This is a genomic window from Corynebacterium aquatimens (genome assembly GCF_030408395.1).
Taxonomy (GTDB): Bacteria; Actinomycetota; Actinomycetes; order Mycobacteriales; family Mycobacteriaceae; genus Corynebacterium; species Corynebacterium aquatimens.
Genome location: NZ_CP046980.1, coordinates 1,782,492 through 1,897,834, shown reverse-complemented (window position 1 = coordinate 1,897,834; position 115,343 = coordinate 1,782,492). Strand labels below are relative to the sequence as shown.

99 protein-coding genes, 1 tRNA gene, 3 rRNA genes, 1 other RNA gene, 2 pseudogenes, 1 CRISPR repeat array and 1 riboswitch (2 of these 108 cut by a window edge) are annotated in these 115,343 nt (G+C 59.0%); of the genes and pseudogenes, 55 read left to right on the top strand and 51 right to left on the bottom strand.

Going from position 1 to position 115,343, the window contains the following annotated elements:
* The 3 genes from CAQUA_RS08610 to CAQUA_RS08600 form a co-directional block, all read right to left on the bottom strand.
* On the bottom strand, positions 1–110 hold the start of the coding sequence (locus tag CAQUA_RS08610; protein WP_231375629.1) for an alkaline phosphatase D family protein. It extends 2,047 nt beyond the left edge of the window; only the first 110 of its 2,157 coding nucleotides appear in the window; its start codon is at positions 108–110; its stop codon lies beyond the left edge, outside the window.
* Positions 111–223: 113 nt separating this feature from the next.
* Positions 224–979 (bottom strand): hypothetical protein, encoded by a 756-nt coding sequence (locus tag CAQUA_RS08605; protein ID WP_196825479.1) that lies wholly within the window; start codon positions 977–979, stop codon positions 224–226.
* Between the two features lie 121 nt (positions 980–1,100).
* Positions 1,101–2,276, bottom strand: coding sequence for an aminotransferase class V-fold PLP-dependent enzyme (locus CAQUA_RS08600; RefSeq protein ID WP_196825480.1), 1,176 nt, complete (start codon positions 2,274–2,276; stop codon positions 1,101–1,103).
* A 153-nt stretch (positions 2,277–2,429) separates the two neighbouring features.
* Between CAQUA_RS08600 and CAQUA_RS08595 the strand changes: the two genes are divergently transcribed.
* Together CAQUA_RS08595 and CAQUA_RS08590 are read left to right on the top strand one after the other, a co-directional pair.
* A complete protein-coding gene (locus CAQUA_RS08595) occupies positions 2,430–2,615 on the top strand; it encodes a glycerol dehydrogenase (RefSeq protein ID WP_196825481.1) in 186 nt (61 codons plus the stop codon).
* 108 nt (positions 2,616–2,723) lie between these two features.
* Positions 2,724–3,539 (top strand): S1 family peptidase, encoded by an 816-nt coding sequence (locus tag CAQUA_RS08590; protein WP_290178200.1) that lies wholly within the window; start codon positions 2,724–2,726, stop codon positions 3,537–3,539.
* Positions 3,540–3,583: 44 nt separating this feature from the next.
* Here the strand turns inward: CAQUA_RS08590 and hisN are convergent, their stop codons facing one another.
* Positions 3,584–4,366 carry a histidinol-phosphatase gene (gene hisN / locus CAQUA_RS08585; protein ID WP_196825482.1) on the bottom strand — a complete coding sequence of 261 codons (783 nt, stop codon included), beginning with the start codon at positions 4,364–4,366 and terminating at the stop codon, positions 3,584–3,586.
* A gap of 72 nt (positions 4,367–4,438) precedes the next feature.
* Complete coding sequence (locus CAQUA_RS08580) at positions 4,439–5,287, bottom strand: inositol monophosphatase family protein (protein WP_196825483.1); 849 nt, start codon at positions 5,285–5,287, stop codon at positions 4,439–4,441.
* Positions 5,288–5,342: 55 nt separating this feature from the next.
* Here CAQUA_RS08580 and prfB point away from each other — a divergent pair, with 55 nt between their 5' ends.
* The 16 genes and pseudogenes from prfB to CAQUA_RS08500 all read left to right on the top strand — a co-directional run bounded on the left by prfB (position 5,343) and on the right by CAQUA_RS08500 (position 28,532).
* On the top strand, positions 5,343–6,446 hold the full coding sequence (gene prfB, locus CAQUA_RS08575; protein ID WP_196825484.1) for a peptide chain release factor 2: 1,104 nt from the start codon (positions 5,343–5,345) through the stop codon (positions 6,444–6,446).
* Positions 6,447–6,757: 311 nt separating this feature from the next.
* Positions 6,758–11,425: direct repeats of the CRISPR family, unit length 28 nt; unit sequence GGCTCATCCCCGCATGCGCGGGGAGCAC.
* Between the two features lie 264 nt (positions 11,426–11,689).
* Entirely contained in the window at positions 11,690–14,491 is a 2,802-nt protein-coding gene (cas3, locus tag CAQUA_RS08570; protein WP_231375631.1) for a CRISPR-associated helicase Cas3', read from the top strand.
* A 79-nt stretch (positions 14,492–14,570) separates the two neighbouring features.
* Complete coding sequence (gene casA, locus CAQUA_RS08565) at positions 14,571–16,331, top strand: type I-E CRISPR-associated protein Cse1/CasA (RefSeq protein WP_196825485.1); 1,761 nt, start codon at positions 14,571–14,573, stop codon at positions 16,329–16,331.
* On the top strand, positions 16,324–16,959 hold the full coding sequence (gene casB / locus CAQUA_RS08560; protein WP_196825486.1) for a type I-E CRISPR-associated protein Cse2/CasB: 636 nt from the start codon (positions 16,324–16,326) through the stop codon (positions 16,957–16,959). The genes casA and casB overlap by 8 nt, the downstream gene beginning before the upstream one ends.
* A 12-nt stretch (positions 16,960–16,971) precedes the next feature.
* Positions 16,972–18,108: a type I-E CRISPR-associated protein Cas7/Cse4/CasC gene (gene cas7e / locus CAQUA_RS08555; protein WP_196825487.1), complete on the top strand. Its 1,137-nt coding sequence runs from the start codon at positions 16,972–16,974 to the stop codon at positions 18,106–18,108.
* Positions 18,105–18,827, top strand: coding sequence for a type I-E CRISPR-associated protein Cas5/CasD (gene cas5e / locus CAQUA_RS08550; protein ID WP_196825488.1), 723 nt, complete (start codon positions 18,105–18,107; stop codon positions 18,825–18,827). The genes cas7e and cas5e overlap by 4 nt, the downstream gene beginning before the upstream one ends.
* A complete protein-coding gene (gene cas6e / locus CAQUA_RS08545; RefSeq protein WP_196825489.1) occupies positions 18,824–19,555 on the top strand; it encodes a type I-E CRISPR-associated protein Cas6/Cse3/CasE in 732 nt (243 codons plus the stop codon). The genes cas5e and cas6e overlap by 4 nt, the downstream gene beginning before the upstream one ends.
* 50 nt (positions 19,556–19,605) lie before the next feature.
* A pseudogene (cas1e, locus tag CAQUA_RS08540) lies at positions 19,606–20,496 on the top strand (type I-E CRISPR-associated endonuclease Cas1e).
* Positions 20,493–20,837 carry a type I-E CRISPR-associated endoribonuclease Cas2e gene (gene cas2e / locus CAQUA_RS08535; protein WP_196825490.1) on the top strand — a complete coding sequence of 115 codons (345 nt, stop codon included), beginning with the start codon at positions 20,493–20,495 and terminating at the stop codon, positions 20,835–20,837. The pseudogene cas1e and the gene cas2e overlap by 4 nt, the downstream one beginning before the upstream one ends.
* Positions 20,838–21,416: 579 nt before the next feature.
* Entirely contained in the window at positions 21,417–22,109 is a 693-nt protein-coding gene (gene ftsE, locus CAQUA_RS08530; RefSeq protein ID WP_196825491.1) for a cell division ATP-binding protein FtsE, read from the top strand.
* A gap of 13 nt (positions 22,110–22,122) precedes the next feature.
* Positions 22,123–23,025 (top strand): permease-like cell division protein FtsX, encoded by a 903-nt coding sequence (gene ftsX / locus CAQUA_RS08525; protein WP_196825492.1) that lies wholly within the window; start codon positions 22,123–22,125, stop codon positions 23,023–23,025.
* Positions 23,026–23,065: 40 nt separating this feature from the next.
* Entirely contained in the window at positions 23,066–23,554 is a 489-nt protein-coding gene (gene smpB, locus CAQUA_RS08520) for an SsrA-binding protein SmpB (protein WP_196825493.1), read from the top strand.
* Between the two features lie 66 nt (positions 23,555–23,620).
* On the top strand, positions 23,621–25,582 hold the full coding sequence (locus tag CAQUA_RS08515) for an arabinofuranosyltransferase AftB family protein (protein ID WP_231375637.1): 1,962 nt from the start codon (positions 23,621–23,623) through the stop codon (positions 25,580–25,582).
* An 18-nt stretch (positions 25,583–25,600) separates the two neighbouring features.
* On the top strand, positions 25,601–26,254 hold the full coding sequence (locus tag CAQUA_RS08510) for an SDR family oxidoreductase (RefSeq protein WP_196825494.1): 654 nt from the start codon (positions 25,601–25,603) through the stop codon (positions 26,252–26,254).
* 116 nt (positions 26,255–26,370) lie between these two features.
* Positions 26,371–26,747: a transfer-messenger RNA gene (ssrA, locus tag CAQUA_RS08505) on the top strand.
* Between the two features lie 105 nt (positions 26,748–26,852).
* Positions 26,853–28,532 (top strand): arabinofuranosyltransferase AftB family protein, encoded by a 1,680-nt coding sequence (locus CAQUA_RS08500; protein WP_196825495.1) that lies wholly within the window; start codon positions 26,853–26,855, stop codon positions 28,530–28,532.
* Positions 28,533–28,595: 63 nt separating this feature from the next.
* Here the strand turns inward: CAQUA_RS08500 and CAQUA_RS08495 are convergent, their stop codons facing one another.
* Positions 28,596–31,106, bottom strand: coding sequence for a glycosyltransferase family protein (locus CAQUA_RS08495; RefSeq protein ID WP_196825496.1), 2,511 nt, complete (start codon positions 31,104–31,106; stop codon positions 28,596–28,598).
* 672 nt (positions 31,107–31,778) lie between these two features.
* On the opposite strand from CAQUA_RS08495, the gene CAQUA_RS08490 reads away from it, so the two are divergent.
* The 4 genes from CAQUA_RS08490 (at position 31,779) to CAQUA_RS08475 (ending at position 38,023) form a co-directional block, all read left to right on the top strand.
* Positions 31,779–33,296 (top strand): 16S ribosomal RNA (locus CAQUA_RS08490).
* 429 nt (positions 33,297–33,725) lie between these two features.
* Positions 33,726–36,797 (top strand): 23S ribosomal RNA (locus CAQUA_RS08485).
* A gap of 156 nt (positions 36,798–36,953) precedes the next feature.
* Positions 36,954–37,070: ribosomal RNA gene (rrf, locus tag CAQUA_RS08480) — 5S ribosomal RNA — on the top strand.
* The 16S, 23S and 5S rRNA genes sit together here, the layout of an rRNA operon.
* A gap of 158 nt (positions 37,071–37,228) precedes the next feature.
* On the top strand, positions 37,229–38,023 hold the full coding sequence (locus CAQUA_RS08475) for a sulfite exporter TauE/SafE family protein (RefSeq protein ID WP_196823672.1): 795 nt from the start codon (positions 37,229–37,231) through the stop codon (positions 38,021–38,023).
* A gap of 45 nt (positions 38,024–38,068) precedes the next feature.
* On the opposite strand, the gene CAQUA_RS08470 is transcribed toward CAQUA_RS08475, so the two are convergent.
* The 6 genes from CAQUA_RS08470 to CAQUA_RS08445 all read right to left on the bottom strand — a co-directional run bounded on the left by CAQUA_RS08470 (position 38,069) and on the right by CAQUA_RS08445 (position 46,531).
* A complete protein-coding gene (locus CAQUA_RS08470) occupies positions 38,069–39,907 on the bottom strand; it encodes a purple acid phosphatase family protein (RefSeq protein ID WP_196823673.1) in 1,839 nt (612 codons plus the stop codon).
* Between the two features lie 101 nt (positions 39,908–40,008).
* Positions 40,009–40,668 carry a DUF3239 domain-containing protein gene (locus CAQUA_RS08465; RefSeq protein WP_196823674.1) on the bottom strand — a complete coding sequence of 220 codons (660 nt, stop codon included), beginning with the start codon at positions 40,666–40,668 and terminating at the stop codon, positions 40,009–40,011.
* Between the two features lie 36 nt (positions 40,669–40,704).
* Positions 40,705–42,342, bottom strand: a complete 1,638-nt coding sequence (locus tag CAQUA_RS08460) for a DNA repair helicase XPB (protein ID WP_196823675.1) — start codon at positions 42,340–42,342, stop codon at positions 40,705–40,707.
* Between the two features lie 9 nt (positions 42,343–42,351).
* Positions 42,352–43,605: an ABC transporter permease gene (locus CAQUA_RS08455; RefSeq protein WP_196823676.1), complete on the bottom strand. Its 1,254-nt coding sequence runs from the start codon at positions 43,603–43,605 to the stop codon at positions 42,352–42,354.
* Positions 43,606–44,487: an ABC transporter ATP-binding protein gene (locus tag CAQUA_RS08450; RefSeq protein ID WP_196823677.1), complete on the bottom strand. Its 882-nt coding sequence runs from the start codon at positions 44,485–44,487 to the stop codon at positions 43,606–43,608.
* Positions 44,488–44,581: 94 nt separating this feature from the next.
* On the bottom strand, positions 44,582–46,531 hold the full coding sequence (locus CAQUA_RS08445; protein ID WP_196823678.1) for a helicase-associated domain-containing protein: 1,950 nt from the start codon (positions 46,529–46,531) through the stop codon (positions 44,582–44,584).
* A gap of 92 nt (positions 46,532–46,623) precedes the next feature.
* Here CAQUA_RS08445 and CAQUA_RS08440 point away from each other — a divergent pair, with 92 nt between their 5' ends.
* Entirely contained in the window at positions 46,624–46,833 is a 210-nt protein-coding gene (locus CAQUA_RS08440) for a hypothetical protein (protein WP_196823679.1), read from the top strand.
* 183 nt (positions 46,834–47,016) lie between these two features.
* On the opposite strand, the gene CAQUA_RS08435 is transcribed toward CAQUA_RS08440, so the two are convergent.
* Positions 47,017–47,676, bottom strand: coding sequence for a resuscitation-promoting factor Rpf1 domain-containing protein (locus tag CAQUA_RS08435; RefSeq protein WP_196823680.1), 660 nt, complete (start codon positions 47,674–47,676; stop codon positions 47,017–47,019).
* Between the two features lie 13 nt (positions 47,677–47,689).
* A riboswitch (cyclic di-AMP (ydaO/yuaA leader) is annotated at positions 47,690–47,862 on the bottom strand.
* Positions 47,863–48,682: 820 nt separating this feature from the next.
* On the opposite strand from CAQUA_RS08435, the gene CAQUA_RS08430 reads away from it, so the two are divergent.
* Positions 48,683–49,066 (top strand): cold-shock protein, encoded by a 384-nt coding sequence (locus tag CAQUA_RS08430; protein WP_196823681.1) that lies wholly within the window; start codon positions 48,683–48,685, stop codon positions 49,064–49,066.
* A gap of 23 nt (positions 49,067–49,089) precedes the next feature.
* Here the strand turns inward: CAQUA_RS08430 and CAQUA_RS08425 are convergent, their stop codons facing one another.
* Positions 49,090–49,725 carry a DUF2771 domain-containing protein gene (locus tag CAQUA_RS08425; RefSeq protein WP_196823682.1) on the bottom strand — a complete coding sequence of 212 codons (636 nt, stop codon included), beginning with the start codon at positions 49,723–49,725 and terminating at the stop codon, positions 49,090–49,092.
* A gap of 18 nt (positions 49,726–49,743) precedes the next feature.
* Complete coding sequence (locus CAQUA_RS08420; protein ID WP_196823683.1) at positions 49,744–50,619, bottom strand: glutaminyl-peptide cyclotransferase; 876 nt, start codon at positions 50,617–50,619, stop codon at positions 49,744–49,746.
* Between the two features lie 141 nt (positions 50,620–50,760).
* Here CAQUA_RS08420 and CAQUA_RS08415 point away from each other — a divergent pair, with 141 nt between their 5' ends.
* Both CAQUA_RS08415 and CAQUA_RS08410 read left to right on the top strand, forming a co-directional pair.
* Positions 50,761–52,236, top strand: coding sequence for an NCS2 family permease (locus CAQUA_RS08415; RefSeq protein ID WP_196825497.1), 1,476 nt, complete (start codon positions 50,761–50,763; stop codon positions 52,234–52,236).
* Positions 52,237–52,258: 22 nt separating this feature from the next.
* Entirely contained in the window at positions 52,259–53,149 is an 891-nt protein-coding gene (locus CAQUA_RS08410) for a TrmH family RNA methyltransferase (protein ID WP_376993205.1), read from the top strand.
* A 23-nt stretch (positions 53,150–53,172) separates the two neighbouring features.
* Here CAQUA_RS08410 and CAQUA_RS08405 read toward each other — a convergent pair whose 3' ends face one another.
* Genes CAQUA_RS08405 through serC form a run of 3 tightly spaced genes read right to left on the bottom strand, consistent with a single transcriptional unit; the run spans position 53,173 to position 56,213 of the window.
* Complete coding sequence (locus CAQUA_RS08405; RefSeq protein ID WP_196823685.1) at positions 53,173–54,027, bottom strand: DUF6928 family protein; 855 nt, start codon at positions 54,025–54,027, stop codon at positions 53,173–53,175.
* Complete coding sequence (gene sepH / locus CAQUA_RS08400; RefSeq protein WP_196823686.1) at positions 54,028–55,065, bottom strand: septation protein SepH; 1,038 nt, start codon at positions 55,063–55,065, stop codon at positions 54,028–54,030. It lies immediately after the preceding gene.
* Entirely contained in the window at positions 55,065–56,213 is a 1,149-nt protein-coding gene (gene serC / locus CAQUA_RS08395) for a phosphoserine transaminase (protein WP_196823687.1), read from the bottom strand. The genes sepH and serC overlap by 1 nt, the downstream gene beginning before the upstream one ends.
* Positions 56,214–56,346: 133 nt before the next feature.
* Between serC and CAQUA_RS08390 the strand changes: the two genes are divergently transcribed.
* Entirely contained in the window at positions 56,347–57,642 is a 1,296-nt protein-coding gene (locus CAQUA_RS08390) for a citrate synthase (RefSeq protein WP_196823688.1), read from the top strand.
* Between the two features lie 76 nt (positions 57,643–57,718).
* Positions 57,719–58,555 (top strand): aldo/keto reductase, encoded by an 837-nt coding sequence (locus CAQUA_RS08385; protein WP_196823689.1) that lies wholly within the window; start codon positions 57,719–57,721, stop codon positions 58,553–58,555.
* 848 nt (positions 58,556–59,403) lie between these two features.
* Here the strand turns inward: CAQUA_RS08385 and CAQUA_RS08380 are convergent.
* Complete coding sequence (locus tag CAQUA_RS08380; protein ID WP_290178177.1) at positions 59,404–60,384, bottom strand: DUF1906 domain-containing protein; 981 nt, start codon at positions 60,382–60,384, stop codon at positions 59,404–59,406.
* Between the two features lie 169 nt (positions 60,385–60,553).
* Here CAQUA_RS08380 and CAQUA_RS08375 point away from each other — a divergent pair.
* Positions 60,554–60,626 (top strand) — tRNA-Arg (locus CAQUA_RS08375).
* Positions 60,627–61,038: 412 nt separating this feature from the next.
* Here the strand turns inward: CAQUA_RS08375 and CAQUA_RS08370 are convergent.
* Positions 61,039–61,263 (bottom strand): CPBP family glutamic-type intramembrane protease, encoded by a 225-nt coding sequence (locus CAQUA_RS08370; RefSeq protein WP_231375312.1) that lies wholly within the window; start codon positions 61,261–61,263, stop codon positions 61,039–61,041.
* A 48-nt stretch (positions 61,264–61,311) separates the two neighbouring features.
* Entirely contained in the window at positions 61,312–61,752 is a 441-nt protein-coding gene (locus CAQUA_RS08365) for a hypothetical protein (RefSeq protein WP_196823692.1), read from the bottom strand.
* 96 nt (positions 61,753–61,848) lie between these two features.
* Between CAQUA_RS08365 and CAQUA_RS08360 the strand changes: the two genes are divergently transcribed.
* Positions 61,849–62,220 carry a hypothetical protein gene (locus CAQUA_RS08360; RefSeq protein ID WP_196823693.1) on the top strand — a complete coding sequence of 124 codons (372 nt, stop codon included), beginning with the start codon at positions 61,849–61,851 and terminating at the stop codon, positions 62,218–62,220.
* Positions 62,221–62,244: 24 nt separating this feature from the next.
* On the opposite strand, the gene CAQUA_RS08355 is transcribed toward CAQUA_RS08360, so the two are convergent.
* On the bottom strand, positions 62,245–63,267 hold the full coding sequence (locus tag CAQUA_RS08355; RefSeq protein WP_154878608.1) for a DUF418 domain-containing protein: 1,023 nt from the start codon (positions 63,265–63,267) through the stop codon (positions 62,245–62,247).
* Between the two features lie 138 nt (positions 63,268–63,405).
* Here CAQUA_RS08355 and CAQUA_RS08350 point away from each other — a divergent pair.
* A protein-coding gene (locus CAQUA_RS08350; protein ID WP_196823694.1) for an IS3-like element IS3502 family transposase occupies positions 63,406–64,598 on the top strand; the annotation gives its coding sequence in 2 pieces (ribosomal slippage) (positions 63,406–63,694 and positions 63,694–64,598; 1,194 coding nt in all).
* A 7-nt stretch (positions 64,599–64,605) separates the two neighbouring features.
* Here CAQUA_RS08350 and CAQUA_RS08345 read toward each other — a convergent pair.
* From CAQUA_RS08345 to CAQUA_RS08330, 4 genes are all read right to left on the bottom strand, one after another.
* Positions 64,606–66,003 (bottom strand): IS256 family transposase, encoded by a 1,398-nt coding sequence (locus CAQUA_RS08345; protein ID WP_196823695.1) that lies wholly within the window; start codon positions 66,001–66,003, stop codon positions 64,606–64,608.
* Between the two features lie 135 nt (positions 66,004–66,138).
* A protein-coding gene (locus CAQUA_RS08340; RefSeq protein ID WP_196823694.1) for an IS3-like element IS3502 family transposase occupies positions 66,139–67,331 on the bottom strand; the annotation gives its coding sequence in 2 pieces (ribosomal slippage) (positions 66,139–67,043 and positions 67,043–67,331; 1,194 coding nt in all).
* A 49-nt stretch (positions 67,332–67,380) separates the two neighbouring features.
* The gene (locus CAQUA_RS08335; protein WP_196823696.1) at positions 67,381–68,286 is read right to left on the bottom strand and encodes a DNA methyltransferase; all 906 of its coding nucleotides are present in this window, start codon (positions 68,284–68,286) and stop codon (positions 67,381–67,383) included.
* Between the two features lie 27 nt (positions 68,287–68,313).
* Entirely contained in the window at positions 68,314–68,694 is a 381-nt protein-coding gene (locus CAQUA_RS08330) for a hypothetical protein (RefSeq protein WP_196823697.1), read from the bottom strand.
* 228 nt (positions 68,695–68,922) lie between these two features.
* Here CAQUA_RS08330 and CAQUA_RS08325 point away from each other — a divergent pair, with 228 nt between their 5' ends.
* The 5 genes from CAQUA_RS08325 (at position 68,923) to CAQUA_RS08305 (ending at position 72,034) form a co-directional block, all read left to right on the top strand.
* Entirely contained in the window at positions 68,923–69,954 is a 1,032-nt protein-coding gene (locus tag CAQUA_RS08325) for a P63C domain-containing protein (protein ID WP_196823698.1), read from the top strand.
* A 67-nt stretch (positions 69,955–70,021) separates the two neighbouring features.
* A complete protein-coding gene (locus CAQUA_RS08320; protein ID WP_196823699.1) occupies positions 70,022–70,297 on the top strand; it encodes a hypothetical protein in 276 nt (91 codons plus the stop codon).
* A 65-nt stretch (positions 70,298–70,362) separates the two neighbouring features.
* On the top strand, positions 70,363–70,938 hold the full coding sequence (locus tag CAQUA_RS08315) for a hypothetical protein (RefSeq protein ID WP_196823700.1): 576 nt from the start codon (positions 70,363–70,365) through the stop codon (positions 70,936–70,938).
* Between the two features lie 125 nt (positions 70,939–71,063).
* On the top strand, positions 71,064–71,528 hold the full coding sequence (locus tag CAQUA_RS08310; protein WP_196823701.1) for a hypothetical protein: 465 nt from the start codon (positions 71,064–71,066) through the stop codon (positions 71,526–71,528).
* Positions 71,528–72,034: a hypothetical protein gene (locus CAQUA_RS08305; RefSeq protein WP_196823702.1), complete on the top strand. Its 507-nt coding sequence runs from the start codon at positions 71,528–71,530 to the stop codon at positions 72,032–72,034. The genes CAQUA_RS08310 and CAQUA_RS08305 overlap by 1 nt, the downstream gene beginning before the upstream one ends.
* Positions 72,035–72,611: 577 nt before the next feature.
* On the opposite strand, the gene CAQUA_RS08300 is transcribed toward CAQUA_RS08305, so the two are convergent.
* Both CAQUA_RS08300 and cmtR read right to left on the bottom strand, forming a co-directional pair.
* On the bottom strand, positions 72,612–73,211 hold the full coding sequence (locus CAQUA_RS08300) for a cadmium resistance transporter (RefSeq protein ID WP_196823703.1): 600 nt from the start codon (positions 73,209–73,211) through the stop codon (positions 72,612–72,614).
* Complete coding sequence (gene cmtR, locus CAQUA_RS08295) at positions 73,211–73,570, bottom strand: Cd(II)/Pb(II)-sensing metalloregulatory transcriptional regulator CmtR (RefSeq protein WP_196823704.1); 360 nt, start codon at positions 73,568–73,570, stop codon at positions 73,211–73,213. Before cmtR ends, CAQUA_RS08300 begins: the two co-directional genes overlap by 1 nt.
* 190 nt (positions 73,571–73,760) lie before the next feature.
* On the opposite strand from cmtR, the gene CAQUA_RS08290 reads away from it, so the two are divergent.
* The gene (locus tag CAQUA_RS08290; RefSeq protein WP_290178167.1) at positions 73,761–73,919 is read left to right on the top strand and encodes a hypothetical protein; all 159 of its coding nucleotides are present in this window, start codon (positions 73,761–73,763) and stop codon (positions 73,917–73,919) included.
* A 507-nt stretch (positions 73,920–74,426) separates the two neighbouring features.
* Here CAQUA_RS08290 and CAQUA_RS08285 read toward each other — a convergent pair.
* The 3 genes from CAQUA_RS08285 to CAQUA_RS08275 all read right to left on the bottom strand — a co-directional run bounded on the left by CAQUA_RS08285 (position 74,427) and on the right by CAQUA_RS08275 (position 76,649).
* The gene (locus CAQUA_RS08285; RefSeq protein WP_196823706.1) at positions 74,427–75,011 is read right to left on the bottom strand and encodes a dihydrofolate reductase; all 585 of its coding nucleotides are present in this window, start codon (positions 75,009–75,011) and stop codon (positions 74,427–74,429) included.
* Positions 75,011–75,814 (bottom strand): thymidylate synthase, encoded by an 804-nt coding sequence (locus tag CAQUA_RS08280; RefSeq protein ID WP_196823707.1) that lies wholly within the window; start codon positions 75,812–75,814, stop codon positions 75,011–75,013. Before CAQUA_RS08280 ends, CAQUA_RS08285 begins: the two co-directional genes overlap by 1 nt.
* Positions 75,815–75,884: 70 nt before the next feature.
* Positions 75,885–76,649, bottom strand: coding sequence for a 3'(2'),5'-bisphosphate nucleotidase CysQ (locus tag CAQUA_RS08275; protein WP_196823708.1), 765 nt, complete (start codon positions 76,647–76,649; stop codon positions 75,885–75,887).
* 169 nt (positions 76,650–76,818) lie between these two features.
* Between CAQUA_RS08275 and CAQUA_RS08270 the strand changes: the two genes are divergently transcribed.
* From CAQUA_RS08270 to CAQUA_RS08255, 4 genes are all read left to right on the top strand, one after another.
* Positions 76,819–78,252: an ATP-binding protein gene (locus CAQUA_RS08270; RefSeq protein ID WP_196823709.1), complete on the top strand. Its 1,434-nt coding sequence runs from the start codon at positions 76,819–76,821 to the stop codon at positions 78,250–78,252.
* A 135-nt stretch (positions 78,253–78,387) separates the two neighbouring features.
* Positions 78,388–83,166 (top strand): Lhr family ATP-dependent helicase, encoded by a 4,779-nt coding sequence (locus CAQUA_RS08265; RefSeq protein ID WP_196823710.1) that lies wholly within the window; start codon positions 78,388–78,390, stop codon positions 83,164–83,166.
* Positions 83,167–83,221: 55 nt separating this feature from the next.
* Entirely contained in the window at positions 83,222–83,464 is a 243-nt protein-coding gene (locus CAQUA_RS08260) for a type II toxin-antitoxin system Phd/YefM family antitoxin (RefSeq protein ID WP_196823711.1), read from the top strand.
* Positions 83,464–83,868, top strand: coding sequence for a type II toxin-antitoxin system VapC family toxin (locus tag CAQUA_RS08255; RefSeq protein WP_331273421.1), 405 nt, complete (start codon positions 83,464–83,466; stop codon positions 83,866–83,868). The genes CAQUA_RS08260 and CAQUA_RS08255 overlap by 1 nt, the downstream gene beginning before the upstream one ends.
* A gap of 224 nt (positions 83,869–84,092) precedes the next feature.
* On the opposite strand, the gene CAQUA_RS08250 is transcribed toward CAQUA_RS08255, so the two are convergent.
* The 4 genes from CAQUA_RS08250 to CAQUA_RS08240 form a co-directional block, all read right to left on the bottom strand.
* The gene (locus CAQUA_RS08250) at positions 84,093–84,401 is read right to left on the bottom strand and encodes a hypothetical protein (RefSeq protein WP_196823712.1); all 309 of its coding nucleotides are present in this window, start codon (positions 84,399–84,401) and stop codon (positions 84,093–84,095) included.
* Positions 84,398–84,655 carry a BrnT family toxin gene (locus tag CAQUA_RS08245; RefSeq protein WP_196823713.1) on the bottom strand — a complete coding sequence of 86 codons (258 nt, stop codon included), beginning with the start codon at positions 84,653–84,655 and terminating at the stop codon, positions 84,398–84,400. Before CAQUA_RS08245 ends, CAQUA_RS08250 begins: the two co-directional genes overlap by 4 nt.
* 326 nt (positions 84,656–84,981) lie before the next feature.
* Complete coding sequence (locus CAQUA_RS11280) at positions 84,982–85,203, bottom strand: FitA-like ribbon-helix-helix domain-containing protein (protein ID WP_435383913.1); 222 nt, start codon at positions 85,201–85,203, stop codon at positions 84,982–84,984.
* A 129-nt stretch (positions 85,204–85,332) separates the two neighbouring features.
* Entirely contained in the window at positions 85,333–85,746 is a 414-nt protein-coding gene (locus tag CAQUA_RS08240) for a type II toxin-antitoxin system VapC family toxin (RefSeq protein ID WP_196823714.1), read from the bottom strand.
* A gap of 134 nt (positions 85,747–85,880) precedes the next feature.
* On the opposite strand from CAQUA_RS08240, the gene CAQUA_RS08235 reads away from it, so the two are divergent.
* The 3 genes and pseudogenes from CAQUA_RS08235 to CAQUA_RS08225 form a co-directional block, all read left to right on the top strand.
* Positions 85,881–86,177 (top strand): hypothetical protein, encoded by a 297-nt coding sequence (locus CAQUA_RS08235; RefSeq protein WP_196823715.1) that lies wholly within the window; start codon positions 85,881–85,883, stop codon positions 86,175–86,177.
* Positions 86,178–86,486: 309 nt separating this feature from the next.
* Positions 86,487–87,755 carry an ATP-binding protein gene (locus CAQUA_RS08230; RefSeq protein ID WP_290178158.1) on the top strand — a complete coding sequence of 423 codons (1,269 nt, stop codon included), beginning with the start codon at positions 86,487–86,489 and terminating at the stop codon, positions 87,753–87,755.
* A gap of 53 nt (positions 87,756–87,808) precedes the next feature.
* Positions 87,809–88,423: pseudogene (locus CAQUA_RS08225) on the top strand (DNA-formamidopyrimidine glycosylase family protein); the annotation flags it as partial.
* A 44-nt stretch (positions 88,424–88,467) separates the two neighbouring features.
* On the opposite strand, the gene CAQUA_RS08220 reads toward CAQUA_RS08225, so the two are convergent.
* On the bottom strand, positions 88,468–88,881 hold the full coding sequence (locus CAQUA_RS08220; RefSeq protein WP_196823717.1) for a type II toxin-antitoxin system VapC family toxin: 414 nt from the start codon (positions 88,879–88,881) through the stop codon (positions 88,468–88,470).
* Positions 88,882–88,893: 12 nt separating this feature from the next.
* The gene (locus CAQUA_RS08215) at positions 88,894–89,133 is read right to left on the bottom strand and encodes an AbrB/MazE/SpoVT family DNA-binding domain-containing protein (RefSeq protein WP_082259685.1); all 240 of its coding nucleotides are present in this window, start codon (positions 89,131–89,133) and stop codon (positions 88,894–88,896) included.
* 216 nt (positions 89,134–89,349) lie between these two features.
* Between CAQUA_RS08215 and CAQUA_RS08210 the strand changes: the two genes are divergently transcribed.
* A complete protein-coding gene (locus CAQUA_RS08210; RefSeq protein ID WP_196823718.1) occupies positions 89,350–89,601 on the top strand; it encodes a DUF4143 domain-containing protein in 252 nt (83 codons plus the stop codon).
* Between the two features lie 467 nt (positions 89,602–90,068).
* A complete protein-coding gene (locus CAQUA_RS08205) occupies positions 90,069–95,585 on the top strand; it encodes a hypothetical protein (RefSeq protein WP_290178154.1) in 5,517 nt (1,838 codons plus the stop codon).
* A 95-nt stretch (positions 95,586–95,680) separates the two neighbouring features.
* On the opposite strand, the gene CAQUA_RS08200 is transcribed toward CAQUA_RS08205, so the two are convergent.
* Entirely contained in the window at positions 95,681–97,393 is a 1,713-nt protein-coding gene (locus tag CAQUA_RS08200) for an RNA/DNA-binding domain-containing protein (RefSeq protein WP_196823720.1), read from the bottom strand.
* Positions 97,394–97,755: 362 nt separating this feature from the next.
* Here CAQUA_RS08200 and CAQUA_RS08195 point away from each other — a divergent pair, with 362 nt between their 5' ends.
* From CAQUA_RS08195 to CAQUA_RS08180, 4 genes are all read left to right on the top strand, one after another.
* Positions 97,756–97,962, top strand: coding sequence for a ribbon-helix-helix domain-containing protein (locus CAQUA_RS08195; RefSeq protein WP_196823721.1), 207 nt, complete (start codon positions 97,756–97,758; stop codon positions 97,960–97,962).
* Positions 97,963–98,057: 95 nt separating this feature from the next.
* Entirely contained in the window at positions 98,058–98,351 is a 294-nt protein-coding gene (locus CAQUA_RS08190) for a type II toxin-antitoxin system death-on-curing family toxin (protein ID WP_435383912.1), read from the top strand.
* Between the two features lie 166 nt (positions 98,352–98,517).
* The gene (locus CAQUA_RS08185; RefSeq protein ID WP_196823723.1) at positions 98,518–98,796 is read left to right on the top strand and encodes a hypothetical protein; all 279 of its coding nucleotides are present in this window, start codon (positions 98,518–98,520) and stop codon (positions 98,794–98,796) included.
* Positions 98,786–99,211: a TA system VapC family ribonuclease toxin gene (locus CAQUA_RS08180; RefSeq protein WP_196823724.1), complete on the top strand. Its 426-nt coding sequence runs from the start codon at positions 98,786–98,788 to the stop codon at positions 99,209–99,211. Before CAQUA_RS08185 ends, CAQUA_RS08180 begins: the two co-directional genes overlap by 11 nt.
* A 50-nt stretch (positions 99,212–99,261) precedes the next feature.
* Here the strand turns inward: CAQUA_RS08180 and CAQUA_RS08175 are convergent, their stop codons facing one another.
* From CAQUA_RS08175 to CAQUA_RS08165, 3 genes are all read right to left on the bottom strand, one after another.
* Positions 99,262–99,621 carry a type II toxin-antitoxin system VapC family toxin gene (locus CAQUA_RS08175; protein ID WP_435383911.1) on the bottom strand — a complete coding sequence of 120 codons (360 nt, stop codon included), beginning with the start codon at positions 99,619–99,621 and terminating at the stop codon, positions 99,262–99,264.
* A gap of 66 nt (positions 99,622–99,687) precedes the next feature.
* On the bottom strand, positions 99,688–99,828 hold the full coding sequence (locus CAQUA_RS08170) for a hypothetical protein (RefSeq protein ID WP_196823726.1): 141 nt from the start codon (positions 99,826–99,828) through the stop codon (positions 99,688–99,690).
* 381 nt (positions 99,829–100,209) lie between these two features.
* A complete protein-coding gene (locus tag CAQUA_RS08165; protein ID WP_196823727.1) occupies positions 100,210–100,470 on the bottom strand; it encodes a hypothetical protein in 261 nt (86 codons plus the stop codon).
* A 35-nt stretch (positions 100,471–100,505) separates the two neighbouring features.
* Here CAQUA_RS08165 and CAQUA_RS08160 point away from each other — a divergent pair, with 35 nt between their 5' ends.
* The 3 genes from CAQUA_RS08160 (at position 100,506) to CAQUA_RS08150 (ending at position 102,140) form a co-directional block, all read left to right on the top strand.
* Positions 100,506–101,360, top strand: coding sequence for an Fpg/Nei family DNA glycosylase (locus CAQUA_RS08160; RefSeq protein ID WP_196823728.1), 855 nt, complete (start codon positions 100,506–100,508; stop codon positions 101,358–101,360).
* Between the two features lie 110 nt (positions 101,361–101,470).
* Entirely contained in the window at positions 101,471–101,710 is a 240-nt protein-coding gene (locus tag CAQUA_RS08155) for a DUF6364 family protein (protein ID WP_196823729.1), read from the top strand.
* Positions 101,697–102,140 (top strand): TA system VapC family ribonuclease toxin, encoded by a 444-nt coding sequence (locus CAQUA_RS08150; protein WP_196823730.1) that lies wholly within the window; start codon positions 101,697–101,699, stop codon positions 102,138–102,140. Before CAQUA_RS08155 ends, CAQUA_RS08150 begins: the two co-directional genes overlap by 14 nt.
* A gap of 6 nt (positions 102,141–102,146) precedes the next feature.
* Here CAQUA_RS08150 and CAQUA_RS08145 read toward each other — a convergent pair whose 3' ends face one another.
* The 4 genes from CAQUA_RS08145 to CAQUA_RS08130 all read right to left on the bottom strand — a co-directional run bounded on the left by CAQUA_RS08145 (position 102,147) and on the right by CAQUA_RS08130 (position 106,627).
* Complete coding sequence (locus CAQUA_RS08145; RefSeq protein ID WP_196823731.1) at positions 102,147–102,782, bottom strand: DedA family protein; 636 nt, start codon at positions 102,780–102,782, stop codon at positions 102,147–102,149.
* Positions 102,783–102,835: 53 nt separating this feature from the next.
* Positions 102,836–104,323: a glutamate-cysteine ligase family protein gene (locus tag CAQUA_RS08140; RefSeq protein WP_196823732.1), complete on the bottom strand. Its 1,488-nt coding sequence runs from the start codon at positions 104,321–104,323 to the stop codon at positions 102,836–102,838.
* 73 nt (positions 104,324–104,396) lie between these two features.
* Positions 104,397–106,064, bottom strand: coding sequence for a glucose-6-phosphate isomerase (gene pgi, locus CAQUA_RS08135; protein ID WP_196823733.1), 1,668 nt, complete (start codon positions 106,062–106,064; stop codon positions 104,397–104,399).
* A gap of 110 nt (positions 106,065–106,174) precedes the next feature.
* Complete coding sequence (locus tag CAQUA_RS08130) at positions 106,175–106,627, bottom strand: hypothetical protein (protein ID WP_196823734.1); 453 nt, start codon at positions 106,625–106,627, stop codon at positions 106,175–106,177.
* A gap of 133 nt (positions 106,628–106,760) precedes the next feature.
* Here CAQUA_RS08130 and CAQUA_RS08125 point away from each other — a divergent pair, with 133 nt between their 5' ends.
* Positions 106,761–107,081 carry an antibiotic biosynthesis monooxygenase family protein gene (locus tag CAQUA_RS08125; RefSeq protein WP_196823735.1) on the top strand — a complete coding sequence of 107 codons (321 nt, stop codon included), beginning with the start codon at positions 106,761–106,763 and terminating at the stop codon, positions 107,079–107,081.
* 47 nt (positions 107,082–107,128) lie between these two features.
* Here CAQUA_RS08125 and CAQUA_RS08120 read toward each other — a convergent pair whose 3' ends face one another.
* A complete protein-coding gene (locus CAQUA_RS08120) occupies positions 107,129–107,422 on the bottom strand; it encodes a chorismate mutase (protein WP_196823736.1) in 294 nt (97 codons plus the stop codon).
* Positions 107,423–107,619: 197 nt separating this feature from the next.
* Between CAQUA_RS08120 and pcrA the strand changes: the two genes are divergently transcribed.
* Entirely contained in the window at positions 107,620–110,040 is a 2,421-nt protein-coding gene (gene pcrA / locus CAQUA_RS08115; RefSeq protein WP_196823737.1) for a DNA helicase PcrA, read from the top strand.
* Between the two features lie 44 nt (positions 110,041–110,084).
* Here the strand turns inward: pcrA and CAQUA_RS08110 are convergent, their stop codons facing one another.
* The 5 genes from CAQUA_RS08110 to CAQUA_RS08090 form a co-directional block, all read right to left on the bottom strand.
* On the bottom strand, positions 110,085–110,756 hold the full coding sequence (locus tag CAQUA_RS08110) for a M23 family metallopeptidase (protein WP_196823738.1): 672 nt from the start codon (positions 110,754–110,756) through the stop codon (positions 110,085–110,087).
* A gap of 389 nt (positions 110,757–111,145) precedes the next feature.
* Positions 111,146–113,890, bottom strand: coding sequence for an ABC transporter permease (locus tag CAQUA_RS08105; RefSeq protein WP_196823739.1), 2,745 nt, complete (start codon positions 113,888–113,890; stop codon positions 111,146–111,148).
* 2 nt (positions 113,891–113,892) lie between these two features.
* Entirely contained in the window at positions 113,893–114,561 is a 669-nt protein-coding gene (locus tag CAQUA_RS08100; protein ID WP_196823740.1) for an ABC transporter ATP-binding protein, read from the bottom strand.
* A gap of 3 nt (positions 114,562–114,564) precedes the next feature.
* Positions 114,565–115,137: a PadR family transcriptional regulator gene (locus tag CAQUA_RS08095; RefSeq protein WP_196823741.1), complete on the bottom strand. Its 573-nt coding sequence runs from the start codon at positions 115,135–115,137 to the stop codon at positions 114,565–114,567.
* A gap of 197 nt (positions 115,138–115,334) precedes the next feature.
* On the bottom strand, positions 115,335–115,343 hold the 3' portion of the coding sequence (locus CAQUA_RS08090) for a M23 family metallopeptidase (protein WP_196823742.1). Its footprint extends 708 nt past the window's final position; the window shows 9 of its 717 coding nt (coding positions 709–717); the start codon falls outside the window, past its right edge — the gene reads right to left on this strand; the stop codon is at positions 115,335–115,337.

Sequence of the window (115,343 nt, the reverse complement as noted above, 5' to 3'; positions counted from 1 at the left end):
AAAGTCCGGCGGCCAACGGATGACCCGGCGCGCTTGGAAGCCTGCGGTGCTGGCACAGCGCTGTGATCAGCGGGGGAGAAGTGGGTATTCAGTTCCTGGTTACGCTCCATAAGTAGGGAAAGGTACAGGTCCAGGATTGCCGTTATGTGACCGTTACATTACTAACAGGGAAAATTTATGGCGGGTCCAGCCAAGGACCCGCCATTCTTCAAGGTTTTTGTGCTTATGCGTAGGGGTTACCCGAAGAGCGGTTGTCCCCGCCGGCGTTCGGGTTAAAGCCGTCACCGTAGTTCGGCGCACCGAATGGGTTGCCATTGGGCGCGCCGTAGGTTCCGTAGTTTCCGTTGCCGTAGTTGCCGTAGTCGGGTGCCTGCGCTTGTTCCCCACCGTAGTTCGGTGTCTGCGCTGGGTCCTGCATGTACGGTGCGCCCGCGGCTGGGTAGCCCGGCATCTGGTTGTTCTGGTACGCCGCCTTGTCCTTGTCGCGGCTGCGGCCGATCAGCCACAGGACAAGACCGATGATGGTGGTGAAGAAGGTCAGGAATGCCAGCAGCAGGAAGATTCCGAATCCACCTGCGGTGGTCACGCTCACTGGGAAGCCGATCTTCACGTCGCCCTTGTCCTCACAGTAGACCTCGTACTCACCGGCGTCCTTGGTCATGAAACCATCAAAGTTCGACCACGTCGTGTCATTGATTGTCACCGTCGTGGTGGAGCTTGGTGCGCCCTGGAGATCCACCGTGTTGCCGTTCGGGTCCGTGATCTCACACGTGCCAGCGTCACGGGCCTCGTGTGCGAACAGCTGGTAGACGCTGTTGGCCTCCAGGTTCACCGAACCCTCACCGTTTGCCACGATCGGGCTCTTTTCTTCATCCGTGATTGCTTTGCCCATGTTCGTTCCAAACACGGCGGTTGCAATGACGCTAAGGACGAATAAAACACCGCTGACGATCATGATGATCTTGCCGGCTTTTGCCATGACGTGCTCCTAGTTTTAGTTCGTAAGTTTCTAGCCGCTTCGCCGAAACTTTAGTTTGAGTGACAAAATTCACCACAACTATAGCGTGGATCACCCTGTGGCGAGCGGCACGTGCGTTCTATTAGACAGCGATCTGCGCAACGGCTTTTTCAAGCCGCTCAACTGCCGCATCTACGTCAGCCCACTTGTCTAGGCCGAACAGACCCAGGCGGAAGGTAGCAAACGTGTCCGGCTCGCCCACCTGAAGCGGAACACCAGCCGCGATTTGGAGACCCTGCTCCTTGAACGCAGAGCCGTTAGCCAGCTCCGCTGTCGGGGCGTGCATGACAACGATCGAGGAGGCTTCGAAGCCCTCGGCTGCAACGGAGTGGAAGCCCTTATCAGCCAACACCTTGCGCACGCGGGTACCCAGCTCGACCTGGCGCTCGGTGAGTTTCTCCAAACCGAAATCCACCGCGAGTTTGGCCAGCTGCAGGTTGTGCTCAATGGCGTCCGTCGGCATAGTCGCGTGATACGCGGCAGTGCCGCTGACGTACCCCTCTGCAATCGCGGTCCACTTTGCTAGGTCAAGGGCAAAGCTGTCCGACGTCGTGGAGTCGAGGCGCGTGCGCGCTTCCTCCGAGAACAAGACGTAGCCCGTCGACGGGGATCCGGACCAGCCCTTTTGCGGAGCGGTGATCACAATGTCAACGCCTAGGTCTTCCATGTTTGCCCATTTGGTGCCAGATGCTACGCAGTCCAAGACGAACAACCCGCCACCGTCGTGGGTAGCCTGGGCGAGTTCTGCGATGTAGTCGAAGGGAAGCTCAAGACCAGCTGCTGTTTCCACGTGCGCTGCAAACACGATGTCCGCGCCGTGTTCCCGGATCGCTGCCGTTGCTTCGTCGATACGCGGCGGTGCGTAGGGTGCCGTGGGCTCAGAGCTGGTGGGGGACGCGGAAAGGACGGTGACCTTCTCCGATGCGTCAGACGCATCAAAGATCTGGCTCCAACGGAAGGAGAAGTTGCCCGTGCGGATAACCACGGCCTTCGCGTCGCGCGCGAACTGGCGGACGACGGATTCCATGGCGTACGTTCCGCCGCCGGGGACCAGCGCCATGGAGTGAGCGTGGTAGACGCCCTTCAAAATGGACTGGAGCTCTTGCATAACGGAGATAAAACGCGCCGACATGTGGTTCAGCGAACGATCGCTGAACACCGCGGAGTATTCCAAAAGACCATCGGGATCAACGGAGGCAAGCGGAAGAGTCTGGCCGGCAGTAGGGGGCTTCAAAGCATCATCGGAAAAGTCAGTCATGTGATCCACGCTACTGTAGGGGTGAGACGCTTAACCATTTGAGAGACGAAACGCGCAAAAGCATTCGTAAGGGCGTTCACAAACGCGTTCACAAACGCTTTCACAAACGCTTTCACAAACGGATGCATGAAACTTTAACGGAAGGAAACCCGCGTGAATTGGGTAGTAGGAATCGCAGGAGCCGTCATCGGCGCGCTAATCACCAGCTACATCTTGGGCATGATCGGGGTGACCGGAATCCTGTACACCGTGCTGGTCTTGGTCGGTTCGGCTGCATGTTCATCGCTGGCGGGAACCATCTACATCAAGATGAAGAACGACCGGAGCTCAGGCTTTTAAACCGGGTTTTAAATAAAGGCCACGCGCGGCGCACTTTTTTATCAGCGATGTGGCACTCTAAGACCCATGTTTGGGTTCGCTAAAAAATCTCGACGCACAGCATCGGCCGTGTGCACCTTAGCCGCGGCAACGATGATGACGGGGGCAGTGGTTTCAGCCCCCGCCGCTCAGGCGCAGAATGATCCCTACTACAAGTGGCGGACCGACCCGATTTCTAAAACCATGGCTGGCAAGCCTGCCGCGCCGGGTGTGTTGCACCGCGTGCCGGGGTCGTGGTTCGACGCCAATCGCGTCCCGGACCACGTCGCACACGCTGCCGCCCGCGGCCGTGCGGTCTATGGGCCCGGCGCCCCGATTTTGGTGGGCAACGGGCTGTGCACGGTGACCGTCGCCGGTACGGACGCTGCCGGGCGAAAAGTGGCCATTACCGCGGCGCACTGCGGGGGAGTCGGCGCGCCAGTGGTGTTGGCGGACGCCCGCCAACTCGGCCGCACCGGCACGGTGGCCTACCGCAATGAGGCCTTGGATTACGCGGTGATCGTGCTTGGCCGCAACGCGGATATCACCAACAATTACAACGGCCACGCCATCCGCGGCGTTGCTGCGCCACCGCCTCCCGGAGCGCGCATGTGTAAAAACGGTTTTGCCTCCGGGTTCACCTGCGGCAACGCCTGGTTCAACCGCGGGGTTGAAACCATCAGCCAGGTCTGCGCAATGGGCGGGGACTCTGGCGCGCCGCTGTTCGTTGGTGACCGCCTCGTTGGAATGATCAACGGCGGGATTCTTCCCCCGTTGCTCAACCTGCAGTGCATGACCCCGCTCCAAGGCGGTTTCCACGCACCCACCGCAACGGTGCAGTTTGGCCCCGTCCTGGCGGACCTCAACTCCCAGCGGGTCCCGGGAAGCGGCTTCCGCTTTGCTTAGAGCTGCGTTCGCAGCTCTAAGCAAAGAAAAAGAGGATTTTGTAGCTACCGCAGCCGCTCCAGGACTGCGTCGTGCAGGATCCCGTTGGTTGCCACCGCGTCGCCTCCGTGGGGGCCGTCCTCACCGCTGAGTGAGGAAAAACGGCCGCCAGCTTCTGTGACCAGGACACTCAGGGCGGCAAGGTCCCACAAGGACACTTCCGGTTCGGCAGCGATGTCCACTGAGCCCTCTGCGACGAGGCAGTAAGAGAGGAAATCGCCGTAGCCGCGCAGGCGCCACACGTCGTCGGTGAGGCCGATCAGGTTCTCGCGCAGTCCGCGGTCACGCCAGCCGGACAGCGATGAGATGGATAGGGAAGCATCACTGAGCTCAGCTACGTCAGACACACCAATCTTGCGCACGCCTTCACCTTTGAAGGTGCGCCATGCGCTGGAGCCCTCGGAGGCGTACCAGCGCCGCGCCAGTGCCGGTGCGGAAACAACGCCCACTACCGGCCGGCCTTCATCAAGAAGCGAAATGAGGCTCGCCCAGATTGGCACGCCACGGACGTAGTTCTTGGTGCCATCGATCGGGTCGATCACCCATTGGCGGCCGCCGAATTCCACGTCGCCGCCGAATTCCTCACCCAAAATCGCGTCCGCGGGCCGCGCAACCTCAATCTTGGCGCGCAGTGCCTGCTCGGTCGCGGTATCCGCGTCAGAGACGGGGGTGTCATCCTCTTTGGATTCCACCTGCAGGTCCGCTGCCTCAAAACGCTCCAGCGTAATGGCGTCAGCGATGTCCGCGAGTTCAAGTGCTAGCGCAAGGTCGTCAGAGTAGTTCGACATGTTCTTCAGGCTACCCACTTCAGAAGCGGGATGCGCCTGGATGTAAAAGCCTGGGTGTAAAAGCTGCGCGGTCTAGTCGGTGGCCCGCAGCGCGTCGGCCACTTCGCGCACGAGCTGGCTGTTACCGGCCACGGACCAGGTCACGCCGCCCGCGTCGGCCTTGATCGCCCGGCCGCCAACGGCCTCCACCAGAGCCTTGCCGGGAAGCCAGTCCCAGGCCGGCACGGAGTGCTGAAGCCACCCGCCAATCCCACCGTGGGCCACGATGGATAAGTCCACGGACCCTGCGCCAAACATGCGCACGGACGCGGATTTGCTGGAAGCCCGCATCCACGCGTCACGTAGCTCCTCTTTCATCATCACCCGCGGGTGCAAGTAGGTGGCCAACGCCACTGCGTGAAGCGGCGTGGGTTCAAGCTGGGGGAGGGGCTGTCCGTTGCGGGTGGCCACGCCCTCACTGGCCAGCCACGTCGTGCCCAGCACCGGGCGGTGGACGGCGCCCACGAGGACCTGGTTCGGCTCGTCTGTCGCAGCCACGGCGTCCGGCTCGCCGTCCACGAGAGCCACAGCAGAGCAGAAGTAGTCACTGCCGGAGGCGAAGTTGTACGTGCCATCGACGGGGTCAATCACCCAAAAGCGCCCGCTTGTCGACGCCTTGTTGGCACCTTCTTCGCCCATCAACCCGTCGTCGGGGCGGAGTGCTTCCAACGCCCCGGCGACGAATTCCTCCGCCGCGCGATCGGCATCAGTCACCACATCAGAAATGGATGTCTTCTGATCCGTGGTCAGTCCTTCGTCGCGCATGCGTAGCGCCATGGCGCCCGCGGTTTCAACGAGCGCCGCCGCTAGTTCGGCATCAGTATCGTGAGCGTGGTCGCGAGTAAAGGTGGCCAGGAGGGCTGAGCGATCGTCGTAAAGCATGCGCCCCATTATGGTGAAGCAGGCGAAATTGTGCCGTGCACTAGACTGCGCACGTATGAATCCCGAAACTTCCGGCCGCATCCAGTCCCTTGACTCCACGCTGACCACGATTGAAAAGGTCATGGGGCTCGATGATCTGGCGGAGCAAGTGCGGGAGCTTGAAGCCCAGGCCGCCGACCCCTCGCTGTGGGATGATCCAGAGCACGCGCAAAGCGTGACGACGAAACTATCCAACGTTCAGGCCCGCCTCAAAAAGGTGACTGGCCTGCGCCAACGTTTAGAAGACCTTCCCGTCATGTTTGAACTGGCCGCCGAATCGGGCGATGCCGATGATGCCGCGATGGCGGACGAGGAACTCGATGAACTAGCCGCGCAGATCTCTTCGCTGGAAGTGACAACCATGCTCTCCGGCGAATACGACCAGCGTGAGGCAGTGGTGAACATCCGCTCTGGCGCCGGTGGTGTGGATGCCGCCGACTGGGCGGAAATGCTGATGCGCATGTACGTGCGCTGGGCCGAAAAGAATGGCCACAAGGTGGACATCTACGACATTTCCTACGCCGAGGAAGCCGGGATCAAGTCCGCCACGTTCGTTGTTCACGGCGAATACCTCTACGGCCAGCTCTCCGTGGAACAGGGCGCCCACCGCCTCGTGCGCATCTCTCCTTTTGACAACCAGGCACGCCGCCAGACCTCCTTCGCCGAAGTGGAAGTCCTCCCCGTGGTGGAACAAACCGACCACATCGATATCCCCGATAGTGAAATCCGCGTGGATGTGTACCGCTCCTCCGGCCCGGGTGGGCAGTCCGTGAACACCACCGACTCCGCCGTGCGCATCACGCACATCCCCACCGGCATCGTTGTGACCTGCCAAAACGAAAAATCGCAGATCCAAAACAAAGCCTCCGCGCTCAACGTCTTGCAATCCAAGCTTCTGGAAAAGAAGCGCCAAGAAGAAAAGGCCGAGCTCGACGCCCTAGGCGCTGGCGGCAACGCCAGCTGGGGCAACCAAATGCGCTCCTACGTCTTGCACCCCTACCAAATGGTCAAGGACCTACGCACCAACTACGAAGTCGGCGACCCCCAAAAAGTCCTCGACGGCGACATCGATGGCTTCCTTGAGGCCGGCATCCGCTGGCGCATGGCCGAGCAAAGCTAGCCCGCCCGGTCCTGGGTCCAGCCCACGCAGACCCACGCCAGCCTTCCCCGGCACGCCCCGACCCGGCTTCTAGCCCCTCCGCGGCCCCTCCCGGGGTGCGATCCTGACGATCCTTACACTGTTGATGCCTCATCAAAAAATTGACCTGGGGAAATGGGTTTCTAGGGCCACCCAGTTGTCAGCGTCGTCAGGATGCGGCGGTGAAGGCGGCGGGGGGCCAAAAGGTTGAGAACTCCGATGGGCGTTCATTGGAGCTTATTCCCTCATGCGTCGGGGTATTTTTCTAGAAAAGCTATGACTGTTTTTAGGTCGGCTCATCCCCGTATGTGCGGGGGGCACTGTCAAGATTCTTTACATGGTCTGTGCTGGCGGGGCTCATCCCCGCATGCGCGGGGAGCACTCGCCGCACCCGCACCACCTCGAGCCGGTCGTAGGCTCATCCCCGCATGCGCGGGGAGCACGTCGATTTGAGTCATGCGACGTACCTCCGTGGGGGCTCATCCCCGCATGCGCGGGGAGCACGCGATCGGTGCGATGAAGAGCGGGTTTAGTGCAGGCTCATCCCCGCATGCGCGGGGAGCACCAGCGCGACCGGGTGAACTGGATGATTGACAACGGCTCATCCCCGCATGCGCGGGGAGCACATCCGACGCATCGGAAAAACTGTCACTCTGAAAGGCTCATCCCCGCATGCGCGGGGAGCACAAGTAGGCCTGGGCGGATGCTACTTCGGGTTTGGGCTCATCCCCGCATGCGCGGGAAGCACGCTGAGCTGGCGGTGGGGCATACGCGGGAGTCGGGCTCATCCCCGCATGCGCGGGGAGCACATCACTACAGCGTTCGGCAACGGCTCCGGGTACGGCTCATCCCCGCATGCGCGGGGAGCACGACGAGACGACGCGGCCGACGGTCTCCTTGAAGGGCTCATCCCCGCATGCGCGGGGAGCACTTCCCTGATCACTTCCGGTAGGTAGACGTGGTGGGCTCATCCCCGCATGCGCGGGGAGCACTCGGTTCGTTTGGTCCACCAGCTTTTCGGTCTCGGCTCATCCCCGCATGCGCGGGGAGCACAGCTGGGCCGATTCGCGCCCTGCACCGCCCGTGGGCTCATCCCCGCATGCGCGGGGAGCACGTGGCTTATGCGAGTTTCTGCCAGTGCCCGGTGGGCTCATCCCCGCATGCGCGGGGAGCACAGCCAGCAATGTAGTTCGCGTGGATGTCGGACGGGCTCATCCCCGCATGCGCGGGGAGCACTGCGGAGAAAGAGCTGCAGAAAGCATTCCCACAGGCTCATCCCCGCATGCGCGGGGAGCACTACCGCCACGGGGTGGGGTGCTTCTCCAGGTAGGGCTCATCCCCGCATGCGCGGGGAGCACCCAACGGCCCGTTGCATCTCCTCCATCGCCCACGGCTCATCCCCGCATGCGCGGGGAGCACGATGTCGTCGGGGTCAATGCTGCGGCCCTCGAGGGCTCATCCCCGCATGCGCGGGGAGCACTTGAACACTGCCCAGTGGGGGCAGCAAGGAAAGGGCTCATCCCCGCATGCGCGGGGAGCACTTCGGGTCGTGCTGGAACTTTTCCTCCGCGTACGGCTCATCCCCGCATGCGCGGGGAGCACTCATCTTCCTCCAACCACGGCGTGATTGTTGGGGGCTCATCCCCGCATGCGCGGGGAGCACCGACAGTTCCTCCTGCATTTCCACCCTCATAAGGGCTCATCCCCGCATGCGCGGGGAGCACCCGGACCCAAATCCGCTTACCCCCATGTCGCCGGGCTCATCCCCGCATGCGCGGGGAGCACGCGCGGACGTCGTCCGGTGTCATCTGTGCATCGGGCTCATCCCCGCATGCGCGGGGAGCACTTTATGTTCAAAAGAACAGACCCACCTGAATACGGCTCATCCCCGCATGCGCGGGGAGCACACGCGGACGTCGTCCGGTGTCATCTGTGCATCGGGCTCATCCCCGCATGCGCGGGGAGCACTTTATGTTCAAAAGAACAGACCCACCTGAATACGGCTCATCCCCGCATGCGCGGGGAGCACGAACCGTAATTTCGCGCTACGTGTCCTGGATGCGGCTCATCCCCGCATGCGCGGGGAGCACCAGCCGGGCAGGCTCAAGACGCACCAGGATGTCGGCTCATCCCCGCATGCGCGGGGAGCACTTTCCTTTCTCTATGCTGCGCTACCAGGGAGTGGGCTCATCCCCGCATGCGCGGGGAGCACCTGCGGATAAACCAGGGCTGTTTGGCTAGTGCGGGCTCATCCCCGCATGCGCGGGGAGCACCTTCAGCAACCCAACCATCGTGCGGGCGTAGATCGGCTCATCCCCGCATGCGCGGGGAGCACCCAGTACGCCGGGTTCCACCAGTTCTTTCCGATGGGCTCATCCCCGCATGCGCGGGGAGCACACCAACTGCGGGGAGACGAAACCCGTCACCGAGGGCTCATCCCCGCATGCGCGGGGAGCACGTGTAGTTTCTGTGCCGCTAGTAGCACACGCCCGGCTCATCCCCGCATGCGCGGGGAGCACAGCGACTCATTGCGGTGCTTCTCGGTGTCGTACGGCTCATCCCCGCATGCGCGGGGAGCACCTGGCGGGGAATCCGAAGCCTGGTGTGGGAGCGGGCTCATCCCCGCATGCGCGGGGAGCACGATGGCCCCACGATCTTTGTGGGGGTGACTGTGGGCTCATCCCCGCATGCGCGGGGAGCACTGATTCCGCCCATCAGGATTACCATCGTCCCTGGGCTCATCCCCGCATGCGCGGGGAGCACCTTTCAACGTTTCCATACTGTGTTCTCCATTCGGGCTCATCCCCGCATGCGCGGGGAGCACTTGTGCCGGAGGGGGACGAAGCGCCTTTAGAGGGGCTCATCCCCGCATGCGCGGGGAGCACTCGCCGCACCCGCACCACCTCGAGCCGGTCGTAGGCTCATCCCCGCATGCGCGGGGAGCACAGTAAGCATGTCAATTCCTCCCAGTGTGTGTAGGGCTCATCCCCGCATGCGCGGGGAGCACTGCGAGCCAGTCACGGAACCGGCGGGCTGTCGGGGCTCATCCCCGCATGCGCGGGGAGCACGCGGTCTGTGGCCGCTTAGGGGTCAACCGCACGGGCTCATCCCCGCATGCGCGGGGAGCACGTAGACATTCCGTACGTCGTTGATGATGGTGTGGGCTCATCCCCGCATGCGCGGGGAGCACGCTGGATTCGTTTCCCGGTAGTACTCCGCCATGGGCTCATCCCCGCATGCGCGGGGAGCACGGAAGGTGCCACCGGAAGAGCTAACCGTCATCCGGCTCATCCCCGCATGCGCGGGGAGCACGTCGGTGTGCAGGTCCTCGACTGGACTCGCCGGGGCTCATCCCCGCATGCGCGGGGAGCACATGTCCTGCGCCAACGCAAGCTGCTGCGGCGTGGGCTCATCCCCGCATGCGCGGGGAGCACTCATGTTCTGGTTCCTTTCCTGGTGGGGTGGTGGGCTCATCCCCGCATGCGCGGGGAGCACCAATCGGCATGGTGCCGGCCCCCCTCGTACTGGGGCTCATCCCCGCATGCGCGGGGAGCACCCCACTCGACAATCTCAGCTAGACGCATAAGCGGGCTCATCCCCGCATGCGCGGGGAGCACTGAGCGACGCTCAACAGTCGGGAGTTTCATGTGGGCTCATCCCCGCATGCGCGGGGAGCACCTACAGCCACCACGATAGATAGGGCCGCGGCAGGGCTCATCCCCGCATGCGCGGGGAGCACCGGGCCTGCTTGTCGCGGTCTAAATCCTGTCGGGGCTCATCCCCGCATGCGCGGGGAGCACAGCGGCGCGAAGCGAATGAGGCTGTGAGATCTGGGCTCATCCCCGCATGCGCGGGGAGCACATCACGGAAATGCTGTGGGACGCCGAGCAAAAGGGCTCATCCCCGCATGCGCGGGGAGCACTGGCACCAGTGCTTGTTTTTCGGCGCGGGCTTGGGCTCATCCCCGCATGCGCGGGGAGCACCATCTCCATCTCGCCCAGTGGCCCGATAAGCCGGGCTCATCCCCGCATGCGCGGGGAGCACTTTGTCCCTAGAAAAGGAGAACACCCAATGAGAGGCTCATCCCCGCATGCGCGGGGAGCACCACACCTACTGCGCGAAAGTCAACAACGGACAGGGCTCATCCCCGCATGCGCGGGGAGCACCGCCTCGATAGTGCCGTCGCTGCCGTGGCGGGCTGGCTCATCCCCGCATGCGCGGGGAGCACTTGACAAGATCGTCAGCGTTCTTCGCTCCGGACGGCTCATCCCCGCATGCGCGGGGAGCACGACGTGACGAACGTCAAGAACTTCATGGGCATGGGCTCATCCCCGCATGCGCGGGAAGCACACCGACACCCCGGGGTGACGCTAGACAAAACAGGGCTCATCCCCGCATGCGCGGGGAGCACAGTGCGTCATGCTCTTGCCGAAGAACGGCATGAGGCTCATCCCCGCATGCGCGGGGAGCACTACGGCATTGCTGACGGGGCGCAGGCACACGAGGGCTCATCCCCGCATGCGCGGGGAGCACTCGCCGAGGTCGTTCCAGGATGCGCTGGTTTGGGGGCTCATCCCCGCATGCGCGGGGAGCACCGACGGCTCAGGCTGGTCGTCACGATAATCACGGGCTCATCCCCGCATGCGCGGGGAGCACTTTTCCTTTCTTATGCTGCGCTACCTGGGAGTGGGCTCATCCCCGCATGCGCGGGGAGCACACCGACGCGATGAATGCGACCGCCTGCCACAGGGGCTCATCCCCGCATGCGCGGGGAGCACCGGATAAAGGCGTGCTGCTGATCTACGCTGTGGGGCTCATCCCCGCATGCGCGGGGAGCACGCCGCGGCCGAGGCCGCGTTGTCGCGCCCCTCGGGCTCATCCCCGCATGCGCGGGGAGCACTCAGGGGCAGGCTCATATCCAGGGTCGAGCGGGGGCTCATCCCCGCAGGCGCGGGGAGCACCCTGTGTGAGCAGGGATGCAAGCCCTTGAGTGATTGAAACACATTCAAGTTTTAAAACCAATGCTTGGGGTACCCCGCGGGCGCGGGGAGGTGCGTAATGTGCACTTGAGCAACGGCTCATCCTCGCTTCGCGAGGATTCCAATGAGTATAGGACATGCGGATCAGGAAATGCTTCCTGGAAGTTTTAAAAAAGAACTTGCTAAAGTGAAACAAAAAACATATATTTGTCGCTACGTGTAACTCTAGTTTTGTGGGAGAAGTCGATGTCGGGTTTTTGTGATGCAGGGGCAGGAGGCTCTGCCCAGGTATTTGATCTTCAGCTCAAGGATCTTGACGCATGGCTTGATATGAGGAGTCCTCGTCTTAGTTCGCTATGGGCGAAATCTGGTGATGAAACGGGGTATCTGAATCTCCCTCAGCATCTTCTTGACTCGGCATGTGTAGCAGCAGCTGTTTATGAAGCTTGGGTAAGTGACCAGTTGAAGCGAAACTTAGGTGAGCGTCTCGGGTTGGATGAGTCCGAACTGAAACAGCTTTATGTGTGGCTGGCTGGCGTTCATGACATCGGCAAAGGTACCTTGACTTTCCAGCGGCAAGTTGAGAGAAAAGACGGCTACGGGTATCTGGTCACTAATGTAAGTGATGCGGGATTACCTGTGGATATGGGTGTTCTGGAGAGCGAACTGCCTAAAATGCCCCATGGGACGAGTTCGGGGATACTGCTGCAATCATGGCTCGAAGCGAAGGGCATGCCTGTAAAGCTTTCGATGTGGTTAGCTTCGGTCGTTGATGCCCATCACGGTATGGCTACCAGTAACGAACTTCGAACCGAAATTCGTATTGTGTTGTCGGGGTATCCGGAGGAATGGTCTGAGGTCCACAGTGAAGTTCTCGATGCAATGGCGGATCTAGCACGCATAGGTCCGGTCCTGGAGAAACTGAGCGATAGGGATTACTTGATGGCAGGTGATGCTCAGCTACTCACCGGCCTTGTAGTAATTGCGGACTGGATTGCCTCGAACGCTGACTCTTTCCCAATGATGTTAAAAGGGGGCCAGTCGCAGCGGGTAGCGGAGGGGATGGGTGCGACGGACCTCACTGCGCCATGGTCGCCTTTCGTGCCGGATCTCGACACTGACCGGTTATATCAACGATCATTCGCTTGGGGTGATGATCAATCGCCCCGTGAGATTCAGAAAGCAATGGTTGATGTCGTGCGAAATATGGAGCGCCCTTCGCTCGTAATCTTGGAAGCCGAAACTGGGGTAGGTAAGACTGAAGCCGCTCTCGTTGCGGCCCACGTTTTGGGGGCGAAGTTTTCTTCACAAGGCGTCTACTTCGCTGCGCCCACTATGGCTACCGCGAACGGCCTTCTTGATCGCACCGTGTTATGGGCAGGGCATTCCGCTGATACGGGTTCAGTGTCATCGCTCTATCTAGCTCACTCAAAAAACGAACTCGTGGACTCGTATCAGAAGGTTCGCTTTGCGGGGATAAATCCGGAAGAAGGGGGAGAATCGAATGTCGTCGCTAGCAGCTGGATGAGAGGCAGGCGAAAGGGCCTGTTGTCAAACATCGTGGTCGGCACCGTCGACCAGGTTCTTATGCTTGCGCTTCAACAGCGGTACTCCATGCTTAGGCACATTGCGCTTGCCGGCAAGATCATCATTTTTGACGAAGTGCACTCTTATGACACGTACACTTCCGACTACTTAAAAACAGCTTTGGAGTGGCTCGCTTTCTATGGTGTGCCGGTTATTTTGATGTCCGCAACGCTGCCGCCACAGCAACGGGAAGAACTGGTTGAGGCATACACCGGCAACCCTGTTGTGGAACGTTCTCACGCGTATCCGCTTATCACTGTTGCCGATGAATCTGGACTTGAGTACGTAACTCCAGAGGCGTCGCCGACAAACCTCGAAGCGAGGATAGACATTATCGACGATGATGTTGAGAGTTTAACGCGTCAGCTTGAAATACAGCTGGCGGATGGCGGGTGCGCTCTGATTGTGTGCAACACTATTAGCCGCGCGCAAGGGTGCTATCTCGCGGTCAAGGATGTTTATCCTGGGGAAGTCGAACTTCATCACGCAGGTTTTACGTCGAGAGACAGGGTGAAGAAAGAAGACCGTCTTCGTGAAGAGCTCGGGCCCCAAAGCCATCGAGGCGCGGGGCGTCCGTACCGGAAAATCGTCGTTGCTACTCAAGTTGCGGAGCAGAGTCTAGACATTGACGCAGACGTTCTCTTCACTGACCTGGCGCCGATGGACCTACTCATTCAGCGAATCGGGCGTTTGCACCGACATGCCAGGCCCGAAAGTGATAGGCCAGGCACTCTGAGAGATCCAAGAGTCTTCGTGAGAGGAATTCTGGCATTGGATCCACCAGAGATTGAGGGTGGAACGGAGGCAATTTATGACCCGTTAATCGTGCTATCCACACTGGCACATCTGCCAAAGCTTTTCACTCGTCCAGATGATGTTGCGGCATTAGTAGCGGCGGTGTATTCCCCGGACAATCGCCCGCAAGAAGGCTGGGAGGATGTCTGGGCTGAAGCTGAGGTCGAGAGTGAACAGCGTAAGAAGAGAGCGCACGAACGATCGAAAACGTACCGGATGCCCTCGCCTTTTGATGCGAAAACAATGCAAGAATTTTTTGCAGCTCCGTCAGCAGTTGTTTCTGCGCAGGGGAGCGATGAGCGGGGAGCCGCCCAAGTGCGTGATGTCGAGCCAGCCGTGGAAGTCATTCCTGTCATCCGTAGTGGCGACAGCTATGGGCCGGTGGATGGGTCGTGGTCGGTGCACGATGAATTTGACATGCAGCCGTGGCAAGCGAGGTATCTCGCAGCAGGCACGGTGCGTCTACCCGTGCGGATGACACGGAATGATCGAGATTTCGACGACGTGGTGAGCAGACTTGAGCGCGATACCCCTTTGGAGTGGGACAAACATTATTTGCTCAAAGGCGAGCTTGCTTTGGGTCTGGATGAGACGGGCCGCATTCGTATAGGGCGTTTTGAAGTCCGCTACAGCGAGGAACTCGGAATCGAAATCTTGAACGAATAACAGTAGGAAGTGTCGAGCCGAGAAAGTACCGTCATAAACGTAATGAACGAAGCCCAATCAATGAAAGGAGATGAGATGAATGTCTGGACTAACTACGGTCGCTGATGTAGACACTGAACTACATTCGGTTCGCCATAGTTACAACCTTCTGAATGAGCCGTGGATCGAATGCACAACTGAAGAAGGGGCGAAAACCTTAAGCATCCGTGACGTCTTTTCCGGAAGCGAAAAACCCTTATCAATCGTGGGGGATTCACCAACACAGGACTATGCAGTTTTGCGTGTTTTGCTGGCGATCTACTGGAGAGCGCACCAGGCGGAATTGGCGCGCACCTTGACCAGCAGAAGCGCACGAATGCAGTTTGATTGGTTTGACTGGTTCCAGCAGCGTCGAGAGGAACACACGTCGGGAGCGTCCGATCGCATCGTCTTGGAGTACCTTGATCAGTTCGAGGAAAGGTTTGACCTTTTGCATCAGGAATACCCCTTTATGCAAGTCGCAATGCTCGACACTGAGAAAGCTGCGCGACAAAATGTGTCGAGAATTGTGCCGGATTCAGAGCACAACTACTTCACAATGAGGACCCATGACGGGCGCGAATCGCTCTCATTTGCCGAAGCTGCGAGATGGTTAATCCACACGCATGCGTACGATTACTCGGGCATTAAATCCGGGGCTCTTGGTGACCCGCGAGTAAAAGGTGGCAAGGGCTATCCAATCGGAACTGGTTGGACCGGAATGACTGGTGGCACCGTCATTCGTGGCACAAACTTGTTGGAAACCCTGATCTTGAATACGACGCAGGACTGCGTTCATTTTGATAACTCTGCTGATCGGCCAGTGTGGGAACGGGAACCGGATACAGCAGCCCAACGAAGCGCAGGAGTAATTTATCCTAACGGGCCGGCAGATTTAGCTACTTGGCAGTCGCGGCGAGTGAGGTTATTTACTGATGAGTCCGAGGTGACGAGCGTTCTCGTTTGCAACGGCGATCAAATACCGGATGCTGGCAAAGATATTTTCGGTGACCCGATGACCCCCTACCGGTACAGTGCCAATAAATCCAAAAAGGGCGTGGCGGTCTTTTATCCGAAGGCGTATGACACCCAAAGGACTATGTGGCGATCATTGGATGCGCTGGTTGCTTCCCAGTCCGATCCGGATTTCAATGCTAAAAGCCAAGCTCCTAAGCGACCGCGAAACCTCGAGAATTTATCGAATGTTGCTGATCGCCTCGGCAAACGCGAGACAGCAGATGTGAGCATCGTCTCGATGGAATACGGCACACAGAGCTCGTCGATTGCAACGATGGTCAGTGCGAATATCGGAATACCGTTAGCTCTTCTGCAAGACGATGAGGTTGCGCAAGAACACCGCCAAGTCGTACGCAATGCTGCCGAGGCTACGAAGAATGCTGCGGTTTCACTTGGATGGTTCTGCGGCCAGCTCGAAGTAGCGGCTGGCGGGGAATATGTGTTCGATGGTTATACGGCCGACAAACTCTACAATGAGCTCGAACGACAGTTCATTGACTGGCTCCGGGGGCTCAATTTCGAAAACATGAAGGCAGAAGCGGTCGCCTGGCAAGAATGCGTTCGCAGAGAGGTCCTCGTGATCGCTGATGAAGCTATTCGTGGAGCAGGTCAGAAAGCTCTTATTGGGAGAGTCGTTGACGCGGCTGAGGATGGCTCCCGTGGATATGTGGTCAACGCAGGTGTTTTGCATCGAACGCTGCGGCATCGGCTGTTTAAGGACCTGCCGCTATTAGGTAAGGATCGAGCGTCAAGCGAAGGTAAAGAAACCGCGTTGGAGAACAATGGAGGAATCAGCGATGAGTGATACCAGTCTCGTGATCAGTGTCAGCAGCACTGTTGCACGGATGCAGTCCAACTATTTCGACAAGCCGCACTCTGTGGAAGGGACAGAGACGCGGCGTGCACTAGCCGAGCTTCGGCAGTCAGCATCGCGCGGTTTCGGAACCGATCCTTTGGCACTGCAAAGGGTGCTAATGCTCTTGAAGCCTCCGCTGAGCGAGAGCCTTATCGGGAAGACCGATACGGCCACTCCGTCCGAGTCTGCGGTTTACCATGCGCTGACGCTTTTTGCGCTTCACATGCAGAGCGCGAAACATCCAGCACACAGCGCAAAGACCTCTTTCGCGATGGCGTGTGGGCAGCTCTACGTTCAAGCAGATTCTGGTTCGATCAAGATGCGCTTCGATGCGATGCAAGCGGCTGCGGATGAAACAGCTCGCATCGTTCATCTTCGTTCTCTTATCGCGTTGCTCCGTAGCCACAACATTGCTTTCGACTATGGGTGGTTTGCAAACGATTTGCGGAGCCTGCGGCTACCTCAGCGCCGTGACGGTGTTTTGCTCCGATGGGGCAGAGACTTCGCGGTTGGAACCATGCCTCCTAAAAAACGACACGACACCGATCCCTCACTTATTGAAAAGACGCTCTCCTAGAAAGGAAAAACCATGTCTCTTGTCATCGATATTCACGCACTTCAGACCGTTCCACCTTCCTTGATCAACCGCGACGACACTGGCGCGCCGAAATCTGCAGTCTTTGGCGGGGTGCCTCGTCAGCGTGTTTCTTCGCAGTCGTGGAAGCGCGCTATACGCCGCTATTTTGAGCAGAACTTTGATCCGGAGCTCGTGGGCGACCGATCGAAGCGCTTTCCGGAGAAAATCGCTAAGGCCCTTGTGGAATCGGGGGTAGACGAAACTGATGCTATTGCGTGGACCGAGCAGCTTTTCAAGGCGGTCGGAGTAAAGACCGAGGTAGAGAAAAAAACCGGCAAAGCCGAGTTGAACTCCGAGGATGCGCCGGCCACCGCGTTTCCCCGCTCGACCTACTTGCTGTTCCTGAGTCAACAGCAGGTTGAGCGTGCTGTGAACGAACTTTTGTCGCGCCAGGGAGAAAAGATCTCGAAGCAAGACGCGAGGGAAATCCTCAACCAAGATCATTCAGTCGACATGGCGATGTTCGGACGTATGTTGGCTGATGATGCTGCCTACAACGTTGATGCGGCAGTCCAGGTTGGCCATGCAATCGGAGTACACAACTCAACTCCGGACTTTGATTACTACACAGCTGTAGATGATCTCGCTGAGGACGGTGATGAAACCGGAGCGGGCATGATTGGCACCGTCCAGATGATGTCCTCGACCTTGTACCGTTATGCCACGGTGAACCTGGATGGGCTTACGGAAAACCTCGGTTCCAAAGAGGTGGCTCGGGTGGCTGCAGTTCAATTCATCGAAGCGTTCATTTCCTCGATGCCAACCGGCAAAATCAACACCTTCGCGAATCAGACACTGCCCGAGCTTGTATACGTCGTCATTCGCGACACCCGTCCAGTTTCGCTCGTGAACGCTTTCGAAGCTCCGATTGAAGAGGGAGTCTCACGTAGGAAGGCTGCCGCAGATCGACTGGCTAAGGAAGCTTCAGACATTGAGTCGGTTTACGGATTCACGCCTTTGGCATCGTTCGTCATGGGTATTCAAGGTTTAGCTGAACCTTTCGCGGAGATCGCCAAGCAGGTTTCTTTGAATGAGCTGAAGGATGATGTTCAATCTGAGCTTGGAAATCGAATGGGTGATGGGAAGTGAGCCACTCCCTACTCCTACTCCTGAAAGGTCCGCTTCAATCCTGGGGTGATGAGTCACGGTTCAAAACGCGCGCAACTTCCAATACTCCGACCAAATCTGGAGTCATCGGTTTGATCGCTGCGGCCCAAGGGAGGCGGCGTACCGATTCGGTGGAAGACCTCATCAGTCTGAGAATGGCGGTACGAGTAGACCAATCAGGGAGTCTTTTAAGCGACTATCAGACCGCTCAGCCCTGGATGCAGAAACCGAAGGAAGCTGCTCAACTAGTAACGCGATATTTTCTCACGGACGCGGCTTTCGTAGTTGCGCTGGAGTCGGAGGACAAACAGCTGCTAGAGGGTATGGCGCACGCACTTAAGACACCTGCGTTCCCGCTTTTCATGGGCCGGCGATCGTGCCCGGTTCATCCCGGTTTGGTGATTGGGGTCAGGGCTGGTGGTTGTGAAGAAGCACTTCGCAACCACGAAGTCTGGCATGCGACTGAATTGCATAAGCGCCAATCGCCGCGCAGTGTTTCGCTTGCCGTTTACGTGGATGCCAAACCCGGCGAGCCCGGTGCTGTTCAGAGGCAGGATGTTCCTTTATCCTTTGACCCTCAACATCGTCAGTACGGTTGGCGTTCGGTCATTCGGTCCGACGACGTCGTTCTGGATAATCCCTTGGGCACTGCCCTGCGTGATTCGGCTGATGTTTTCTTTGAGACGGTGATGCGAGCATGACGACGTTCACACGTATTTCACTCAATCCTCAACGGCGTCACGCCGCGAAACTACTGTCGGATCCTCAGTCAATGCATGCGGCTGTCCGCGCATCTTTTCCCCCAGATATCGATCAGACTGACGCGCGTGTTCTGTGGAGAGTAGATAAGTCCGAGCACGAAAGTGTTCTCTATATCGTGGGTCCAGAAAAGCCGACGGCTTCGCTGATCGTTGAGCAGGCGGGATGGGATACTCGCCCCGCCCAGACGACTGAGTATGAGCGCTTCCTGGGCTCGTTGAGGAAGGGACAAAGATGGCGTTTTGAGCTGGTCGCTAACCCCACGTACTCGGTATACGAGGAAGGAAAACGCGGAAAAGTTAAAGCGCATGTATCGGTCCATCACCAGGTTGAGTGGCTTTACAAAAAGGCTGAGAACGCTGGATTTGCACTTCCTCCGCGTCCATCATTAGGTGATGGCGGGGCAGATTCGAGCAAGGGAGATCCGGCAGGAGCGGGTACACGGTGGGATGGTTTCGACCCCCCGGTTGTCCTAGAGCGGTGGACGGATGTGTTCCAGCGGAGCGCAGCTGGTGGTCGGTCGAAAGCCCCGGTCCGGATCGCTAAGGCCCGGTTTGCAGGGACGTTAGAGGTCGTGGACAGCGCTACTCTTGCTTCTACGCTCACTCAAGGCATCGGCCGCGGTAGAGCATATGGGTGTGGCCTACTTACTTTGGCTCCTGTGAGGTAGCCGTGACTACGCCGAACGAGATCCCCATAACGCGGCGGTCTCTCGCTCAGATGGGAGACCGGATCTCGTTCCTGTATGTGGAACGAGCGGTGGTCAACCGCGACGGGAACGCTCTCACAATTTCAGACTCCCGAGGGGTTGCTCATGTAGCTGCGACGCAGTTGGCGGTTCTCCTCCTCGGACCCGGCACCCGAATTACCTACGCAGCCATGGCTTTGCTTGGGGACGCAGGTGTTTCAACTGTATGGGTTGGGGAGCGCGGTGTTCGCTACTACGCCCACGGGCGACCCCCGGCAAAGTCATCACGCATGTCTGAGTTGCAAGCGCGCATTGTCACCAACCAGCGCACTCGACTTGACTGCGCACGCAGAATGTACGACCTGCGCTTCCCGCACGAGGATATAGCTGGGCTTTCCATGTCGCAGTTGCGAGGCAGGGAAGGGGCGCGGATGAAGAAAATCTACGCCACCGAAGCGGAACGAACCGGTGTGGAGTGGGATCGGCGCAACTATGATCCGAACGATTTTGAGTCGTCGACGCCGATCAATAAGGCGTTGACTGCTGCTAATGCAGCGCTGTAGGGAATTACTCATGCGGTGGTGGTTGGTTTGGGTTTTGTGCCTTCTTTGGGGGTGATTCATACTGGCACGGATCGGTCATTCGTGTATGACATTGCTGATCTCTACAAGGCTGAAATAACCATTCCTAGCGCGTTCAACGCTGTTGCTTCGGGAGTCCGAGATCCTCACATAACCGTACGCAGGGTAGTTCGAGATGCGGTGGTAGAAAAACGATTGATGCCGCGCATCGTAAAGGACCTAAAATACGTGATGGACACGCCTGACGAAGACCTGTCGCTCGAAGCTGAGCTTTATTTATGGACAGAACTTGAGGTTATCTCTTCAGGGGTCAACTGGGCAGAGCAGGAGTCAGCGACGTGATGGTTCTCGTGGTGACTGCGTGCCCTTCGGGTCTTCGCGGTGATTTAACTAAGTGGCTGGTGGAGCTAGCGCCAGGGACTTTCGTCGGATCTCCCTCAGCCCGAATTCGTGAGCTCCTTTGGTCACGAACGTGCACTCTGGTCAAAGACGGTCGGGCGTTGATGGTCTATTCCGCGAAGAACGAGCAAGGAATGGAGTTTCTTACGCACAGGCACGATTGGACTCCCACAGACTTTGACGGTCTAACGCTCATGATGCGGCCCAGCCAAGGTTCAGCGCCTCAACGGCGTACCGGATGGAGCAAAGCACGCCGACAGCGGGAGCGGTTCAAAGGCCGGTAGTCAGTACAGTGGACAATCTCGACAGCTGATGTTTAGCCGCTTCGCGCAATGTAGTTTGTTTGGTCAGTGTGTCCTCTCTTATTCGGGGCGATGACACCTAATCAAGCAGGTCGAGGAACATCGGTCGCGCTTTCAACGCGTAGATCAAAAGTACATCGCCGTAGCTGTTCACAACTTCGTAAGTCTCATGCGACTGTGAGTCCGGCGTTCGCTTGACGCATTAACTCGGAACGTGTGATCTGGCGTTCGTTGGCCAGCTTGTCTGATTCGGCGAGCTCTTCGAGGGTGAGGCACATAGCAATCACCTCGGACGGTTCAGCCGCCTCGACCCCGGCTTCTAGCCCCTCCGCGGCCCCTCCCGGGCCCCTTCTGAGGTGCGATCCTGACGATCCTTACACTGTTGATGCCTCATCAAAAAACTGACCTGGGGAAATGGGTTTTTAGGGCCACCCAGTTGTCAGCGTCGTCAGGATGCGGTCGCGAAGGTGGTGGTGAAGGCGGCGGGGAAGTCGCGTGGCCCGCCTGGTTTAAGCCCCAATAGTTTCTCTAGTAACACCAGTAACAGGTAGGGTGGGGCGCGTGATCACTTTTTCCAATGTCAGCAAGGTGTATCCGACGTCGACGCGGCCGGCGTTGGATAACGTGAATTTGACCATCGAGGATGGGGAATTCGTGTTCCTGATCGGGCCGTCGGGCTCGGGTAAGTCCACGTTTTTAGAGTTGATGATCCGCGATGAGAACGTCACGTCGGGGGATATCCACTTCAATGACTTTCACGTCAATGCGCTGAAGGGCTCGCAGATCAACAAGCTGCGGCAGTCCATCGGGTATGTCTTCCAGGACTTCCGTTTGCTGCCGAAGTTGAATGTGTACGACAACGTTGCATTCGCGCTTGAGGTCACGGGCAAATCGAAGTCGCGAATTGCGAAGCTCGTCCCAGAGGCGCTGGAAATCGTGGGTCTGGACGCTAAGGCCAACCGCATGCCCAATGAGCTTTCTGGTGGTGAGCAGCAGCGCGTTGCTATCGCCAGGGCCTTCGTCGATAGGCCGCCGCTCTTGCTTGCCGACGAACCGACGGGCAACTTGGACCCGTCGACGTCTGACGACATTATGGCGTTGCTGGCGCGGATCAACCGCATGGGAACGACTGTGATCATGTCCACGCACAATGCGCGCGCCGTTAATGAGATGCGTACGCGCGTGATTGAGCTGCACTTGGGCACGCTCGTGCGCGATGACGCCCATGGTGTGTACGGGATTGTTCAGGACTAGGAGCTGCACAACAATGAATTGGAACTTCATTTTCCGCGAAGGTTTCCGTGGGTTGGGCCGCAACCTCACTATGACTATCGCGTTGATCATTACAACGGCACTCTCCCTCGCGCTGGTGGGTACCGGCATCTTGATTTCGCAGGTGACGTCAAAGACGAAGGACCTGTACCTCGAGCGCGTGGAGGTCACCGTTGAGCTCAGCGAACAGATTTCTGACACGGACAAGGAATGTTCGACTGACCCCTGTAAGGAGGTCCGGGACATCCTTCAGAAAGATGAGCGCGTAGAAAGCGTGACCTTCCGCAACCGTGAGCAGTCCTATGAGCGCTTCAAGGAGCTCTTCGGGGAAACCGACCCGGTCTTGGTGCAGGAAACCACACCGGATTCGCTGCCGGCGGCGCTGCACGTTCGTCTGAAAGACCCGACGGATACCTCCCCGTTGGATGCGGTGCGTGAATTGCCGCAGGTTGCCTACGTTGGTGACCAGGGCACGGATGTGGAAGACGCCGCACGATCCATGGATTCGATCCGGAACGCGACATTCCTAGTTGCTGCCGCGCAGGCGCTCGCCGCGATCTTCCTCATCGCAAACATGGTGCAGTTGGCTGCGTACAGTCGCCGCGATGAGATCGCGATTATGCGCATGGTGGGTGCCTCCCGGTGGTTCACGCAGGCACCGTTCATCCTTGAAGCAGTGATATCCGTGCTGCTTGGCGGCATCATTGCCACTCTTGGCGTGTGGTTTGCCAAAGCCAAGATCGTCGACCCGATGCTGAGCAGGCTCTACGAATCCCTCCTGATTGCGAAGCTGCCGGATTCCGCGGTGCTTACCGTGATGCCACTCGTGGGGCTTGGTGCGTTGATCATCTCTGCTTTGGTGGCGCAGGTGGCCCTGCGCTCCTACGTGCGCAAGTAGTTTCACTTCGCCGCTGTGCGCGACTAGGATTGGCCGGATTATGGGGAAAAAGAAAAAGAAGGACGGCCCCGCCGTAATCGCGTCAAACCGCAAAGCGCGGCACGATTACACGATCCTTGAGACGTACGAGGCCGGCATTGTCTTGGTGGGCACAGAAATCAAAGCCCTGCGCGAGGGCAAGGCCTCGCTCGTTGAGGCATTCGCCACCATCGACCGTGGTGAAGTCTGGCTGCGCAACCTGCATATCCCCGAATACTCCCATGGTTCCTGGACCAACCACTCGCCGCGGCGCACGCGCAAGTTGCTCCTTCACCGCCGCGAGATTGACACGCTTGAGGGCAGGCTTCGCGACGGCAATAAGACGCTCGTCCCCTTGAAGCTCTACCTCAAAGACGGCCTAGTCAAAGTGGAACTTGGCCTGGCCCAGGGTAAACAGGATTACGACCGCCGACGCGACATCAAACGGCGCGACGAAGACCGCGAAATCGCCCGCGAGGCCGGCCGGAAGTTCAAGGGGATTAAGGCTTAACTTTCATCGTTTTGCGGGTCTCTCAGGCGCCCTGTAACAACGTGAACGGCGTGCTACTGTCTTTCCATGCCAAAAATCGATGAGGCCGTTGGTGATGTTGAGGCCACGACCTCTAATGCTGAAGAGGTTGAAACGAAGGTTCTAGACGGACTCGAGTCAACGGATGACAAATCTGTTGACTCGAAGCCGGAACTGGAGTCTTGGGCTTTTAGTAACCTGACGCCGACCGTTCGTTCCGTCATCGTGAGTACTGCGGTTATCGGAGTGCTCACTTTCATTGGGGCAGCCCGCAGCCGTTGGATGTCTGATGACGGTTTGATCGTCCTTAGAACGATCCGAAATCTACAAGCAGGAAATGGCCCGGTTTTCAACGTGGGCGAACGAGTCGAGACAAACACCTCGACAGTGTGGCAGTACTTGATCTTCTTCGTAGCGCAGCTAGGAATCAAAGATCTTGCAGCGATTTCGTTATGGCTTGGCGTGATACTGGGCACAGTCGCTCTCGTAGTCGGATCTATAGCTTCCTATCGCTTTCATGTGCTGCGAGGAGGACGTACGGCGGGTCTCGGCCAAGCGAAGCTACCGGGAGGTGCGTCGTCGCTTATTTTCGTCCCATTCGGCGGATTGCTGTACATCAGTTTGGCCCCGGCTAGAGAATTTTTTACTTCCGGCCTCGAATGGAGTCTCTGCCTGTTCTATCTAGCGGTGCTGTGGTTCCTGCTCGTCGAGTGGGACCACTCGACAATTGATTCTGTCCCAGGCGATGAGGCTCAGCGGATTCTGGCGCCTCTAAAGCAGGAACGTAAGGTGCCAGGCCGAGTAGGTTATACCCTGGCGTTTTGGTCAGGGCTGTCGTGGTTGGTGCGTCCAGAACTTGCTTTGTACGGGGCTCTAACTGGACTCACTCTTGTCGTTTGTCACCGCAGTGTGAAGGAGCGGTTACAGATCATCGCAATAGGCATTGCTCTTCCGATGATCTATCAAATTTTCAGAATGGGTTACTACGGTCTGCTGACTCCACACACCGCCGTAGCGAAGTCGGCGGATGATTCCATGTGGACGTTGGGTTTCAAATACTTTCACGATTTTATGGCTCCTCATCACCTTTGGATCCCGCTGTTGTTGGTTGCGGCTTATTACGCGATCATTAATGTAAAGGGCTTTGGCGTCGAGCTTCCCGTTGCAGTCCTACTGATTGGGGCACTCATTCACACCGTGTATCTGGTAAGGATCGGCGGCGACTTCATGCACGGCAGGATGTTGTTGCTTCCGCTGTTTGCGGTTTTGCTTCCGGTGATGCTGTGCGGTGTCGCATCAGTCTTATCAGCGTTTTTAGCTGGTGCCGTGTTCTCGTACGGCGCCATGGTCGCCTACGCGGGCATGGACGCTTACCAGACCTGGCGAGACAAGAATGAAATCGACAACCTGGTGATCTATGAAAAGGGGCTATGGACCCACTTCACAGGGAGAGAGAATGAGGAACCACCTAGGAATGAATCGGATTTCCGTGCTCTGCCTCACGCCAACGGATTTGACCAAGCGATGAGCGAACTTGAATCTGGTTCAGCTTTCGCCTTCTTCGCTGTCGTGGGCGAGGAAGAAAAATGGGTGACTATTGCTCGAGGCGATGATGAATTGCCTCCTACGATTTACTGGACGAGCCTGGGCTTCACCGGAGCTTTCGCGCCCTTGGACGTTAGAGTCCTCGACCCCATTGGTTTGGCAAACCCCTTGGCCGCAAGGATGCCTCGTGAAGAAGGCGCGCGAATCGGTCACGATAAGAACCTGGCAGGAGAATGGCAGGTCGCGGATTCGTCTGCGGATCTCGGAGCTTACCCAGAGAACCTGATCAACGTTGATCAAGTACTTCGGTGCCGTCAAGCTCTCCAAACGCCCGAACTAAAAGAGCTCTTGGACTCTTACCGGGAGCCCATGTCGTTCAAGCGCTTCTTCAAAAACATCGGTTTTGCTCTCACTGACGGTCGTACGTTGCAGCTCGATCCTGACCCTGGGAAGTACGGCGTGTAACTCCGTATCCTGGGCACCATGAAAACTGCACTCATCACTGGCGCGTCCCGCGGGATCGGTCGCGCGATCGCGGAGGAATTGGGCAAGGACCACCACATTATTGCGGGGGCATCGAAAGATGCTTCTGGGATCGTCGATGCGTTGCCCAGCGCGGAGCCGTTTGAGGTGGATCTTTTAGATCGGCAGGCGCTGCGGGAGGCTGCGGCGAAAATTGACCACCTGGATGTGCTGGTTTTGTCCGCGGGCATCCTCTACAAGGGCCCGTTTGAGCAGATCAGCGACGAGCAATGGGAGGAGACCTTGGCGCTCAACGTGCTCGCCCCCGTTGCGCTGACTCGGGCGCTTTTGCCTGCTTTACGACGGTCGAAGGGCCTGCTTGTCCCCATCAATTCCGGCGCGGGCCTACATGGTGTGGCCGAAAACACGGCGTATTGCGCATCGAAGTTCGCGCTGAAGGGGTTCACGGACTCGCTGCGGGAGGAAGAAAAAGGCAACATCCGCATCACGTCCATTCACCCTGGACGGACCGACACAGACATGCTGGATGGGCCCCAGCATGGGGATCGTCCGAAGATGGATGCGGTGAACGTGGCCCGCGCCGTGCGGCTTGCGGTGGAGGCCGGGCCGGGTGCGACAGTGGAATTCTTGCGCGTCGCGCCGTCGGGTCTCTAACACGGCTGCGGGTATTGACTTCCGCGGGTGCGGGGTTTAAGGTCAGTGGTCCTGCGGTTGATGCGCTTGATCCCGCCGCAGGAGTGAAACGACGAATCAGTCGGATCCTTTTTCAAGGGGATGATTTGGTTTCGACTTCGCTTACTTTGCCAGGGGAAGCGTGCCGGTGCAGGCTGGAGACCACCGTAAGCGTCGCAGCAATCAAATAAACGCAGAGAAGAACTCTCAGCGTGACTACGCCCTCGCTGCCTAATTCAGCGAGCCCGTGTCTGTCAGCCCGGGGATGCCCTTGCCCCGGATCCTGGCATCAGTAAAAGGGATTGCTTGGCCGCCGTGTCAGTGCGGTGGTCAGGGACTTTTTCACTGACTGGGCCCATCATCTGGACATGTTCGCCTGATCCAGAGGGCCGATGAGAGATCCGCGCGGACTGCGCACGGAGAAGCCCTGGTGCGGTGGCGAAGGACCCGGGTTCAAGTCCCGGCATCTCCACCGAAAGGCGCTGGCCAAATGGCTGGCGCCTTTCTTGTTTCAAAGTGAAAGCGTATGTGACTCGTCTGACGATCCTTGAGTGAAGTTCGACCGAGTAAGCTAAGCACAGTGAATAGGAAAATTATCCTTTACGCCGAACTCGTGCTGATCGGGATCCTGGCCTTCATCGGGGGGTTTATTCGCCGATGGATTGCGGATGATGGATTGATCGTGCTCCGCACCGTCGCGAATCTGCATGCGGGGAATGGGCCAGTCTTCAATGCCGGCGAACGAGTGGAAGTTAATACCTCCGCGATGTGGACATTCCTGGTGTGGCTTTTCACAATCCCAGATCAGGAGCACATGGAAACCCTCGCCATTTGGCTGGGGCTGTTTTTAGGCGTCGCTGGCATCATCGTCGCGTCCTATGGAGCTAGCGTATTTCACGAGTCTGCGGCATTAATCCCATTTGGCGCCGTAGTGTACTTGGCCCTTCCGCCAGCTCGGGATTTCTTGACGTCCGGGCTGGAGTGGAGCCTAGTGATCTTCTACCTGAGCGTTTTGTGGCTGTTCTTGGTTCGCTTCCCTGACAAGCCGATCTGGATCGCGATATGGGCTGGTCTATCGTGGCTAGTGCGGCCAGAACTCGCCTTGTATGGAGGCTTAGCTGGCTTGGCGTTGCTAATCCAGCACCGCAAAGAATTACGATCATGCTTGAAGATAGTTGGCGCTGGCGTTGCAATCCCTGGCGTGTATGAAATTTTTCGAATGGGTTATTACGGATTGCTAACGCCCCATACGGCAGTTGCCAAATCCGCGTCGGAAAGCTATTTCGGCCGAGGGATAGATTATCTGGGTGATTTCGTGCTTCCGTACTATCTCTGGATCCCCCTGGCTCTGGTGGTTCTCACTCTGTGCGTCACTGTATGGAAACGGGAAGAGCGGTTATCGGTTCCGGTCCTAGTCATGGTCGGGGCGGCAGCACTTCACACACTCTATGTAGTACGTATTGGCGGCGACTTCATGCACGCACGAATGTTTTTACCGCCCTTATTTGCTCTGCTGTGCCCAGTGATGCTCGTTCCAGCAAGAAACATCGTCAGCGGCATCGCATCACTGGCCGCGGCTATATGGGCGTTCATCGTGGTCGCCGGGGGTTCTCAAAACTACTTGTCCTGGGCGGAGCAACATGTTGACCCCGATAAAGGTGCTGTGTACGAGCCTGAGGTCTGGTCATCCGGCACTGGTCGGAGTTTGGATGAGTTGCCGCGCACGGTCGACTACTACGATGCGCTGCCGAATATGAACAAATTTGATCGTGCGATGCATGCATTAGACGAAGGGGACGCATTTGGATGGGTGCTCGAAGACAGGGGACGTGCGGAATGGCGAACACTGAAGAGAGATGATGAAACCTATCCGCCGACCATTTACTGGCTGAGTCTCGGCTACACCGGGATGAGCGCTCCCTTGGAGATACGCGTACTTGATCCGATCGGACTCTCTAATCCTCTTGCTGCTCGCCAGCCGCGTCTACCCGAGAAACGGATCGGGCATGACAAAGAATTGCCGATTGATTGGCAGATCGCATTCTCGTCGGCCTCCTTAGAAAATTTGCCGCCGGAAGCCAGTGCCGAAAACATCCGCCGCATCCGAAACGTGATCGCTAACGACCCCGCGATCCAGGAGCTGCTTGCCAGCTACCGAGACCCATTGACGCCAGCGCGTTTTCTCAAGAACATTAGATTCGCTCTGACAGGGGGTCGAACGATCGAAGTTAATCCGGATCCTAACGCTTACAAGCATTGATTCGCCCGCTACCGTCCGCGATCACCTCTGCGTCAGAATTTCTGAATCAGTCATTCCAGCAGCTTAAATTGCGCCGTCGAAGCTGGTGAGCATGTATGAGGAGAACCACGCTCCAAACAAAACCCACGCAGTAAACGCTGGTAGCAGTGCCTGGAGTCCCTGAGTTCGTAACCTGGAGATGACGGCCGGTATCAACAGAAGTACTAGAGGCAGAAGAAGCCTTGGAATGGACGAGAAAGCCCCTCCTGTTAGTAGGACCTGGGCAGTCAACAACGTGCAAGCAATCCAAAGCGGCACCGGGACATTGCGTCGTGTCGAATAAAGCACGAACGGGACGACGACGACCGTAATAGCGGCGACGAGGTGAGGCACATCGACGGATGTCGAAAACGCGTCGACCAACGACTGCCAGGTTGATGTGCCGTAGTCGAGGGATGTTGGCCAGCGATCGCTTATCGCGTTCTTGAATTCCCCAGGACTTCCAAACTGTCTGCTAAGCCATACCAGGTAAATGTTCAAGGGCATAGCGGACAAAGCCAGCCCGAGCCATGCCCTCCAGCTTGAATTCTCCTTCACAACTACCAATACAGCGAAGGTAAGTACGAACGGTATTGCCAGGAGACTTGTTAGCCCGCTGATCCCAACTAGGGTTCCCGCTGCAATCCACCGCTTGTCGAGTACGGCGATCAAAGCCCAAACCAGGAACGCATGGAACATTGCGTCGGGAAATGCCATGTTATGTACGATCGCCATCGGTGCCCCGATGACAAGAACCGCCGAAGCCGTTGCTTCAAGCGAGTTCGCGCCTAGCTTGCGAGCGAGTGTGATCACTCCTGCAGAGATTACGACGGTAAAGAAGAAGTTCGGCACTATTGCAGAGAACCCGTACGGCAATCCAGTCAGATAATGAACCACTCTAACTAGCGAAGGATAGGCAGGGAACAGCGTTAAAAGATCTTCGGCTGGTGTCGAACTATTGAAATACCCGTGTCTAGCAATCTGGAGATACTCCTCTGCATCCCAGCCTTGAATTTTTTCCGACCACTTTGAGTCCAAGCGTCGTGTTTGAATAGCGAGGATCAAAAGCCGAAAGGCCGAAACGCAGATGGAGATTTGAATCGCCCGAATCCAGAGCGACACTTTCGAGTTGTTCTCCGAGCCAGCTCTCTTTGCCGCGGAATCTTCATCTTGGAAAACAGTGGAGCCTTGGTCCTCCAGTTGTCTGGAGCTCTCACTCTCTAGCTCCGTGAACTGGTTCTCTTTCTGTACAGGGGGCGTCGATTCGGCACGCAAGGCTGATATCTCGCGCATGACAACAGCCGATACTGCAAGAGCGGTAATGGCGACTATCAGAAGGTTTCTCGCTGCTAGAGCAAATGGGGGTTGCCACTGAGCGCCCAGCGTTACTACGACATCAACGTAGGTGTAAGGGAACACGAAAGAGGACACGGCCATTGCGACGATGGTTAAGATTGCAACCCATTGCATCAGTCGGTGAGATCTTTCGATCGAAGCGGGTTGCTCTGAAGCCGACCATGGTTGCGTCAACATAACCGCGAGCAACGGCCCTAGCCAGATGACGTACTGTGGAGAAAACACCTTGTTTGTAACGATTACCAAAAGGATTATCGCTACAAAGAAATAGATCGTGGATTGGACTTCCCATTGTCCGCGGAACAGTCGGTAGAGTACCCAGCTGACTGCGATCAGGAATACAAGCAAGGTGAGGATTCCTGAAAGCGCAATCGCATCCTCAACACCGGGGCCACTGATCTCAAAACTTTTCGATTCTGCGAAGCTCACTGAGTATTTTTCAGGCTTGAAATAGCCAGCAAGTACGAAAGGAGTGGCGAGCACGGACTCAACCTGGAGGCCTCGAACCGATTGGTAAGAGAGTGGGCTCGTTAGACGATCAGTTCCCCCTACAAGAACGATCGCTAAGCAGATTGCGCACAGTGATCCGACAAAGGAAAGTACCCGGATCCATGTCTGAGAGTTTTTAATTCGACCAACAAGACCTGCGGCTAACATTCCGGGCCAAAGCTTAAAAGTAGTCGCTAATGCGAGAACGCCGGACGCAACTGCAGGATAAGAAGCAAGCAAGACTGCGGTGAGTCCAACCAAGAATGCCGGATAGATGTCCATTCTGTAATAAAGATTCGTGGTCGCGGCAACACCGAACAGAATCCAGAATCCAGTAGCCCACAAGCGCATGCGGTCTCCATGCTCTTGGGTAACACCTTTGCGGCGATGATGGATGCAGTACGCGGTCACTAATAAATCCAGAATGAAAATCTGGAAGAGAAACATGTTTTTGAACTCTGCGGCTTCCGAGAACCCGAGCCATTTCAGCCAGTACAGGGGGATGACGGAGGGAAGGGGGTACTCGTCCATGGACGAGCTAGTGACGCCTTCGTAGTAATAATCGAGTTCGCCATGTGCTCCTCCGCCTGCTGCTAACAGCATAAAAAGAAGAATTCGGCTGAGGAACCAACCGCCCCACAAGTTCTTCGGACGAGAAAACACCTGGCGTGCAGATTCCTGCATCTTTTCACTGACAACCACGCTAGACACGATGAATCATGCTACTTCGAAGCTCGACTTTCTGGTATTCGGGCCAAAATTGGCGATGAAAGGGGAAGTTGGTGCAGCGTCGTTGCTGGTCATTGCCGGATTTTGCCATTTGTTGTGAGTTTCGCTAGATTCTTTCTCTACCAGCGTGACGCACTTCGTTACTTCGAAATGAACGAAGGGTATATCGCCGGAAAGTACAGATTAAGGGCGAGTTGACAAGAAGTTAACTACTCTGTAACGTAGTACAAGCCGCTTGCGGAGGGCATGTTGTGTGTCTGATGGGGTGTGCGTGTGTTGTGTGAGAACTCGATAGTGTGCCAATTGTTTTGTTTGGATTGGTTTGTGTGATTGGCTGCATGCTTTTTTGTGTGTGGTGTGTGCTGGTTGCTGCGGCGTGAACCTTTGATGGCGTCGTGGTGTTCTGGTTGGTTGCATGGGCTGATTGGATTTTTGTTGTGTTCTGGTTTTTCCTCGTCGGATGCGGGATGCAACGTTTGATGCTGTGACTGCGCATGTTTGTGTGTGTGGTTGTGGTGTTTGGTAATTTTTGGATTTTTTATAGCCAGTTCATGCTTCCGGCGACTGTTTGTTGGTTGTTGGTTGTGTGGGTGGTTTGTTTTGGTTGGGTTTTGGGCTTTTCACGGCCTGTTTCACTTTGTTTGTTGAAACTTTTTTGTGGAGAGTTTGATCCTGGCTCAGGATGAACGCTGGCGGCGTGCTTAACACATGCAAGTCGAACGGAAAGGCTCAAGCTTGCTTGGGTACTCGAGTGGCGAACGGGTGAGTAACACGTGGGTGATCTGCCCTGCACTTTGGGATAAGCCTGGGAAACTGGGTCTAATACCGGATAGGACCATCGTTTAGTGTCGGTGGTGGAAAGTTTTTCGGTGTGGGATGAGCTCGCGGCCTATCAGCTTGTTGGTGGGGTAATGGCCTACCAAGGCGTCGACGGGTAGCCGGCCTGAGAGGGTGTACGGCCACATTGGGACTGAGATACGGCCCAGACTCCTACGGGAGGCAGCAGTGGGGAATATTGCACAATGGGCGCAAGCCTGATGCAGCGACGCCGCGTGGGGGATGACGGCCTTCGGGTTGTAAACTCCTTTCGCCAAGGACGAAGAGGAATTGACGGTACTTGGATAAGAAGCACCGGCTAACTACGTGCCAGCAGCCGCGGTAATACGTAGGGTGCGAGCGTTGTCCGGAATTACTGGGCGTAAAGAGCTCGTAGGTGGTTTGTCGCGTCGTTTGTGGAATACCGCAGCTTAACTGTGGGGTTGCAGGCGATACGGGCATAACTTGAGTGCTGTAGGGGAGACTGGAATTCCTGGTGTAGCGGTGAAATGCGCAGATATCAGGAGGAACACCGATGGCGAAGGCAGGTCTCTGGGCAGTAACTGACGCTGAGGAGCGAAAGCATGGGTAGCGAACAGGATTAGATACCCTGGTAGTCCATGCCGTAAACGGTGGGCGCTAGGTGTGAGTCCCTTCCACGGGGTTCGTGCCGTAGCTAACGCATTAAGCGCCCCGCCTGGGGAGTACGGCCGCAAGGCTAAAACTCAAAGGAATTGACGGGGGCCCGCACAAGCGGCGGAGCATGTGGATTAATTCGATGCAACGCGAAGAACCTTACCTGGGCTTGACATACACCGGATCGGGCTAGAGATAGTCTTTCCCTTGTGGCTGGTGTACAGGTGGTGCATGGTTGTCGTCAGCTCGTGTCGTGAGATGTTGGGTTAAGTCCCGCAACGAGCGCAACCCTTGTCTTATGTTGCCAGCACGTGATGGTGGGGACTCATGAGAGACTGCCGGGGTTAACTCGGAGGAAGGTGGGGATGACGTCAAATCATCATGCCCCTTATGTCCAGGGCTTCACACATGCTACAATGGTCGGTACAACGCGCAGCTTCCCTGTGAGGGGGTGCGAATCGCTGAAAGCCGGTCGTAGTTCGGATTGGGGTCTGCAACTCGACCCCATGAAGTCGGAGTCGCTAGTAATCGCAGATCAGCAACGCTGCGGTGAATACGTTCCCGGGCCTTGTACACACCGCCCGTCACGTCATGAAAGTTGGTAACACCCGAAGCCAGTGGCCCAAACGTGTTAGGGAGCTGTCGAAGGTGGGATCGGCGATTGGGACGAAGTCGTAACAAGGTAGCCGTACCGGAAGGTGCGGCTGGATCACCTCCTTTCTAAGGAGCTTTATTTTTTGTGTGCATCACCTCTTGATGCCTGTTGGTTGCAGGCTGGTGTGTGGTGTGTGGGTGGTTGAGTACCCGAGTGTGGTGCTGCCAACCCAAGTTTTTATGAAATCCAGGTGGATGCACGTTCATGCTCGTAGCCGGTAATGGTGGCTACGGTTGTACACGCACAGTTAAGTGTGTGTGGTTGTTATGCAGGCTTTTGTTCAGGCGGAATGGTTGGCATGCTGTTGGGTGTCTGGGGCAGCACACCACCTTGTGTGGTGGTTGTTTCGTGGCACATCATATGAGCCTGTGACTGGTTGTTGTGGGGTTGTGTGGTGTGTGTGGTGTGTGAGAACTGGATAGTGGACGCGAGCATACTTTGTTTTGTGTGTGTTTGAGTGTGTATCTGATTGTGTGTTGTGGGTTGTCTTGTTCATGTGTTTTGTTAAGGGCGCATGGTGGATGCCTTGGCATGCTGAGCCGATGAAGGACGTGTCTGGCTGCGTTAATCCTTGGGGAGTTGCCGTGTAAGCGTTGATCCGAGGGTGTCCGAATGGGGAAACCTAGCACCGGTTGTGTGGTGTTACCTGCAAGTGAATTCATAGCTTGTGTGGGGGTGACGTAGGGAAGTGAAACATCTCAGTACCTACAGGAGAAGAAAACAATTGTGATTCCGTGTGTAGTGGCGAGCGATAGCGGATGAGGCTAAACCGTGTGCGTGTGATACCTGGCAGGGGTTGCGTGTGCGGGGTTGTGGGGTGTGATTGTCACTTACTGCCATAAGTGGGTGTGCGTGGTGTGGTTAAGCGGAATCGTTTGGGATGACGAACTGGAAAAGGTGATGAGTCCTGTACGTGATGGCCATGCTGCGTGTGCTGGTTGTATCCCCGAGTAGCAGCGGGCTCGTGGAATCTGCTGTGAATCTGCCGGGACCACCCGGTAAGCCTAAATACTCAGTGTGACCGATAGCGGATGAGTACCGTGAGGGAATGGTGAAAAGTACCCCGGGAGGGGAGTGAAAGAGTTCCTGAAACTGTGTGTCTACAATCCGTCAGAGCACCTCTTTGTGTGTGATGGCGTGCCTTTTGAAGAATGAGCCTGCGAGTTAGCGGCATGTCGCGAGGTTAACCCGTGTGGGGTAGCCGTAGGGAAACCGAGTCCATGAGGCGTGTTAGTGGCGTGTTCTAGACCCGAAGCGGGGTGATCTACCCATGGCCAGTGTGAAGCAGCTGTAAGAGGTTGTGGAGGCGCGAACCCACGTAGGTTGAAAACTGCGGGGATGAGTTGTGGGTAGGGGTGAAAGGCCAATCAAACTCCGTGATAGCTGGTTCTCCCCGAAATGTATTTAGGTACAGCGTCGTATGGAGCATGCCGGAGGTAGAGCTACTGGTTGGTTGAGCGGGACTATCATCTTAGCAATGTCAGCCAAACTCCGAATGCCGGTTATGTGTGTGCGGCAGTGAGACTGTGGGGGATAAGCTTCATAGTCGAAAGGGAAACAGCCCAGATCGCCGGTTAAGGCCCCTAAGGGTGTACTAAGTGGAAAAGGATGTGTAATCGCGATGACAGCCAGGAGGTTGGCTTAGAAGCAGCCACCCTTGAAAGAGTGCGTAATAGCTCACTGGTCGAGTGGTTGCGCGCCGACAATTCAGTGGGGCTGAAGTACACCGCCGAAGCCGCGGCAAGTCGTATGACTTGGGTAGGGGAGCGTCGTGTGTGGGGTGAAGCAGTATCGTAAGGGGCTGTGGACTGCATACGAGTGAGAATGCAGGCATGAGTAACGAATGATACGTGAGAATCGTATCCGCTGGATGACTAAGGGTTCCTGGGTCAAGTTCGTCTTCCCAGGGTGAGTCGGGTCCTAAGGCGAGGCCGACAGGCGTAGTCGATGGTCAACGGGTTGATATTCCCGTACCCGTACCACACCGCAAGGATTGAATCAGTGATACTAACCACCCTGACCATCTGCCATGGTGCTCTTTGAGTACCAGGTGGGTGTGATGCGTGGGGCCTGAACTGGTAGTAGGTCAGTGATGGGGTGACACAGGTTGGTAGCACCGCCCCTTAGTGGATTGGGGTGCAAGCGTGTGGCATATCGGTGAGGTAAATCCCGCCGTGTATATATGTGAGGCGTGATGCGGAAGGCGAAAGGGCCTTTAAAGGGTGTGATCCTGTACTGTCGAGAAAAGCCTCTAGCGATGGGGTGGTACGGCCCGTACCCGAAACCGACACAGGTAGTCAGGTAGAGAATACTCAAGCGGTCGGGTGAACTGTGGTTAAGGAACTCGGCAAATTACCCCCGTAACTTCGGGAGAAGGGGGGCCATATCTGGTGATCTGAACATGCGTTGGTGAGCTGGATGTGGCCGCAGAAAACAGAGGGGAGCGACTGTTTATCAAAAACACAGGTCCGTGCGAAGACGTTGAAGTTGATGTATACGGACTGACGCCTGCCCGGTGCTGGAAGGTTAAGAGGACCTGTTAGGTAGTTTTACCGAAGCGGAGAATTTAAGCCCCAGTAAACGGCGGTGGTAACTATAACCATCCTAAGGTAGCGAAATTCCTTGTCGGGTAAGTTCCGACCTGCACGAATGGCGTAACGACTCCCCTGCTGTCTCAACCACAGGCCCGGTGAAATTGCACTACGAGTAAAGATGCTCGTTTCGCGCGGCAGGACGAAAAGACCCCGGGACCTTCACTATAGCTTGGTATTGGTGTTTACTGCGGTTTGTGTAGCATAGGTGGGAGACTGTGAAACGCTCACGCCAGTGGGTGTGGAGTCACAATGTGAAATACCACTCTGACCGTAGTGGATGTCTTAACCTTGGCCCATGATCTGGGTTGGGGACAGTGCCTGGTGGGTAGTTTAACTGGGGCGGTTGCCTCCCAAAATGTAACGGAGGCGCCCAAAGGTTCCCTCAGCCTGGTTGGCAATCAGGTGTTTAGAGTGTAAGTGCACAAGGGAGCTTGACTGCGAGACCTACAAGTCGAGCAGGGACGAAAGTCGGGACTAGTGATCCGGCACCTACTTGTGGATGTGGTGTCGCTCAACGGATAAAAGGTACCCCGGGGATAACAGGCTGATCTTCCCCAAGAGTCCATATCGACGGGATGGTTTGGCACCTCGATGTCGGCTCGTCGCATCCTGGGGCTGGAGTAGGTCCCAAGGGTTGGGCTGTTCGCCCATTAAAGCGGCACGCGAGCTGGGTTCAGAACGTCGTGAGACAGTTCGGTCTCTATCCGCCGCGCGCGTTGAAACTTGAGAAAAGCTGTCCCTAGTACGAGAGGACCGGGACGGACGTACCTCTAGTGTGCCAGTTGTTCCGCCAGGAGCACAGCTGGTTGGCTACGTACGGAAGGGATAACCGCTGAAAGCATCTAAGCGGGAAGCCTGTTTCAAGATGAGGTTTCATTAAGGTGCCCAGAAGACTACTGGGTTGATAGGCCAGAGCTGGACACACCGCAATGTGTGAAGGCGACTGGTACTAATACACCAAAAAACACAAACAAACCCCCAACACAAACACATCAGGGGCACACCAAACAAAAACAACACGCAAATCGTCTGTATGCAACGCGTCCACTACCCGGTCACTGACACACCACAAACACAAACCCATGACTCAACACAATGTTGAGTGGTAGGTAAAACCCCAAATAACGTGTCGGTGGTAATAGCAGTGGGGACACGCCCGGTCCCATTCCGAACCCGGAAGCTAAGCCCACCAGCGCTGATGGTACTGCACCCGGGAGGGTGTGGGAGAGTAAGTCACCGCCGACCAACAAACAACAACAACAAAACAAAAGAAATGAATAAGTACTTGAGACTGTAGCCCTAGGACAACCCCCTAGGGCTACAGTCATTTACAGACACTTTTTTAAAGCCGTTCACGGGCTGGTTACTAACTGATCTGTAGTGGATAGTGTGAGGAGCAATCCATGGAACCGTTATCAGGGGCGCTGCTTTTCGCCATGGGCATCATGGCCGGCATCATTAACTCCGCCGTTGGCTCGGGGTCGTTGTTGACGCTGCCTGTGTTGTTGGCCATGGGTGTTCCGCCCGGGATGGCGGTGCGGACTAACACGATCGGATTGATGTTCGCGTCCGTTGGTTCGGCGTGGGGTTTCCGTAAAGAGGTGCGTGCGGAGATGCCGTACTTGAAGCCCCTGATTGCCGCCGCGATTATCGGCGCGGCCTGCGGTTCACTGCTCCTGTTGTTCACGCCGACCCGCGCGTTGAACTTTGTTATCCCAATCCTGATCATCGTGGCTCTGATCCTGGTGCTGTTTCAGAAGCGCATCGTGGCACTCATCGGCGGCAACGTTCCGGATGAAAACTATGATGATGGTAGTCCGGTGGGGGAGCCGTACAAGCGCCCTGGTTTGGTAGGCGCGATGGGTTTGGCGTCCGTGTACGGGGGGTTCTTCACCGCAGCCCAGGGCGTTATCTACATGGCGATCATGGGCGTGGGAACTGGGCGTTCGTTCAAGGCGGTCAACCCCGTGAAGAACTTCCTCTCCTTGTTTGTCAACGCAGTTGCGGCGCTGGTGTACGTCATCGCCTACTTCGTGATGGGGTCGGAGATCTTGTGGATCGGCGTTCTGATCCTCGCTGTTGGCGGGGTAATTGGTGGACTCGTCGGCGCGCGCATCGCCAAACGAGTCTCCAACACCTTCCTCAAGGGTCTTATCGTCGTCGTTGCTGTTACCGCGCTCATCAGGCAGTTCGTTTAACTGCCTGTGTTTTTTCGTCGTTAAGCGTGCGTGTGCTCTTGAGTCTTAAGAGCTTTTGGCAATGCCGTAGGAGTCCCGCAGCTTCACTTCGCGCTCTTCGCCGCCGTGAAGATCACCCTCGACCTGGTAGAAGTCGATCTTGAAGGTGTCTTTTGTGATGGTGTAGACGGCGAAGCTTTGAATTTGTGACTGGCGGTAGTTCTCGTGCTTGTACTCGAACTTCTTTGAGTCTTCCGGTTGCTCCGCGATGTCATACAGGCCGTTCCAGAGCTCAACGTCCTCCTCCGTCATCCAATCCAGCTTGGGGCGGACCTTGTGGACGTGCTCCGCGCCCTTCTTGTAAATCGCGTCGTAGGTCTTCGTGCCGGACGTGTTCGGGATGACGTAGGTAACGCCCTTCGGGTTCACGTGGTACTCCACGCCGTCAATCTTCTTCTTCTCGGTGTTCTCCACCTCACCGTAGGAGAAGTTGTCTGGGGTGTAGGTCAAAGACTTTGTGCGGGTCAGGTTGTGGTCATGGCCTTGCAGCACGATATCGACGCCGAGCTCATCGGCAAGCTGCACGAACTCCTCGCGCGTGACTTGAACGTCCTTGTCCTGCAGAGCGTGGTAGGAGGCGGAGTAAACCGGCTTGTGGTACGCAAGAACGATCCAGTCAGCGCCGTTCTCCTTGGCTTTCTTGATGTCGTTCTTCGCCCATTCCATCTGCTTGCGGCCGATGGCGCCTTCCTTCGGGTTATCGTCCGATTTCTTGTTGTCGTTGGTGTTCAACACAACGAAGTGGGCGCCGGAGTGGTCGAAGGAGTAGTAGGAACCACCGTTGATCGCGTCGTTGGTGACAGGCACGTTCGTGTGGTCATTGAACGAACCCAGCTTCTTGTCCTCGAGCCACTTGAGGTTGTATTCGTCGTGGTTGCCCGGGGTGTACGCGTGCGGCAGTGACAGGTTTGCCTTGCGGGACATGTTCAGGTTGTCCACCCACTCATCTTCCACGGCGGCGGTTTCCACGAAATCGCCGGTGTGCAGAGCGAACTTGGCGTCTGGGGCGACTTCGAGTGCCTTTTCCAACGTGTTGGCACCGTAGGCGGCCTCATTGTTCACGTTGGCGTTCCAGTACGCGTTTTGGGTGTCCGTGTAGTGGATGAACTTGGTTTCTTTGGAGTTAAGGTCCGCGGTGGTGAACGATCCGGTTTCGGAGAAGCCTTCCTTGGCGGATCCAACCTGGAAGTAGTACTTGGTGTTGGGCTTCAGTCCCGTGGCGGTTGCCTTGTTTGTGTGCTCGGTGACATCAACCAGTTCCAAGTAGCCCAGCTTCGTGCCCTCGGAGGTCCACTTCGTGTTCTCTTTGGTGATCTGCTCGTCGGTGAAGTAACCGTAGATTTCCTTCGGTTGTCCTTCTTTGTTGAGCTCGAAGACGCCCTCATCGTCCGTTTTGGCCGAGGCGTAAATGTAGTAGCCGTCCTTGTCGCGTTCCGCGTACTGGCTGGTCACCTTCGTGGTCTCTGCGGGGAACTCCATCGCGCCGGCGAGGTCTTCTTGTTCCGAGACGCGGAGCATGGAATCATCCAGCCCGTCTTTGGTGTACCAGTTCAGCGCGATCTCACTCGTGGGATCCGTGGTGAGGTTCATGGCGATGCGGTCGGGCTTGTTATCAACCTCAACGTCGGCGACTTCCGGCTTGGAGTCTTGAAGCTCGATGAGGTCTAAGCCATTGATGTCGCCGTAGACGGGATCGGATTCGTCCTCGTTGGACGTGCCTTTGTTGGACTGGGTGGCTGGTTTAGAACCGTCGTTGGAGTTAGGTTCAGATGTGCAGCCGGAAAGCAGCACGGTCGTGCCGCTGACGATGGCGATGGTTTTGAGGAAAGTGGATTTTGTAAACACGGAGGAACCCTTCGGCAGTTGTGTGTCGATACGGTCCCTCTCCACACTGCGGAAGTGTGTTTAACGCGACGCGACCACTAGGTGGCCGTGAGGTGAACATCTTAAAGGACGAGGAGGTTATACGTTGTCGCCTTCACTTCGTCATAACGCGATCGTGCTTTTTCCAGTTTCTGCCACTGGTCCTGGGGGATGGCACGCTTCGCTTCGTTGATGACCTCTTGGTCCGGGGTCGCCCAGGCGATCGGCATCGGCGTGACCTCCTGCCAGTGGTCCGCGTCGCGGGAGGTGCGACGTCCGCCGACCGCAACTGCCGGAACCTTGGTGCCCAACGCCGGTTTGTCCATGCCGGGAATCTGCGTGACGGTCCTCAACGCCGCGCCGTAGGTCGGTGGCATATCTGGGTTGGCGTTGACGTTCACCAGTGCCATGAGAACCACGTCGCGGGGATTGACCTCAGCGACAATGGCGGGGACAAGCGGGTAGCGGTCGTAGAGTTCTTGCGCGGTTCCCACCGAACGCGGAACCAGGAATGCCACGATGAGCATCAGCACGCCGAAGGACCCCAGCGCGATTGTCCCGATTGTTCGCCATGGGTTTGCGGGATCCATCACAAACCACATCGCCAACGCGGCGCCCACGCAGATGATGAACAAGCTGATGCCGGAGATGATCACCTTGCGGGTGTCACGCAGCATCTCATTGTGCTGCTTAGCAAAGGATTCATCAACGTCAAAGTGGAACTGCGGGGAGTTTGACTGCATGGTTCCACTTTAGATGTCTTAGGTTTTTAGATGCTTTTAGATGTCAGCCGCGTCGACAAGCCTGTAGGCGTAGCCCTGCTCCGCGAGGAAGCGCTGGCGGTGCTGCGCATAGGTTGCGTCGAGAGTGTCGCGGGCGATCACCGTATAAAACAGCGCTTCTTTACCGTCCTCTTTGGGGCGCAGTAGTCGCCCCAAACGCTGGGCTTCTTCCTGACGGGAACCGAAGGTGCCAGAGACCTGAATACCCACGGCAGCTTCGGGGAGGTCGATGGAGAAATTCGCCACCTTCGACACAACCAAAGTCTGAATCTCACCCGAGCGGAACGCGTCAAACGCGGCCTCGCGCTTCTTCGTGGAGGTTGTGCCATCCACCAGCGGGGCGCCCGTGCGGGACGCGAGTTCTTCCAGCTGATCCAAAAATGCGCCGATGATCAAGATCTGCTGGCCAGCGTGCTTTTGCAGTAGCTTATCGACGACTTTCAGTTTGTTACGACTCGTCGCAGCCACCCGGTATCGGTCGCGGGTTTCAGCGGTGGCATAGAGCATCTTCTCATCGGCGTGAAGCGATGTTCGTACCTCAACGCATTCGGCGGTGGCGATAAACCCTTGGGCCTCGAGTTCTTTCCACGGTGCGTCGTAGCGTTTCGGCCCGATGAGCGCGAACACATCGTCTTCGCGGCCATCTTCGCGCACGAGCGTGGCGGTAAGCCCGAGCTGGCGACGTGATTGCAGATCCGCAGCCATGCGGAATACGGGTGCGGGGAGAAGATGCACCTCGTCGTAAATGATCAGCCCCCAATCGCGCGAATCAAATAGTTCGAGCGCTCTGTATTCGCCTTTCGTTTTCCGTGTGACCACTTGGTACGTAGCGATGGTGACGGGGCGGATTTCTTTGCGTTCGCCTGAGTATTCACCGATTTCGGACGGCGTCAACGTGGTGCGGCGCAGAAGTTCATCGCGCCACTGCCGGCCCGCAACGGTGTTGGTGACCAAGATCAGCGTGGTCGTTTGCGCTTTAGCCATGCTTGCCGCGCCGACGATCGTCTTGCCAGCACCGCACGGCAGCACGACCACGCCGGAGCCGCCCTGCCAGAAGGATTGGGTGGCATAGTCCTGGTAGTCACGCAGCCGCCAGCCGTCCTCATGGAGCTGGATCGGGTGATGCTCACCGTCGACGTAGCCAGCGAGGTCTTCCGCGGGCCAGCCGATTTTGGTGAGCTCTTGTTTGATACGCCCGCGTTCCGACGGGTGCACCGGCACTGTCGTCGGATCAATCTGCGCGCCCAGCATCCCAGCGATCTTTTTGTTGCGGGAAATCTCCGTCACAATCGCCGGATCATCGGATTCCAGGATCAGCCCGTGAGCCGGGTGGTTAATAAGTTTCACGCGGCCGAAACGCGCCATGGTTTCAGCGACGTCTATGAGCAAAGCCTGCGGCACGGGGAACCGTGAGAACTGCTCTAGCACGTCGACGGCTTGCTCCGCGTCGAAGCCGGCGGCACGCGCATTCCACAAGGCCAACGGCGTGATGCGGTAGGTGTGAACGTGTTCCGGGGCACGCTCTAACTCAGCGAACGGCGCCAAGGCTGCGCGGGCAGCCTCCGCGCGCGGGTGGCTGACTTCCAGCAGAACGGTTTTGTCTGACTGGACGATGAGCGGGCCGTCGCCAAGCATGGAAAATTCCTAACTTTTAAGTGCTTCAGTCCACTTGGTCACCTTGCCGTTGTTGAGGATGCTCGTGCGGTAAATGCGCGCAGCAAACCAGATTGCGGCGAGTGTGGCAAGGAAGGCGAGAGCCAACGACAGCGCGAGGTTGAGCGCTGAAAAGTCACCGGCCGCGTAGGTGAGCGGTGCGGCGAAGATAGAAAACGGAGGGACCCAAGAAAAGACCTGCATCCACGTGGAATCCGTCGCGGACCATCCCATCAGTGGGACGTACACGCTGATGAGCAAGGCCACCAAGATCGGGGTTTGGGTCTGCTGGAGGTCCTCGGTGCGCTGCACCATCGCACCCGCCGCGGCGTACAAACTACCGAAGAAGGTCATGGCAAGAATCCAGGACACAAGAGTGATCGGAAGGATCTCCCAGGCGAACTCGATGCCATCCAACAGCCCGGAGGCGGCAAGGCCAATCGCACCGACACCAAGGATCAGGGCAGTACCAGCCAGGCCAAGCAGCATGGTGCCCAGGATCTTGCCGGCCAAGAAGTCCAACGGGCGGACCGTTGCCAGGATGAGCTCAACCACGCGGGAAGATTTCTCTTCCGTGACGCGGCTACCGGTGTTGGTAGCAAAGATCATCACGGTGAAGATGATCACCGACAGCGCGATAAGCGTAGTGATCAAGCGAATGAAGTCGGCTTCCGGGTCGGTGGCCGCGGTACCGTCCTCACCAGCGACCTTGACTGGCTCGACCGTAATTTCCTTATAGGCGTTCCCGTAGTCTTCGGGGCTCACGCCGAGGGCGCCCAGCGCGTTCGCATCCGCAGTCGCATCGGCGGCTTCCTGGATCTGGCTCAGCAGGTCGAAGTCAGGCATCCCATTGAAAATCACGTCCCACCTATCCCCATCGGGGATGACCGCTGCGTCAACCTCGCCGTCGCGGACGAGTTGTTCCGCCGCCGCACGGTCAGCCGTCTCGCGACCCTCAATGCCAGCGGTGGCCCAAAGATCGGGACTCAACGACGACGCTTCGGCACCTGCAGCGCCCTCAGCGCCTGCAGTGTTCACCACAGCAACGGGTGTGCCGCCCTTATCCTCATCGCCCTTGCGATCCTGCCAGGTGAAGAAGCCGATGAGCGCGATCACGATGATCAGAAGAATCGCGATGGTGGCCATCAGGCCCTTGGAACGCATCAGCACCTGGATTTCGCGTTTTGCGGTGGTCCAGATCGTGCGCCACGAAGAATATTGTGTCCTAGTGGTCGTAGTAGACATTTACTTCACAACCTCCTTGAACAGGTCGGTTAAGTCGGGGACAACGCGAGTGAACTCGTGCACGCGTGCCGCGCGTAATGCGCTGGTCAGAATCGCTTGATCGTAGCCCTCATCAGGGGCTTCGATGATAACGGTGGTCGGGGTTTCGTCGATAAGCGTGGTGCCCTCTGGGTACCACCCGCGACCGCGCGTGGCCACGCGGTAACGCACGGGGCCTTGGTTGCGCAGCCCGTCGACCGTGCCCTCAGCAACCATCTTTCCGCGGGACACGATACCCACGCGATCGCAGAGGCGCTGCACCAAATCGAGCTGGTGGGAGGAGAACACCACCGGCACGCCGCGGTTGCGCGCGCGGTCGGTAAGCATGGTGCTCATCACATCCACGGCGACGGGGTCAAGGCCGGAAAACGGCTCATCCAGGATAAGAATCTCCGGATCGTGGATCAGGCTGGCCGCTAGCTGCACGCGCTGCTGATTTCCCAAAGAAAGGTCATCGAGCTTGTCGTTCAGACGCTCACCCAGGCCGAGTTCTTCCAAAAGTTCCGTTCCACGCTTGGTGGCTTCCGCTTTCCCCACTCCGTGCAGCGTGGCAAGGAACACCAGCTGGTCAAGGATTTTTTCCTTGCCGTATAAACCGCGCTCTTCGGGCATGTAGCCGATGCGGCGCCGCGAGTCGTCGTTAAGCGGCGTGCCATTAAGCAACACCTCGCCGGAATCAGCCGCAAGCACTCCGAGAGCGATGCGCATCGTCGTGGACTTGCCCGCGCCGTTCGAGCCGACGAAACCATAAATTTCGCCGGGGCCGACGCTGAAACTCATCCCATCAAGCGCTGTCACCTCCCCATAACTTTTGCGCAGGTCCCTAATTTCCAGCGTTGTCACTATGCGTGCTCCTTACTTAGCTTTTTCGGACCAATGTTCCCCTTCCAGTTTGCACAACAAGGAACAGCGGTGCCACTAACGGTGGGCACAGACGTTAACCACTCAGCGACACGTTGGTCACGCGGTGGAGCGGAATCTCCAGCGGGCGCCCGTCGCGCGGGTAGAGGACAACCGAACCCGCGCGAACCGTAATTGGCACACCCACGGTGGTGTGAGGCTCGCCGCCACGCCCCACGTAGGACACCGCCGCGGCGCGCTTTGACCGCGCGGCCATGCGCAACGTTTCTACCGCGGAGGCACTCGTAACTTCACCCTCAACTTCAAGCGTGCGCACGTGCGCGAGGATCGAATCGACCTCCCGCGGCACCAACGGGGGCGCCAATGAGGGCTCAGCGGGATACGCCGATGCCAGAATCGGGTCCGCACCCGAGTGAAGCGTCGCCCCGCCAGCGTCCTCCGCAACCGGCTGGAAGCCCACGTCACGCAGCGCGGCGAGCAGCTTCGGCACGGTCATATCGCTCACCGCGACGGTAGGGGCAATCACGCGTAACGACGAAACCTTCGGCCTCTTCGCGCGCGCGGATTTCGCACCATTGAGCAACTCCGCCGCCTGCGTGATCAGCGCCGGGTCATCACTGCGAACGTAACTTGCCACCGCACCAATACGCAGCGAACCGTGGTTGCGCGCAACCTCATCCACGAGGAAAGAAAGACCCTGCGGGACCTCACCCATGACGTGCGCCGCCAGCCACTGATGGATCATTTCCGCAGACAGCCCCGCATCAAACCCGCGGCGCAACGAGTCCTCCGTCACCCGCCACACACTGGCCAACCCCGGCGATTCCATCTCCGCGATCTTCTCAATGAACGTCGCAGTCACCGAATCAAGAGGACCCGGCGCCAAAATAGTAAGGTCCGCTTGCGCAATAAGCTTATCGACGGTCGGCGGCAACAGCCCGTCCGCCACCTCAACCGCCAACCTGGGCGCGTCTTCCGCCGGGGTTGCGTGTGCGGGTTCGTACGCTTCCAGGAATGCTCGCAGCGGTGAAGACGGCGCGCCCGCTAGACCGTCGACAGGCGCGAGCGCTCCGACCGCTTTCCCCTCAGCAACCAGCGCTTCGACCATCTCAGGCCCGATAACCAGCGCGTCCGTAGGGGAGTAGAACGTCATTAGATCCCAGTCGCCGCAGCACCGAGCAGTAGCAACGGCAGCGCCGCTAACGGAAGGATCATGGCTTCCGGGAGCGAAGATGTTGGTGGTCGCGGTTGGATCCCACGGGGAACTGAGCCAGCCGATGATCAGCGCGACCCATTGCTCAGCCAGACCGGAAGCCAGCCAGGTCAGGCCACCCCGCGAGGCAGCAAGCACCGAATCATCCGAGCGGTTAGAAACGTAGGTCGGCGCCAAAAGGCCTGCCGCATTGCCAACCCTGATCAGCGGAGCCGCATCAACCCCAAGGGCGTGCGAGAGCGCTTTGAGCGCACGGACTCCAACCGAATCATCCTTGTTCAGCGCAACCGGTTCAGCCAGCAGCGCCGTGAGGAGCTGGCGCATCCTGCGCACCGCATCAATACCCTGTGGCAGCGCCGATTCATCAACCAGCTTCTGGTCGACTGCGTGCGGCTGCGGGATGCTCAATTCCCCGCTCGCGCCGCCCGTCCAGGCCGCCGATAGTCCGGGTTGCAGGCCACTGTGCAGGCCACCGACCGCGCGCAGTGCCTCGGTGGGGCCGTAGACCAGCCCCAGCTGGCGCATATGGTCAAGCGGAAACTCCTCATCTATCGCGGTGGCATCCACGGGGCGCACGTCCGCTTCCGCGCTGATGAGGCGGTTGTACGCTGTCAGATCAGCCGCGGTGAGTTTCTTCATCACCTTGTACAAGGAGCCCGCGTGTCCTAAGCGAGCCGCGAGCATCCCCAGCGATGACGGCGGCGGAAGGAACGCGTCAGGGCGGGAGCTGATCAGGGTGCGCCACTGATCGTCGTCAAGCGAAGCCAATGCTGCGCTGAGGCCGTGGCCCGCGGGCCGTTGAGGTGTAGTCATTTCGGGGGTGATCTTACGCGTCTTGCGCTACCGCGGAGACTTTGTTGGGGGAATAGGTGCGTTTTAAGTAGCGGCGTGAAAGAATAAAGGGCATGGCTAAAGAGACTGCAGGACACGTGGAAAACATCCGAGAGATCAACCCGGCTTGGCCGGCCAACACCCCTGGTGGCCACCCGGTGACGGAGCTTTCCTCCAAGCTCGCTGGCGCATCCAGCCCGTACGGCGACGACTTGATTCTTCCGCGTCCGTGGGAAGAAACCGGCTACGTCCACCCCACCACGCGTATCAACCGCGCGCAGTAGGCGCCTCTTTCACGTTTCTTTTCCGTTGCCCCGCCGGCAGGTGCCGCGTGGGGCCGCTGCAGCTTTATTTGCTGCAAACATTAAACGGGTGTGAACCAGGGTTTTTGAAGCCCTCATTCACACCCGTTTTGCGTAGCTCGCGGAGTTGCTAGGCGCGCTGGTGGTTCCTAGCTTATGCGTTTTTTAGCGGCCAGCGGCAACCGCGAAGACGCGGTTGATGTCGCCGGTCAGTGCAGCGTCAACCAACGGCTTGTTAGCCAGGTAGAAAGCGTTGTAGTCGTGGCGGTTTGCCTTGTAGGCATCCTGCACCTGGGCCGGAACAGCGATACCGCGGCTATCCAGCAGCTTCACGATCTGCTCGTACACAGCGTCGACCTGGAGAGTCTCCGGCTTCGGTGCGGCCTTCGGTGCGGCCGGCTTCGGAGCAGCCTTCGGTGCGGCCGGCTTCGCTGCCGGAGCGCCCGGAGCGGTGCGCGGCGTCGGCTTGGAGTTCAGACCCAGACGAGCGGAGCACGCAGGCCAAGCACCCCAGCCCTGGCTTGCAAGCACGCGCTCAGCCACGACGATCTGCTGCTCGCGGGTAGCAAGGTTTGCAGTCGGTGCAAACTGGCCGCCACCGTGTGCGCGCCAGGTCTGCGGGTGGAACTGCAGGCCACCGTGGTAGCCGTTGCCGGTGTTGATTGCCCAGTTACCGCCAGACTCGCACTGTGCAAGGCGGTCCCAGTCAGAGTCTGGAGCTGCGGATGCCTGCGGAGCAAGGATCGCAGTGGTAGCCAGAGCTGCGGTAGCACCGGCAATGGTCTTGGTGGACAGGGAAGTGGTCTGCTTACGGTGGCGTCCCATGAAAATTCTTTTCCTCTCTTCTTAATTACGTCTGCGGAGTTAGCTGTCGGGTTCAGGCAGAGGTATGAAAACGGCCTGGCCGAAGACTTTTCGGCTTCACCCCGAGCGAGAAAGGTTCCCGCTGTGCGCCGTGCGGCGCGGGTGGGTCCCCCGCTTTTGTCCTATTTATTTAGCTGTGTTCAGCGTTCAGTGGCCGGACAAAATTGAACGTGGCCTTGAACGATTCGGTTTTCCCTCCCGCAGACAACGAGCCCGCGCGAAGCATGATGGCTACTCTACGGGTTTATAACGATTCAGTCACATCTCTTCGAACTTTTGTGATCATTGTTATTAGTGGGGTTCGCAGTGACGGATTAAATGGGGTGGAGTACCCGCTTGAACTGGACATTGTTCCGTAGTGTGAACCGCATCACATGATTTAGCGCGTGTCGAGCCGTCGATAAGCGAAATGTGCCCATCGCCGCAACCTTCGCGCCGACCCGATTCGCGAAATTCTGCTTCGGTGACAGATCATCAAAAACCTGCGGTCCGGTGACCTGCAGTTTCGCGCTAGCTATCGAAAGTTGGATACAAATTTCGCGAATCGCGTCGTCGGGATGCCGCGAATCGCCCCCTAGGGGTGCCGCGAATCGCCTCGCCGGGGCACCGCGGGATTGTCCCTCCCGGCGGGGTGGGTCCTGGTTTCTCTCGGAATGCCTGTGGGTCGCAGGGGCCACGCCGGGCGCGGGGACCCGATTCGCGAAATTCTGCTTTGCTGATAGATCATCAAAAACCAGCAGGTCCGTGACCTGGGGTTTCACGTGGCCTATCGAAAGTTGGATACAAATTTCGCGAATCGCCTCGCTGAGGCACCGCGAATCGCGTCGCTGGGGGCGCGGGATCGCGTCGCCGAGGTCGGGCCCGAGGTTGGGGGTTCGGGCTATTGTGTGGCATCATATGTAGCTCACTATTACGGGATCCGTACGAAGAGCGAAACACGCGAAAGAATCAGTAGAGGAACGTCATCATGCCAGTAGGAAAAGTGAAGTGGTACGACGCCGAGAAGGGTTTCGGTTTTGCTTCCAACCCTGGCAACGAGGATGTCTTTATTGGTAAGAGCGTGTTGCCGGACGGCGTTGAGGAGCTTGAGGCAGGTCAGCGCATTGAGTTTGATTTCGCGGCCGGCCGTCGCGGGCCGCAGGCGTTGCGCGTGAAGGTGCTTGATTCGCCGCGTCGTAAGAAGATCAACCGCCGCAAGCCAGACGAGCTCGCGAGTATGCTCGCCGATGTTATGTCGATGTTGGAAACCCAGGTCCAGCCGGCTCTTGATGCTGGCCGCTACCCGGAGCGCAAGGAGTCTCGTCAGATCGCGGAGATCTTGCGGGCCGTCGCCAAAGAGCTTGACGCTTAATGTGCTTATCGACGGCCGGAGCTTTATTCGGCGCTATCGATAGTGGTGAATGACCACGTGACTTTGGCGGGGGTTTCCTCGCCGTTGGAGTCGATGTCAACGAGGTGGGTGGAGATTTCTACCACCGCGATGCTGGTGGGGCCGCCTTTGTCTTCGGCCCTGTCGAGCGTGACCGGGACGTCGACTTCTTGTGCCTCGGCGGGGAGGAAAGCTCTCTCGGTGTTTGCCGCGGGGTCGTCGTAAATGCCCAGCAGTGACCAGGGGCGGCTGGCGATTTCCTCGGGCACCTTGATGCGGATGATCGCATCCGTGGGCGCGCCGGACGTGTCTACGAAAGCGACATCGCCCTCGGGGCAGTCTTTGGCGTCGAGCGCGCAGACCTGGAACGGTGTCGTGGTGACGTCGGTGCCGTTGAATGACGCGGTGATCGCAATCTCACGAGGCGGGGTTTCCGGCGCGTTGCGGCGCGAATCCAGGAAGAAATACAGCGTCCCCACCAGCGCCACCACAACAACCGCAATGATGCCGAGTTGGATCAGGGCGCGGCGCGACGCCGCTTGCTTCGCCGCCCGCGAGGAACCCCGCTTGGAGGTCGAGGCGGTCTGCGCGGAGCTAGCGGTGGAGCTGGTCGAGCTGGTCGAGCTGGAAGAGCGTGCCATGGCCGATCAGTCTAGTGCTTAAGATGGGACGAACGTGACCCGGTATAGATCGGGCCAGCGCTTGCCGGTGATGAAGAATTCGTCGGTGCCGGGAATGTGGGCGATGCCGTTGAGGACGTTGTTGGGGTCCGGTGTTGCCCGGTTGGGGACGTCGGAGGCGTCGATAACGGCGGTCACTGTGCCGGTGGCAGCGTCGATGCGGACGATGTTCGTGGTGGTGAAGATGTTTGCGTAGATATCGCCGCCGACGCATTCAAGTTCGTTGAGGTCGTTGACAGGCTCGCCGTTCAAGGTGACGTCGAAGCGACTGCGCTCTTCGAGGGTTTCAGGATCCATGCGGCGCAGTTGCGAGGTCCCGTCGGAAAAGATCACGTCGTTGCCGAGGGAGCACAGACCCCAGCCTTCGCCCTCAAAATCGGCGCGAGCGATTTCTTCAAGGGTGGTTGCGTCGCGTTTGATTGCCACGTTGTTTTGCCAGGTCAGTTGCCAAAGGGTGTCGTCGATACGCGTGATGCCCTCCCCGAAAAATTCCGGATCGAGCGCGGCGGTGGCTAGCTCGCGGCCGTCGATCGTGGTGCGGTAGATGCGGGATTCGCCCTCCTGGCCAGTGCCCACGTACAGCGTCCCGTCGGGCGCGACCTCGAGGCCTTGGGTAAAGCTCGTCGGATCGAACGCATGCTTATCGACGATCTTCACCTTCAGCCTTTCGACTTCCGACTGAGAGGGTTTGGCTGATGCGGTAGGGGAGTTATCAGCGTGCGGGGCCTGTGAGCTGGTGTCGCTGGAACACGAGGTGAGTAACGCGACCGCGGCGAAGATGGCGGCGCAGATCGATACTGCGGCGCGAGGCGTTGTTGCGGCTGCGGAGAGCTGGGGCGACGTGAGTTGGCGCATGGATTTGGCAAACCTCCAATTCAGTGGGACGCTTATTGCCGTTACAAGCTATTTTTACGCTTGTTGGGAAGTTTTTTTTAAAGCTAAGGAACACTCGTGTCTGAAAACCGACAAACGCCGCAGAAGACTGGCGGCTCCACTGTGGTCGAGACCGCAGCCGATACGACGAATACCGGCGGCGCTGGCGCCGAACCGCGCTCGGCTCTTGACCGCTTCTTCCACATTTCTGAGCGCGGCTCCTCAGTGGGCACGGAGATCCGTGCGGGCGTGGTCACGTTCTTCGCCATGGCCTACATTGTGCTGCTGAACCCGCTGATCATTGGTACGGGTGAGGACTCCACGGGTCACGCGCTGGGCATTCCGCAGGTAGCTGCCGTGACGGCCTTGGTTGCCGGCGTGATGACGATCCTCTTCGGTCTGATTGCCAACTACCCGTTTGGTATCGCCACCGGTTTGGGCTTGAACACACTGGTGGCAGTGACCTTGGTCAGTACAGAAGGTCTGACCTGGGAAGAGGCCATGGGCTTGGTGGTGATTGACGGTATCATCATCGTAATTTTGGCCGTGTCAGGATTCCGCAGCGCCGTCTTCGCGGCGATCCCGCCGTCGATGAAGGCCGCGATCGGCGTGGGGATCGGCCTGTTCATTGCCATGATTGGTTTCGTGGATTCCGGTTTTGTGCGCCGCATCCCGGATGCGGCCATGACCACGGTGCCGGTCCAGCTTGGCAACGGCGGTTCCATCGCCGCGTGGCCGACTTTTGTGTTCATCCTGGGCCTGGTCATCTGCGGTTTCATGGTGGTGCGCAACATCCCGGGTGGCCTGTTCATCGGTATCGTGCTGAACACGATCATCGCTCTAATCGTTGAGGCGATCACGCACTCTGGTTCCTCCGCTGACAGCCCCACCGGCTGGAGCCTCGCGGTGCCGAGCATGCCGAATGCACTAGGCGGCATCCCGGATCTTTCCTTGGTTGGCGCAGTGGACATTGTGGGAGCATTCAGCCGCATCGGCGTTATTTCCGCGTCCCTGTTGGTGTTCACCCTGGTGCTGGCGAACTTCTTCGACGCGATGGGAACCATGACAGCGCTGGGTAAGCAGGCCCAGCTTTCCAACGAAGACGGCGTCCTCCCGGACATGAAGAAGGCCCTCGTCGTGGAGGGCGTGGGTGCCATCGTCGGTGGCGCCGGTTCTGCTTCCTCAGCCACCGTGTACGTCGATTCCTCGGCGGGAATTGCTGATGGCGCGCGCACGGGCTTGGCCAACATCGTCACCGGCCTTTTGTTCCTCGCCGCGATGTTCTTCACCCCGCTGTATGAGGTCGTGCCGATCGAAGCCGCCGCACCCGTTTTGGTTGTGGTTGGTGCGCTGATGATGATGCAGATCACGGAGATTCAGTGGGGCGAGTTCTACATCGCCTTGCCGGCTTTCCTCACCATCGTGACCATGCCGTTTACTTACTCCATCGCCAACGGCATCGGCGTCGGCTTCATTGCGTTTTCTCTGATGGCGCTTTTCGCTGGCAAGGCGAAGGATGTGCACTGGCTCATGTGGCTCATCTCGGGCCTGTTCGTGGTGTTCTTCACCATCGACCCGATCATGGCTGCGATCGGCTAGTTCCGGAACCCTGGCAGACACCCTGGCAAACACAGTGACACACCCCGCGCCCAGAATCACCGTCGTTGCGGATCCGTCCGATCCGCGGCTCGATGACGTCCGTGATCTTAAGCACAGCGATAATCGCCCGGATCTCCCCGGCGGCAAGGGCTACGTGATCGCCGAGGGCCCGCTGGTTGCGGGGCGTCTGGTGGAGTCCCGCTTCCCGCTGCGCTGCGTCGTCGGCTTCGAGCGCCGTGTGGAAGAATTCGCGGCGGAGCATGGGCGCGCGCTATGTGGCGTACCGCTCTACGCTGTGACCCGCGAGGTGCTCGCTGAAGCTGCCGGTTTTGACATGCACCGCGGGCTGCTCGCAGTCGCTGATCGCGCACCAGAACGCACGGTCACATCGCTTATCGACGATCTGTCTCACCCGCACACCCTCACCACCCTGATCGTGTTGGAAGGCGTGGGGGACCACGAGAACATTGGTGCAATCTTCCGCAACGCCGCAGGAATGGGCGTGGACGGAGTCCTCCTGGGCGCCGGCACCGCGGACCCTTTGTACCGCCGCAGCGTCCGCGTGTCCATGGGGCACGTTCTACGCACCCCCTTCGCGCGCATGGAGGGGACTCCCACGACGTGGCAGCGCTCCCTGGATCAGCTGCGTGAGGCTGGCTTTCACATCGTTGCGTTGACACCGGCCCCGGACGCGGTCCATCTCAGGGACGCGGTCACGTTCACCAGCCCCGACAACCCGACACCGCAGCCCTATGACCGCGTGGCGTTCCTCGTCGGCGCGGAAGGCCCCGGGCTTACCGAACACGCCATGCGCGCCTGCGACGTCCGTGCTCAGATCCCGATGGCGCCGGGTACTGATTCCCTCAACGTCGCCACATCAGCCGCGATCGCGTTCTATGAACGCAATCGGTAGGCGCTCCGTACTTTTTTGCGCCGTTACCTATCGGAGTGGCGGATCCGCTCCGTGATGGTGTCACGGAGATTGCGGAGCCGGCGCCGCAAGCCGCGTCCGACTCGGCGCGCGGCGGCCGCCGATGCGTCGGCAAGCTCGGCGAATTCATCGCCCTCTGAGACTTCCGAATCGGAGTAGTCGTCGTAGTCGGCAGAACCCTCGGCGAACTTCGCCGCGACCTCATTGACATCCTTCGTCCGTTTCGACGGGGGTGTCTCCACCTTCGGCTCGGGGCGGCCATCTACCGCGTAGCCAACGACGTTGATGTTTTGACCCGTCGGGGAGACGTCCACGCCGAGCATTTCCGATTGGGCGGTGCGCATCAGGTCCACCGGTTCAAACGGGAGGGAGATACCGCCAATCTGGTCCGCGGTGTCGCCCGCCCAGTAGGGGGCCTCGAAAGGTTCGGGCAGCCCAATGTCTTCAATGAGCTGCGTGCGCGTGGCGCACAGGGAGCGGTGTACGGTTTCCCCACTGAGGTGCGCGAACCCCGCGTAGCCGGCGCCTTCATCACCGACGCCCTCGGCGAAGACGTACACATCCGCCGCGGGGACCGCCATGCGTAGCAACTCCGGCACCTCGCTCAGTTTGAAGCAGTCCTCCACGAACGTCTGAAGCACCGCGACCCCCGAGTACCCAGCGATGTAGAACTCATTGCGGGAGGCTTTCGACGACCGGTTCAACGGGAATTGGCCGATCGGCGTAATCGGCCACGCAGGATTCATATGGGCCAAAAGCTTGCGCCCGTAACCGCGGTCTGCTTTCGGCTCAGCGCCTAAGACGGCGGCGGGGTCAGCGGCGTTGACGTACCACAGGGTCACCACGGCGGGGAAGGACATTTACTTAGGCCTCTTGGTGTTGGTGCGCACGCCAAGCAGGACGTCCTCCCAGTGCGGGGTCACTGCCTTGCGCTTTCGTTTGCGCGGTGCTTCGGACTCTTCCGGGTTGACCAGCAGTTCGCCTGTTGCGAACAGCTCCTGGGGGTCGTGAGTCGGCTCCTCTGGAGCGCTCGGTTCTTCGTGCGGGTCGGTTGCAGGCTCGCCGGCTGGGTTGTGCCCGGCCGCGTGCCCGTCCGCATCGTGGTCAGCCGCATTGCGTGGGCTAAGTTCTTGCCGGCCGGGCTCGACATCATCATCGCCAACCAAGCGCAACGGCGCTGGCTCAACGGCGTCATCGCGCCGGGGTGCAACGTCGGGGATTGACCGCACGGGCTGGGCGAACTGGGGGTTGATTAAGTCCGCGGCCATGGCGTCGCGCGGTTCCGTCGTGGTTGTTCCGCCGACAGAGCGCTGCAACGTCCACTCGGCGTGGTGTTCGCTCAGGCCCGATTTCCAGCTCACGCGCACGATCCACGGTTCGCGCCCATGCCGCACCGCGTCCCACGTCGCGTCCGAAAGCGAGTGGCCGTGTGCGGCAAAAGCGGTGGCCAACACCTGGTACAGGGTGTCAGCCGCAGGTTCGCCGCCGCGCACCGGATGCGATTGCTTGGCGGATTCCGCCATTTGGGTGCGCTCTAACAAAACGGGGTGCGCGTAGGGCTCGATGCGGCTCGCGGCCACCGCCATTTCGTCGGCAAGCTCCTGCAAACCCGTGCCGGAGCGGATCCTTTCTTGGATCTCGCGGGGACGGAGGGATAGGGGAGTGGAAAATAGCGCGCTGCGTTCCTCAGCGGTCGGCTCGACAGACTCAAAGGTCGTGTCAGAGGCAGATTCGTCTTTGGAGGAGTCATCCTTAGACGCGTCAGTGGAATCCGGCGTGATTAGCCCCTCCAACTCGCTGGTCGCGATGGAGTACCGCTCATCCTGATCGTCGCGGAACACCGCGACTCCCTCAGACCCGTTAGTGGATTCCTCGGCCACGAGGAACAGTTCACGCATTAGGCCCCCTGTCCCACACCCTGCTGCAGCATGTAGTCGATCGCGCCGGTCAAACGCTTGACATCTTCTGGGTCAATCGCCGGGAACATGCCGATGCGGAGCTGGTTGCGGCCCAGCTTGCGGTAGGGCTCAATGTCCACGATGCCGTTGGCGCGCAGAGCCTTAGCCAGCGCGGCGGCGTCCACGGAATCAGCAAAATCAATCGTGCCCACAACGAGCGAGCGCTTCGCCGGGTCTGCAACAAACGGCGTGGCCAGCTCGTTGGCATCCGCCCAGGAGTACAGCTCAGTCGAGCTAGCGGTGGTGCGCTCAACCATGCCGGCAAGGCCGCCGTTGTCATTCATCCACTTGACCTGGTCGGCCATCATGAGCAGCGTGGCCACGGCCGGGGTGTTGTATGTCTGGTTCTTCCGCGAGTTGTCCACGGCGGTCTGAAGATCCAGGAACGCTGGGATGAAGCGACCGGACTCCTTAATCTTCGCAATGCGCTCGATCGCCGCGGGGCTCATCGCCGCGAACCACAGGCCACCGTCAGACGCGAAGCATTTCTGCGGGGAGAAGTAGTACGCATCGGTCTGCGCGATGTCAACGGGAAGGCCACCGGCACCCGAGGTCGCGTCAATGACAACCAGGGCGTCCGTGTCCGGGCGGCTGATGGGCACCATCGCGCCCGTCGAGGTCTCATTGTGTGCCCACGCCACCACGTCCGCGCCTTCCGCGGCGTTGTCGCTTGAGGCATCAAACACGCTTGTCGACGGAGCGTCCCCCGCCGGTGCCTCCACAATCGCTGGCTCATCCAACCACGGAGCCTGCTTCGATGCCTTGGCGAACTTCGAGGAGAACTCGCCGTAGCTGAGGTGAGCAGACTTCTTCTCAATCAGGCCGAAGGTAGCGGCGTCCCAGAATGCGGTCGCGCCGCCGAGGGAGAGCACGACCTCATACCCGTCGGGAAGCGAGAAAAGCTCAGCGAGACCATCGCGGACCTCACCGACAACGTCTTTCACCCCAGCCTGGCGGTGCGACGTACCAATAATGGCTGCGCCGCGCGAGATGGACTCAAGCTGCTCTGGGCGCACTTTGGAAGGGCCGCAACCAAAGCGGCCGTCGTTGGGCTGAAATTCACTGGGAAGCTGGGGGAAATCGCTCATGGATCCCACCTTAGTGAGCCGGGGGACAAACGTGGGTATTCACACCTGCCTTTTTGGGAAGGATGTCGGCGTCTGCTGATAGAATCGAGCGTTGAAACCTAAACACTCATACCTACATGAGAAGAGGAAAACTGTGGCTTCTGAAAACCCTGACAAGGTAGTACTCCACTACCCAGGCGGCGAGTATGAGATGGACATCATGCGCGCCACCGAGGGCAACGATGGATTTGTGCTGGGCAAACTGATTGGTGAGACCGGCCTGATTACCTTCGACCCTGGCTACGTGTCCACCGGCTCGACCGAGTCCAAGATCACCTACATCGATGGCGATGAGGGCATCTTGCGCTACCGCGGCTACGACATTGCTGATCTGGCTAAGAATGCCACGTTCAACGAGGTGTCGTACTTGCTGATCAACGGTGAGCTGCCGACGGATGATGAGCTTGATGCCTTCAGCGATGAGATCCGTCACCACACCCTGTTGGATGAGGACTTCAAGGCGCAGTTCAACGTCTTCCCGCGCACCGCACACCCGATGGCCGTGCTGGCGTCTTCCGTGAACATCCTGTCCTCGTACTACGAGGGCCAGTTGGACCCGCTGAATGAGGACCACCTGGACAAGGCAACCGTCCGCCTCATGGCGAAGGTGCCGATGTTGGCGGCATACGCTTACCGCGCGTCCCGCGGTAAGCCGTACATGTACCCGAACAACGCGCTCAACCCGCGCGAGAACTTCCTGCGCATGATGTTCGGTTACCCAACGGAGCCGTATGAGGTTGACCCGATCATGGTGGACGCGCTGGACAAGCTGTTGATCCTGCACGCTGACCACGAGCAGAACTGCTCCACCTCCACCGTCCGCATGATTGCTTCCGCGCAGGCCAACATGTTCGTGGCCGTCTCCGGCGGCATCAACGCCCTGGCTGGCCCGCTGCACGGTGGCGCTAACCAGGCGGTGCTGGAGATGCTCGAGGACATCCAGGAGAACAACGGCGGTGACGCTTCTGACTTCATGAACCGCGTGAAGAACAAGGAAAAGGGCGTCCGCCTGATGGGCTTCGGCCACCGCGTGTACAAGAACTACGACCCGCGCGCGATGATCGTGAAGGAGACCGCGCACGAGGTTCTGGAGCACGTCGGCGGCGACTCGCTGCTGGACCTAGCGATGGAGCTCGAGGAGATCGCGCTGAAGGACGACTACTTCGTGGAGCGCAAGCTGTACCCGAACGTCGACTTCTACACCGGCCTGATCTACCGTGCCATGGGCTTCCCCACGGAAATGTTCACCGTTTTGTTCGCCATGGGCCGTCTGCCTGGCTGGATCGCTCACTACCGTGAGCAGCTGGCGATGAACTCCAAGATCAACCGCCCGCGCCAAATCTACACCGGCGAAACCTACCGCGATTTCGTCCCGCGTGATCAGCGTTAAAAGCTGACGATAACTGTAAGGCGCCGTTCGCGGCGCCTTACGCTTTTTACTCACTACATGAGGTTAGAGAGGCCACATGAATTCCATCGAAGAGCTTTTGCTTAACGACGGCCAGTCGATTCCGTGCATCGGCCTTGGCACGTATAAGTTGCCGGGTAGTGAATTGGAGCCCGTTGTGAGGCGTGCTGTTGAACTGGGCTACCGGCACTTTGACACCGCGACTTTCTACGGCAATGAGGAGGAACTCGGCGCTGCTCTGCGCGCTGCGATCGCGGCTGGCGATGTGTCCCGTGAAGAACTGGTGGTCACCACCAAGGTGTGGAACGACGACCAGCGACGTGCCGCGCAGGCAGTCGATGAATCCCTGCGGAAGCTGAACCTGGACTACATTGACATCCACCTGGTCCACTGGCCAATGGAAAAGGCGGGCACGTTCCTTACCGCGTATGAGGCGCTTCTTCGCGCTGCTGAGGAGGGGAAGATTGTCTCCGTCGGCGTGGCGAACTTCTACGAGGAAGTGCTGCAACAGCTCATTGCGGAAACCGGCGTGGCTCCCGTGCTGAACCAGGTTGAGCTCCACGTGGGCTTCACGCAGGACCCGTTGCGCGAATTCTGCGCCGAGCATGGCATCGTCGTCGAAGCCTGGGCGCCTTTGGGGCAGGGCAAGCAGGGGCTGCTGGAACACCCAGAAGTCAACTCCGTGGCGCGTCGCCTCGGCGCGACACCGGGCCAGGTTCTCATTGCATACTTGCTGGACAAAGGAATTTCTGTGATCCCGAAGACCACGAACCTAGATCGTTTGGAGGAAAACCTCGCCGCCACCGGCATCGCCCTGGGTGACGACGATGTGGCACAGCTTGATTCCGTCAAGACCGGCCGCGGCTCCGGCGACCCCCGCACCTTCGGCGTCTAAGTTTCCTTACTACGGTTGGCCGATCGTCGCAAGGCGAAAGTGCCCAAAAATGTACACTATAGTGTGCAATGATCCCTCGATTAATGGGGCATGAGCCGATAAATTTGGAAGTGTCGCTGGGGAGCGACGCACGCAGAGGGGTGAAAACGCTCGACCAATGGGGGATGGTCGAGCGTTTTCTATTACTTCAAGAATTGCTGGGCAAACTTCGCCGCGTTGGACAGGTCCTGTGGCGTGAGGCTACGCAAGTAGGAAGCTCCCTCGGAGGAGAAAGTATTCGGGTTGCCAAGCTCGGCGGATTCATCTCCCTCTGAGATTTCTGAATCGGAAGGAGGCGATTCGCGAAATTTGTATCCATCTTTCGATAGGCCACGCGAAACCGCAGGTCACGGGCTCGCGGGCTTTTAATGATCTATCATCAAAGCAGAATTTCGCGAATCGGTCCCCCGCGACCGGCGCGGCCCCTAGACCCCGCAGGGGAGGCAGTCCCGCGGTGCCCTGGCGAGGCGATTCGCGAAATTTGTATCCAACTTTCGATAGGTCACGAGAAACCCCAGGTCACGGGCCTGCGGGCTTTTAATGATGTATCATCAAAGCAGAATTTCGCGAATCGGGTCCCCGCGCCCGGCGCGGCGTCTGGGGCCCACAGGCATTCTGAGGAAACCAGGACCCGCCCCGCCGGGAGGGACAATCCCGCGATGCCCCGGCGAGGCGATTCGCGGCACCCCTAGGGGGCGATTCGCGAAATTTGTATCCAACTTTCGATAGTCCACGAGAAACACCAGGTCACGGGCCCGCGGGTTTTTGATGATCTATCAGCAAAGCAGAATTTCGCGAATCGGGTCCTATTACTTCAAGAATTGCTGCGCAAACTTCGCCGCGTTGGACAGATCCTGTGGTGTGAGGCTACGCAAGTAGGAAGCTCCCTCGGAGGAGAAAGTATTCGGGTTGCCCGTGAAGTGGGGCAGCGACGATCCTTCTGGGATTCCAAGCGGGTTCGCGGGTGCGGGTTGGGAATTCGGTGCCGGCGTGGAATTCGGCGCAGGCTTCACGGCGCCCGGGCCCGGCTGTGGGAGAGTGGTTCCTGATTGCCCCGGCTTCCACTGGCCCCAGTCACGGTTGTACACCCTGTTGATGTCGCAGGTCACGCCGTCAATCGTGGTTTGCAAGCCGCCGACCTGGTGGATATTCGCGCGTGGGTGCAGACGCCCCCTCGAACCCCAGTCGTGCTGCCAGTAGAAGGTGCCGATGCCGTCATTGATGCACCACTGGATCGTGTCATAGTTGCCGTAGACACCCGCTTGGTAACCGGCGGTAAAAAGTGCGGTTTGGAAAGCACGCAGGTACGGGCGGATCTGGTTCGTGTACTGGTCGATCGTCGGGTTGTCGTCGATAGCAATGTAGATGGGCCTGCCGGTTGGTCCGCCGGCTGCCTTGTGCAGCGCAATTGCTTGCGGCGCGTGAATCGCAGCCGAGGCTGCCCCGCCGAGCCAATCCGCGGTGTTCGCGCGGCCGAACTGGTAGATCGAAGCCGTGGATAGCCCGTAGGCGGCAAAGTCTTTCGTCTCTCGCAGCGTGACCGGCTTACCGGTCATCCAGCTCTCCGTACCCGGACGACGGTTGGACACGTACCGGATCGCGCCCAGGTGACCCGCGTTTTTCACTGAGCGCGCCGAGGGGACGCCAACCGCGTAATCCAGAATCGTGCCAAGCGGCGCTGCCTGTGCTCCGGGCACGAGTTTTGCCCCGGCAAGACCGACGGTACCGGCCGCAGTAGCAATACCTGCCGCCTTGAGGAAGCCACGACGAGAGTAAGCATTCTTATTCACGCTGGTAACATTAACAACTTTGACCACTTTTGTCACGTGGGTCGGCCGCTTCATCCCGTCACCCCCTTTCTGCCCCCGAGCCAGTTAGGGCCCAGCTTTTAAAGTGCGGTAACCTCTTCGGAGAGCACACCAGCAACGTATGGCCACCATATGTTCACGGATGCTCAATGCCCTAGTAGCTCAGTGGATAGAGCACGGCTCTCCTAAAGCCGGTGTCGGAGGTTCGATTCCTCTCTGGGGCGCTACAGATTTGTTGTCTCGAAACATCGCTGTCGGTGGTGGGTCGAGACTTCGTTATTTTCCCTGATCGCGAGACTAAGCAGCTGAGGCAGTGAACTTCCGGACCAGGATCCGGGACCCGCGCACTCGCGAGGTGAGGCCGCGTTGACTGCGCCTTTCCCAAGCATCCAAAGGGCTAACCCGATGAAGATCGAGCCGGTACCCATGTCAACGAAGTGACCATACCGGGCCAGCAATCGAGAAAAGTCATCCACCGACAGCGCAAACCCGGCTGACATCACAAAGCCTACGGCCACGAGGGCGAGAGGATGACCACAATCCATTCCGATCTGCGCGACATCGGGCGCAGGTACTGCTACTGCAGCTGCGAACACGCCGATTAACGCGAGAAAAACGCAGAATGTCGTCACACGATCACTGCAAAGCCATGAGCGCGACCAGGAGCAGGAACAAGTTGTTGACAAGGTGCAAAATCAGCCCAGCCCACAGGGATTTGTGGCGTCTTGTCACCAGTGCGCAGCCCAAGCCGAACAGTGTCGCGTAGAGGATCACCGATGGGAAGACGTGAGCAAGACCGAAAGTCAAGGAGCTCAGCAGCACACTCAGGACTGCGGGCTCTACGGTGTTGAAATAGCTCATGAGCAGGCGCCTGAAGACGAGCTCTTCGAAGAAGGGGCCGAGAAGCACCTAGGTCGCAAGCGCGAGGAGTATGCCCAGGCCGTCCTCGAGTGGCGGATTTGAAGTCTCATTGTCCAACCCGAGTAAAGATCCGAAGAAGCCAGCGCCAATGGATGCGAGCAACATGATGCACGGCACTTCCCACATCAGATGCCTACCGTCGCCGCGCAGAGGATGAAATCCCAGCGCAATCCCTCGACGCTTCATATACAGAACGAGCGCCGCTGTCGCGAGTGCAATGCTCAATCCAACAGCGACAGGAAATAGGGCCAGAAGTCGGTTGTCTCCAACACCCAATTCACGCAATGCAAGCAGCACTCCGAGCGGGACAGCGACCAACGCAGCCGTCAACAAGAGACCGATGAGTGCGTCTCGCAGTTGAATGTTTTGCCCAGTGCTGTCAATGATCCTAGTCGAACCTCCTGGGCTGCTTCCGATATTGCCAGTCATTCCACTGCAGATACTTGGCTGGACTCAAAGACAGCTCCAAGAACACCGCGCTTTGGCTGCGCCGCATCAACAGGCCCTGTGTCACACTGTAGCTCTGTGAAGGTATTTCCCATCAACGACGGCAATTGGATGACACCGCATAGCGCCGGGGACACCCATCTTCTCCAGCCGACCTATTACGTGTTCTTTTGGGCCAGCGATGCGGACTGGGAAGACGTGCACATCCGTGAGGGTTTCAAGCTCATTGGCGCCAAGGATGTCGTAGAGGCGATCAGCTGGGAGCAGCAGCATGCGAACGGCCGCATGGCAGCGACGTTGCTTCCTGTGTCTCAAAAGATGGATACCGGCAGACACTACCGTGAGCTCTACCTTGTGCACGGAACGTATCCGCAGGCGTCTGAGCGCCCAAGCGAACCCGATTTCGCTTGGGAGATGTTCACGCCAGACCCCGAACCCGAATCCAACTAAACACGCCGCGTGGCAGCACGGGCGCTACGCGGCGTGTGCTCCGCTGCGCGAGCCGAACGCGTCCCACGTCAACCAGCGCCAGGCCTTTTCTAAAGGGCCCTGCCCGAATGCCCGCAACCAGACGGTGCTGATCACCGCTTGCGCAATGAGCATCACGATCACGACCAGCCAGGCCGTGACAAAGTCGGCGTCGCTCGCGTTGTCCTGCGCTGGAGGAATGCCCAGCAGCGGCCGAGCGGCGAGGATGATGAAGGTCGCGCCGATGTAGTTCGTCAGCGCCATGCGGCCAAGGGGCGCGAATACGGCTGCGAGTGCGTCACGCAGCGGGGTTCGAAGCATTACCAGTACGAGCGCTACCCATGTCGCAGCGAGAATGAAACCCGCGACAGAAGAAAGCGGGGTGAACCCTGCGCGAGCACGATCCTGGTATTGGAGGAACCCGGTGACCAAGGTCAGGGGTACCAACAGCAGGAGTGCGAGCGCGGCGGGCCGGGGGTTGATATCCAAGCGTTGCGGAAGGCCCCATTCGGCGGCTGCGAACCCGAGCAGCAGCAGCCCCGGAATGAGCAGCGTCCCGCCGAAGTAGACGCCGATGAGTGTGAGTATGACACCGAGCACTGTCGCGATTGGTCGCCTTCTCGTCTCGGGGAGGAATGTCAGCGGCAGCAGGAAGATCAAGCTAGAGAATGCGTAGTGCATCAGTGCCTCGCCCGGGTGCACCAGCGCGTGCAGGAATCCAAGGATGAGCAGTGGGATGAGTCGGCGCAGCAGCACGACCCACTCGCGGCGCTGCCTACGCCGTGCAGAACGCACGATCATTGCGAACCCGATGCCGAAGAGGAAGGTGAATACCGGGAAGAAGCGCTCATGCGCGAGGAGGTTGCGCAATGTCCACGCGATGGAGTCTTGCGTTGATGCGGGAAACATCATCCACAATTGGGTGATGTTGACAAAGGCGATGCCACACAAAGCGATGCCACGGATGACATCGAGTGAGAGCAGTCGTTCCTGTGCAGGCGTGGCGGTGGTGATAGTCAACGGAGGCATAAGCTGCGTGGTCCTTTCTTGAGGGTGTCCGATTCTTTGTGTGCGGGGGTTTGGTTTACAGGTAGTCGGACCTGACCCCTGTTTGGTAGACACCTCTGATTCCGGCTGTGTTGAGTCGGGGAAAGGTAATCTACCTCCATGCCTAGGAAGGTTTATTCGGATCAGTTCAAGCGCGACGCGGTCGCGATGTACGAGAACGATCCACAGGTGTCGTTGAACGCTGCGGCCGCTGATTTAGGGATCAACCGCTCCACGCTTCGCGTATGGGTTGATAAGTACGGAACTGGCACGAAACCCCAGCTTTCAGCGGGCTTACGTGCTGATCGTGCGAGGCAACTGACCGATGCTGAGAAGCTACGTCAGCTGCAACAGGAAAACGCCCGCCTGAAAGAAGAACGCGATATTTTGCGTAAGGCAGCCAAATATTTCATGGAAGAGACGAACTGGTGATCCGCTTCCGGTTCGTTGATGACCACCGCACCGATTACTCGGTCAAGCGGATGTGCACCGTACTCGGGTTAAACCGCAGCTCCTACTACAAATGGAAAGCTAGCAGCGCCCAGCGGCACCGCAGACTGGTTGATGATGCCATACTCGGAGCCAAGGTCCAGGCCATCTTCGACGACAAGAGGCAGCTCTACGGCGCAAAACGCATTGCCGCCGAGCTGACTTTCAACGATGCGTACAGTAGCACCGGACCGGTCAACCATAAGCGCATCGCCCGGATTATGAGGAAGCTTCAGCTGCGCGGCTACACGAAAAAACGTAAGGTTACGACAACGCAGCGTGAGCGTCATCGCTTTATATTCGCTGACCTGGTCAAGCGTAACTTCACTGCGCCAGCTGCCAATAGGATCCTCGTCGGCGATATTACCTATCTGCCGATCGCAGACGGGTCGAATATGTATCTGGCTTCTGTGATTGACTGCTACTCGCGGATGCTCGTCGGCTTCGCGATCGCAGACCACATGCGCACCGACCTCGTCGAAGAAGCGCTCGAGCATGCTCGCCGTACCCGTGGCAGTCTCTCCGGGGCGATCTTCCACTCAGATCATGGCAGCGTGTATACCTCATCGCAGTTTCAGGCTGTCTGCCGAAGACTCAACGTCACCCAGTCGATGGGAGCAGTTGGCAGCAGCGCTGATAATTCACTCGCGGAGTCGTTTAACGCGGCGTTGAAACGAGAAGTGCTCAAAGACCAGAAAGTCTTTTCCAATCAGCTAGTCTGCCGGCGCGACGTCTTCGCATGGTGTGCGCGCTACAACACCACCCGAAGGCATTCCTGGTGCAAGTACCTCACACCCATTGAGTACGAAACTCACGCTTCCTAACAATGCGCTAGAGTAAAGCCAATAATTTCACCCCCACGGTGTCTACTTTCCGGGGGCCGGGCCCGTCCGCGAATCGGTCGGGATATGCCACGGCTAGTTGGTTGATGGCTTGTTTCCACCCGGTAGCTTTCGCTCCTTCAATATAGCCGTTGCATTCGATGTCGCGTTTTGCTTTCTTCGCTCGCTGGGCAGCGCGCTTGTCCTCGATGTTGCAGATCATCAGCCACAGCGTTTTCAGCGCCGCAGTATCGTTCGGGAACTGCCCGCGGTTACGGGTAGCTTTACGCAATTCAGCGTTGAGCGATTCGATCGAATTAGTGGTGTAGAGCACCCTGCGTGCCGCAGGCGGGAACTGCAGAAACGGCACGAACCGCTCCCAGGCGTCGCGCCAGACTTTGACCGATTGCGGGTAGCGGCGACCTAGCTCAGAGGCTTCGAACGCGTCCAAGGCGGCACGGGCGGTGTCCTCGTTGGCGGCCGTGTAGACCTCACGTAGCGCACGGGAGACACCTTTGCGGTCCTGATAGGACACCCACCGGTTCGCAGCTCGAATCAGGTGCACGATGCAGGTCTGCACCATGGAATTCGGCCAGGTTGCCTCTACTGCTTCCGGCAGGCCTTTAAGCCCGTCGCAGCACACGATGAACACGTCCTGGACGCCACGGTTGGCCAGATCTGCGCACACTGATGCCCAGAATGCGGCGCCTTCATTGTCAGCGATCCACAATCCCAGGATGTGCTTGATGCCGTCGATGTCGACACCGATCGCCATATAGCAGGCCTTATTGACCACGCGGTGGCCATCGCGGATTTTCACGCGTAGCGCGTCGAGGAAGATCACTGGGTAGAACTCGTCGAGCTGGCGGTTTTGCCAGATCATGACCTCGTCTAACACCGCATCGGTAATGGTGCTGATCGTATCCGGGCTCATATCCACCCCCAGGGTGGTCGCGAGGTGATGCTGAATATCGCGCACTGTCATCCCACCGGCGTATAGCGAGATAATCATGTCGTCTAGCTCGGTGAGCCGACGGGAGCCTTTGGGCACCATCTTTGGCGCAAACGTGCCGGCACGATCCCTCGGCATGGTCACTTCCACCGCGCCGTAGCCAGAATTAACGGTCTTGGTGTACGACCCATTGCGGTGATTGCTCTCCTGTGCGGTTTCCACCCGGGCCTTCGCCTTACGGTCGGCATGGCCGTAGCCCAAATGTGCATCCATCTCCGACTGCAGACCAGCGTTAATCGACGCCTGCAACAGACCTTTGACCAGGTCGCTTGCATCATCAGCAGAGGTCGACAGCTCGCTAATCAGGCTGGCCAGCTCAGGATTTTCCATCAGCTTCTCGCTGATCTCGTTGACCCTCGCCGGGTCATGGCCTTTCTTCGGTGACACCGTAGTCATTATCGGTGAAACTCCTTCAGATCAAAGCCTCACACACAAACTTCCTGACACCCTCTATCACGGTTTTGAGCGGGCCCGGCCCCCGGAAAGTAGACACCGTGGGGGTGAAATTATTGGCTTTACTCTAGCGCATTGTTAGGAAGCGTGAGTTTCGTACTCAATGGGTGTGAGGTACTTGCACCAGGAATGCCTTCGGGTGGTGTTGTAGCGCGCACACCATGCGAAGACGTCGCGCCGGCAGACTAGCTGATTGGAAAAGACTTTCTGGTCTTTGAGCACTTCTCGTTTCAACGCCGCGTTAAACGACTCCGCGAGTGAATTATCAGCGCTGCTGCCAACTGCTCCCATCGACTGGGTGACGTTGAGTCTTCGGCAGACAGCCTGAAACTGCGATGAGGTATACACGCTGCCATGATCTGAGTGGAAGATCGCCCCGGAGAGACTGCCACGGGTACGGCGAGCATGCTCGAGCGCTTCTTCGACGAGGTCGGTGCGCATGTGGTCTGCGATCGCGAAGCCGACGAGCATCCGCGAGTAGCAGTCAATCACAGAAGCCAGATACATATTCGACCCGTCTGCGATCGGCAGATAGGTAATATCGCCGACGAGGATCCTATTGGCAGCTGGCGCAGTGAAGTTACGCTTGACCAGGTCAGCGAATATAAAGCGATGACGCTCACGCTGCGTTGTCGTAACCTTACGTTTTTTCGTGTAGCCGCGCAGCTGAAGCTTCCTCATAATCCGGGCGATGCGCTTATGGTTGACCGGTCCGGTGCTACTGTACGCATCGTTGAAAGTCAGCTCGGCGGCAATGCGTTTTGCGCCGTAGAGCTGCCTCTTGTCGTCGAAGATGGCCTGGACCTTGGCTCCGAGTATGGCATCATCAACCAGTCTGCGGTGCCGCTGGGCGCTGCTAGCTTTCCATTTGTAGTAGGAGCTGCGGTTTAACCCGAGTACGGTGCACATCCGCTTGACCGAGTAATCGGTGCGGTGGTCATCAACGAACCGGAAGCGGATCACCAGTTCGTCTCTTCCATGAAATATTTGGCTGCCTTACGCAAAATATCGCGTTCTTCTTTCAGGCGGGCGTTTTCCTGTTGCAGCTGACGTAGCTTCTCAGCATCGGTCAGTTGCCTCGCACGATCAGCACGTAAGCCCGCTGAAAGCTGGGGTTTCGTGCCAGTTCCGTACTTATCAACCCATACGCGAAGCGTGGAGCGGTTGATCCCTAAATCAGCGGCCGCAGCGTTCAACGACACCTGTGGATCGTTCTCGTACATCGCGACCGCGTCGCGCTTGAACTGATCCGAATAAACCTTCCTAGGCATGGAGGTAGATTACCTTTCCCCGACTCAACACAGCCGGAATCAGAGGTGTCTACCAAACAGGGGTCAGGTCCAGCCCCTTTGAACGACGGACCTCTACAGAGCCATCTCCGTTGCGCCCAATGATTTCGATTTCACCGCGTTCAATATCTTGCAACTTTCCGATCGTCAGGTAGTAAGGCGTGAATCTTTTGGATTTTGAACCGACTGCTTTTGCGAAGCCCTTCTCCACGCGTTTCATCAAACTCGGTGGAGTTAGGCCCCAAATCATTTCGGTGCCGTCGGGTTTGACGGGGAAAACGGAAACACAGCCGTCCGGAGCTAGGACCGATTCTCGTGGTACATCATCTGCTAATGGAGCACTTGTCCCCACAATTCGTCCATCGCTTTCCGATACGTAGATAGCATAAAATTGGTCTGGCCGACTTCCACGTTTTGAAGTCATCTCGAACCTGCGCAGGCTGTTCCACCGCACTTTTTCCGACGAATCGACTTTGAGAACCAGGGGCTCAATTTTCGATGACCCAAATTGGACAACATAGATATACTCATCCGTCCGTGTGAACTGATTCGACCTAATCGCTCCAGTTGGGTTAATGAGCGAACTCACCATCTGAATCCTCGCCTCCGGGAACGTCTGCTCCAGCAGCATCCCTAACCGCAGATATTCCTTCTCGTCAATGGTGACAATGAGCACCGAGTCCTCGGGGTTGAGTAGCTCCTTGGCGAGTTCCAGACGCTTCTCCATCATCGACAACCACTTCGAGTGCTTGTACTGGTCATCGCCGTCAACGTAGTCGTTGTTGTATTTCCAGTCCTTGTCGCGGGTGTTGTACGGCGGGTCGATGTAGATGCAGCCCACCTTGTGGCGGTGCGTGTATGTGAGCAAGTTCAACGCGTGCAGGTTCTCTGCATTAATGACCGTGTGGAAAGGCGCCTCCGGGTCAGACGAGTTCACGACCTCACCGGTCTGGACGAGTCCGGGCTAGATCGTGTCGTCGTGCTGGGCGACAACGACAAGGTCATCCACTTTCACCGCGTCTCGCAGCTCCGGTTCGTTGCCCTGTCCGGGTTCCGCTTCGAGGACAATTGAGGTGGCTCCGCCATCGGCCTTGCGGTCAATCTGCACGACCTTCCACAGTGTTGGGTCTGTGGGCGCCACTGTGCCACGGGGAGGGAGGATATGGACCGTGTCACCGCGGCGGACAGGCCGCGTTGGCAACTCAACGCCGTCCGGCAAACGCCGCTCAAAGACAAGGCCGAAGGTGCGCTGGTTGGTGGCGTGGCGAATCTCGCGTTCTAGCTCCTGAGCCATGCGGGGGTCATAGGCCCGGGCCTGGGCGAGCAGGTCGGTCAGTCGTGACATGGGTGTCCTCTCTAGTGCTGTTTCAAGGTTAACGAACCGGAACGAGATTTCGGTTCGGGACTCGAAGCGAGCAGCGAACAGCGTTTGATGACCAGCCTGCCTGAACGTATGCCGCCGCCGGAAAGAAAGTGAGCCCATTGCACAACTACCCGTCACATTCAGTGCCAGAGAGCCGGAATCCCCTCCATACGTTGTGGAAATCGCATAGCGCGCGGCACTGGCCTAAAAGTGCGGAAAATTTACCGTTTAGCCAGTTCAGATGCACCGCGCGACATTGTCGAAATCGGCATGCTAGGATATGCGATTATGGAAGCGTATGGAAAAATCGAAAACCTTGATCCACACAAAATCGCGGGTCAGAAAGCTGCCGATACACGGTGGGGCCGCACAGTCGAGAGGGCCACACACCAAGGTCAAATCCATCTCGATGACATCACACTGGATTGTTTCGTCATCGAAGATGGCCGCCGCATTATCAGTCAGGCCTCTATCATGGCTGCGCTTGGCAGATCGACTTCGTCGGGCCGGCGAACGCGAAACGACAATATGCCACCGTTTGTCGAAGCGAATAACCTCCAGCCATTCATTACACCCGAGCTCAGGGAGAACCTAGAGCGCATTGAATATCGTGTTGGGGATGAAAAGCAGGTTCGTAGCGGGTACAACGCGGAAATCCTGCCGCGCATTTGCAATGTCTACCTTGCTGCTGATGACCACGGCGTTCTTACGGCAAACCAGCGTCCGGCGGTAATGGCCGCCCAGGTGCTTGTCCGAGCTCTAGCTCTTGTCGGCATCACAGCACTCGTTGACGAGGCGACCGGCTACCAAGAAACACGAGCCGCGAACGAACTGCAAAGGTTGCTCGACGCGTATGTGCATGAGGAGTTCAAGCCTTGGATCAAGAGATTTCCAGAGGTCTTTTTCAAAGAGGTGTACCGCATACACGGCTGGGAGTTCTTTCCCGGAAAAACCAAACACACCCCATACGTTGGGCATTTCATCAATGAGTACATTTACAAGCCGATGCCAGCGGGAGTGCTCCAAAGGTTGCGGGAATTGAACCCTATCAATGAGCAAGGGAATCGGGCACGGAAGCACCACCAACACCTCTCGGAAGATATGGGTGTCAAGCACCTTGAGCGGCAAATCTCAACGGTCGTGACACTCATGCAGGTTTCGGACGACAAGCAGGAGTTTGAACAGCTCTTCAATAAGGCTGATTCACGCAATCGTCCAGTGCAGACGATGATGAAGTTTTGAGACATCAAGGATCAATCTGTTACCCCCGCCCTAGCGCCAAAGGGACTGTCGACGACATGCTCAAAGCATGACCTCACACCACGACAACTTTTGGGCCGACGAAGCCGCACCCGACAGCTTTTACGCACTGACACCAGGCGGAACCGCCCCGTACCCCGCAACGGGGTCTCGCCTCGAAGTCCGGGACGAGAACTTCAACCTCCTGTCCGTCCACTGGTCGGCGGCCGCGGCGCTCGGCGAAACTGGTGAACGGTTAGCCCGTGGCGAGAGAGCTGCTGTGTACCTCGCGCGGTGGGACCGGATCGAAACCGACAACGACCCGCTACTCAAGGAGACGTCCTAGCCTCTATCGAACCTTGTACCCCTGCGGTTGTTTGCCGTCTTCGTCTCTAGGCAGGCTCCTGGCGTATGAGCCACCACCACTTTGACGAAACAGACATCGAGTTCCTTTCCGTACCGGTTCCGAAACGGCGGCATCCCGAGTCAGTGCTTCTCCATCTCGACCTGTTCCTCGACCGCGACGAGCTCGCCCACATGAACGTGTTCCTCGGTCGCAACGCCGAGACCGTGCGCCTGCTCGGTCCTGACGGTGAACACGTCGAGTTCGACGTGGCCGAAGCGAAGAAGTTCCTCACTTTGCTCGTGAAGAACTGCGACCGCGCCACCGGTCTCGTGGCGCTTGAAGCCGACGCAGACCCTCGGGACTTGTCGATGTGGGAGCGCTCGCGGCTCGTCGCCGAAACGCACATGGAGCACGACACTCTCGTCGCCGACACCGGCGTCTACGAGGATGCCCCGCGCGAGCTCATCGACCCTCGCTTCGGCAAACAGACCTACGAGGTTTGGACAGAGTGTGGCACCGAGTTTCTCGGCCGCACGAACAAGCTCGCGCTTGCCCGGAAGATCGCGGAGAACTGCCGGAAGGAAGGTTTGTCGGCCGTGGTGTGCCAGACGCGACGGTGGTTTGTGCCGGCTGGTGCGTAGACAGCGGCCAACTATTACGCGATAGCCGTGAACAAGGCGCTACCCAATCGAGGCTAACAACCTGACGATTTGGCGGGGGACACCCGAATTGGGGGTGGAGTCACGCCTCGGGAAGAATGGCATTCGTGGGAACGCTAAACGCCAAGAGCAACCGGAACCATCGAAGCGCTGACATGGACATGTACGACCCCAGTGGCTTCGTGTACAAGGTTCCAGAAGACGCCGAAGTAGGGTTTGATTACCCAGACGACCTTGGGCATGGACAGTTGCTCAATGTCCGTATGTCCTATCAGGAGCAACCGTGGCGTTACGTGGATTTCGCGTTCAATCACTACCTAGCGGAACACCATGAACTTAATCGGACCGGTGAAGAGATTGATGTAGCACGTATCGACTGCTGTGAAAACAGTATTCACCGGCACCAGTTCTTCCGCAGTCAGAGAGAGCAGGAAAAGCATTTCTATCACCAGTTCTCTGAGCAGACATGTACAGAAGACTGCATCGAACTCATCAATGACATGTACGATAAGTGCTACCGCGAGATGGTAGAAGATTACCGCCAGCATTACACCGATTGGAGGGACAAGTAATGAACGCTGAACTGCTGAAACCACCTAACACGAAGACGACCTTGTCCCGCCGGTTCGTGCAGGCCGACGAAGACCTTGCTCGCGCCGAAATCCAGCTACGCGCCGCAATCGGTGCCCTTTTCCGAAAAATCATTGTTCGTGACAAGGAGTTTCGAACGAAACTCGCTCAGGACCACGGCTGGACGCCAACGACGCCGGCGATCCCCTGCGAGTGGTCACGCACTGTCGGGGACGTTCGCGAGGCTGCGTACCGGTTCTTCGCCCAGGGTCACCAATCGGTTATTGTCCCCCTCCTCATCCGGGAAGAAGACGCGATCCAGCTCGTAGTAGGCAACATCATTCCAGGCTCCGATGAGCCAGAAACAGGCGTGCTCAGTGGTGGCGAAAGCATTGCGAATATGGACCCCCGCGTCACGATGGAAGACCTCCACAAAACACTCTCCTTAACCGGCGAGTGGGACATCGCTCAGCTGACGGAAACGGACGCGGAGCAGTTCGCCCTGTAGAACCCAAACGTCGACGCGCAAAGAAGCCTCCCCTCGAAAACAGGTGAGGATTCTTTAATGTGCTTGCTCAACCCCGTGACACCTTCCAGGACTGAGGGTGCCCGCCTTTTTGCGTACCTTCACGAACGGTTGGAAGGTGGGCAGGGGAGGGTCGCTGCGGTTTGACGAAACGGTGGCCGAGGCGGTTTCCGGTGCGGGGGCGTGAAAGTCGTGGTGAGCGCGGTGGCGTGGAACATTTTGGGGTGGTGCGTGGAACACTGGGTGTAAAGGTGTGGGGTTGGTGCAGGTGGGGGAGTTTTCTGAAATCCCCATTTGAAGCCCGGGCTTTCAGTAAACCTCTTCAGGTTATTCACGAAACCTCCCGCCGGCCAAAGAAAACTGGCCGCAAACGCAAAATGACCCACTCAGCTCGTTCGGAGGGGTCATTTTTCTCTTCTAAAACGTCGTTCCTGCTCGGGTTGTCGCGCCGGATTGTTGATGAGCGCGGACCCAGCCGCGGAAGAGTTTCCGTACTCATTCCGAGCTCGCCGGCGATTCAGGATATCGCACCCCTGCCGTTTGGAACGCTGCCGCTACGTCAGAGCCCGAAGGCTCCGCCGCTGACGAGGATCACGATGCCGAGGCCGATGAGAACGACGGGAAAGAGGATGTTCTCAAAGCGTTCGAGCACTTCCGCGATCGGGGGGCGGGTGGCGACGAACTTTGCCAGGGCCACCAAGACCGCAACGAGCGCGAGGAAGATAACGCAGTAGGCGACCACTGCGAGAGGTTCCACGCTAAGGAATACAGGGGTGTAGACACCGATGTTGTCGCCGCCATTGGCAAAAGTGACGCCTGCGACTGTCCCTACGCCGACCTTCTTGCCGGAAACCTTGGCCTCGTCGTCATCGTCGTCATCGTCTCCGCGCCAGGCCTCCCATGCGGCCCAGAGGCCGATGCCCAGCGGGATGAGACCAAAGTATGGAATGGCTGCCGAGGGCAGAAATGCTCCGGCGCCGATGGTCACAAGGATCGCGGCGACGAGGATGCCGGCAAATCCGAGGTACTGGCCGGCCAGAATACGGGCGGTGGTGCCGCGCTGGCCTGCCCCTCGCGCGAAGAAGAGGGAGAGCACGATGATGTCGTCGATGTTGGTAGCTGCGAACAGGCCTATCGCCTGCAAGACCGTGGTGAGCATTACGCGCCCTCCCCAGCTGCGTAGCACCCGGGAAGCGAGCAGGCGGGATCGATGCACGGGGCGTCTTCGTCTACTGCCAAGGTGGCATCGACCAGTGCCGTCAGCGCCTGCGCCAGGTGCGGATCGGCGATCTCGTATCGCGTCCGACGCCCCTCGGGCTCGGAGACGACAATCCCACAATCGCGCAAGCATGCCAGGTGGTTGGACACATTCGGGCGTGTCAGGTCCAGAGCTCGAGCCAGTTCCGCCGGGTAAGCGGGATGGTCGAGCAGGGTCAAGATGATCCGGGATCGAGTGGGGTCGGCCAGTGCACGACCCAGGCGGTTCATCACGTCGAGACGCGAAGCAATAGTCAGCATGCACTGAACTATACAGCGGATACTGAACTAGTCAAGTTCCGGGTAGCGGTGCAGCTGTATGTGCTGCTCAAGAGACAGTGGAAGTAGCAGAGATTGCAGAGATTCCGGCAAAATTGCGAAAAACAGCTGAACCACGCTCGTTTCTGATGATCGGCCCATGTGCGATTTGTGCCGCGCCCAAGGCAACCGAATGGGCTCGAAGTTCCGTAGCTTTGAAAGTTTCTGCTCGAACCGCAAGTCACCGGAGGTGCTCACCTTTGACGAGCTTGTCGAGCGTTCACGGTGGAGCGTGGAGCTTGCCGAGAGGCAGGAAGAGGCGGAAGCGGAATTTCCTGACTTCCCGTTCTAAGGAGCGCTCCTGCTCACGTCATATAATTGACTTCTGTAATGTAACCGGAGACTGAACCCGGTGTAACCGGGGTGTAGCCACGAACCCGCTACAACTGGTCAGGGAGTTTACTGAAAGCTCCATTTTCCCAAAGGCACAGATCCAACGCCCTCCCACCTTTCGTGGTGTGGCCTGGGGATGAAGTCGGGGGAGGGGCGAGCTAGAGCACCACGCGCCGGCCGGCGGACGCCCTTTGCGCAGAAGTTCCGGCGGGAGTGTGGACACGTCGTTGGCCGTGGCCACTAAGAACACCTTCGATGTTGGCGCACGGCCTGAATGATCTCCGCGGAGCGGATCTAGTGCCTGTTGTGGAGCTCAAACTGGGAGGCTTTTTGGGCCTGAACCGGTTCCGTGATCCTTTGGCGGGCCGTGAACGCATCCGTGACACGGTCGCCCGCATTGCGCGGACTAGCGCTTACGTGGCCGGTGTGCTGTTGGTTCGGGCGGAAAATCTGTCGGGCCACGATGTCACTCCGGGCGGCGGGCGTAGCGTTGGAACTTGTAGCGCAGCCCTGGGGCGGCGCTGGGATCGGAAACGGCCTGGTCGCCGGGAGCCTGTTCACTTTCGACTGCGGGCAGGATCAGGTGCCCGCGCTCGGAGGTGAGCCAGCCGGAATCAGAGACCAGTTCAAAATCGGCGGCCTCGATTCGTGGCGCACGAACAGCCCGGTGGCCGAGGGCGCTGGCAAGGTAGCCGTCGATAAGCGTGAGCTCAATGACCGAAACCTCATCGAGTGTGGCTTCATAGAGTTGCGCACCGCCCATGATCCATGCGTCGGTGGCAATATCCGGCAGGTCGGGGGAGACGTACGCGCCGTCGGACCACGCGCCGGGCTCGCGGGAGGAGACGACATGGTTCGGGCGGCTGGGCAGTGGCCGGAAGGGCAGGGATTCCCACGTGCGGCGGCCCATGATCACGGGGTGGCCAAGGGTGGTTTCTTTGAAGTGTTTGAGGTCTTCCGGCAGGTACCACGGCATGCCATGACCATCGCCGATGACGCGGTCAAGGCTTTGGGCCCAGATGGCGCCGAGTTGCGGTGAGCGGGCGCGCATCAGACCGACACCGTCGCGGCAATTGTGGGGTGGGGGTCGTAACCAGTGACGGCTATGTCATCGAAGCCGTAGTCGAAGAGAGTTTCGGCCTTGGTCAGCTCCAGCTGCGGATACGGGCGGGGTGAGCGGGAGAGCTGCTCGCGGACCTGTTCGACGTGGTCGTTGTATATGTGGCAATCCCCGCCCGTCCAGATCAACTCGCCCACGCCCAGGCCCGCTTGCTGCGCGAACATGTGGGTCAGCAGGGAATAGGAGGCAATGTTGAACGGCACGCCCAAGAACATATCCGCGCTGCGCTGGTAGACCTGCATGGACAGCTTCCCATCCGCGACGTAGAGCTGGAACAGCAGGTGGCAGGGCATGAGCGCCATCTTGTCCAGCTCAGCCACGTTCCACGCGGACACCAGATTGCGTCTCGACGACGGGTCAGTGCGCAACAACTCCAACGCGCCAGCGATCTGGTCTACATGGTGCCCGTCCGGTGTGGGCCAGGAACGCCACTGCACTCCGTACACCGGACCCAACTCCCCGTTGTCATCCGCCCACTCATTCCAGATCCGGATGTTGTTCTCCTGCAGCCAGTGCACGTTGGAATCCCCGCGCAGGAACCACAGCAGCTCACCCACCACGCCTTTGAAATAGACCTTTTTGGTGGTCAACAGTGGGAAAGAATCCTCAAGGTTATAGCGCAGCTGCTTGCCAAAAACGCTGATCGTGCCGGTGCCGGTCCGGTCCGACTTTGGCGTGCCGGTTTCTAAAATCTCACGCAGCAGGTCTTCGTAAGGGGTGGGGATCGAGCTCACGAGGCCCCAGCTTACCGCGCGCGTTGCGTCCGCACGGCCACAGAGCCAGCTTGCTTATCGACGACAGGTACTACGCGTCATAGGACCCGTGCTGCTCGAGGTAGGCAGCGGCGTGAGTCAGGATCTCATCAGCCAGCTCGGGGCGGCAGATGAGCAAATCCGGGATGTAGGTGTCCTTGTTGTTGAAGCGCAGTTCCGATCCGTCAAGCCGCGAGGCGTGCAAACCTGCCGCGAGAGCAACCCCAACGGGAGCGGCCTGGTCCCACTCATACTGCCCACCCGCGTGAACGTAGGCGTCATAGTCACCGAGGAGCACGTGCATCGCTTTCGCGCCGGCGGAACCAATCCCCACGGCCTCAAAATCCATTTGTTGAGCCACGAACTTCGCCACCGCCGGCGGGCGGTTGTGGCTCAGCGCGATCTTGCGTGACAGGGGACCGGCAACGTGGCGGACATCAGAGGATTTGAACACGACGCCCAAGTCCGGCAGGCCCACGGCCGCATGGGTGGGAACCCCGTCTTCCACCAGCGCAACATGAACGGCCCAGTCCTGGCGGCCGGTGGCAAATTCCTTCGTGCCGTCGAGCGGGTCAACCACCCACACGCGGGACTTGCCCAAACGCTCGAGGTTGTCCACGGCCTCTTCGGACAAGAACCCGTCCTCCGGGCGGTGCTGTTCTAACACGCGCGCGATCCAGTTCTGCGCCAGGTCATCCCCAGCCTCACCCAGCTCACGCCCACGGAGCAGGCCCACGCCGCGAATCCCTTTCAGGATCTCACCGGTGCCGAGTGCAATGAGGTTGGTCAAACGGGAATCCGAATACGTTGCCGTCATGCCCTCAACCCTACCCCGGGCGGTGACACATCGCCGGGGACCGCAGTTAACCCCGGTTAACTTACCACCCAGCTTCCCACTTAACTTCCCAGTAGTGGTAAGTAGTGGTAAGTTAAGTGGTAAGCTTGCTTAAAATCCTTGTTCAGTAGGCATTAGGGGTGAGAATGCGATGACGCTTGAAGAGTTCGCAGCCGTGGTTCGAGCGTTACGGCTCGTTGGGGCAGAGGGGCAATCCGTTGAGGTTAAAAGCGGTGTCGGTAAGGGTATCCGCCAAACTTTAAGCGCGTTCTCTAACAGTGGGGGTGGAGTGCTAATAGTCGGCTTAAGTGAGGAAGAAGGGTTTGTTCCGGTAAAGGGCTTCGATGCTTTAAGTGCGCGTGACGCGCTGGCCTCACGATGTGAAGAACTGTCCCCGCCTGTCCGGCCAACAATCGACATTCTCACGGTGGACGGTGCGCAGGTGGTGGTGGCCGAAGTTGGAGAGATTACCCGAGAGGACAAGCCCTGTTACGTGACAGACCAGGGGCGTTACAACGGTTCGTATATTCGCACTGGGGATGGGGACCGGCGGATGAGTAAGTATGAGATCGACCGTCTCTTGGAAGAAGAAGCTCAACCCACGTGGGATGAGCGTCCGGTGAACGAGGCCACGAAGGATGATCTAGCGGATAAGGATTTGCAGGGGTTTCTTGCTCTTCAGCGAAAGCGTCGTCCAAAAACTTTCGCCGACGGGGAAGATAAGGCGTTGCAACGGCTGGGGATCATGAAAGGCAATTACCCTTCTCTTGCCGCCTTGCTGGCAATGGGTGATTACCCGCAAGAATTCTTCCCACGAGTGACGGTCACCTTTGGCCTTTTCCCGGGAACCGGTAAAGGGGATGTGACCAAGGGGCTTCGTCTACTGGATAGCGCTACGTTCGTGGGTACTATTCCCGAGCTGGTGGAAGCGGGCGTTGGCATCGTGGCAAAGAACATGCGGACAGCAAGCATGATCGGGGACGTTTACCGCACCGATGTTCCGGATTATCCGTTGGTCGCGGTGCGTGAGGCGTTAGTAAACGCGCTCATGCACCGCGATTACTCACCGACCGCGTTGGGGAGCCAAGTGCAGATCAATATGTTCGTAGACCGGCTAGAAATTATGAGTCCTGGTGGTCTCTACGGTGGAGTCACGGTAGAAAACTTGGGTGAAGCCGGGGTGAGCTCAAGCCGAAACCGTCGGCTGTCCACGTTCTTGGAAGATCTGACTTTTGAGGACGGCGGTCCCGTTGCGGAAAATCGTGGTTCCGGTATTGCCACAATTAACAGGGCACTCGAGGAAGCATTAATGCCGCCCCCGATCTTCACCAACCGGATTACTGATTTCACGGTGACGTTTCGAAAGCGCAAAGTTGCGCCCGCCGAGCGACATGTCACTGCGCGTGATAGGCTCGTTCACCTTTTCAAAGAGCGCGAGTCGTGGTCAAGAACTGAGCTCACGCAGGAAACCGGCTTGAGCAGATCGGCGGTGCAGGGTGCAATCAACCAGCTAGTTGCTGATGGAACCGTTGAAGCCACAGAGCCTGCCCGCTCGCCCCGTCAGCGCTACAGGCTGATCCGATAGCAGTCTTACCACCCAGCTTCCCACTTAACTCCCCAGTAGTGGTAAGTAGTGGGAAGTTAAGTGGGAAGTTCCCCCGGAAGCGCGCCAATACTCCAGCAATTCTGCACCAAAACCCCGCCCGCTAGAGTGAAATCCGTGCCAGTACTACCGGAATCGATTCTGGACCGCTTCCGCCCGCAGGTGGCAACGTGGTTTTCAGAGGTCTTCGCCGCGCCCACCCCGGTGCAGGCGGAAGCGTGGGGCGCGATCGCGGACGGGGAGAACACGCTGGTCGTGGCCCCCACGGGTTCCGGTAAAACGCTCGCGGCGTTCCTCTGGTCGCTCAATTCCCTCGTGGAGCGTGAAGGCCAGCAGGCGCTGAGCTTGAACCCGCTTATCGACGGCGGGTCGAAGCGCGGCACCGATAAAAGCCCTGGCGTGAAGGTCCTCTATATATCGCCGCTCAAAGCTCTCGGCGTGGACGTGGAGAACAACCTGCGCGCCCCACTGACCGGTATTTCCCGCGTTGCAGCCCGCATGGGTAAAGATGTCCCGGACATTTCCGTGGCTGTGCGCTCCGGCGACACTCCGCAATCGGAGCGCGCCCGCCAGATTCGCAAGCCCCCAGACATCTTGATCACCACCCCGGAGAGCCTCTATCTCATGCTCACCTCTAAGGCGGCGGCGATCCTCAAAGACGTGGACACCGTCATCGTTGATGAGATCCACGCGCTGGCCGGTACCAAGCGCGGCGTGCACTTAAGTCTTTCGCTGGAAAGGTTGAGGCGGCTCGCCGGGGACTTTCAACGCATCGGACTGTCTGCAACGGTGCGACCCTTAGAAGCCGTCGCAAACTTCCTGGGTGAAAAAACCACCATCATCAACCCGCCGGCCGAAAAGCGCTGGCAGCTCGACGTCCACGTCCCCGTCGAGGACATGAGTGATCTGCCCGTGCCCGAAGAAGGGTCCACGATTGGCGGAGCGATCGTTGACGTTGAGACCAGCGGCACCGGGCCCACCGGACCTGACCCGTTGCTCGACTCCCTCACCGGCGACATCGCTGAAGACATCCTGTCCGTCGGGGGAGGAGCGCCAGCACCGTCCACAGGACATGCATCCATCTGGCCACACATTGAGGCGCAGCTGTATGACGAAATCATGGCGCACCGCTCCACGATTGTGTTCGTGAACGCGCGCCGGACCGCCGAGCGCCTGACCAGCCGCCTCAACGAGATCTGGGCGGCGGAGCACGACCCGGACTCGCTCAGCCCGGAATTACGCCGTCCACCCGCGCAGCTGATGAAGGCGACCGATGTCGCCGGAAAGGCCGCGCCCGTTATCGCCCGCGCCCACCACGGGTCCGTGTCCAAGGAGGAGCGCCTGGTCACGGAGCAGGCGCTGAAAGAGGGAACACTCAAATCAGTCGTTTCGACGAGCTCGCTGGAGCTCGGCATCGACATGGGCGCGGTGGAATTGGTTGTGCAAGTGGAATCCCCGCCGTCGGTAGCCTCGGGCCTGCAGCGCGTGGGCCGCGCCGGGCACTCCGTGGGTGCGGTGTCCCACGGCTCCTTTTACCCCAAGCACCGCAGCGATCTGGTGCAGACCGCGGTGACGGTGCCGCGGATGAAAGCCGGGCTTATCGAGGAGCTGCACACCCCGAAGTCCCCGCTCGATGTGCTTGCCCAGCAGACCGTCGCCGCCATCGCGGTGGAGGACCTCGACGTGGACGATTGGTACGCAACCGTCACCCGCGCCTGGCCGTACCGTGACCTAAACCGCGATGTCTTCGACGCCGTCATCGACCTGGTCATCGGCATCTACCCCTCCACCGACTTCGCCGAGCTGCGCCCCCGCGCCATCCTAGAGGGAAACACCCTCAAAGCCCGCCCCGGCGCCCAGCGCGTGGCCGTCTCCAACGCGGGCACCATCCCGGACCGCGGCATGTTCGGCGTCTTCTTGATCGGGACCGATCAAGAAGGAAGAGGGCCCCGTCGCGTCGGTGAGCTGGATGAGGAGATGGTCTACGAGTCCCGCGTGGGCGATGTGTTCACCCTCGGCGCATCGAGCTGGCGGATTGAGAACATCACCCGCGACCAGGTGCAGGTCTCTCCCGCGCCGGGCCACACCGGGCGCCTGCCGTTTTGGTCGGGTGATTCCCTGGGCAGGCCGTATGAGTTGGGTAAAGCGCTCGGTGAATTTCGTCGTCAAGCGAAAAGCGACCCTGACTCGATCGACCCGAGCCTCGATGACTTCGCTCGCCTGAATCTCCGTCGCTTCCTCGAGGAACAAGAGGAAGCGACGGGAGTAGTGCCGGATGAGAAGACGCTGCTGCTGGAGCGCTTCACGGATGAGCTGGGGGACTGGCGCGTGGTGCTGCACACGCCCTTTGGCAAGCCGGTGAATGCGGCGTGGGCGCTGGCGGCAGGCTGGCGTATCGCGCAGGACACGGGCATGGATGCCCAGGCGGTGGCCGGTGATGACGGCATCATGATCCGCCTGCCGCAGGGGGAGCGTGACCCGGACGCGGCCTTGTTCCTGTTCGACGCGGATGAGATCGCGGACATCGTCACCGAGCAGGTGGGCAACTCCGCGCTGTTCGCCTCCCGCTTCCGCGAGTGCGCCGCCCGCGCGCTGTTGCTCCCGCGCCGCAACCCCGGTAAGCGCGCCCCACTGTGGCAGCAGCGTCAACGGGCGGAGCAGCTTCTTGATGTCGCGCGGAAGTACCCGTCCTTCCCAATCATCTTGGAAACGGTGCGCGAGTGCCTGCAGGACGTCTACGACCTGCCCGCGCTCCAAGAGGTCATGCGCGACCTGGCCACGCGCCGCATTCGCGTGGCCGAGGTGACCACGGAGCAGCCGAGTCCGTTCGCATCAAGTTTGCTGTTCAACTACACCGGCGCGTTCATGTACGAAGGCGATACCCCGCTGGCCGAAAAGCGCGCCGCGGCTTTAAGCCTCGACCCCTCGTTGCTGGCGAAGCTTCTGGGCACGGTGGAGCTGCGCGAACTGCTAGACGCCGACGTGATCGCCGAAGTCGACGCCTCCCTGCGACGAGTGGGCAAGGCCGACACGTCGGAGCAGTTCGCGGACACGCTGCGCATCGTCGGCCCCATTCCCATCGACGAGTTGGAGACCTATTCCTCTGTTCCGCAACATGCGTTGGTTCAATCGCTGGGACAACGCATCATGGAGGTAAGAATCGGCGGGCGGCCGCACCTCGCACAAGCACTGGATGCGCCATTGCTTCGCGACGGCCTGGGGGTGCCGATCCCGCCCGGCATCCCCGCCCAGGTGGCCACGGTCGAAGACGCCCTTAGTCAGCTGGTGAGCCGCTGGGTGCGTACCCGTGGGCCGTTCACGCTGCGCGATCTTGCGAACGCGTTCGGTCTTGCGATCGGTGCGGCCCATTCGGCGCTGCAACCGTTAATAGATAAGGACAAAGTCATTCCCGGGCGCTACCGGCAGGGGGTGGAGGAGGACGAGTACGTCGCCGCCGAGGTCTTGCGTATCATCCGCTCGCGTTCGCTGGCGGCGGCGCGGGCGCAGACCCGGCCGGTCTCACAGTCGGCGTTCGGGCGATTCTTGCCGCAATGGTCGAACGTTGCCGCGATCGGGCACGTCGCGCCGCTGCGCGGGGTGGATGGTGTGTACTCGGTGCTGGAACAGCTCGCTGGGGTACGCTTGCCCGCCAGCGCGTGGGAATCAATGGTCCTTCCATCTCGCGTGGGGGACTATTCGCCGGAGATGCTCGATGAGCTCACCCGCTCCGGCGAAGTGACCATCGTCGGCGCCGGTAAAGCTGGCGCCCGGGATCCATGGGTGATGCTCCTGCCCGCCGATTACGCCGCTCAGCTCATCCCGCAGACGGAGCCGCCTGTGTTGAGCCTGACGCAACAGCAGATCCAGGACACGATTTCCCGCGGCGGCGGGTACTTGTTCACGGACCTACTCAACGCCGTTGGTGGCGCGCAGAGCGCAACCACCACCGAGCTCGCCGAGTCCGTGTGGGACCTCTTTGAGGCCGGTGTGATTACCCCAGACTCCTTCGGCCCGATCCGCGCGCGCTTGGCGGGCGGCAAACACGGCAAAACCGCGCATCGTGCTAAGCGACGCCCGCAGCGCAGCCGCATTCGTTCCGGCCGCACGACATTCGCCAACCTCACCCCGCCGGACATGACCGGCCGCTGGGCGGCAACGCCCACGCCGGACACCGATCCGACTCGCCGCTCCGTGGCGCTGGGGGAATCGCTGTTGGACCGCTACGGCGTGGTCACCCGCGGCAGCGTCGTGGCCGAGGACATCCTCGGCGGGTTCGCGTTGGCGTATAAAACTCTTTCAGGTTTTGAAGCCAATGGAAAGGCTATGAGGGGCTACCTCGTCGAGGGACTCGGTGCCGCGCAGTTTTCCACGCCCGCGACCATCGACCGGTTGCGTGGGCACCAGGATTCGGACGACCTGGTTGGCTGGCCATCGGGCACCAACGAGCCGAAGGTCTACGTCCTCGCCGCGACCGACCCGGCGAACCCGTACGGCGCGGCGTTGCCGTGGCCCGAGTCAGGCCCGACACGCTCGGCCGGAGCGCTCGTCGTGCTTATCGACGGCCTCCTTGCCGCCCACATCACCCGCGGCGGCAAGACCATGACGACTTTCCTGGAGTTTTTCCAAGACGTCGAGGAAAGTGGTGACGAACTTATGACCATGATTGTCTCAGCTCTGGCTGAAACGGTGGGGCAGGGGCGAATGACGCCGTTGAACGTGGAAAAGCTCAACGGCGGCCCCGCGTTCATGCTGAAGGAATACGGCGCGGGCAGTTCACCAAAGGGCGCGAAAATCGGTGGACGGACGGCGGCTGCTCCGAAGCGGCGCGGGCGGACGGTGACGGACGCGATCAAGTCCATGGAGTTGGATGAGGACCTGAACTTCGACGACGATTGACGGAATGTCTGCACTGGTCCTAAAATGTAGTCACGTTACTACTTATGGAGGTCTCATGACGCATCTCATGTCCGCCCGGGAATTCAATCAGGGGCTCAGCCGGGCAAAGCGCGTGGCGATGGAGAAGCCGGTGGTGATCACTGACCGAGGGGAGCCATCGCATGTCCTCATGTCCTACAGCGAATACGAGAAGCTGACACGCTCTCCGCAAAGCTTCGTCGAGAGGCTCCTGATGGAAGATCCCGTCGATGTCGAGCTCGAGAACCTTCACGTGGGGCTTCGGCCCGTTGAATTCTGATGTACCTCTTAGATACCAACGTGGTCAGCCAGTTCCACAAACCGCAGCCTGACCAAGGCGTTCTGACGTGGGTGGCTGGTCAGGACGAAACGGATCTGTTCATTTCAGTGATCACCGTGATGGAGATAGAAATCGGCGTTCGGCGTCTAGGACGGCGTGATCAGGTGCAGGCGAGACGGCTCCAGAAATGGTTAGAACAGGGGGTTCTCGGTGCTTTTAAAGGGAGGATCCTGCCGGTTGACCTCGACGTAGCCCGGCGCTGTGCGGCGAGCCACGTACCGGATCCTGCTCCGGAAAGGGACGCCCTCATCGCGGCTACCGCGGCTTCACGTGGATTCACAGTTGTCACCCGCAACGAAAGGGATTTCCGCCGATTGGGCATTCCCGTGTTGAACCCGTTATAGAAGGACACAGGGTTTCTCCGTACATTTCGAAAGCGATTCTAGATCGTGTGTATCGTACTCTCCCCACCCCCGCCGTAGTGTCATTCCTGGGCGCTACCGGCAGGGGGTGGAGGAGGACGAGTACGTCGCCGCCGAGGTCTTGCGTATCATCCGCTCGCGTTCGCTGGCGGCGGCGCGTGCGCAGACCCGGCCGGTCTCACAGTCGGATGCGGCCGAATATCGTCCTACGCACCGCGCGCGGTTGAAATGAGTCGCCGAAGCTCGCTGACAGATACCACTGCGTCGTCGCTCTTAGCCTCTGCGACGCCTCGCTCGATGATTGCTCTCATCGCGGCACCGGTGGTGCAGTTGTCCCGACGCGCGATCTCACGTACCGCCTCCAGTACAGGGTTGGGGAGCCGGACTGTGAATGCGCTCATTGTCTCGGTGCCCGCTGTGACGCCGAGATCCATGGGGGTGCCCGTTTCCATCAGTTCAGAAACGTCAGTGTGGTCGTAGTGCTCACGCAACTGTTCTAGTTTCTGTTCGTTCATTGTTTCTTCTTTCTGAATGTTTTCAACTCTCTGAGAGTCATATCCCTCGCGGTGACTACGTAAAAGCTGCCGTCAATTGATTCGGTGAGAACGATAGTGAGGTACCTGCCCGCGTAGGTGGTTCCTTGAGCGATGATGGTGTGTTCACGTCCGTGAAGAAAAACCAGCGGCCTGCCAGAAAGCGCCTGTTCCACTTCGGCGGGTGACACTCCGTGCCGAGCGATGTGCGCTTCATTTTTATCTGTCCATTTCAATTCCAATTGCTAATCCCCCCGGTTAGCTGTTTGTGTACAAAACGTACACCGACGTTCTGGGGGTGTCAAGGCTTTATTCGTGTGTATCGGCGGATGGACACGGACATACACCGAAGCTGCGCGGTCGCACGGTGACGGACGCGATCAAGTCGATGGAGCTTAGCGACGCGGACGTCCCTCAGGCATAAGTCGAAGGCCAGCTTTCAGCTTTTCGCTATTCACCGCAGTGGTTCCTACCACTTCCCGCGGGTTTCTCACCTATGCGACGACTCGTGGATGTGGGTGAGGTCTTACGAGCTCCGAGATGATGTTGGTGTCGAGGATGATCATGTCAGATCCGCCACCCGGGCAGGATCCTCACGTGGGGGAATATTTAGATCTGCTCCGCTAAAGTCGCGAAAATCCTCGTACAGAGACAATCCGAGGTTACGAGGCATTGTCCCTCCGTAGATGATGTGACGGGCCTCCGCCTCCATCGATCGGCCAATGCGTTTTGCATGGGCAGCCAGCCTCTGCTTGACGGTCGCATCAAGGCCGCGGATGGTCATAGCAGTCATTGAATGGCACTTCCCACGCATCGCTCGGAATGCTCCAGCTCCCCGAGCGCCTCGGCCAAGGAACCGGAGCCGCCGGAGGGCCTGAGCTTCGACGACTAGGAAGAAATCATTTGCAGGAAGTTAGGGCACTAGGCGTACATCCACACCGAGGCTGAGGTAATTGTTCACCGCCCGGCGGTCCCGGCTTGCCAAAGGGACCCCGTTCTCCAGCGCTGTGAGTGCCACGAGCCCGTCGTGGACTGCTCCTCCGGCGACTCCTGCCGAAGCAAGACGGCGGTGAATGTCGACGGTTCCGGCTTGCGAAAGCATGAGGGGTTCAGGAAACCAAGTTTCCATCACCCGAACTGCGTCTTCGGCTGAGACCCGGTGATCGCCAGGCAGACGGGTGAGTACCGAATACGTCTCGACCAGCGAGTGAGCGCAGAGAACCACCTGACGGCTCAACGCCCATTCGTACACCCGGTCATGCGCTTGATGCGAAGCGAGGAGTAGTGGCACCGCGACGCTGGTGTCTAACGCAACAAGGTTTGCCATAACGCGCTTGAGCTAGACCCTGCCTGCATCAATCAACGCGCGAGAACACGAAGCAGGATGATCGCGACTGGGGCATCTTCGGCAACGGAGGTAACCGCAGGCGCAACAACGACAACGAGCAGTTCGGTGAGTTGATGCGTCAGGTCGAGGCATTCAACGCGCAGATCCAGCAGGTCGCGGGGCGCCCTGAGGTGCAGGAACTGGGCAAGTACGCTGGTGCGATCTTGGGTGTCGTCGCTCTCAGTGCGGTGATGTACGACTGGTGCACCACCGACCCTGGTAAGGCGTGGACGTCGATCGATTTCGAGGGTGGGTCGTCTGTGGACTCGAAGCGCAACGCGACGCGCTACACCGGTGGCAAGGCCGCGGAGGTGTCGGCGGGTTTGACCACTGTGAAGGTCACCACGAAGGAGGAGCCGACTCAGAAGTAGGAGGGGGCCTTCCCCTCCGGCTCTCCTGAGCTAAACCCAGCGAAACGGTCGTAGCGAATCCCACGAATTGGGCGATTCGCTACAACAGTTTCGCTGGAAACTTTGGAAGGGCGTGGATGGGAGGACGGGGCGCCGGGGCGCCGCGTGGGAGGGTGTGGTGCCGGGCGGGAAACAGGCCGGCCGCGCGCCGTCGATAAGCAAATGCCCCTGGGAAGATTCCCGGGGGCATGGCTTGTTCTGCAAAGCGTGAACTACAAATCCTGCAAAGAATGATCTATAATTCCTGCAAATTATAAAATAGGAGAAATTGTGGAGACAGAAGACCTGGCAGGACGCGCCTACCAACCGCGTATTGTCGATCGACGCCTCGAATTCCTGCTGCAGGCGAGTGGCGCCGTCATTATCGAAGGGCCGAGAGGTTGCGGGAAGACAATGACGGGGCTGCATCACTGTTCCTCCTACGCGCTGATTGACGATCCCGCTACGAACGAGCTCGCTCACCTAGCCCCAGAATCCGTGCTCGCCGGTCCAAGGCCCAGGCTGCTCGACGAATGGCAAACTGCCCCGGCAATTTTCAACCTTACTCGTCGAGAGATTGATCGCTCGGCCGAGCCGGGCCAATTCATTCTGGCCGGTTCAGCGGTTCCTGCTGATGACCTCACCCGTCACACTGGTGCGGGACGGTTCCTGCGCATGCGTCAGCGCACCCTCACGCTGTTTGAGAAGGCGGAATATGTCCCGACAGTTTCATTGGAGTCGCTCTTCAACGGTGAGGAACCTCAACCTGCGGCGGATCAACTTTCCTATGGGCAAATAATTGAGAATCTTTTGCTCCCTGGTTTCCCCGGTCACCAGAGGGGCAACGAGCAGATCGTCCTGGCGCAGTTGCGTGGCTACCTTTCGGAAGCAGCCCGATCCGACATGCAGCGGGTGGCAGACCTCCGCGTCACCCCGCTCGCGACTGAGCGACTCATCGCGTCGATTGCCCGCTCCACGGCTGCTGAAGTCTCGGTTGCTACATTGCGCAAAGACCTGGACCCCGTAAGCCCGAATATTTCCCTGCCCACGGTGACCAAGCTGCTTGACAGTCTCCAACGGATCTTCGTGGTCGAAGCGATTCCCGCGTGGGCGCCACGGTTACGCTCCAAAGCGCGTCTGAGAGTGTCGCCCAAATATCACCTAGCGGACCCTGGGCTAGCGATAGCCGCATTGGGCGCTACTGGGGCGCGGTTGAGCAAAGACCCCGAAACGACCGGCTTTCTTTTTGAATCTGCCGTCGTCCACGATCTTGCCGTCATGGTCGAAGCAATGGGCGGATCCATCCACCACTTCCGAGACTCCAATGGCAACGAAATCGATGCGGTGCTTACACTCCCTGATGGTCGCTGGGCCGCAATCGAAGTCAAGACCGGTTTTGGGGGAGTGGAGCAAGGGGTTGCGTCTCTACGCAAAGCGATCGCCGTGATCGACCATGAAGCAGGCCCCCCGTCATTCAGTGCGGTGATTACCGGCACCGGAGTTGTGGCTCCTTTGGGTGAAGGAATGGTGACGTTCCCCCTCCATCACCTCAAGCCATAGCCAATTGGCCGGGTTGAACGTTTGCGCTTGCCAGAGCGAGTACCCTCGCACGCATGCCCGAAGGTGATTCCGTCTACCAGCTGTCGAAACGCCTGCAGTGGATGACCGGGCGTGAAGTGACTAAAACATCGATTCAGGTGCCGCGCTACGCCACCGTCGACTTCACTGGCATGACCTGCGAGCGCGTGTGGCCGTACGGCAAGCACCTGTTCATGGAGTTTGCGGCCGACGGCCACGAGCCGCAGATCCTGCATACCCACCTGAAAATGGAGGGCACGTGGTCCATGCACCGAGCAGGCGAGCGGTGGCGCAAACCCGGTCACGCCGCGCGCGTGGTGCTCAGGCTTAACGACGACCCCCGGCCCGACATCGAACTCGTCGGCTTCTGGCTCGGCCTCGTCCGCGTCTTTCCCGCGCGCGAGTATGAGGTGGAAATGGGGTATTTGGGCCCTGACCTGCTGGCGGAGGATTTCGACTTCGAGGAAGCGGTGGCGCGGATTCTCGCGGAGCCGGACCGGGAGATCGGCCGCGCCTTGTTAGATCAAAGGAAGCTCGCCGGCATCGGCAACGAGTACCGCGCGGAGATCAACCTTTTGGCTGGGACGCACCCGAGGGAGTTGGTGCGTGACGCGGAGCTGCACGTGCGTCTCGCACGGCGGCTGATGTGGAGAGCTTGAGCTTCGACGACTAGGAAGAAATCATTTGCAGGAAGTTAGGGCACTAGGCGAACATCCACACCGAGGCTGAGGTAATTGTTCACCGCCCGGCGGTCCCGGCTTGCCAGAGGGACCCCGTTCTCCAGCGCTGTGAGTGCCACGAGCCCGTCGTGGACTGCTCCTCCGGCGACTCCTGCCGAAGCAAGACGGCGGTGAATGTCGACGGTTCCGGCTTGCGAAAGCATGAGGGGTTCAGGAAACCAAGTGTCCATCACCCGAACTGCGTCTTCGGCTGAGACCCGGTGATCGCCAGGCAGACGGGTGAGCACCGAGTATGTCTCGACCAGCGAGTGAGCGCAGAGAACCACCTGACGGCTCAACGCCCATTCGTACACCCGGTCATGCGCTTGATGCGAAGCAAGGAGTAGTGGCACCGCGACGCTGGTGTCTAACGCAACAAGGTTTGCCATAACGCGCTTGAGCTAGACCCTGCCTGCATCAATCAACGCGAGTACATCCTCGTCGGTGACGGTGCCTGTTCCTCGAGCCACGAGAAATCCTTCCGAGGTGGTTTCAATCGAGGCGGTGCGACCGGAAGGGATGACTGTGAGGCCGGTGCCGTATGCGCTGACATCCACTATTGAGCCTGGGGTCAAACCGAGGGTGTCGCGCAACATCTTGGGCAGCAGCAGCCGTCCGCCAGAATCAATTCTTGCTTCCATGGGGACAGACTACCATCCAAATCCCATCGAATCGGTGGCCAAACTCCCCGGGGGCGCAGGCAATCCTAGGCCCCTGGTCATTGACGTCCTGACGCAGGTGGTGGGGAGGGGGTCGATCCGCTAATTGGTAAAGTAGACCCCATGCGAAGGGTAAAGCAAATACCATGCGAATGGTAAAGCAGAACCCCTGCGAATGGTAAAGCAGAACCGGCCCGCGTGTTCCACCTCCGCACCCAGAACGGCGACCACGAGGTCGACCTGGTGGTTGAGGGCCAGCGCGGTGCGCTCGTGGGTATCGAGGTCAAGCTTTCCGGCGCGATCGACGACCGCGACGTCCGCCACCTCCACTGGTTTAAGGGTCAGATGAAGGGAAAGGTGACAGACCTCGCGGTCCTCTCCTCAGGGCGACACGCTTATCGACGCTCCGACGGCATCGCCGTCATCCCCCTCGCCCTTCTCGGGCTGTGACCTTTCACGCGGACCTTTCACTCGCGCAGCTCAGGTGCGCCGCGGGGGAGAGCTCGATGCGCGGATTCGCTTCGCGCACGCCACGCGCCCAAACCAGCGAAACATGGGCCCCAGGGTAGAGGCTTTTGCTTATCGACGCCCTCCGGTTCAGCTTAAACACGTAGCTAGAACGATAACGGTGTTCTACACTAACGGTGTTCTACACTGTTTGATGTCGAATAGTATGCCCTTATTGAGTTCCGGAGGCTCGTGTGTCCAACCGTCAGAACCCATCATTGCGTTTGCGCCGCCGCGTGCTTGCCTCGCTGTGCGCCTTCTCCTTCGGCGCCGGCGCCGTCGTTGCAAGTCCCGTAGCACCCACGGCCAGCGCGGTACCCGCAAACCAACCCCCAAGTCAATACGTTGGAACGCCGATGTCGCAGTACCAGAACTCGACCTTGGACACGCAAAGACGCGGTTCGTGCCGAGTGAGTGCGACACTGGGCCTCGAAAATGAGGGTGCAAGCCTTGATTATGTACAGGTACCGGGTTTCGGTCGCCTTTACGCTGACGAGACCGTTTTCGGCGGGGGTTCCTTTGCGGTGAATTTGGTGGCGCAACTCGGACATGACACGGGCAAGGGCGACCAGTTCCCCCGCTACCGTGAAACGGCCCGCGTATCGGCGAACATTCTGGACGGTAAACCGCTGCTACGCATCACGCAGGGGGAAAACCGAACAGTAATCCAAGGCGCCGCTGTCGACACGGTTGTCGTATCCGATCAAGGTACCGCGGACATCGAGGTAGATAAGCAGCAGACAGTCGATTTCAACGGTAACCAAAACACCGTCATTGGCTGGGGCCTGACCCAGAATAACTATCCAGGGGTGCCCTATAGCCAAGCCTTCGTCGGAGTTACTGCGCAAATCTCTGGGTCGTTCGCACCCTTCCCGGACGAGAACGCATCCTGCGCGCCAATGACCTCCACCTCCACGCCGGTGACAATGCTTGCTGATGGTCAGCCACACCCCTTCACAATCAATCTCGATGGCGTGCGTACAGAGGATTTTGAGCGCCTGCGGGTCATTGTGGTGGACAAGGACGGCAACCCGATCGACGGCGCCAATGTGGAAAAGGGTGCCGCGATCCCGGGCGCCGGTGACAACATGACCGGCATGAACACCAAGGTCACCCTGCCGAAGGACGACCCCCGCTTCCATGAGGGAAAGGGTGCGTTCCTGCAGGTGTACGCGGTTCCACGCAAGGGCGATGACACTCGCGCAGCGGCTGGCCCGAACAAGAGGGCAGAACTTCAGGGTAAAACGGCGTACAAGCGCGACGAAGCAAAAGGCAAGGGCTTATACGACACGAATGTGCAGGTGGGCGGCCTTCACGCAGTCAACACGCCGACGTTCAGCGCCGAGCACGGTGCGAACTCCGGCGAGCCGGGGAAGACCATCTCCGCCAAGATCATCGGCGCCGAGCAGCCGGACAAGGGTGTCAAGGCTGGCCAGGAGTTCTTGGGCGAGAACAACCCGACGTTCTCCCTCGGCGGGGCCATTGAGTACGGCGACAAGAACCAGGGCGCCAACGATTGGACGAACCCCAAGGTTGACCCGGTTACGGGTGAGGCGACCATCACCGTCGGCAAGGGTGCAAAGGGCGGCGACCTCGCCTACGTGCCGGTGAAGGTGACCAACTCCGACGGCTCCTCGTTTACCATCAGGGCGACGTTCACCTCGAAGCAGCCCGCGCCGGTGGCGCTGCAGCCGGCCTTCAAGGCCGGCCCGGTAGGCGACACGCTGCAGGCCACCCCGAGATACACGAAGAACGGTGAGCCGTACATCGATCCCACGACGGTTCGTATCGTCGGCACCGATGAGAAGTCCGACGGCAAGACGCTCACGGTCGATGGCCAGGGTGCGTGGAGGGTCGATGCGAAAACGGGCGAGTTCTTCTTCACCCCGGTTGCCGGCTTCGTGGGCGACCCCACGCCGATCCAGTACACCGCGAACGGGGTGAACGGTGCAGAGCCGGTCGGACCTGCGCTGGTGAGTGTCTTCTACTACCCGCTGGAGACCCGTGAGGCCACCACCTACGGCCCGGTCGAGGCGACGCAGAACTCCACCGACAACAACTCGCCCGGTGACGCGGGCCGAACTACAGCCCAGCTCTTCCCGGGCCTGCCTTCCACCTGGTACGGCCAGGCCGACAGCCCGGTGACGTTCCAGCTGGTTGATCCGAACGGGACTCCAGTACAGCAGGGACAGGCGCTGGAAATCCTGAACGTTGGTACCTACACCATCGACCAGAACACCGGCGTGGTCTCCTTCAAGGCAGCTGAAAACTTCCTCGGTGCAAATGAAACTGAGAAGGACGCCGCCAAGGTCGGCATCCGGACAGTGGGTCTCACCAATGCCGAGCGTGGCGGAGAAGAAGCACAGTTGACGGCGTACTACAGGCCGACCGTCGAAAAGCAAAGCTTCGCGCTGCCGAACGCGCGCGAGGACGGCCAGACGGGCCAGCCGCAGAGCGCGACGCCGAACTACCGCGCCTTCTCCACTGACCCGAAGACCGTGAAGATGGTGTCGGTGGAGGGCAACACGCTCTCCGCAGACGGCAAGACCATGGTGGTTCCGGACCAGGGCACCTGGACTGTCGACGACAACGGCGTGTTCACCTTCACCCCGGTCACCGGCTTCGTGGGCAGCCCGGCGCCGGTGCGCTACGAGGCGAACTCTCTCTCCGGCCAGAAGGCCGAGGGCACGGGCCAGGTCGCGATCTTCTACCCTGATCCGCGCACCTTGCCGGCGAACACCTCCGCCGCGCAGGGCGTGACCCAGGAATCCGACGACACCCATGACCGCAACGAGGGCAAGGCGACCCAGGACATGTTCCCGACGCTGCCGACTGACTGGTACGGCCAAGAAGACAGCCCGGTGAAGTTCGACCTGGTCGACCCAAGCGGCAAAATCGTCGAAACGAAGAACGACAAGGGCCAGCCGACCTTCACCGTGGAGAACGTGGGTACCTACACCCTCGACCCGGTCAAGGGCCTGGCCACGTTCACCCCGGTGCCGTCGTTTACCGGCCCGGCGCCGCGGGTGGAGATCCAGACCAAGGGCATCACGGGCGGGGAGGAGCTCAAGGCCGCCTACAACCCGTTCGTCTACCCGGTCGGGGTGGAGATCCCGTCCGCGTTCGAGCGTGCCGACCAGGTCGGTTCGCCTGTCGACGTCACCCCGATCTACGAGCGCACTAAAGAAGACGGCACGCGCGACGAGCTTGCGTCCGTGAATCCGGAGACGATCCAGATCGTCGCAGACGGGCTGCCGGACGGCTCCGTGATCAGCGAGGACAAGAAGTCCGTCACCGTGCCGGGCGAGGGCAGCTGGACCGTGGATGACGCGGGCAAGTTCACCTTCACCCCGCTTCAGCCTGATCCCGCGAAGCAGGTTCAGGGCTTCACCGGTAACCCGACCCCGGTCTCCTACCTGGCGAAGAACGTGCAGAACATCGACGCGCTCGTGCCGGGCCAGGTCACCGCGCTCTACCCGACGATCGCCACCGACGACGCCATCACCACCGGCAACAAGGGCCAAACACAGCTCTCCACCGACACGCAGGACGGTGTGGAGGACAAGGGCCTGACGATCGCGCAGATGTTCCCGAACCTCAACCCTGAGTGGGCGAAGGCGGGCATGGAGCTCGTGGACCTGCAGGAGCAGGGCACGCTTAACGACGATAAGACGGTCCTTACCGTTGAGGGCAAGGGCACCTACACTCTGGACAAGGTTGCAGGCACCATCACGTTCGCTCCCACCGGGGACTTCCAGGGCACCGCGCCGAAGGTGGGCATCAAGCTCACGGGTGTGGACACCCAGCCGGTTGCCGCCTACACTCCGATCGTTCGCCCGTTTGCGAAGCCTGCGGAGGACGCAGTGGTGGTGCTGCCCTCTAAGGTGCAGAAGGGCACAACGGGCGAGCCGGTTTCGCTCACCCCGCCGCTCGCGGACAACATTGACAAGTCCACCATCAAGATCCTCAACGGCGAACAAGAAGTGGACGCGCTTGAGGTTACTGAGAACGACAAGAAAGTGGGTACGTGGACCGTCGATAAGCAAACTGGCGAATTCACTTTCACCCCGGAAGAGGGCTACCTCGGCTCGCCGGCACCGGTGAAGTACACCGCGAAGGACCGCTTCGGCACCAAGGCCAAGGAGCCAGGCGAGGTGGCAGTACAGTACCCGAACCAGCGGACTGTCGACTCCGCGACGTCCGGCCAGTTGGACGTGAACCAGACCTCCCGCACCTTTACCGGCGAGGGCGGCATGTTCCCGACCCTGCCCGAGTGGACGTCCAACACCTTCGCGCTGGAGGGCGCTAACGATGACGGCAAGATCGTCCGCGACGGTGTGGGCACGTTCTCTATTGAAAACGGCCGTGTGGTCTTCGATCCGGAGCCGGGTTTCGTGGGCAAGGCTGACCCGGTCACCGTCGTCGCGACCACCGCAACCGGTGAGACCTTGGAGGCGAAGTACGAGCCGGTGGTGATCGGTGTGAAGCCGCCGACGACGACCACGCCGACGACGACCACGCCGACGACGTCTACGCAGCCGACCGATCCTTCGTCGCCTGAATCACCCGCTCCGAGCAGCCCGAAAAGGCCGGTTGATCGCCCGTTTGTTCTGCCTAGTGGCGCTAAGATGGGCGCACTTGGTAAGGCGGTTGACGTGACGCCGAAGTACCCGGGCTGGGTTGCTGTGAACTCGATCAGGATTAAGGGTTCGACTGGTGATGGCAAGACATTGAAGGTCGACGGCCAGGGAACGTGGACTGTGGACAAGAACGGTACGTTCACGTTCTCTCCGGAGCCTGGTTTCTTGGGCACTCCTGAACCGATTAGCTACACCGCGAAGGATAAGGAGGGCAAGGATTCTGATGCTCCTGGTTGGGTGATGGCGTACTACCCGGCGGATGCTGATGCTGATGCTGATGCGGATGCCAACCCGTTCATCCTCCCGAGTGATGCGGTGAACATTGCTAAGGGTGGTAAGAAGGTCTTCAACTTGCTTGAGATGAACAACAAGATCGATCCGGCGACTATCGCTATCGAAGGTGCTGTTGACGGTAAGTTGGTTGTTCCGGGTGAGGGTACGTGGTCGGTTAACAAGGTCACTGGTGAAGTGACGTTTACCGCGGAGAAGAACTTCGAAGGGACCGCTACTCCGGTGAAGTACACTGCGCGGAGCAAGTCTGGTGTGGAGTCGAAGTACCCGGCATTTTTGATGGTTGCTACTGATGGTAAGGACCCGGTGCCGGGTCCGGTGAACCCGACGCCTGGTACGACGACTCCGACCGGCCCGACGACTACGCCGGTTGATCCGGCGAAGGAGCAGTCGTCGGCGAAGGCGAAGAAGACGTTGGAGCAGTGTTTTGGTAATGCTGTTCAGTCGCCGATTACGTGGTTGTTGCCGATTGCGTTGGTGGGTGCTGTGGTTGGCAAGATTGCGGAGCCGTACATGGCGCAGGTTTCCGGTGAGATTGCTGGGTTGAATGCTCAGTGGAATGAGTTTGTTCGGAAGAACACTCCGGATCGTCCTGAGTGGGGTCATGGTGATCATGGTCGGCGTGATCCGCGTAATGATGAGGAATACCGTCGTGCGATGGAGCATGTGAATGCGATTAATGCGCAGTTGCAGGGTTTTGCATCCAACCCGGATTTGCAGCGGATTGGTCAGGCGATTGGTGCTGCTGTGGCTATCGCGGCGTTTGCTGGTTTGATGTATGACTGGTGTGTTGCTGAGGTGGGTAAGGCGAAGACGTCGGTGGATTTTGAAAAGTTCGGTAAGAAGAATCTTTTCGCCACCGGTACTGCTTCACCGACTACGGTTCCGACGACGGTGATTCCGCCGTTGGGTGGTGATGCCCCGGAGGTTGAGGGTGTGCCGTCGTCTGATGGTTCGTCGAAGGATGGTTCATCCAAGGATGGTTCATCCAACTAGGTACATAGCGTGTGACCGCCTCATGTGCCCCGATTGCCGGGGTGCGTGGGGCGGTTCGTCGTCAAGCAACAAGCTCTCCGAATGGTGGCGGGTAGCTACGGACGTAATCGGTAGCGCTGGCCCCGCGCGGTTGGGGCATCATTGGTGAGTTCCACCCTGCCCGCCGTGCGCAGCGCCTTGAGGGCCGGGGTGACTTGGCCTACCGACAGGCCGGTTCGGTCGATGATCTCGCTTTTGCGCAAGCCAGCGAAATGTCCTTCGAGAGCCCCCTCTATTATTTTGGTTTTCTCTTCCATGCTGAGGTAGCCGGGAGAGTTCTGCGCAGGTGCTTCTGGTGTTCGATGCGTAATCAAACGGTACGTGGTGCCGCGGCCCTGGCCCACGGTTTCAACGAGACCGTAGGTCACCAATTGGCGCAGTTCATTACGTGCTTGGACCGAATCCATTGGGAACTCTTCCCGATACATCGCGTTTGTGAGTTCGACCCCGTTGTGCATTGCTACCAGAGCGTGACGTTGAGCAACAGTGAACTCAACCGACCCAGGCAGGGAGGAGACCCATTCTGCGTCGTGGCGTGAGATGAGCGCTGAAGACGTCAGGATCGCCGTGAACCCGATCACCCGGTCCTGGAAAAACGGCTCCGGGAGGAAAGCCTCGCGCATGGCCCTGCGGGTCGCAGGAATACCGGTCGCGCTCGCCTCGATGACGTTGTTTCCGTCGGCGGTGGTAATTGCGCTGCACATGTCGTAAAGCACCGGGTTCCTCGCAATAGGTGCCGTGGTGCCTAACTGCCTAGTCGTGATTCCCCACAGCCCACCTGGGTTGCTGACGACGAGCTTTCCATCCCGCCTGATCACTTGGACATACTTATCAGCCGAGGATGCGGAAAGGTCTCGGTGCACTAATGCGTTAGCGACGATCTCCCGCACCGCCAGCACTGGAATCTCCGGAACATCTTTCCCTTGCCCGCCGGTAAAGACTACCGCGGTGGATAAACGCTCTTGGACCCACTCGAGGGTTGAATCTAACAAGTCGGGCACCGGGCCGGAAAATTGGTGTTTGTTGCGCATTCTGATACCGGCAGCCTCATCGCGTTCCGATACTTGGTGAACCTTAACGCCTAGGTGCGGGAGGAAGCGCTGCGGGTGCACGCCCATCGCGTACATAGCCGCCACCGTCGGTGCGCCGGTGACTGGGTCGATGACGTTCGTGTGAACTAGCTGATCGCGCTCAGTGAAAGTGCTCAGTCTGCGAGAATCCCTTCGCTGTCGAGTGAGGTACATCTCCACGAGAGCGGGATCGAGGTCATCGAATGTAGCTCCCTCTACGGGTGCACGGTCCGCGTTTGGGTGCCTGCGTTTAGAAACCAGCAACGCCTCCTCGTTTGGGTGGAGTAAGTAATCACCATCCGCGGATCGAATGAAGGCAGGCCCGTGCGCACCCACCTTGAACGGCTTGTGTTCCGGATCCTGGGGAGGCACTACGCAGTACGTCACCGCTTGGCCTTCGAACTTCACGGTTCCGACTGCGCCAAGCTGAACCGCCGGAACGATTCGCTCTCGGGCTTTCCCTCCCAGGGCCGATTGCGCCGCTTTCGCGTCGTATACGCCGGTTGATCTGAATGCGCCATCGTCTTCAGACAGGCCGAGAAGAATGAGCCCGCCTTCGGGCATATTCGCGAAAGCTGAAAGCGTCTCGTCGATATCCTTGGGCATGGCGCTAGCCGCGGCCTTCACCTCAACATTGAATGTGTCGTTGCCACTTTCACGCAACCGCGCTACGGTTTCGGGGATATTTACCGGCTGCATTCTCAAATGCCCTCCATGGTCTCAGCCCCACATTGATAGATACCTAGATACTTACATTGATACTTCAGAAGTATCAAGGAAAGTATCAAGGAAAGTATCGAGGAAAGTCTCAATGTGCCGGGGTTTGGTTCGTCGTCAAGCTCTCCGAATGGTGACGGGTAGCTACGGACGTAATCGGTAGCGCTGGCCCCGCGCGGTTGGGACATCATTGGTGAGTTCCACCTTGCCCGCGGTGCGCAGCGCCTTGAGGGCCGGGGTGACTTGGCCTACCGACAGGCCGGTTCGGTCGATGATCTCGCTTTTGCGTAAGCCAGCGACATGGCCGTCGAGAGCCTAGGTACCGTTTTGGTACCATAGTGTTCATGGCTATGAATCTAAGGCTCACACCCGAGGTCGACGAGAGGCTCACGTCCATAGCGGCGATGGACGGCGCTTCTAAGCAGCAAGTCATTGCAAATCTCATTGATGAGCGATTTGAACGCGATGCCGCCCGCCAGTTCGCAGAACGCGAGCTCAGCGCGTTCTTCGATTCTCGCCAGGACTTGATGGATCGACTCCGGGACGCGTAATGCACCCTCGATCAGTTCTACGTCTGGAATCTGTCGGTCCTTGGCTTGAGCAACACGGATTCTACGCTGGGGATAGGGGACTGATCGCCGCTGCCTTGGAGCGGCCGTGGCTCACTTTCGAGGGGCAAGACCTCTATCCCGATGTGTGGTCGAAAGCCGCCGCACTTCTGGTCGGCGTTATTTCTACCCGTCCTTTCGTGGACGGGAATAAACGAGCCGGTGTGTTGCTCACGGTGCTTATTCTGCGCTCATACGGGGTGCCGGTGACTCACACCGCGTCGGATGACTGGTTCGATCTTGCCACTTCAGTAGCTGTCGAGCGGCAAGGTATCGAGGATATCGCGATTCGTTTGCGTTCGATGGTTGAGAAGCCATGGAATCCACGGTGACGCAGGTGATGTCACGGCGGAAAACGATTCACAACCACTGACCGCTTCATGTGCCCCGATTACCGGGGCGCGTGGGTCGGTTCGTCGTCAAGCGAAAGCGATGTTCAGCTGATTCTCTGAGATTGAATCATTGATTCAGCCTGCGCGCTTAAGTAGAATCATCACCATGACTACCACAACAGCGCCACAAAAAGAGGGCACGCGAACCACAGTCCGGTTGAGCCCGGAAGTGCTGGCTGCCGCCCGGAAACTGCAGGAGACCAAGGGGTTGTCCCTGTCGGATGCCGTGAACGAGCTTGCCACTTTGGGTCTCGAGCGCGAACGCCCGAAGAAGAAGTTCGTGCTGCCGGAGTTCGATTACAAGCCAAAGGTCGACGTCACCAACGTCGGTGAAGTGCTCGGGATCGAAGAAGAAGAGGAATGGCGCGGAAAATATGATCGTTGACGCAAACGTTCTGATCTATGCGCTCGGCGCGCCGAGCCCTCATACGGAATCGGCGCGCGTTTGGTTGAGTGACGCTCTCAACGGTGAGGAAAGGGTGGGATTTCCGTGGGTTTCGCTGCTGGCGTTCCAGCGAGTGACCACGAACAGGCGGATCACGGACAATCCACTCACTGTCGAACAAGCATGGAGTGCGGTGGAGACGCTTCTGCGCGCCGACCAAGCCTGGATCCCTCAGCCCGGTCCGCGGCACGGAGACATCCTCGGCCGCTTGCTTCTGGGGTCTGGGGCGACCGGGAACCTGGTCACCGACGCCCACATCGCCGCATTGGCCATCGAGCACGGTACGACCGTGTGTTCTTTCGACAGCGACTTTGCGCGGTTCCCGGAGGTCCGCTGGTTCAACCCCGCGCACTAAGTCAGCAAAGGGTGGCAAAGGGTATTCGCAACCATAGGAGGGGGTGCGAACTAGCCATGAGGGTGCGCCGGTTCCCTCCAGTTCTCGATCGTCAGGGACGGCACGCGACGGAACTCGGAGGTATTAGCAGTTACTAACACCAGCTGGTAAGCGGCGGCTTGTGCGGCGATCCATAAATCATTCGGTCCGATCGGTTTACCCTCGGATTCGAGACGTTGTCGGATATCGGCGTACGCCTCAGCTGTCGCGGGGTCGACCTCGATGCACGGGTAGTTCTTGGCTAGATCGTGTACGAATTGTGTGCGACGGGTGGACGCATTCATACTCTTCCGTGCTCCTAAAAGCAGTTCGCCTAAGACAAGCGTGGAAAGTCGGAGTTCTCCAGCATCTGTGACTTGCAAGCGTTTCACTACGTGCGCATTGCTCCGTCGGATTGCGTCAATCCAAATGTTTGTATCCAATAGGTACGCCACGAGTCACTCCCAGGCGGGAACGTCGTCAAGAGGCAGTTCCTCTGGCTCTCTGAAACCGTCGGCCCAACCATCAGGCAGACCATCCGTAATCGAATCGATGATGTCCATAGCAGAGGGTCGTTCCGGCATCATCGGCGAGGACATGTTGGACTCCTAGAGTGCAGTGTATATACGCGTGAGTATAACCATTGCGTTGAGCGTTCGGAAAGCCTCGCAGGAGTGTTGGTGGGCGTCGAATACGCGAAAGTGGCGCGTTCTGGATTGCCTACGTCTTCCAAGGACTGATGACGGATACGCCCGTGCCGTTAAAATCCTTGGCGTTTCGGGTGGCAAGGGTGCATCTTTGAGCTGGCTCGGGCTTCACAACCTCAGAGATCACATTGGTATCGAGAATGATCATGACAGATCTGCCGCCCGAGCTTGACCTTCGCGTGGCGGGATTGTGAGATCTGCTCCACCGATTTCGCGCGCGGCCTCATACAGAGCCAATCCGAGGTTCCGCGGCCGCGTCCCCTCATCGATGAGTCACTCTCCGGCGGTGAGCTGCTTTACCAGATGCGTTGCGGCGCTCAGCCCGATCCGTGGGTTGGCGGTGCGGATGTCTTTCACGGCTTTGACGAAGTTGGTGGTGGGGTTGGTGCCTGTCTTCTTAAGCTCGTTGGTTGCCCAGGCCTTCGCCGCGTCCATGTCCGGGAAGAAGCCCACCAGTGATTCCTCCGGCGTTGGGCCGGTGGGGGCGAAGAGGCGTTTGATGCGGTAGAAAAACGAGTCGGGGTTATCAGTCATGGCCCCACCCTACGCGCGGGGAATAGACTTGCCTCATGCCCGAGGGTGATTCCGTCTATCAGCTGTCCAAACGCCTCCAATGGATGCCCGGCCGCGAGGTCACTTCCTGTTCGCTTCGCGTGCCACGCTTTGCGACGGTCGATTTCACCGGTATGGTCTGCGAGCGCGTCTGGCCCTATGGAAAGCACCTGTTTATGCAGTTTGGGTTGGAAGGCTATGAACCCCAGGTGCTGCACACGCATTTGAAGATGGAAGGCACATGGTCGATTCACCGGGCAGGAGCCCGCTGGCGCAAGCCCGGGCATACCGCGCGGGTGGTATTGCGGTTGGATGATCATGAGGGAGCGCCGTTGGGGAGCGGTACACCCCCGCCGGATATTGAGCTAGTGGGGCACTCATTGGGCTTAGTGGATGTGTTCCCGGCCAGTGAATACGACGCGCAGATGGGGTATCTCGGCCCGGATCTTCTTGCGGAGGACTTCGACTGTGATGAAGCCGTACGCCGGATCATGGCGGAGCCCGATCGGGAAATCGGCCGCAGTTTGCTGGACCAGCACAGGTTGGCCGGGATCGGCAATGAATACCGCGCAGAGATCTGTTTCCTCGCAGGGGTGCATCCCGCGAGGAAAGTAGGAGAGCTGGGGGAGGAGAAGGTCGCCTCAATGGTGGAGATTGCCCGGCGGCTCATGTGGGCGAACAAGGATGAGCCTGTGCGCGTATCCACCGGCGTGAAACGCGCGGGGGAGACCAGCTACGTCTTCGGTCGCAATAACAAACCGTGTAGGCGTTGCACCACCTTGATCACCAACGGATTCCTGGGCGGCGAGGGCGACCTGGAGCGCGTGATCTGGTGGTGTCCTCAATGCCAGCCGGAGCCATCCTTTGATTAACACTAAAACCCTCCCGCCGAAACGATGGTGGCTTCCCGAAATAGCCTCTGAACTGGATAATGCATCAACGCATCTTGATCTGCTCTCTCGCGTTAGATTATCTTTGAGGCATGAGGACCACGATAAATTTGCCGCCGAGGATCATAGAGAAAGCAAAAGAACGCGCCCGTGAAAAGAACGTCACGCTGAGTTTGTACGTCGAAGAAGCGGTTCGTTCAGCACTCAGCAAAGACGAGAGCACCCCAAGCGAGTCGGTTGTTAAACTCCCGACATTCAACTGCGGAGGACCTGCTTTGATAGATCTAGAGGACAAAGATGCGTTATGGGAGGCCCTCGATGATCGTTCCTGACGTGAACGTTCTGGTTAACGCCTTCCACCCACCGTCCCCTCGACACGAAGTGGCTCGCCGGTGGCTGGAAGATGCTTTGATCCACCGTGAAACGCTCGGCCTTCTTGACGTTATTGCGACCGGATTCGTGAGGGTGATGACCAATCCCAAAGTTTTTTCCGAGCCATTAACCGGTTCTCAAGCTCTAGGTGCAGTTGAAATGCTCATGAGAAACCCTAACACTGCTTTGATACGTGCTAACGATTCAACCTGGCCGATATTCCAAGAACTCGTTGAGTCGTATGAACTTCGGTCCAACGACATTCCTGATGCCTGGATTGCAGCGGCGGTGATCGGAGAAGAAGCCACCCTTGTTAGCGACGACCGAGGTTTTGGCCGCTTCCCAGATCTGAGATGGAAAACTCTGCCTGAATCCGTGAGTAACCCTTAAACGGAGTTAGACCTCCGCGCGCGGGCCGGCGCCTTTTTCTTTGATGGCGCGGCGGATGAAGAACGCGCCGAAACCAAGCAGGATCAATAGGAGAATCACGTAGACGACCTTGGAGTACTGGTCCACGTAGCCGGTGACTGTTTCCCACTGGTCGCCCAAGACAAAACCAAGGTAAATCAGGATCGCGTTCCAGATCGCGGATCCGAAGGTGGTCCACAAACCGAAGGTGACCAGGCTCATCCGGTCCAAGCCCGCGGGGATAGAAATCAACGAGCGGATACCAGGAATAAGACGTCCAAAGAAGATCGAGGGTTTGCCATACTTATCAAACCACGCGAGGGATTTGTCCACGTCGGAGACCTTGACCAGCCACATCCAATCGGCGATCTTGCGCAGGCGGTCCGCACCCAGCCATGCGCCGAGTCCGTAGAGCAGGTACGCGCCGACGACGGAGCCCAGTGTGGCAAAAATGAAGACAGAGACGAAGTTCAGGCTGCCCTTCGCCACTGTAAAGCCAGCCAGGGGAAGAACCACCTCAGACGGAATCGGGGGGAAGAGGTTCTCCAGCAGAATCGCGATACCAACACCCGGCGAACCGAGCGTTTCCATGAGGCCGACAATCCAGTTAATGATGGAATCCATTTGCCTTATTCTGCCTTATACCGGGCGTTTTCCTAAACGTTTCGGCCGTGTTGTCACGAAATGTCGGTGGACCAGGTGTGAACCGGGGCGTCAGATGCTTGATTAGCCAGGTACGCCTTCAAGACCTGTGCAACGGCCTCATGGCGTTCGGGCGTGTCCGGTGCGGTGCCAGCGCCGACGTTGTCCAGGGCGGCGAGCTGCCACGCGGCGCCGTTCTGGCCGGTATCCACGCGGTCAGCGATGATGCCAAGGTACTTGTCGGCCAGCTCCGGTGTGACGTTGAGAAGCTCAAGGCCCGTGCGTGCCTGTTGCAACAGGTGGTCGATGACCAAGTCTGTGACGTTGATGCGGCCCAGGGTCGGCCACCACACTCGTGCGTTCAGGCCGTCGCGGGCACCGGCGAAGAAATTCTCTTCGGCGGTTGTGAACGGAAGGCGCGACCACACGGGGCGGGTCTGTTCGCCTAAGTACTTCACCATTCCGTAGTAGAACGCCGCATCGGCGATGATGTCAGATGCCGTCGGTCCGGCGGGCAGCAGACGATTTTCTACGCGGATGTGGCTGAGTTCGGTGTTCGGATCATAAATCGGGCGGTTCCAGCGCCAGATGGTTCCGTTTTGGAGGTTCAGGTAGTGCAGGCTGGGGCTGTCACCGACCATGCGTGGGTTGCCCGCAGACTTCCGGTCCTCCGGCAGGAGAGGGGAGAAGTAGTAGACGTTTTCTTCAAAAAGGTCGAAGACGGATGTGATCCACCGCTCACCGAACCACACGCGTGGGCGCACGCCTTGGTGCTGCAGCTCCTTGGTGCGTGTGTCAATGGACTGTTCGAACACCGGAATACGGGATTCGTGCCACAGGCGGTGGCCGCAGAAAAGCGGCGAGTTCGCGCTGACCGCAACCTGCACCCCGGCGATAGCCTGCGATGCGTTCCACGCATCCGGGAAGCGGTGCGGGGCGACCTGGAGGTGCAGCTGCATGGACGTGCACGTCGATTCCGGGGCAATTGATTCGAACTCCTGGAAATAGCGCTCTTCCCGGCCGAAGTTCAGCTCCACCAGCTCACCGCGGGACTGCAGAATTGCGTTGTCCAGTGCGCTGTAGCGGTTCTCCTTCGTCATCCACTCCGGGTCATGGAGGAATTCGCTGGTCATCGTCGGCAGAGTGCCGATCATCGCCAAATGCGCATCCGCTTTGCGGGCGGCTTCGTGGACCTTCGTGAGGCGCTCCACCAGACCGTCGTGAAGCTGTGTGAGCCCATCGCCCTCAATGGACAGCGGCGGGTGGTTGAGCTCCACGTTGTACGCGCCCACCTCCGACTGGTACTCGTCGCCGAGGTGGGACAACACCTCCTGGTTGCAGCGCTTCGGCTGCATGTTGTCATCCACCAAGTTCAGTTCGAGTTCCAGCCCGATCGTGCCGTGATCGACAAACTCGGCCTCCTGGAGGTGCTGGTCAAAAACCTCCAAGTCGTCGAGAAGAATTTTGCGGTACTTCGTCCGCTGTTTCGGCGTATAGGACTTGGCGGATACGGCGTCTCCCATGGGGAACAACTTTATACGCAAATGCAGCGTGGGCGATGTGCCGCACGCTGCACGTGGTGAGAAGTCAGTGGATTTACTTCTGTGCGCGGTACCAGGTGATCAGCGCGTCCGTCGAAGCGTCGCCCGTGTCCGGGGTCTCAGCGCCGGAGACCGCCGCGGCGAGCTGGTTGGCCTGCTCCTTGCCCAGCTCCACGCCCCACTGGTCGAAGGAGTTGATGTCCCAAATAACACCCTCGACGAAGGTGATGTGCTCGTACAATGCAATGAGGGAACCCAGCGCGAATGGGGTGAGCTGTTCCGCCAGAATCGTCGTTGTCGGGCGGTTGCCTGGCATGACCTTGTGGGGAGCGAGCTGCGGATCCACGCCAGCTTCGACGATCTCTTCTTCCGTGCGGCCGAAGGCCAAGACCTTCGTCTGCGCGAAGAAGTTGCCCATGAGCAGATCGTGCATGGAGCCGTCACCGCTTGCCGTCGGCAGGTCCTCGTGCGGGTTAGCAAAGCCGATAAAGTCCGCCGGGATCATCGACGTTCCCTGGTGGATCAGCTGGTAGAAAGCGTGCTGGCCGTTCGTTCCCGGCTCACCCCAGAAGACCTCGCCCGTTTGGTATTCAACGCGGCTGCCGTCCTTGCGGACAGACTTGCCGTTGGACTCCATCGTGAGCTGCTGCAGGTACGCAGGGAAGCGGGACAGGTCTTCGGAGTAGGGGAGCACCGCGTGGGTCTGGGCACCATAGAAGTTGCGGTACCAGACGTTGAGAAGGCCCATCAGAGTGGGGATGTTCTCACGGATCGGGGCATCACGGAAGTGCTCATCCATCGCGCGGAAGCCATCGAGGAAACGCATGAAGTCCCGCGGGCCGATCACGGCCATGAGCGACAAACCGATCGCGGAATCAACGGAGTAACGTCCGCCAACCCAGTCCCAGAAACCGAACATGTTGGCCGTGTCAATGCCGAACTCCGCGACCTTCTCCGCGTTCGTGCTCACCGCGACGAAGTGTTTCGCGATCGCGGATTCATCGCCATCGAACTGTTCCAGCAGCCAGCGCTTCGCTGCGTGCGCGTTGGACAGGGTCTCCTGGGTGGTGAAGGTCTTCGACGCGACGATGAAGAGCGTTTCTCCCGGGTCGCAGTTATCCAGCACTGCAGCCATATCCGCCGGGTCCACGTTGGAAACAAACTCCGCGCTAATCCCCGCCGTCGCGTAGCTGCGCAGTGCCTTCACGGCCATGGCGGGGCCGAGGTCAGAACCGCCGATGCCGATGTTGACGACCTTCTTGATCGTGTGGCCGGTGTGCCCCAGCCATTCACCGGAGCGCAGCGAAGAAGCAAAATCACGCATGCGGCCCAGAACCTCGTGGACGTCTGCCGCCACGTCCTGGCCATCGACGCTCAGGTCTTCTTCAACTGGCAGGCGCAGCGCGGTGTGAAGAACAGCACGGTCCTCCGTGGAGTTGATGTGCTCCCCGCCAAACATAGCGGCCTTGGCGCTATCCAAGCGTGCGGCCTCAGCCAGAGCAACAAGACCGTCCACAACCTCTGTGTCCACCAAGTTCTTCGACAGGTCCACGTGGAGACCCGCGCCATCAAAAGTCCAGTCGGACGCCCGCGACCCTTCGTCGAAAAGCTGGCGAAGCGTCACATCCTTCTTCTGCGAATACAGCTGCTCAAGTGCAGTCCAAGCCGGGGTAGTGGCAATTGATGAGTTCGTGGATGGGCCCGAGGAAGAAGAATCAGTCATGGTGGCGATTCTAGCGCCGGTTGCACGCGGGTGCTGGGAAAAATTTTGGAGCCTTCCGAAGAAGGCTCCATGTAGCTCCAAGTAAAGGTGCGTCCTAGAAACGCGAACTTTTAGTTCTGCTCTGCGTCAACGCGCAGGCGGCCCTTGCGCAGCTCCTCAGCATCCAAAACGCCGTTGCCGTCCGCGTCATCCTTCTCCAGGGACAGGAGGCTGCCACGAGTCAGATCGACCATGCCCTCTTCACAATCTGCGTCACCCTGGCAGATCTCCCACTGCAACGGAGGGTTGGTTCCCTCAATCACCGCGATGTCCGCGTTTGCAGCCTTCGACGGCTCAGCCTCAGCGGAGGTTGCCTCAGCGGAATCAGAGGATGCGGAAGAAGACTCTACTGCGCTCTCAGAAGACGCAGGCGCAGACTGGCTAGCCGTCGCTGCGTCTTCGCCAGAAGAAAGGTTCGGGTCAACGCCCTGCCCGCAGGCTGCGAGCGGGAGGGTCAAAGCGGCGGCTGCAACGATGGCAGCGAAAGGACGGACGCGGCGGGTAGCTTTCTGGGTTGTGCTCATACCTCCGGTATTTTAAGTGCTTTTTCGAATCTTGCAGTGTGAACGAAAGATAAAACCACACGAAATCTTGATTGACATCTCGATTGAGCCGCAAAAGCAGATAGCAGCGGGCAATTTCTGCACAATGGGAACCATGAGCATTGTCAAAATCAACGCAATTTCTGTCCCCGAAGGCGCAGGCCCCCACATCGAAGAGCGTTTCGCTGCCCGCAAGCACGCAATTGATAGCCAACCCGGATTCGAAGGCTTCCAGCTGCTGCGTCCCGTCAAGGGCGATGACCGCTATTTTGTGGTCACCCGCTGGGCTGATGAGGAGTCTTACACCGCGTGGCGCGAAGGCGAAGGTCACGCGTCCGCACACGGCCACGGCGAGGGCGAACAACCACGCACACCCGTCGCTAGCAAGGCTGAGCTCCTCGAATTCGAAGTCGTCCTCGACTCCTTGGAGAAGTAGTTTTTCGGTTCAAACCCGGGCTCTACCCAGGTTTTCTAACCTGGGTACTACCCCAGCTTGCCCCGACCAAGCCGCAACAACGTTGCTGCAAGGTTGGGGCCTTCTTCTCCCAGCTCATCGCGGAACTGGTTGATAATAGCTACTTCCCGCGTGTGAACAAGGCGAGTTCCGCCGGAGCCCATACGCGTCTTCCCAATAGCTTTGGAGATCTCCGTTCGCCGTTTCACCGCGTCCAAGATCACGCCGTCCAACCTGTCAATTTCCTCCCGGTACTTCTGAATCTCCGCATCGGACAAGGGATCATCAGTGCCAGACGGCATGCGGATTTCGAAGTCACTCATAGCTCCACATTCTGCCACGGCTTAACGCAATGGCCGAAGTAACGTGCGGATAACGTGTGAGGTGTTGCACCGGGAATGTTGTTGTCCGGCGCGGAATTACACTTGTGTGAAAAGCATTTTTCGATTCACGGTTAGAAACAGACATTAATGCGTACACGCAACACGATTTCGGGGGAGTAAGGATGGCACAGGCGGGAATGACGGATGCAGGGATGACAGGCGCAGCGATGACGGGTGCAAGGAATCGTTCTGCGGATCTGACGCTGGGGTTGAACCCGCAGCAAAAAGCAGCGGTGGAGCATAGCGGGTCACCGCTTCTTATCGTCGCGGGCGCAGGCTCTGGCAAGACGGCCGTGTTGACGCGGAGGATTGCGTACCTTCTCCAAGAGCGCGGAGTGGCGCCGTGGGAAATTCTTGCCATTACCTTCACCAACAAGGCCGCTGCGGAAATGCGGGAACGTGTGGCCGCACTCATCGGACCGCAAGCGGAACGCATGTGGGTGGCTACGTTCCACTCCGTGTGCGTGCGCATTTTGCGGCAGCAGGCCCAGCTTATCGACGGCTTGAATACGAACTTCACGGTCTACGACGCCGACGACAGCCGGCGGCTGCTAGGGATGATCGCGAAAGATTTCAACCTTGATTTAAAGAAATTCTCGCCCCGGACGTTGGCAAACGTTATCTCGAGCTGGAAGAACGAGTTGATTACGCCCCAAGAGGCGAAGGCAACGGCGGAAACGACGAAGAATCCGTTCGAGCTCACCGCGGCGGGTGTTTACGGCGAATATCAAAAGCGCCTTCGTCAGGCTAACTCTTCGGACTTCGATGACCTGATCGGTGAGGTCGTCTTCATGTTCAAAAGGCATCCCCAGGTTGTGGAGTACTACCGGCGCAGGTTCAAGCACGTGTTGGTCGACGAGTATCAGGACACCAACCATGCGCAGTATGAATTGATCCATACGTTGGTGGGGACTGGGGACCCAGAAGAGACGTTCAGTCTGGCGCCGGAACTCGCCGTCGTGGGTGATTCTGACCAGTCGATCTATGCGTTCCGCGGAGCGACGATCCGCAATATTGAGGAATTTGAGCGGGATTACCCTAACGCGACAACGATTTTGTTGGAGCAGAACTACAGGTCAACGCAGAACATTCTGGAAGCCGCCAACGCGGTGATCTCGCAAAATGAGGGACGCCGGCCGAAGAACTTGTGGACGGATCAGGGGGCCGGGGAAAAGATCGTCGGCTACGTGGCGGACAACGAGCACGATGAGGCACGCTTCGTCGCTAGCGAAATTGATGCGTTGACCGATAAGGGCGTGAACTACTCCGACATTGCCATTATGTACCGCACGAACAATTCTTCCCGTGCGTTGGAAGACATCTTTGTTCGGTCAGGCATTCCCTACAAAGTTGTCGGCGGCACGCGATTTTATGAACGCAAAGAAATCCGTGACGTGATCGCGTACTTGAAGGTTTTGGATAACCCTGAAGATGAAGTCAGTCTGCGCCGCATCATCAACGTGCCCAAGCGGGGGATCGGCGACAAAGCCTTGGCGATTGTGGGGCTCTACGCCGACAACCATGAGATCAGCTTCAACCAGGCGCTCGCCCGCATTGCCAGCGGCGAGACAACCGGCGATGACATGCTGAACTCCCGGTCGCGTAACGCCATCAGTGGTTTCGTTGAGATGCTCCACGGCGTGCGCGAGGAGATACCCCAGCTGTCGAATGAAATCACTGGAAAGCCGGACCTGGGCCGGGTGGTGTCACGCATCTTGGACGTAACCGGGTACAAGGCTGAGCTGGAATCATCGAATGATCCGCAAGATGGCGCGCGCTTGGACAACCTCAATGAGTTGGTATCGGTCGCGCGTGAGTTTTCCTCAGACGCGGCTAATGTACTTGCGGTGGGCCTTGAGGAGCCAGACTGGGATCCGGAAAGCGGGGAACCGGAGCCCGGATCGCTCCAGGCTTTCCTGGAACGAGTCGCGCTTGTCGCGGACGCGGACCAGATTCCCGAGCATGATCAAGGCGTAGTCACGCTCATGACCCTTCATACGGCGAAGGGACTCGAGTTTCCCGTCGTGTTTGTCACCGGATGGGAGGATGGCCAGTTCCCACACCTGCGCTCCTTGGGTGACCCGAAGGAACTCGCTGAAGAACGCAGGCTGGCGTATGTAGGAATTACGCGTGCCCGCCAACAGCTCTTCCTCACGCGCGCTATGTTGCGCAGCTCTTGGGGGGCCGCGGTGACCAACCCGGCCAGTCGCTTCCTCGCAGAAGTCCCGAAGGACCTCATCGACTGGCGCAGGGAAGAACCGCAACGCTCCTACAGTTCCGATGCCTGGGGCAGTTCCCCGGGGTTCTGGTCAAGCCCGTCTTCCTCAACACCCCGTTCCTCCCGCCCACGCCGCGGCCGGTCAACATCGGCAGCGGCGGCAGTGAACAAAAATCTTCAGTTGTCAGTGGGCGACCGGGTCAACCACGCGAAATACGGTCTAGGGACCGTCGTATCAATGGAAGGATCCGGTGCACGGGAAACAGCCACCATTGACTTTGGCTCTTCCGGAACGGTCCGCCTGATGCTGATCGGCGGCGTCCCGATGGAGAAACTCTAGTCGGGCTGTTTGCTGGCTGGACATCGTTTAGTTGGACGTCCTTCTTACTGGACGTAGACCCCGCGCTCTGCCAGCCACGGAACCGGGTCTACGGCGTTGCCGCCGCCAGGGCGCACTTCGAAGTGGAGGTGCGGTCCTGTGGAGAACCCTTCGCTGCCCATGCCAGCGATCTTTTGGCCCGCAACGACGCGCTGACCAACGGTGACGTCGATCGTGCTCATGTGCCCGTAGACGGTGATGGTGCCGTCATCGTGCTGGATGCGCACCCACTTGCCAAAGCCCTGCGCCGGACCGGCGTCGATCACGGTGCCGTCCATTGCAGCGCGAATCGGTGTGCCGATCACATTCGCGATGTCAATGCCGTTGTGCATTGAGCCCCAGCGCATGCCGTACCCAGAGGTGAAAGTACCCTGCGCAGGCATGACCACCTTCCGGCCAGCGGGGCCAACACCGCTTTGCGGAACGACCCTGCTCATCGGTGCTTCGGATTCGTTGTACGTCGGCAAACTGCGCGGGTCGTACACGATGCTGTATCCCGCGCCGGAAATGGTAGCGCCGGATTTGAAGATGTCATCGAGTGCCTTGCCCATGTTCGGCAAGGTATGTGCAAAACCGTCGACGGGTGTGCCGTCGACGGAGAAGCTCAACGCGCCGGCAGGGACTGCGGTGACGCACAGGGCAACCGCCGCTGCGGCAGCGACGAAACGTCGTTTCATATCGTCCTTCTCTCGTTCCTCTAGCGGACATCGGAGACCGAATCCCGCGGAGTCGGGGAGTGGTGTCGGGGAACTGGGGAATTTTTCCAGCCCGAATAACGCTAACCGCGTCGCGGCAATGAATCAATCCTTTTTGCCGCTTAAAGTTGCTGGTAGACCCTGAATAATGGTCGTTTTGGGGTTCCAGATCAGCCTTCAGTGCTGGTAACAGCTGTTATGGATGTTATTGATGTGACTAATGTGACAAAAGTGAATTATTCGCCACCGTGGCGGGCCGGGGGTGGTTGACGGGGGTAATAAGAAGCGGCCCGGCGGGGTGCCGGGCCGCGTGGGCGACTGTTAGGGCAGTCGTTTACCTGCGGGATGTTTATCTCGACCGTGCACGACGGTTATGTTTCGCGGTATCCAGCCGGATCGACGCTGCGGTGGAAGAGGAGGCCCACCAAGGCAGCGATGAGGGGAGCGCCGATGAGCAGAACTAATGTGGGGCCAACTCCCAGGTGTGCGTACTGGCGGTCGCCATAGTTGGTGATTGCGCCGTTGATGTCGTGGACGGTGCGTTCGCTCCACAGCATGGCCATCACCGTGCCTGTCACAGTGCCGATCAAGGTAGATACGCCAGCCATGAGGGCGGACGACCACGCGCTGACCTTCGGTGGAAGCGCCGGGTCCGCACCGATGGCAGAGAGCACGGCGAACTGACGGGACGTCGTGCGCATGGACACCAGTGAGAGAAGTGCAATGATGACCGCGATCGCCCCGAGTAAGCAGGCAACAACGATCCATGGAATCCACGGTGACTCCGCGTCGCTTGCGGTGAGCACCGTGGCAGTGATGGTGTTGGATACGGTTCCCAGGTACTCATACAGAGCGTGCTGGTCCTTGTAGGTCAAGGGCCGGTCACCGGTCAGGATAGTGCTCATATACGTCGGCGTCACGCCTAGCTCATCAAACACTGCTTGGGTGAACAGGTAGCCGCCTTCGGTTGTCGGGAGAGCTTCCACAACTTCGACGTCTTCGATGGTCTTTTCTTCCACCGTGATGTTGCCTTCATCGTCAGCACGCATAGCTACGACAGGCATCCGGTCGTGCGGCAAAATTCCCTTCGGGGCGATGACGGCTCGGCGGGAAAGGGCATCAAGGGCGCGTTGCTTGTCTTCTTCGGAGTCAAAGGTAAAGGCCGCGAGTGAATCCTCGTTCGCCAAGATGCTTCTGCCCTGGAACGGTGAGTTCTGGGTCCCGTAGTAGCGGTAAGGGAGGCACTCCCGTGCGGCATCAGGGTTGGTCGCCGGATCGCGGCTCGGATCCAACACACCTTCTTCTGGATTCCCCTCTGGATTTCCTCCGTCGCTGTCGCTTTCATAGATGGCCGTCATGTACTCCTCACCGTTGGGGGCGGTGGCGAAGACACAGTTGAGCTTGACTTCGACGAGGGCGCCCGGATCGGCAGAGCCGTAGAGGTCGTGGCGCTGGTGGGCCCCGGTCACTTCGGTGACGTGTGCAACGGCATCGTCGGCAGCGCTGGGTTTCCGGTTTTGTATCGCCTCTTCGGCGTTCTCACCCACACTGGCGGTGTGGTCATACACCGAATCAAAGACATTGATGTGAACAGCCGACGGGTTATAGGTCTTCAGGGCTAGTTCGGTTTCGGACTTGGGCATCGCGGAAAAGTTGGCAGTAAGGCCAACGACGAACAGTACTAGGGAACTAAGCAGCGCGATGGCAGGGGCGGAGCGCAATGCGTTGCGGGACATTTCCCGGCCAGCAAGGCGGATGTGAAGCGGACCCCGCAGTCGCGACAGTGCGTAGATAACCAGCGGTGCGCACAGCGCGATGCCCGTAATCGTCAGGGGCAGTGAGAACGGGGAGGCGACCCAGAAGGGCAGGGTCCCAAACGGGATAACCGATAATGCACCGCCAACAGCAATCAGAATCGGGCCAACCACAAACCATGGTCTAAAGCGCATGACTTTATCCGGGGATGCGCCGGCGATACCCCGGGCGATGGGCATGCGCGCAGCTACGAAAGCGGGAATCGCAGCGGCAATAACGCAGGCGGCGATCGCCGCGACGATTGCGGCGGCAATCGGCGCCCAATCAAGAGCCATCGGCCACTGCGGGTAGATGACTTTCCAGTAGGCCGCCGCGCACGCGAGGCCGAGCGCGGTGCCCAACAGCGCGCCGATCAGCCCGGTGATCACGCCGTAGGAGACGACGGACAGCCAGATATGGCGGCGCGCAGCGCCCTGCGACTGCATAAGCGAGAAGTCACGGGCACGCCGGGAAGCGGAGAAAGCAAAGACCGGAAGGACAAAGAGGAAGAGGAGGATCGCCAACGTCAGCGAAAATGTTTCACCAATCGGCTCATACGGGAATCCATCGCGGTAGGGCGCTACGTCCCGGAAGGACGGGTAGACTTCACTCGCCGGTGGTGGGTTGTCCGTCACGTCCTTCGACTGCACCACAAAGCCGGCTTTATTCAACGCCTTGACATCCTGCCAGTTCATGGGGCGCGAACCGGATAGATACCAGTTAATCAACACTCGCTCGTCTTCGTATTCCGCGCTGGAGAACTCCTCCGGTTTCATCAACGACGGTTCGCGCACCAGTGCGTCGTAGGACGGCGTGCGGTCCGCGACCGTGAGTTGTTTACCGTCCACCGCTATCACATCACCGACGCTGATGTCATGCTCATTCATGACGGAGCCAGGAAGGGCGATCTCACCCACGGGAGGCAGGGGTGAGCCCGGTACAGCCTTGATTTGGCGCACATCCAGCTCAAAGTTGTCACCGTTGAAGCGGGCTGCGGCAAATTTTCTCAGGTCTAGGGTTACATCGAAATCCGGTGCGGCTTCTTTAAGCAGCTGGTATTCGGACGTGCCCTCCGCGATGGGATCCCCGTCGCAGGACGACGAAATACCGTCTACGGACTGTTCGCAGATCCCACCCTGGAATTCCACGGAGTTTCGCCGTGACTCCGCATTATCCTGCGTATAGGTCGAGTCCGTCAGCAGCATCGATCCACTGAAGTACGCGATGGGGAGCAGGATCAGAAGGATTCCGGCGAGCGCGATCCACGGATGCTCGCGCATGTCCCGCCAGGTGGGGCGGGCCGCGGCTGTGATAGCACTCATGGCTAGCTCACCTTCCCGTCGCGCATCATGACTGTGCGGTCAGCCCAGCCCGCGAAACGCGGTTCGTGGGTCACTAGAATCGCGGCGGCACCAGCATCAACGCGTGCGCGCAAAAGAGCGATGACATCATCAGCGGTCGCCGTGTCCAGCGCACCCGTCGGTTCGTCTGCAAGCACGAGCTTTCGCTTACCGACGAGCGCCCGCGCGATCGCAACCCGCTGCGCCTGGCCGCCGGAAATCTCATCGGGGTAACGGCCAGCCAGGCCGCCGAGACCGACTTCCTCCAACGCGGCCTCAATCTGTGCGGAAATATCACCCGGTTTCGCCCCATCGAGTTCCAGGGGCAAAGCCACGTTCTCACCGACCGTGAGCGTGGACAAGAGGTTGTAGTGCTGGAACACAAGGCCAATGTGACGGCGGCGCAGCTTCGCGGTCTTCCCGCGTGATAGCCCGGACGCCTCCACCCCGTCGATAAGCACCTGCCCTGAATCTGCTGGTTGGAGGAGACCCGCGACGTTAAGAAGCGTCGACTTTCCGGAACCGGACGGTCCCATCACCGCGACGAGTTCGCCCGGAGCGACCGTGAGTGAGACGTTGTCCAGCGCCGTCACGCGCCGCGGGCCGTCGCCGAAGGAGCAGCTGACATCGATCATTTCAAGGGGAGCGTTCATGACTTAGCCTTCCTTTCGGCTGTTCGAGGATTTTCTGGGAGCAGAGTTGGAGTTCGCGGCGTTGTTGAGCAGCGCTTCAACGCGGTCGAGGAAGCGGATGTCCGCCTCAAGGTCGAGGATTCGGCGCTCGCACATCAAGCGGTCGGCAGTAGGCACTGGGTTGAGACTGCGCATTTCCTTATTCGCCTCGCGGATTTGTTCCAGCACGAAGCGCCGCTGGGTGTCCATCAGGACGATGATGTCAATGTCGTCGCGCTTGAGTCCAAGCACGATCTTCATCACGACCTCATCCCGTTCCGCGGCTGGGCGCGTGACGGGGGTGGACCACCAGGCGTCTACTTCTTCCAGCCCAGCCTTTGTGAGCTGGTACGTCGTGGCCTCGTGGCCCGTGTGGGTGGGTGTCGTGCCCGTTGCAGCAATCAACCCGTCGCGCTCACACCGCGCGAGCGTTTGTGTCACCTGGCCCATGTTCAGATTCCATCTACCGCTCATGGTCTCGTGAAACCCGTGCTGCAGTTCCGCTGGCGTCGAGGGCTGATGGTGCAGCAATGCCAGCAGGGAATTACGCACACTCATGGTCGCTCCTTCCTGTATAGATATTTTTGGTTACTTAGCGATGGTTACTGGGTAACCTTCACTTACCGAGTAACTATAGGTTACTCAGTAACCTTACGTCAAGGTGTAGATCCGTTGGTGGGACCAAGAAGAAGCCCGGTCCCACTAGGTGGGACCGGGCTACAAGGTTAGCGGTGTGCGTTCAGCTGGCCTGTTTTTTACAGGTT

Coding starts and splice junctions, on each gene's coding strand:
- CAQUA_RS08605 (WP_196825479.1), bottom strand. CDS start 979: ATGGCAAAAGCCGGCAAGATCATCATGATCGTCAGCGGTGTTTTATTC.
- CAQUA_RS08600 (WP_196825480.1), bottom strand. CDS start 2,276: ATGACTGACTTTTCCGATGATGCTTTGAAGCCCCCTACTGCCGGCCAG.
- hisN (WP_196825482.1), bottom strand. CDS start 4,366: ATGTCGAACTACTCTGACGACCTTGCGCTAGCACTTGAACTCGCGGAC.
- CAQUA_RS08580 (WP_196825483.1), bottom strand. CDS start 5,287: ATGCTTTACGACGATCGCTCAGCCCTCCTGGCCACCTTTACTCGCGAC.
- prfB (WP_196825484.1), top strand. CDS start 5,343: ATGAATCCCGAAACTTCCGGCCGCATCCAGTCCCTTGACTCCACGCTG.
- cas3 (WP_231375631.1), top strand. CDS start 11,690: ATGTCGGGTTTTTGTGATGCAGGGGCAGGAGGCTCTGCCCAGGTATTT.
- casA (WP_196825485.1), top strand. CDS start 14,571: ATGTCTGGACTAACTACGGTCGCTGATGTAGACACTGAACTACATTCG.
- casB (WP_196825486.1), top strand. CDS start 16,324: ATGAGTGATACCAGTCTCGTGATCAGTGTCAGCAGCACTGTTGCACGG.
- cas7e (WP_196825487.1), top strand. CDS start 16,972: ATGTCTCTTGTCATCGATATTCACGCACTTCAGACCGTTCCACCTTCC.
- cas6e (WP_196825489.1), top strand. CDS start 18,824: ATGACGACGTTCACACGTATTTCACTCAATCCTCAACGGCGTCACGCC.
- ftsX (WP_196825492.1), top strand. CDS start 22,123: ATGAATTGGAACTTCATTTTCCGCGAAGGTTTCCGTGGGTTGGGCCGC.
- smpB (WP_196825493.1), top strand. CDS start 23,066: ATGGGGAAAAAGAAAAAGAAGGACGGCCCCGCCGTAATCGCGTCAAAC.
- CAQUA_RS08515 (WP_231375637.1), top strand. CDS start 23,621: ATGCCAAAAATCGATGAGGCCGTTGGTGATGTTGAGGCCACGACCTCT.
- CAQUA_RS08510 (WP_196825494.1), top strand. CDS start 25,601: ATGAAAACTGCACTCATCACTGGCGCGTCCCGCGGGATCGGTCGCGCG.
- CAQUA_RS08475 (WP_196823672.1), top strand. CDS start 37,229: ATGGAACCGTTATCAGGGGCGCTGCTTTTCGCCATGGGCATCATGGCC.
- CAQUA_RS08465 (WP_196823674.1), bottom strand. CDS start 40,668: ATGCAGTCAAACTCCCCGCAGTTCCACTTTGACGTTGATGAATCCTTT.
- CAQUA_RS08460 (WP_196823675.1), bottom strand. CDS start 42,342: ATGCTTGGCGACGGCCCGCTCATCGTCCAGTCAGACAAAACCGTTCTG.
- CAQUA_RS08455 (WP_196823676.1), bottom strand. CDS start 43,605: ATGTCTACTACGACCACTAGGACACAATATTCTTCGTGGCGCACGATC.
- CAQUA_RS08445 (WP_196823678.1), bottom strand. CDS start 46,531: ATGACTACACCTCAACGGCCCGCGGGCCACGGCCTCAGCGCAGCATTG.
- CAQUA_RS08440 (WP_196823679.1), top strand. CDS start 46,624: ATGGCTAAAGAGACTGCAGGACACGTGGAAAACATCCGAGAGATCAAC.
- CAQUA_RS08435 (WP_196823680.1), bottom strand. CDS start 47,676: ATGGGACGCCACCGTAAGCAGACCACTTCCCTGTCCACCAAGACCATT.
- CAQUA_RS08430 (WP_196823681.1), top strand. CDS start 48,683: ATGCCAGTAGGAAAAGTGAAGTGGTACGACGCCGAGAAGGGTTTCGGT.
- CAQUA_RS08425 (WP_196823682.1), bottom strand. CDS start 49,725: ATGGCACGCTCTTCCAGCTCGACCAGCTCGACCAGCTCCACCGCTAGC.
- CAQUA_RS08420 (WP_196823683.1), bottom strand. CDS start 50,619: ATGCGCCAACTCACGTCGCCCCAGCTCTCCGCAGCCGCAACAACGCCT.
- CAQUA_RS08405 (WP_196823685.1), bottom strand. CDS start 54,027: ATGTCCTTCCCCGCCGTGGTGACCCTGTGGTACGTCAACGCCGCTGAC.
- sepH (WP_196823686.1), bottom strand. CDS start 55,065: ATGCGTGAACTGTTCCTCGTGGCCGAGGAATCCACTAACGGGTCTGAG.
- serC (WP_196823687.1), bottom strand. CDS start 56,213: ATGAGCGATTTCCCCCAGCTTCCCAGTGAATTTCAGCCCAACGACGGC.
- CAQUA_RS08385 (WP_196823689.1), top strand. CDS start 57,719: ATGAATTCCATCGAAGAGCTTTTGCTTAACGACGGCCAGTCGATTCCG.
- CAQUA_RS08370 (WP_231375312.1), bottom strand. CDS start 61,263: ATGAGCTATTTCAACACCGTAGAGCCCGCAGTCCTGAGTGTGCTGCTG.
- CAQUA_RS08365 (WP_196823692.1), bottom strand. CDS start 61,752: ATGACTGGCAATATCGGAAGCAGCCCAGGAGGTTCGACTAGGATCATT.
- CAQUA_RS08355 (WP_154878608.1), bottom strand. CDS start 63,267: ATGCCTCCGTTGACTATCACCACCGCCACGCCTGCACAGGAACGACTG.
- CAQUA_RS08345 (WP_196823695.1), bottom strand. CDS start 66,003: ATGACTACGGTGTCACCGAAGAAAGGCCATGACCCGGCGAGGGTCAAC.
- CAQUA_RS08330 (WP_196823697.1), bottom strand. CDS start 68,694: ATGTCACGACTGACCGACCTGCTCGCCCAGGCCCGGGCCTATGACCCC.
- CAQUA_RS08320 (WP_196823699.1), top strand. CDS start 70,022: ATGACCTCACACCACGACAACTTTTGGGCCGACGAAGCCGCACCCGAC.
- CAQUA_RS08315 (WP_196823700.1), top strand. CDS start 70,363: ATGAGCCACCACCACTTTGACGAAACAGACATCGAGTTCCTTTCCGTA.
- CAQUA_RS08305 (WP_196823702.1), top strand. CDS start 71,528: ATGAACGCTGAACTGCTGAAACCACCTAACACGAAGACGACCTTGTCC.
- CAQUA_RS08300 (WP_196823703.1), bottom strand. CDS start 73,211: ATGCTCACCACGGTCTTGCAGGCGATAGGCCTGTTCGCAGCTACCAAC.
- cmtR (WP_196823704.1), bottom strand. CDS start 73,570: ATGCTGACTATTGCTTCGCGTCTCGACGTGATGAACCGCCTGGGTCGT.
- CAQUA_RS08290 (WP_290178167.1), top strand. CDS start 73,761: ATGGGCTCGAAGTTCCGTAGCTTTGAAAGTTTCTGCTCGAACCGCAAG.
- CAQUA_RS08285 (WP_196823706.1), bottom strand. CDS start 75,011: ATGCGCGCCCGCTCACCGCAACTCGGCGCCATCTGGGCCCAAAGCCTT.
- CAQUA_RS08275 (WP_196823708.1), bottom strand. CDS start 76,649: ATGACGGCAACGTATTCGGATTCCCGTTTGACCAACCTCATTGCACTC.
- CAQUA_RS08270 (WP_196823709.1), top strand. CDS start 76,819: ATGACGCTTGAAGAGTTCGCAGCCGTGGTTCGAGCGTTACGGCTCGTT.
- CAQUA_RS08260 (WP_196823711.1), top strand. CDS start 83,222: ATGACGCATCTCATGTCCGCCCGGGAATTCAATCAGGGGCTCAGCCGG.
- CAQUA_RS08255 (WP_331273421.1), top strand. CDS start 83,464: ATGTACCTCTTAGATACCAACGTGGTCAGCCAGTTCCACAAACCGCAG.
- CAQUA_RS08250 (WP_196823712.1), bottom strand. CDS start 84,401: ATGAACGAACAGAAACTAGAACAGTTGCGTGAGCACTACGACCACACT.
- CAQUA_RS11280 (WP_435383913.1), bottom strand. CDS start 85,203: ATGACCATCCGCGGCCTTGATGCGACCGTCAAGCAGAGGCTGGCTGCC.
- CAQUA_RS08240 (WP_196823714.1), bottom strand. CDS start 85,746: ATGGCAAACCTTGTTGCGTTAGACACCAGCGTCGCGGTGCCACTACTC.
- CAQUA_RS08235 (WP_196823715.1), top strand. CDS start 85,881: ATGCGTCAGGTCGAGGCATTCAACGCGCAGATCCAGCAGGTCGCGGGG.
- CAQUA_RS08220 (WP_196823717.1), bottom strand. CDS start 88,881: ATGGCAAACCTTGTTGCGTTAGACACCAGCGTCGCGGTGCCACTACTC.
- CAQUA_RS08215 (WP_082259685.1), bottom strand. CDS start 89,133: ATGGAAGCAAGAATTGATTCTGGCGGACGGCTGCTGCTGCCCAAGATG.
- CAQUA_RS08200 (WP_196823720.1), bottom strand. CDS start 97,393: ATGCAGCCGGTAAATATCCCCGAAACCGTAGCGCGGTTGCGTGAAAGT.
- CAQUA_RS08195 (WP_196823721.1), top strand. CDS start 97,756: ATGGCTATGAATCTAAGGCTCACACCCGAGGTCGACGAGAGGCTCACG.
- CAQUA_RS08185 (WP_196823723.1), top strand. CDS start 98,518: ATGACTACCACAACAGCGCCACAAAAAGAGGGCACGCGAACCACAGTC.
- CAQUA_RS08180 (WP_196823724.1), top strand. CDS start 98,786: ATGATCGTTGACGCAAACGTTCTGATCTATGCGCTCGGCGCGCCGAGC.
- CAQUA_RS08170 (WP_196823726.1), bottom strand. CDS start 99,828: ATGTCCTCGCCGATGATGCCGGAACGACCCTCTGCTATGGACATCATC.
- CAQUA_RS08165 (WP_196823727.1), bottom strand. CDS start 100,470: ATGACTGATAACCCCGACTCGTTTTTCTACCGCATCAAACGCCTCTTC.
- CAQUA_RS08160 (WP_196823728.1), top strand. CDS start 100,506: ATGCCCGAGGGTGATTCCGTCTATCAGCTGTCCAAACGCCTCCAATGG.
- CAQUA_RS08155 (WP_196823729.1), top strand. CDS start 101,471: ATGAGGACCACGATAAATTTGCCGCCGAGGATCATAGAGAAAGCAAAA.
- CAQUA_RS08150 (WP_196823730.1), top strand. CDS start 101,697: ATGATCGTTCCTGACGTGAACGTTCTGGTTAACGCCTTCCACCCACCG.
- CAQUA_RS08145 (WP_196823731.1), bottom strand. CDS start 102,782: ATGGATTCCATCATTAACTGGATTGTCGGCCTCATGGAAACGCTCGGT.
- CAQUA_RS08140 (WP_196823732.1), bottom strand. CDS start 104,323: ATGGGAGACGCCGTATCCGCCAAGTCCTATACGCCGAAACAGCGGACG.
- pgi (WP_196823733.1), bottom strand. CDS start 106,064: ATGACTGATTCTTCTTCCTCGGGCCCATCCACGAACTCATCAATTGCC.
- CAQUA_RS08130 (WP_196823734.1), bottom strand. CDS start 106,627: ATGAGCACAACCCAGAAAGCTACCCGCCGCGTCCGTCCTTTCGCTGCC.
- CAQUA_RS08125 (WP_196823735.1), top strand. CDS start 106,761: ATGAGCATTGTCAAAATCAACGCAATTTCTGTCCCCGAAGGCGCAGGC.
- CAQUA_RS08120 (WP_196823736.1), bottom strand. CDS start 107,422: ATGAGTGACTTCGAAATCCGCATGCCGTCTGGCACTGATGATCCCTTG.
- pcrA (WP_196823737.1), top strand. CDS start 107,620: ATGACGGATGCAGGGATGACAGGCGCAGCGATGACGGGTGCAAGGAAT.
- CAQUA_RS08110 (WP_196823738.1), bottom strand. CDS start 110,756: ATGAAACGACGTTTCGTCGCTGCCGCAGCGGCGGTTGCCCTGTGCGTC.
- CAQUA_RS08105 (WP_196823739.1), bottom strand. CDS start 113,890: ATGAGTGCTATCACAGCCGCGGCCCGCCCCACCTGGCGGGACATGCGC.
- CAQUA_RS08100 (WP_196823740.1), bottom strand. CDS start 114,561: ATGAACGCTCCCCTTGAAATGATCGATGTCAGCTGCTCCTTCGGCGAC.
- CAQUA_RS08095 (WP_196823741.1), bottom strand. CDS start 115,137: ATGAGTGTGCGTAATTCCCTGCTGGCATTGCTGCACCATCAGCCCTCG.